General features: G+C 58.3%; 83 protein-coding genes and 1 riboswitch (2 of these 84 running past the window's edge). Of the genes, 32 read left to right on the top strand and 51 right to left on the bottom strand.

The genetic code is table 11. The features are described 5' to 3' along the window. The 3 genes in view from cobN to HQN82_RS11945 are tightly spaced (at most 2 nt apart) and all read right to left on the bottom strand, a layout consistent with a single transcriptional unit that may run on beyond the window. Window positions 1–771, bottom strand: partial view of a cobaltochelatase subunit CobN gene (gene cobN / locus HQN82_RS11935; protein ID WP_173614912.1) — the start only. The gene continues 2,580 nt to the left of window position 1, outside the view; 771 of the gene's 3,351 nt are visible here — the first part of the coding sequence; it begins with the start codon at window positions 769–771; its stop codon lies off the left edge, out of view. A 2-nt stretch (window positions 772–773) separates the two neighbouring features. Then, entirely contained in the window at window positions 774–1,811 is a 1,038-nt protein-coding gene (cobW, locus tag HQN82_RS11940; protein WP_004444173.1) for a cobalamin biosynthesis protein CobW, read from the bottom strand. Further along, on the bottom strand, window positions 1,808–2,233 hold the full coding sequence (locus HQN82_RS11945) for a DUF1636 family protein (protein WP_004444176.1): 426 nt from the start codon (window positions 2,231–2,233) through the stop codon (window positions 1,808–1,810). The genes cobW and HQN82_RS11945 overlap by 4 nt, the downstream gene beginning before the upstream one ends. A 118-nt stretch (window positions 2,234–2,351) precedes the next feature. Beyond that, a riboswitch (cobalamin riboswitch) is annotated at window positions 2,352–2,568 on the bottom strand. A 132-nt stretch (window positions 2,569–2,700) separates the two neighbouring features. On the opposite strand from HQN82_RS11945, the gene cobO reads away from it, so the two are divergent. Together cobO and HQN82_RS11955 are read left to right on the top strand one after the other, a co-directional pair. Beyond that, window positions 2,701–3,318, top strand: a complete 618-nt coding sequence (cobO, locus tag HQN82_RS11950; RefSeq protein ID WP_112765673.1) for a cob(I)yrinic acid a,c-diamide adenosyltransferase — start codon at window positions 2,701–2,703, stop codon at window positions 3,316–3,318. Between the two features lies 1 nt (window position 3,319). After that, the gene (locus HQN82_RS11955) at window positions 3,320–4,777 is read left to right on the top strand and encodes a cobyric acid synthase (RefSeq protein WP_112765674.1); all 1,458 of its coding nucleotides are present in this window, start codon (window positions 3,320–3,322) and stop codon (window positions 4,775–4,777) included. Here HQN82_RS11955 and cbiB read toward each other — a convergent pair. Continuing rightward, entirely contained in the window at window positions 4,764–5,729 is a 966-nt protein-coding gene (cbiB, locus tag HQN82_RS11960; RefSeq protein WP_112765675.1) for an adenosylcobinamide-phosphate synthase CbiB, read from the bottom strand. The genes HQN82_RS11955 and cbiB overlap by 14 nt on opposite strands. Here cbiB and cobD point away from each other — a divergent pair. Further along, window positions 5,728–6,774: a threonine-phosphate decarboxylase CobD gene (gene cobD, locus HQN82_RS11965; RefSeq protein WP_112765676.1), complete on the top strand. Its 1,047-nt coding sequence runs from the start codon at window positions 5,728–5,730 to the stop codon at window positions 6,772–6,774. The genes cbiB and cobD overlap by 2 nt on opposite strands. On the opposite strand, the gene HQN82_RS11970 is transcribed toward cobD, so the two are convergent. The 9 genes from HQN82_RS11970 to HQN82_RS12010 all read right to left on the bottom strand — a co-directional run bounded on the left by HQN82_RS11970 (window position 6,756) and on the right by HQN82_RS12010 (window position 16,074). After that, window positions 6,756–8,033 (bottom strand): L-fuconate dehydratase, encoded by a 1,278-nt coding sequence (locus HQN82_RS11970; protein ID WP_112765677.1) that lies wholly within the window; start codon window positions 8,031–8,033, stop codon window positions 6,756–6,758. The two genes, cobD and HQN82_RS11970, sit on opposite strands and share 19 nt — an antisense overlap. A gap of 36 nt (window positions 8,034–8,069) precedes the next feature. Then, window positions 8,070–8,399, bottom strand: a complete 330-nt coding sequence (locus HQN82_RS11975) for an L-rhamnose mutarotase (RefSeq protein WP_006700267.1) — start codon at window positions 8,397–8,399, stop codon at window positions 8,070–8,072. 11 nt (window positions 8,400–8,410) lie between these two features. Beyond that, the gene (locus HQN82_RS11980; RefSeq protein ID WP_112765678.1) at window positions 8,411–9,544 is read right to left on the bottom strand and encodes a mannitol dehydrogenase family protein; all 1,134 of its coding nucleotides are present in this window, start codon (window positions 9,542–9,544) and stop codon (window positions 8,411–8,413) included. Then, the gene (locus tag HQN82_RS11985) at window positions 9,541–10,551 is read right to left on the bottom strand and encodes a zinc-binding alcohol dehydrogenase family protein (RefSeq protein ID WP_112553057.1); all 1,011 of its coding nucleotides are present in this window, start codon (window positions 10,549–10,551) and stop codon (window positions 9,541–9,543) included. Before HQN82_RS11985 ends, HQN82_RS11980 begins: the two co-directional genes overlap by 4 nt. 3 nt (window positions 10,552–10,554) lie before the next feature. After that, window positions 10,555–11,376, bottom strand: a complete 822-nt coding sequence (locus HQN82_RS11990; protein ID WP_112765679.1) for an amidohydrolase family protein — start codon at window positions 11,374–11,376, stop codon at window positions 10,555–10,557. Between the two features lie 4 nt (window positions 11,377–11,380). Further along, window positions 11,381–12,394: an aldo/keto reductase gene (locus HQN82_RS11995; RefSeq protein WP_173614913.1), complete on the bottom strand. Its 1,014-nt coding sequence runs from the start codon at window positions 12,392–12,394 to the stop codon at window positions 11,381–11,383. 66 nt (window positions 12,395–12,460) lie between these two features. Then, window positions 12,461–13,402: an ABC transporter substrate-binding protein gene (locus tag HQN82_RS12000; protein ID WP_004444202.1), complete on the bottom strand. Its 942-nt coding sequence runs from the start codon at window positions 13,400–13,402 to the stop codon at window positions 12,461–12,463. A gap of 75 nt (window positions 13,403–13,477) precedes the next feature. Beyond that, window positions 13,478–14,500 (bottom strand): ABC transporter permease, encoded by a 1,023-nt coding sequence (locus HQN82_RS12005; protein WP_004444206.1) that lies wholly within the window; start codon window positions 14,498–14,500, stop codon window positions 13,478–13,480. An 8-nt stretch (window positions 14,501–14,508) separates the two neighbouring features. After that, on the bottom strand, window positions 14,509–16,074 hold the full coding sequence (locus HQN82_RS12010; protein WP_006700263.1) for a sugar ABC transporter ATP-binding protein: 1,566 nt from the start codon (window positions 16,072–16,074) through the stop codon (window positions 14,509–14,511). Window positions 16,075–16,328: 254 nt separating this feature from the next. Between HQN82_RS12010 and HQN82_RS12015 the strand changes: the two genes are divergently transcribed. Together HQN82_RS12015 and HQN82_RS12020 are read left to right on the top strand one after the other, a co-directional pair. After that, window positions 16,329–17,021, top strand: a complete 693-nt coding sequence (locus HQN82_RS12015) for a FadR/GntR family transcriptional regulator (RefSeq protein WP_173614914.1) — start codon at window positions 16,329–16,331, stop codon at window positions 17,019–17,021. A gap of 42 nt (window positions 17,022–17,063) precedes the next feature. Continuing rightward, window positions 17,064–18,596: a UxaA family hydrolase gene (locus tag HQN82_RS12020; RefSeq protein WP_173614915.1), complete on the top strand. Its 1,533-nt coding sequence runs from the start codon at window positions 17,064–17,066 to the stop codon at window positions 18,594–18,596. An 84-nt stretch (window positions 18,597–18,680) separates the two neighbouring features. On the opposite strand, the gene purH is transcribed toward HQN82_RS12020, so the two are convergent. The 4 genes from purH to htpX all read right to left on the bottom strand — a co-directional run bounded on the left by purH (window position 18,681) and on the right by htpX (window position 24,586). Next, window positions 18,681–20,297, bottom strand: coding sequence for a bifunctional phosphoribosylaminoimidazolecarboxamide formyltransferase/IMP cyclohydrolase (gene purH, locus HQN82_RS12025; protein WP_112765681.1), 1,617 nt, complete (start codon window positions 20,295–20,297; stop codon window positions 18,681–18,683). A 148-nt stretch (window positions 20,298–20,445) separates the two neighbouring features. Further along, on the bottom strand, window positions 20,446–22,113 hold the full coding sequence (locus HQN82_RS12030; RefSeq protein WP_034500007.1) for a heparinase II/III family protein: 1,668 nt from the start codon (window positions 22,111–22,113) through the stop codon (window positions 20,446–20,448). 125 nt (window positions 22,114–22,238) lie between these two features. Beyond that, on the bottom strand, window positions 22,239–23,624 hold the full coding sequence (locus tag HQN82_RS12035; RefSeq protein WP_112765682.1) for an RsmB/NOP family class I SAM-dependent RNA methyltransferase: 1,386 nt from the start codon (window positions 23,622–23,624) through the stop codon (window positions 22,239–22,241). Further along, window positions 23,621–24,586: a zinc metalloprotease HtpX gene (gene htpX / locus HQN82_RS12040; RefSeq protein WP_004444222.1), complete on the bottom strand. Its 966-nt coding sequence runs from the start codon at window positions 24,584–24,586 to the stop codon at window positions 23,621–23,623. The genes HQN82_RS12035 and htpX overlap by 4 nt, the downstream gene beginning before the upstream one ends. A gap of 131 nt (window positions 24,587–24,717) precedes the next feature. Between htpX and HQN82_RS12045 the strand changes: the two genes are divergently transcribed. Beyond that, window positions 24,718–24,918 (top strand): DUF1674 domain-containing protein, encoded by a 201-nt coding sequence (locus HQN82_RS12045; RefSeq protein ID WP_004444223.1) that lies wholly within the window; start codon window positions 24,718–24,720, stop codon window positions 24,916–24,918. 59 nt (window positions 24,919–24,977) lie between these two features. Here HQN82_RS12045 and HQN82_RS12050 read toward each other — a convergent pair whose 3' ends face one another. The 8 genes from HQN82_RS12050 to hemE form a co-directional block, all read right to left on the bottom strand. Further along, window positions 24,978–25,862 carry a ParB/RepB/Spo0J family partition protein gene (locus tag HQN82_RS12050; protein WP_004444225.1) on the bottom strand — a complete coding sequence of 295 codons (885 nt, stop codon included), beginning with the start codon at window positions 25,860–25,862 and terminating at the stop codon, window positions 24,978–24,980. A gap of 30 nt (window positions 25,863–25,892) precedes the next feature. Next, window positions 25,893–26,687, bottom strand: coding sequence for a ParA family protein (locus HQN82_RS12055; RefSeq protein ID WP_006700257.1), 795 nt, complete (start codon window positions 26,685–26,687; stop codon window positions 25,893–25,895). 19 nt (window positions 26,688–26,706) lie between these two features. After that, complete coding sequence (rsmG, locus tag HQN82_RS12060; RefSeq protein WP_112765683.1) at window positions 26,707–27,324, bottom strand: 16S rRNA (guanine(527)-N(7))-methyltransferase RsmG; 618 nt, start codon at window positions 27,322–27,324, stop codon at window positions 26,707–26,709. Between the two features lie 11 nt (window positions 27,325–27,335). Further along, window positions 27,336–29,219 carry a tRNA uridine-5-carboxymethylaminomethyl(34) synthesis enzyme MnmG gene (gene mnmG, locus HQN82_RS12065; protein ID WP_173614916.1) on the bottom strand — a complete coding sequence of 628 codons (1,884 nt, stop codon included), beginning with the start codon at window positions 29,217–29,219 and terminating at the stop codon, window positions 27,336–27,338. 56 nt (window positions 29,220–29,275) lie between these two features. Further along, entirely contained in the window at window positions 29,276–30,601 is a 1,326-nt protein-coding gene (gene mnmE, locus HQN82_RS12070) for a tRNA uridine-5-carboxymethylaminomethyl(34) synthesis GTPase MnmE (protein ID WP_112765685.1), read from the bottom strand. A gap of 87 nt (window positions 30,602–30,688) precedes the next feature. Next, a complete protein-coding gene (gene rho / locus HQN82_RS12075) occupies window positions 30,689–31,954 on the bottom strand; it encodes a transcription termination factor Rho (protein WP_004444236.1) in 1,266 nt (421 codons plus the stop codon). Between the two features lie 186 nt (window positions 31,955–32,140). Continuing rightward, entirely contained in the window at window positions 32,141–32,686 is a 546-nt protein-coding gene (hemJ, locus tag HQN82_RS12080) for a protoporphyrinogen oxidase HemJ (protein WP_168247146.1), read from the bottom strand. Next, complete coding sequence (hemE, locus tag HQN82_RS12085) at window positions 32,683–33,717, bottom strand: uroporphyrinogen decarboxylase (RefSeq protein WP_044459682.1); 1,035 nt, start codon at window positions 33,715–33,717, stop codon at window positions 32,683–32,685. The genes hemJ and hemE overlap by 4 nt, the downstream gene beginning before the upstream one ends. A 409-nt stretch (window positions 33,718–34,126) precedes the next feature. Here hemE and HQN82_RS12090 point away from each other — a divergent pair, with 409 nt between their 5' ends. From HQN82_RS12090 to dnaQ, 5 genes are read left to right on the top strand one after another with little or no spacing between them, the layout of a single operon-like run. After that, on the top strand, window positions 34,127–34,948 hold the full coding sequence (locus HQN82_RS12090; RefSeq protein WP_006700254.1) for a pyruvate, water dikinase regulatory protein: 822 nt from the start codon (window positions 34,127–34,129) through the stop codon (window positions 34,946–34,948). Window positions 34,949–34,979: 31 nt separating this feature from the next. Next, a complete protein-coding gene (locus HQN82_RS12095) occupies window positions 34,980–35,579 on the top strand; it encodes a Maf-like protein (protein ID WP_044459681.1) in 600 nt (199 codons plus the stop codon). Further along, a complete protein-coding gene (locus HQN82_RS12100; protein WP_037090048.1) occupies window positions 35,572–36,432 on the top strand; it encodes a shikimate dehydrogenase in 861 nt (286 codons plus the stop codon). The genes HQN82_RS12095 and HQN82_RS12100 overlap by 8 nt, the downstream gene beginning before the upstream one ends. Continuing rightward, a complete protein-coding gene (gene coaE, locus HQN82_RS12105; protein WP_037090046.1) occupies window positions 36,432–37,040 on the top strand; it encodes a dephospho-CoA kinase in 609 nt (202 codons plus the stop codon). Before HQN82_RS12100 ends, coaE begins: the two co-directional genes overlap by 1 nt. Next, window positions 37,033–37,731, top strand: coding sequence for a DNA polymerase III subunit epsilon (gene dnaQ, locus HQN82_RS12110; RefSeq protein WP_142186908.1), 699 nt, complete (start codon window positions 37,033–37,035; stop codon window positions 37,729–37,731). Before coaE ends, dnaQ begins: the two co-directional genes overlap by 8 nt. A gap of 95 nt (window positions 37,732–37,826) precedes the next feature. Here dnaQ and secB read toward each other — a convergent pair whose 3' ends face one another. Continuing rightward, window positions 37,827–38,309, bottom strand: a complete 483-nt coding sequence (gene secB / locus HQN82_RS12115) for a protein-export chaperone SecB (RefSeq protein WP_022555303.1) — start codon at window positions 38,307–38,309, stop codon at window positions 37,827–37,829. 102 nt (window positions 38,310–38,411) lie between these two features. Then, on the bottom strand, window positions 38,412–38,948 hold the full coding sequence (locus HQN82_RS12120; RefSeq protein ID WP_142186910.1) for an FxsA family protein: 537 nt from the start codon (window positions 38,946–38,948) through the stop codon (window positions 38,412–38,414). A 140-nt stretch (window positions 38,949–39,088) separates the two neighbouring features. Here HQN82_RS12120 and HQN82_RS12125 point away from each other — a divergent pair, with 140 nt between their 5' ends. The 5 genes from HQN82_RS12125 to gyrB all read left to right on the top strand — a co-directional run bounded on the left by HQN82_RS12125 (window position 39,089) and on the right by gyrB (window position 44,416). After that, window positions 39,089–39,787 (top strand): Tim44/TimA family putative adaptor protein, encoded by a 699-nt coding sequence (locus HQN82_RS12125; protein ID WP_004444258.1) that lies wholly within the window; start codon window positions 39,089–39,091, stop codon window positions 39,785–39,787. After that, entirely contained in the window at window positions 39,784–40,896 is a 1,113-nt protein-coding gene (gene mltA, locus HQN82_RS12130; RefSeq protein ID WP_173614917.1) for a murein transglycosylase A, read from the top strand. The genes HQN82_RS12125 and mltA overlap by 4 nt, the downstream gene beginning before the upstream one ends. After that, window positions 40,893–41,462, top strand: a complete 570-nt coding sequence (locus HQN82_RS12135; protein WP_006700249.1) for a Smr/MutS family protein — start codon at window positions 40,893–40,895, stop codon at window positions 41,460–41,462. The genes mltA and HQN82_RS12135 overlap by 4 nt, the downstream gene beginning before the upstream one ends. Beyond that, window positions 41,459–41,824: a helix-turn-helix domain-containing protein gene (locus HQN82_RS12140; RefSeq protein ID WP_004444265.1), complete on the top strand. Its 366-nt coding sequence runs from the start codon at window positions 41,459–41,461 to the stop codon at window positions 41,822–41,824. The genes HQN82_RS12135 and HQN82_RS12140 overlap by 4 nt, the downstream gene beginning before the upstream one ends. Window positions 41,825–41,980: 156 nt before the next feature. After that, window positions 41,981–44,416 (top strand): DNA topoisomerase (ATP-hydrolyzing) subunit B, encoded by a 2,436-nt coding sequence (gyrB, locus tag HQN82_RS12145; protein WP_004444267.1) that lies wholly within the window; start codon window positions 41,981–41,983, stop codon window positions 44,414–44,416. A gap of 104 nt (window positions 44,417–44,520) precedes the next feature. On the opposite strand, the gene HQN82_RS12150 is transcribed toward gyrB, so the two are convergent. After that, complete coding sequence (locus tag HQN82_RS12150; RefSeq protein ID WP_004444268.1) at window positions 44,521–45,123, bottom strand: nitroreductase family protein; 603 nt, start codon at window positions 45,121–45,123, stop codon at window positions 44,521–44,523. Window positions 45,124–45,251: 128 nt separating this feature from the next. Here HQN82_RS12150 and HQN82_RS12155 point away from each other — a divergent pair, with 128 nt between their 5' ends. The 8 genes from HQN82_RS12155 (at window position 45,252) to HQN82_RS12190 (ending at window position 53,509) form a co-directional block, all read left to right on the top strand. Next, entirely contained in the window at window positions 45,252–46,094 is an 843-nt protein-coding gene (locus tag HQN82_RS12155) for a fumarylacetoacetate hydrolase family protein (protein ID WP_006700109.1), read from the top strand. 123 nt (window positions 46,095–46,217) lie between these two features. Then, window positions 46,218–47,450, top strand: coding sequence for a polyhydroxyalkanoate depolymerase (locus tag HQN82_RS12160; RefSeq protein ID WP_234904859.1), 1,233 nt, complete (start codon window positions 46,218–46,220; stop codon window positions 47,448–47,450). 69 nt (window positions 47,451–47,519) lie between these two features. Further along, window positions 47,520–48,287 carry a M48 family metallopeptidase gene (locus HQN82_RS12165; RefSeq protein WP_173614919.1) on the top strand — a complete coding sequence of 256 codons (768 nt, stop codon included), beginning with the start codon at window positions 47,520–47,522 and terminating at the stop codon, window positions 48,285–48,287. A 102-nt stretch (window positions 48,288–48,389) separates the two neighbouring features. Further along, a complete protein-coding gene (locus HQN82_RS12170) occupies window positions 48,390–49,052 on the top strand; it encodes a phosphoribosylanthranilate isomerase (RefSeq protein ID WP_173614920.1) in 663 nt (220 codons plus the stop codon). 1 nt (window position 49,053) lies between these two features. Then, window positions 49,054–50,274, top strand: coding sequence for a tryptophan synthase subunit beta (gene trpB / locus HQN82_RS12175; RefSeq protein ID WP_173614921.1), 1,221 nt, complete (start codon window positions 49,054–49,056; stop codon window positions 50,272–50,274). 4 nt (window positions 50,275–50,278) lie between these two features. Beyond that, window positions 50,279–51,118, top strand: coding sequence for a tryptophan synthase subunit alpha (gene trpA, locus HQN82_RS12180; RefSeq protein ID WP_004444282.1), 840 nt, complete (start codon window positions 50,279–50,281; stop codon window positions 51,116–51,118). Between the two features lie 27 nt (window positions 51,119–51,145). Next, window positions 51,146–52,042 carry an acetyl-CoA carboxylase, carboxyltransferase subunit beta gene (gene accD, locus HQN82_RS12185; protein ID WP_004444285.1) on the top strand — a complete coding sequence of 299 codons (897 nt, stop codon included), beginning with the start codon at window positions 51,146–51,148 and terminating at the stop codon, window positions 52,040–52,042. An 87-nt stretch (window positions 52,043–52,129) separates the two neighbouring features. Then, complete coding sequence (locus HQN82_RS12190; RefSeq protein WP_173614922.1) at window positions 52,130–53,509, top strand: bifunctional folylpolyglutamate synthase/dihydrofolate synthase; 1,380 nt, start codon at window positions 52,130–52,132, stop codon at window positions 53,507–53,509. Window positions 53,510–53,556: 47 nt separating this feature from the next. Here the strand turns inward: HQN82_RS12190 and trxA are convergent, their stop codons facing one another. The 12 genes from trxA to chvI all read right to left on the bottom strand — a co-directional run bounded on the left by trxA (window position 53,557) and on the right by chvI (window position 71,169). Then, complete coding sequence (gene trxA, locus HQN82_RS12195; protein WP_003516334.1) at window positions 53,557–53,877, bottom strand: thioredoxin; 321 nt, start codon at window positions 53,875–53,877, stop codon at window positions 53,557–53,559. Window positions 53,878–53,954: 77 nt separating this feature from the next. Continuing rightward, window positions 53,955–57,512 (bottom strand): double-strand break repair helicase AddA, encoded by a 3,558-nt coding sequence (gene addA, locus HQN82_RS12200; RefSeq protein WP_173614923.1) that lies wholly within the window; start codon window positions 57,510–57,512, stop codon window positions 53,955–53,957. Further along, complete coding sequence (gene addB, locus HQN82_RS12205) at window positions 57,502–60,687, bottom strand: double-strand break repair protein AddB (RefSeq protein WP_173614924.1); 3,186 nt, start codon at window positions 60,685–60,687, stop codon at window positions 57,502–57,504. The genes addA and addB overlap by 11 nt, the downstream gene beginning before the upstream one ends. Continuing rightward, window positions 60,684–61,421: a nucleotidyltransferase family protein gene (locus tag HQN82_RS12210; protein ID WP_037090303.1), complete on the bottom strand. Its 738-nt coding sequence runs from the start codon at window positions 61,419–61,421 to the stop codon at window positions 60,684–60,686. Before HQN82_RS12210 ends, addB begins: the two co-directional genes overlap by 4 nt. Before the next feature lie 16 nt (window positions 61,422–61,437). Continuing rightward, window positions 61,438–62,949 carry a tRNA (adenosine(37)-N6)-threonylcarbamoyltransferase complex ATPase subunit type 1 TsaE gene (gene tsaE / locus HQN82_RS12215; RefSeq protein WP_173614925.1) on the bottom strand — a complete coding sequence of 504 codons (1,512 nt, stop codon included), beginning with the start codon at window positions 62,947–62,949 and terminating at the stop codon, window positions 61,438–61,440. After that, a complete protein-coding gene (locus HQN82_RS12220) occupies window positions 62,946–65,591 on the bottom strand; it encodes a sensor histidine kinase (RefSeq protein WP_004444300.1) in 2,646 nt (881 codons plus the stop codon). The genes tsaE and HQN82_RS12220 overlap by 4 nt, the downstream gene beginning before the upstream one ends. A gap of 208 nt (window positions 65,592–65,799) precedes the next feature. Next, window positions 65,800–67,200: an adenosylhomocysteinase gene (gene ahcY / locus HQN82_RS12225; RefSeq protein ID WP_004444302.1), complete on the bottom strand. Its 1,401-nt coding sequence runs from the start codon at window positions 67,198–67,200 to the stop codon at window positions 65,800–65,802. 127 nt (window positions 67,201–67,327) lie between these two features. Beyond that, entirely contained in the window at window positions 67,328–67,603 is a 276-nt protein-coding gene (locus tag HQN82_RS12230) for an HPr family phosphocarrier protein (RefSeq protein WP_004444304.1), read from the bottom strand. A gap of 11 nt (window positions 67,604–67,614) precedes the next feature. Beyond that, window positions 67,615–68,016, bottom strand: a complete 402-nt coding sequence (locus HQN82_RS12235) for a PTS sugar transporter subunit IIA (RefSeq protein ID WP_003505374.1) — start codon at window positions 68,014–68,016, stop codon at window positions 67,615–67,617. Window positions 68,017–68,141: 125 nt separating this feature from the next. Next, the gene (locus HQN82_RS12240) at window positions 68,142–68,606 is read right to left on the bottom strand and encodes an HPr kinase/phosphorylase (RefSeq protein ID WP_022555319.1); all 465 of its coding nucleotides are present in this window, start codon (window positions 68,604–68,606) and stop codon (window positions 68,142–68,144) included. After that, window positions 68,596–70,386: a two-component system sensor histidine kinase ChvG gene (chvG, locus tag HQN82_RS12245; protein ID WP_022555320.1), complete on the bottom strand. Its 1,791-nt coding sequence runs from the start codon at window positions 70,384–70,386 to the stop codon at window positions 68,596–68,598. Before chvG ends, HQN82_RS12240 begins: the two co-directional genes overlap by 11 nt. Before the next feature lie 57 nt (window positions 70,387–70,443). Further along, complete coding sequence (gene chvI / locus HQN82_RS12250) at window positions 70,444–71,169, bottom strand: two-component system response regulator ChvI (RefSeq protein ID WP_006700117.1); 726 nt, start codon at window positions 71,167–71,169, stop codon at window positions 70,444–70,446. 337 nt (window positions 71,170–71,506) lie between these two features. Between chvI and HQN82_RS12255 the strand changes: the two genes are divergently transcribed. The 3 genes from HQN82_RS12255 to lysM all read left to right on the top strand — a co-directional run bounded on the left by HQN82_RS12255 (window position 71,507) and on the right by lysM (window position 74,215). Then, on the top strand, window positions 71,507–73,117 hold the full coding sequence (locus HQN82_RS12255; protein ID WP_035208087.1) for a phosphoenolpyruvate carboxykinase: 1,611 nt from the start codon (window positions 71,507–71,509) through the stop codon (window positions 73,115–73,117). 127 nt (window positions 73,118–73,244) lie between these two features. Then, window positions 73,245–73,679, top strand: coding sequence for an alternative ribosome rescue aminoacyl-tRNA hydrolase ArfB (gene arfB / locus HQN82_RS12260; RefSeq protein WP_037090022.1), 435 nt, complete (start codon window positions 73,245–73,247; stop codon window positions 73,677–73,679). Window positions 73,680–73,765: 86 nt separating this feature from the next. Then, entirely contained in the window at window positions 73,766–74,215 is a 450-nt protein-coding gene (lysM, locus tag HQN82_RS12265) for a peptidoglycan-binding protein LysM (protein WP_006700119.1), read from the top strand. Window positions 74,216–74,263: 48 nt separating this feature from the next. Here lysM and coaA read toward each other — a convergent pair whose 3' ends face one another. From coaA to hisB, 7 genes are read right to left on the bottom strand one after another with little or no spacing between them, the layout of a single operon-like run. After that, window positions 74,264–75,265, bottom strand: a complete 1,002-nt coding sequence (coaA, locus tag HQN82_RS12270) for a type I pantothenate kinase (protein WP_004444323.1) — start codon at window positions 75,263–75,265, stop codon at window positions 74,264–74,266. After that, a complete protein-coding gene (locus HQN82_RS12275; protein ID WP_004444325.1) occupies window positions 75,262–75,585 on the bottom strand; it encodes a phosphoribosyl-ATP diphosphatase in 324 nt (107 codons plus the stop codon). Before HQN82_RS12275 ends, coaA begins: the two co-directional genes overlap by 4 nt. Before the next feature lie 15 nt (window positions 75,586–75,600). Continuing rightward, window positions 75,601–76,377: an imidazole glycerol phosphate synthase subunit HisF gene (gene hisF / locus HQN82_RS12280; protein WP_112765696.1), complete on the bottom strand. Its 777-nt coding sequence runs from the start codon at window positions 76,375–76,377 to the stop codon at window positions 75,601–75,603. Beyond that, window positions 76,374–77,117, bottom strand: coding sequence for a 1-(5-phosphoribosyl)-5-[(5-phosphoribosylamino)methylideneamino]imidazole-4-carboxamide isomerase (hisA, locus tag HQN82_RS12285; protein WP_035208065.1), 744 nt, complete (start codon window positions 77,115–77,117; stop codon window positions 76,374–76,376). The genes hisF and hisA overlap by 4 nt, the downstream gene beginning before the upstream one ends. Window position 77,118: 1 nt before the next feature. Further along, window positions 77,119–77,769, bottom strand: a complete 651-nt coding sequence (hisH, locus tag HQN82_RS12290; protein WP_004444331.1) for an imidazole glycerol phosphate synthase subunit HisH — start codon at window positions 77,767–77,769, stop codon at window positions 77,119–77,121. Window position 77,770: 1 nt separating this feature from the next. Further along, the gene (locus HQN82_RS12295; RefSeq protein WP_173614926.1) at window positions 77,771–78,265 is read right to left on the bottom strand and encodes a DUF2628 domain-containing protein; all 495 of its coding nucleotides are present in this window, start codon (window positions 78,263–78,265) and stop codon (window positions 77,771–77,773) included. A gap of 22 nt (window positions 78,266–78,287) precedes the next feature. Next, window positions 78,288–78,884: an imidazoleglycerol-phosphate dehydratase HisB gene (gene hisB, locus HQN82_RS12300; RefSeq protein WP_112553009.1), complete on the bottom strand. Its 597-nt coding sequence runs from the start codon at window positions 78,882–78,884 to the stop codon at window positions 78,288–78,290. 201 nt (window positions 78,885–79,085) lie between these two features. Here hisB and hslV point away from each other — a divergent pair, with 201 nt between their 5' ends. From hslV to HQN82_RS12320, 4 genes are all read left to right on the top strand, one after another. Further along, window positions 79,086–79,610 (top strand): ATP-dependent protease subunit HslV, encoded by a 525-nt coding sequence (hslV, locus tag HQN82_RS12305; RefSeq protein WP_004444336.1) that lies wholly within the window; start codon window positions 79,086–79,088, stop codon window positions 79,608–79,610. 73 nt (window positions 79,611–79,683) lie between these two features. Beyond that, complete coding sequence (gene hslU, locus HQN82_RS12310) at window positions 79,684–80,991, top strand: ATP-dependent protease ATPase subunit HslU (RefSeq protein WP_004444342.1); 1,308 nt, start codon at window positions 79,684–79,686, stop codon at window positions 80,989–80,991. A gap of 198 nt (window positions 80,992–81,189) precedes the next feature. Next, window positions 81,190–82,155, top strand: coding sequence for a DUF1402 family protein (locus HQN82_RS12315; RefSeq protein WP_004444344.1), 966 nt, complete (start codon window positions 81,190–81,192; stop codon window positions 82,153–82,155). Window positions 82,156–82,274: 119 nt separating this feature from the next. Next, window positions 82,275–84,443, top strand: coding sequence for a malate synthase G (locus HQN82_RS12320; protein ID WP_173614927.1), 2,169 nt, complete (start codon window positions 82,275–82,277; stop codon window positions 84,441–84,443). A gap of 76 nt (window positions 84,444–84,519) precedes the next feature. On the opposite strand, the gene HQN82_RS12325 is transcribed toward HQN82_RS12320, so the two are convergent. Further along, complete coding sequence (locus HQN82_RS12325) at window positions 84,520–85,233, bottom strand: L,D-transpeptidase (protein ID WP_006700126.1); 714 nt, start codon at window positions 85,231–85,233, stop codon at window positions 84,520–84,522. 184 nt (window positions 85,234–85,417) lie between these two features. On the opposite strand from HQN82_RS12325, the gene HQN82_RS12330 reads away from it, so the two are divergent. After that, the gene (locus tag HQN82_RS12330) at window positions 85,418–85,903 is read left to right on the top strand and encodes an MmcB family DNA repair protein (RefSeq protein ID WP_004444350.1); all 486 of its coding nucleotides are present in this window, start codon (window positions 85,418–85,420) and stop codon (window positions 85,901–85,903) included. 4 nt (window positions 85,904–85,907) lie between these two features. Here the strand turns inward: HQN82_RS12330 and HQN82_RS12335 are convergent, their stop codons facing one another. The 3 genes from HQN82_RS12335 to hrpB form a co-directional block, all read right to left on the bottom strand. Then, window positions 85,908–86,495 (bottom strand): ActR/PrrA/RegA family redox response regulator transcription factor, encoded by a 588-nt coding sequence (locus HQN82_RS12335; protein ID WP_004444351.1) that lies wholly within the window; start codon window positions 86,493–86,495, stop codon window positions 85,908–85,910. 69 nt (window positions 86,496–86,564) lie between these two features. Then, window positions 86,565–87,872, bottom strand: coding sequence for a two-component system sensor histidine kinase ActS (gene actS, locus HQN82_RS12340; RefSeq protein WP_173615018.1), 1,308 nt, complete (start codon window positions 87,870–87,872; stop codon window positions 86,565–86,567). Between the two features lie 26 nt (window positions 87,873–87,898). Further along, window positions 87,899–89,688 carry the 3' portion of an ATP-dependent helicase HrpB gene (gene hrpB, locus HQN82_RS12345; RefSeq protein WP_173614928.1) on the bottom strand. The gene runs 697 nt beyond the window's last position, so only the last 1,790 of its 2,487 coding nucleotides appear in the window; its start codon lies off the right edge, out of view; it ends in the stop codon at window positions 87,899–87,901.

Raw genomic sequence — 89,688 nt, forward strand, 5'->3', positions numbered from 1 at the left:
TCTCAGCGCCTTTTCGAGAAAGCGAAGGGCGTCGCCATCCTTCAGGCCGCTGACAAAAATCGGCACCGGGGAGAAACCGCGCTCGAAAAGCGCGTGAAAGAGCGCATCCACCGGCGCTGCATCCGCAGCCAGCAACATGGAGCGATAAAAGACAATAGGCAGAACGGGCGCGGCAGCCGGGAAGCCAGAGCAGGCCTCCATTTGCCCCAACACCCCCACCCCCGGCCGATAAAAGCCGGCTTTCGGCAATGGCTCAGCTTCTATCATCGGCCATGCGTCATCTCTTGCCAGAGCGGCGAGGCCACCGGCAAGGCGACCCATATTCTCTCTTCCACCTTCGCGGAAAAAGGAAAGGACGGATGCCAGGATGTATGTGTCCACGGTCGACGCCGCTTCGAGCTTTTCGTCCCTTTCACTGCATTCGCCGGGCAGAAGCAGAAGCTTTATGCCACGTCGGCGCGCCATGCTGGAAAGCTGATCAACTCCATAACGCCAGCGTTCCGCTCCACCGAGGATTCGGACAAGGATGACCGTGGCATGCTCCGCCGTCTTTTCGATCCACAGGTCAACCGACATGGGATGGCGAAGCTCGGCGAGGTTTGCGGCGGACAGGCTGGGGAGCACACTGTCCGCCTGTCGCCACGCCTGCTCAAGCCCGGCAAGATCGCTTGTCGAAAACGACAGCATCACCACATCCGATCGAGGCTGGTTGAGGTCAACCGGCTCGATCAGATCGTCAAGAGACGAGGATGTGGTGGCAAGAATATGCATCGTCAGGCGGCCAGCATCTGTTCGATCTTTTCGCGATTGATGCCCTTTTCGCCGATAATGACCAGTCGGCTGCGGCGCTGCTCGCCCGCTGCCCAGGGGCGGTCGTAATAATGATTGACCCGGCTTCCGACCGCCTGCACCTGCAGACGCATGGGCTTGGCGGAAACTTCGACAAAGCCCTTGATGCGCAGGACGTTTTCAGCCGCAGCCGTTTCGGCAATGCGCGCCGCCAGTGCTTCCGGATCGGCCACGGCCGGCAGGTCGATGACGAAGCTGTCGAAATCGTCGTGTTCATGGTCGAGTTCACCGTCATGGTGGGTGCGGCGGTTTTCGATATCCTCTTCAACGGCAAGACCAAGACCGATCAGCACGGCGGGGTCGATGGCGCCATTAGAGGCCACAACGATCTTCGCCGCCTTCGGCAGATGTTCGAGCACATGCGCCCTCGCCTTGTCGAGGCCGGCTTCATCAAGGAGATCGGCCTTGGTGAGAACGATGAGATCGGCGCAGGCGACCTGGTCCTCGAAAACTTCCTCAACCGGATCATCGTGATCAAGCGCCTCGTCATTGGCCCGCTGAGCAGCGAGCGCCTCCATGTCGTGCGCGACCTTTCCTTCAGCAAGGGCGGCGCCATCCACCACGGCCACGACGGCGTCCACGGTCACGCGGCTCTTGATGGCCGGCCATTGGAAAGCCTGGACCAGCGGCTTAGGCAGGGCAAGACCAGAGGTCTCGATCAGGATATGCTCCACCTTCGGCTGGCGGCTGAGAATTTGTTCGATCGCGGGCTGGAAATCGTCAGCCACCGTGCAGCAGATACAGCCGTTGGCCAGTTCGACGATGTTTTCTTCGGGGCAGCTTTCAATGCCGCAGCCTTTCAGGATTTCGCCGTCGATACCGATATCGCCGAATTCATTGACGATGATTGCGAGCCGCTTGCCGTCCAGCTTTTCCAGAAGACCACGCAACAGCGTCGTTTTTCCCGCCCCCAGAAAACCGGTGACGATGGTGCAGGGAACGCGGTCCAGATGGTTGTTCATGATCTCTCCTCGGTAAAATCGAATGGGGGAATGCGCGCCACCATGCCGCGCTTTAATGGTTCGGGGCGGCCGCGCCAGGGCATCAGGCCATCTGAAGACGCAGAAAGAAGCCGCGCGCCGGTCAGCAGGTCCCCTGCATCGTCGGGTGTCAGCCCGCCAAACACATAGGACCAGCCATTGGCGCTGCGCAGCACGGCACTGAGGCCACGTTTGCAGTTGGCGAGACAATTGACGGAACGGACCGCGATGCCGGACGCTTCCGCCTCTGCGGTGACGGCCTCGGCAAGACGTGAGCCGGCACGTGGCTCGGCACTGGGATCAGCTTCGTCGCGACAGCTTCGGCAAACGAAAACGACCACACCGGACGCCGTTTCATCCTGCGCGTTTCCACCAGCAAATGAAGATGTCGCTGAAATATCCAAACCGTATCGTTCCCGCGCCGAGTCAAATTCTTCGGGGTGCGGATATCGAAAACGGTATGCGCACAGGCACAGACCGGCTGTTCGACGTCATCGACTGACCGGAGCACCCCGCCCGGTAGACGTTTTTCCTGAAGCGGCAGGTCTCCTGGCTTGCGGCTCGATGAGCGCCCGGACACCGCCTTCCCGAACCGTCTCTCTGGTCCAGTGGCTTTACGGTGCGGGCTTGCCGCTTACAGTTGCGGGGGCAGCCACGGAATGACCCGTTTCAGGGTGGAACCGTGTTCCCTCTTAGCTTTTCCCGTTGCCGGGGAAAGACCGTCAGTTCCTTACCCTTAGGCCGAACGGGCTTTGGGGTCAATGCCGCCCCCCGTGGCTCGCGCATTGCCGGGTGCGGCAAATTGGGTATAGTCGCCGCTCCGAAGGGCAGGGATAAGTTCCCGGCTGCTGGAGTGAAGAAGGAATATGCGATGACACGCGACATCAGCGACAACGAAGCCGAGCGCCATCGGCAGAAAATGGTCAACCGCAAGACGGTGCAGGATGCCGAAGTCGCGGCAAAGACCATCGAAAAAGGTCTGCTGATGATCAATACCGGCCCCGGCAAGGGCAAGTCCACGGCCGCCTTCGGCCTTGCGTTGCGTATGCTCGGCATCGGGCGCAGGGTCGGCGTCGTGCAATTCATCAAGGGTGCATGGTCGACCGGCGAACAGCAGGCGCTGGCTCTGTTCGGTGACAAGGTGGTGTGGCGTACCATGGGGGAAGGCTTCACCTGGGATACGCAGGATCTGAAGCGCGATGTTGCCGCTGCCGCGAAGGCGTGGGAAGAAGCCGTGACACTGATGGTTGACCAGACGATCGGCCTGCTGATACTCGACGAACTGAATATCGCATTGCGTTATGATTACCTGCCGCTTGACGAGGTCGTGACGACGCTGGCCAGCCGTCGGCCCGATCTGCACATCATCGTCACCGGCCGCAATGCCAAGCAACCGCTGATCGACGCCGCCGACATGGTGACGGAGATGACGCTGGTAAAACATCATTTCAAGGCGGGCGTGAAAGCACAGCCAGGGATAGAATTCTGACATGGCCGCACGGGTTCTGATGTTTCAGGGAACCGGCTCGGATGTCGGCAAATCGCTGATGGTGGCCGGTCTAGCCCGCGCCTTCGTCAGGCGCGGCCTGTCCGTCATGCCGTTCAAACCACAGAACATGTCGAATAATGCGGCCGTTACCGCCGACGGCGGCGAGATCGGCCGAGCACAGGCGCTGCAGGCGCGGGCCGCTGGCGTACCCCTCTCTGTCCACATGAATCCGGTTCTTCTGAAACCGCAGAGCGAGACCGGGGCACAGGTGGTGGTTCAGGGCAAAATCGCCGGCAATGCCAGAGCAGCCGATTACCAGCACCTGAAAGCCGGGTTGATGCCGCGCGTGCTGGATAGCTTCAACCGCCTGAAACAACAGGCCGATCTGGTGCTGGTGGAGGGGGCGGGCAGCGCATCCGAAATCAATCTGCGTGCCAATGATATCGCCAATATGGGGTTTGCGAGAGCTGCTGACGCGCCTGTGATCCTCATCGGCGATATTGACCGCGGCGGCGTCATCGCCAGCCTTGTCGGTACCAAAGCCGTCCTCGAACCTGACGATGCGGCGATGATCGAAGGTTTCATCGTCAACCGCTTTCGCGGTGATCCCGCGTTGTTTTCGGACGGCATGCGGATAATTCAGAAAAGGACAGGCTGGGCCTCGATAGGCCTTCTGCCACATTTCTCCGATGCCACGAAACTGCCGGCTGAAGACGCGCTCGGTCTTTCCGGCCCGGCTGAGCGAAAACCCGGCGCAAAGATCCGCATCGCCGTGCCGATCCTGCCGCACATTTCCAATTTCGATGATCTCGACCCTCTGGACATGGAGCCGGACGTGGAACTGATCCGCGTGCGGCCGGGCGAGACCATTCCCGCCGATTGCCGGCTGGTTTTGCTGTGCGGTTCGAAATCCACCATTGCCGATCTCGCCGTGCTGAAAGATGCGGGTCTGGACATCGACATAAAGGCGCATGTGCGCCGCGGCGGCTACGTTCTCGGCCTTTGCGGTGGCTACCAGATGCTCGGAAAAACCGTTGCGGATCCTGACGGTATCGAGGGACCACCTGCGACTGTCGACGGGCTCGGTCTGCTTGATGTCGACACGGTTTTGACGGGTGACAAGCGACTCGTTTCCGTTCAAGGCGTGAGCTTTGATGGTGTTGGTTTATCCGGCTACGAAATGCATGTCGGGGAAACCACGGGAGCAGCAGGCAATCTGGTGTTTTCGACGATCGACGGGCATTACGATGGAAGCATCTCACCCGACGGCCGTGTCTTCGGCACCTATATTCACGGCCTTTTTGCTCATGATAGCCAGCGCGGCGCATGGTTGGAGCGTCTCGGCGGGTGCGGCACCGACCTGAACTATGATGCGCAGGTGGATGCGGTTCTCGACCGTCTGGCTGCGCATATGGAACAGCACCTCGATCTCGACGGGCTGCTGGCTATAGCGCGATAAGGATCGCCAGAAGCCCGAATAGGCCGATCAGCAACAGGTCCGCAATCCGTGCCAGCCGCAACGCCGTGCGAATATCGCCGGCGACCAGCGCAGACCTTCCGCCGTCCCCCATGAAACGCGCTTCGATCATCTGTCCGCCGTAAGAACGCGGTCCGGCAAGCGCAAAACCCAGCGCGCCGGCCAGCGCCGCTTCCGGCCAGCCCGCATTGGGAGAGCGGTGGTGGCGCGCATCGCGACGGATCGCGGCAATGGCCGCTTTTGGCGACGCGCCCTCGACAAAAAATGCGGCGATGACAAACAGGCTGCCGCTCAATCTCGAAGCGGGCAGATTGATGAAATCGTCAAGCCGGGCCGAAGCCCAGCCGAACGCTTCATGGCGAGGCGAACGATGACCGATCATGCTGTCGGCCGTATTGACCGCCTTATAAGCCGCACCACCTGGCAGGCCCAGAAGCCCCATCCAGACGGCAGGGGCGACGATGCCATCGGAAAAGTTCTCGGCGAGACTTTCGATCGCCGCCCGGCAGATCGCCGCCTCATCCAGCTTTTGCGGGTCGCGGCCGACGATCATCGAGACAGCCTTGCGGCCACCCTCAACTCCTTCACGCTCCAGCGCAGTCGCAACCGCCTCCACATGCTGCTCCAGACTTTTCTGCGCCGGAAGCGAAGCACCGAGGATGGCGACCACCAGAAGTCCGAAGGGCAGGAAAAGCAGAACAGATTGCGCAAACCATGCAAGGATCGCCGTCAGCCCGACAAAAACAACCAGCGCCACAACACCCGCGGCCTTGCGCCGTGAAAATGACGCGCTGCCCCGGTTCCATTTTTGGTCCAGCAGCGCGATAAGCGAACCGACCCAGGTGACAGGATGGCCGATATGTTTGAACAGCCAGTCCGGATAACCGGTCAGGCGTTCGATCACGAGCGACAGGAAAGCGAGAGCGAGGAACATGGGCGAGACAATATCAGAAATGGCACAGGCTGCGATCCGCCACGGCGGCAATCTCGGCAGAGCGCGCCTGATGTTTCCAGACGCGTCTGAACCGTGGATCGACCTTTCGACCGGAATCAACCCGCATCCCTATCCGTATTCTGCCATTCCCGCCAGCGCATTCGCTCGCCTGCCGGAGCCCGAGACGGCCGACTATCTGAAACGGCTGGCCGCACTCCATTTCGGCGCACCCTCCGCCCGACATGTCACGCTATCGCCCGGCACCCAGATGCTCATGCCGCTGCTGGCTCAAACCGCACTTGCCCGGGGCGCCAAGAGCGGCGCGGTGCTGTCACCTGCCTACGCGGAACATGCCCGCACCGCACGCATGGCCGGGCTGACCATGATGGAAGTGGAGCATATCAGCGACCTGATCGCTCACGACTACGTGGTGGTGGTCAATCCCAACAACCCCGACGGACGTATCATCGATCGCGAAACTCTTTTGCGGCTCGCCGATTCAATGCATCGAAACGGCGGCCTGCTGGTGGTGGATGAAGCCTTCATCGAAACCGGAGGCGCCCAGAGCCTTGCGGATAGCGTTGATCGGCATGCTCTGGTCGTCCTTCGTTCCTTCGGCAAATTTTATGGCCTGGCGGGAATCCGGCTTGGTTTTGCAATTGCGCACCCTGATATCGCTGCGGGGTTGGAGACGAGGCTCGGCCCATGGGCGGTTTCCGGCCCGGCGCTGCACATTGCAACGGAAGCCCTGGCGGATGGAACGTGGCAATCTGCGATGCGGCTGCGTCTCGCGGATGAAGCACGGCGCATGAATTGCCTTTTGGAAAAAGCGGGTCTGAACGGGGTTGGCGGCACGCCTCTGTTCACACTGGTGCGGGACGAGCGTGCCGAGGCCCTGTTCGACCATCTCGGCCGTCTCGGAATACTCGTGCGCATTTTCGATGAAAGGCCGGACGACATCCGTTTCGGCCTTCCGGGTAACGACGCTGAGTGGCAGCGCCTTCAAGCGGCGCTGCTCTCTTTCGATCATCCCTCGAAAGTGTAGGTTTCAATCGACTCCGGCTTCATTTCGATGGAGAAACCCGGCAGTTTCGGCGGCATATAAGCGGCGTTTCTGATATCACAGGGCTCGATGAAATGCTCGTGTAGGTGATCCACATATTCGATGACGCGACCTTCCTTGGTGCCTGAAACCACCAGATAGTCGATCATCGACAGGTGCTGCACATATTCGCAAAGCCCGACGCCGCCGGCATGCGGCCAGACCGGCAGATTGTATTTGGCGGCAATCAGCAGCACCGCCAGCACTTCGTTGAGGCCACCCATACGGCAGCTGTCGATCTGCACCACATCGATCGCGCCTTCAGCGATGAACTGCTTGAACATGATGCGGTTCTGGCACATTTCGCCCGTCGCCACCTTCACTGAACCAATGGCTGCGCGAATCTTGCGATGGCCGGCGACATCATCCGGGCTGGTCGGTTCTTCGATGAAGAAGGGCTTGGAAAAGGCGAGCTTATTCACCCACTCGATTGCCTGGTCCACTTCCCACACCTGATTGGCATCGATCATCAGATAACGGTCGGGGCCGATCACTTCTCGGGCAATGGTGAGACGGCGAATGTCATCCTCCAGATCACGTCCAACCTTCATCTTCACATGGTTGAAGCCGGCATCGATGGCTTCCTGGCAAAGACGGCGCAGCTTGGCGTCGTCATAACCGAGCCAGCCTGCGGAAGTCGTATAGCAGGCGTAACCTTCGCTCTTCAGCGTCTCGATGCGTTTCTTTTTGCCGCTTTCGGCTTTCTTGAGAATTGCGAGCGCCTCGTCCCGGGTCAGCACGTCAGTGAGATAACGGTAATCAACGATATCGGCGATTTCTTCAGCGCTCATATCAGCCACCAGCTGCCACACAGGCTTGCCGGCTTTCTTGGCCAGCAAATCCCACACCGCGTTGACAACGGCGCCGGTGGCGAGATGCATCGCACCCTTGTCGGGGCCGATCCAGCGCAGCTGGCTGTCGCTGGTCAGATGCCGCCAATATTTGCCCGGGTTCTCAGTGACCGTGGCAAGATCGGTGCCGACGACGAGGTGACGCATCGCTTCGATGGCCATGCAGCAAATATCGTTGCCCCGGCCGATGGTGAAGGTCAGCCCGTGGCCTTTAAGACCCGGCTCATCTGTGTCGAGAATGACATAAGCCGCCGAATAATCCGGGTCGGGGTTCATCGCATCGGAGCCGTCCAGGCTCTGGGATGTGGGGAAACGCAGGTCGAAAACACGAAGATCAGTAATTTTTGTCATGGCCGTTTACTCGCGGTCAGTGCCTATGGAAATCGTTCAGTCGTGGTGGAAGGTCTCTTCCATCATAGCCCACCACTCGCCGTCCCTGCGGGTTTCGAGCGGTTTCTGGCAGGGAATGGTAAAAGACCACCACTCCTGGTTCTTGGGGCTGGCCGCCATCTTCGCCATATCGGCGCTGAAATCGGTGCCATGATATTCCCAATAGCCAAACAGCAGGTTTTCCGGCTCCCGCAGGAAAATCGTGTAGTTACGGATATTGCAATCGCTGATCAGCGCCAGAACTTCCGGCCAGACGGCGGCATGCAGCCTTTTATACTCCGCGATCATCTCCGGCTTGACGCCTATGACCATTCCCATACGCTGCATGAAAAACTCCGTTACTTTCTGATGGTGGCAAGCGCCGCGCGCAGCTTTGATTGCGGCAGGCTCAATCCCAGCCGGTCCGCTGCGGCAATGACCGGAGCAAAGCGTCGGCGCTTCTTCTCATCGTGATTACCGGCGATATCGGCCAGTCGATGGGCAAGGAAGGGATTGCGCAAACGCTCCCGCAGCACGCCGATATAGGCCTGCGCATCATTTCCCATGCCTTCAGCAATAAAGACCGGCAGAACCTCGTCGCGCCATAACGTTTCCAGATCCGCGACGAGTGCACTGTCGTCCATTGCCTGGCGCACCGTCTCGTCCTTCGCCCGCGCATCCTGCAGCCAGCGTTCCGCCAGGTAGGAATGGCCGAGATTGAGCAGGAAGAGCTTCAGCTTTTCATAGTGGTCGAGATCGTCCGTCAGCACCACGGCAGGGTGATTGCAGGGCAGGACAAGCCCGTCCTGCTTTTCGATCGCCCAGAGCGCGTAAGGCTCCGCCACTGCACCTACCGGATCGATAGGCTCGGAAACGATGCGATCGACCAGGCTATTGGCGAAACGGCACTTTTCGTTCAGGTAAAAGGCAAAACCCGCCGGCAATTGCCATTCATCGGCAAGCCGGCGAATGACCTCTTTCAGCTTTTCGCCATTACGCGGCACAAGTTCACAAGGAAAGATGGACACGGGCGCTTCCGGATTGCGCTGAAAACGTTCGAGCAGCAAAATGCAGAGTTTCGCCGGAAAGCTCCTCGGGACGGCCGTAAAATCCGCCGCGAGATCTGCGCCATCCGCAGAATCAAGCTCATAACCGCGGTCTCCGGTATTGGACAAGATGACAGCAGCTTCGCAGGCGAGGCGGCGTACTTCCTCCCATTCGGTTGCCGAGGTCAGGGCCCGCGCGACAGCCTTGCCCTCAATTTCCTCATCCACGTTCCGCCCGTCACGGATGCCGCGAATGCGCACGGGGTAGGGCGCGCCACTATTCAGCGCCGCGACACGCTTCAGGCTTTCCGCATTGCCGGTTGTCTGGACAATCGCGATGCGACCGATAGCCTCGTCCTTTTCCAGCGCTTGCGAGACAAAGAGGTCCGCATGCGCGAGAAGAAAGCGGCTGGTACCGAATTGCAGGATGGGCGTCTCGGGCGTCATGCGACCTCCACCATGCCTTTGATGACTCCGGCTTTCGGATCTGTCAGCCCTGCGAACTGCGATGGAACGTCGGCAAGCGCCATACGGTGCGTAATCAGCGCCTCAGGTACTTTCCCTTCCCGCAATGCCTGCAACACGCGTTCGAAATCCTCCGGCGTCGCATTGCGGCTGCCGAGCAGCGTCGTTTCACGTTTGTGGAACTCCGGATCGTTGAAGCTGATATCGCTCGCGACGATGGAAACAAGCACATACGAACCGCCATGGCCGACGAAGGAAAAGCCGCGCTCCATGGCTTTAGGATTACCGGTCGCATCGAAGACCGCATCGAAGAAATCACCGTTGGTAATCTCGGAAAGACGATCTTTGTCGCCGTCCCCAAGCGACACTGTATGGGCGACGCCGAGATGCTCCTTGCAAAAATCCAGCCGGTCGGTGCGGCCATCGATCATCGTGACTTCGCCGCCATCGAGAACCGCGAAAACCGCTACCGCCATGCCGATCGGTCCGGCGCCGACGATCAGAACCTTCTGTCCTTTTTCGACGTTGCCACGGCGCACCGCATGCGCGCCGATAGCCAGAAATTCGGTCATCGCCGCCTGGTCGAGGCTCAGCCCTTCAGCCTTCAACACGAATTGCTGCGGCACGTTCAGATATTCCACCATGCCGCCATCACGATGAACGCCGAGCACGCCGATATTGCGGCAGCAATTGCTTTTGCCCTTCAGGCAGGCGCTGCATTTTCCGCAAGAAATATACGGAATGATGGTAACAACGTCGCCGACGGACAGATGGCTGCCCTGCGGCGCCTCTTCAACCGTACCGGAGAGCTCATGGCCCATGATCCGCGGATAAGAGAGGTAAGGCTGATTGCCGGTGAAGATGTGGAGATCCGTACCGCAAACCCCGATGCGACGGACGCGCACCAGCACCTCACCTTCGCCACGCACAGGTTTAGGCAGATCCTTGGCGCTGAGTTGACCGGGAGTGTCGCAGAAAATCGCCAGCATGCATCACCTGTGGGAAAGGGAGTAAAAACGAATGGCGTTACCGCCGAAGACTGCCGCATGGTCCGCTGCCGGCACGATATCGCGACAGAAGTCCAGCCATTCCTGATAATCGCCCGCCAGTCGCAAAACCGGCCAGTCGCTGCCGAAAATCACCCGGTCTGCGCCGAACAGCTCCAGAATGGTTTCGGCATAGGGCCGCACTGCTTCCGGTCGCTGATCGCCGCGCTCGGTCAGGAGGCCGGAGAGCTTGCAATGGACATTGGGAAGAGCCGCCAAAGCGCCCATATCCTTGCGCCAGGCGCTGTAGCGGCCGGTCGCAATCAGCGGCTTGGCACCATGGTCGATGACAACAGGCAATTGTGGATGACGCCGGGCAAAGGCGAGGAGATGCGGCAGATTGGGCGGCAGGACCAGCGCATCGAACGCCAGGCCGTGGTTCACCAACGCCGCCACGGAGGGATCGAGCAGCGGATCATCGATCCATGCCACGTCTTCCATGCCCTGCAGCATCGGGCGCACGGCTTTGAACGCCCGATGTTTTGCCCGGCGGGCGATTTCAGTTGCAGCATCTGGAGACTTCATGTCCACCCAGCCGACCACACCTTTGATGAAATCTGTCTCTTCCGCCAGCGCCAGCATGAAATCCGTATCGGCAGCCGTCTCCATCGTCTGAACCAGCACGGTGCCGGAAATTCCGGCCGCGGCCAGCAATGGCGACAGATCCGCTGGAAGAAAATCCCGGTAGATGGCGGCGAGCGACGGCGGCGGCCACTGGCCGGCACGGTCCTTCATTAACCAGAAATGCTGGTGGGCGTCGATAAGCATTGCCTCAGGCCTTTCCGCCCGGCACCGGCGCACCTTCGGCGATCAGACCGCGTCTGTGCAGTTCCGCCCAGAACTCATCCGGAATAGATTGTTCGAACCATTCGATATTGGAAGCGAGCTGCTGCGCATTCCGCGCGCCCGAGACGACGGTGACCGAAGCCGGATGGGCCAGCGGAAATTGCAATGCAGCCGCCTGCAGCGACACACCGACTTCTTCGCAGACACCCTGCAGCGCATCAACCCGCGTAAGGATATCGGCAGGCGCATCGGCATAATTGAATTTGCGGTTGCCCGCGAGAATGCCGGAATTGAAAGCACCGGCGACAACGATGCCGACACCGCTTTCGGCGCAGAGGTTCATGAAAGCAAGGCTCTGCTGCTCCAGCAGCGTATAGCGGCCGGCAAGCATGGCGACGTCGATGTCAAAGACATCCATGGCGTCGTTGACAATTTCCCACTCGTTGACGCCAAGGCCGATAGCGCCAGTTGAACCTTCCTCACGCAGCTTGCCAAGCGCCCGGAAGCCGCCGCCAGCGGTCAGCTGCTCCCAGTAATGCTGGTGCTTTTCGCCATGGGTGTAGGAGCCGATATCGTGCACATAAAGAATATCCGGCTTCAGAACGCCGAGCCTCTGCTGGCTGGCCTCGAAAGAGCGTAGAATGCCATCATAGGAATAATCATAGAACGGGCGGAAGGGTAGCGGCGCAATATAGGCATCCTCTTCGGGGCCAACGGTCTCATCGGGAACCATAACGCGACCGACCTTGGTGCTCAGCGAATATTCGCTCCGGTCATGCTCCGTCACCATGGTCCCCAGGCGACGCTCCGACCGCGTATATCCATAAAACGGCGCGGTATCGAAATAACGCATGCCGCTTTCCCATGCCTTGTCAAACGCACCCTTGGACTCTTCATAGGGCGTAACGCGGTAGAGATTGCCCATCTGGGCGCAACCGAGACCCATGACGGTAACGTCGACGGCGCGGCGCGGCAATTTACGTGTATCGGAGACTTTCATTGCGGAGACTTTCCAGCTTGCCTTTGGAAAGACGCGCCGCCGGTGAAGCGGCGCGTCATCGCTTGATCAGTAAAGAACGTTCTTTGCTTCCGGCTTTTCGATATTGTCCTTGGTGACAACAACGACGCCGGTGTCGACGAACTTCTCGACCTTTTCCTTGTTGATGAGCTTGGTGACGGTTTCGACGCCCTTTTCACCCATCTGATAGGAGCCCTGAACCACGATTCCGGCGAGCGTGCCGTCCTTCACGAAGTTCTGCAGATCCTGGTTGCCGTCGAAGCCGATGGCGACGACCTTGCCGGCCTTGCCTGACTGGGCGAGCGCACGGCCAACGCCGATGGCCGTCGGCTCATTGGCGCCGAAAATGCCCTTCAGGTCCGAATTGGCGGCCAGAACGTCGGTCGTCTGGTTCAGCGCGGTCGCCATCTGCGACTGCGAGTAGAACGGGCCGACGATCTTCAGGTTTGAGTTCATCTGGATGTAATCGGTGAAACCGCCGACACGGCCGATTTCAGAACCAGCCCCGGCGACATAGGACATGACGGCGATCTTGCCTTCCTTGCCCACCTTGTCGATCAACGCCTGCGCTGCCAGTTCGCCGGCTTTCTTGTTATCGGTCGCGAGGAACGACTGGTAATATTGCTCAGAGCCCTTGGCGAGCTGCGAGTCGATGAGAACGACGGGGATACGGGCTTCCCAGGCCTTCTTGACAGCAGGCACCAGCGCGTCCGGATCGGAAGGTGCAAGCACGATGCCGGCGACCTTACGGTTGATGGCGTTCTCAACCATGTTAACCTGGTCGGCAATGGCCGATTCCGCAGCCGGACCCTGGAAGGTCATGGTGTTGCCTGAAGAATTCTTCATGGCCGCATCGGCGCCCTTCTGGACGTTCTGCCAGAAGGTCGAATTGACGGTCTTGACGATGACGGCGATTTCACCGGCCTGCACGGTGGAAACGCTCCACAGCGCGATTGCGGATGTCAGAAGGGCAGTCGCAATTTTCTTCATTTCTTCCTCCGTGATGTCGGCATACCGGGCCTCCCCTGCCGATCTTTTTTGCGGAAAGGGTCCGCAGCCCTTTGATCAGCGGCGGTTGCGCAACTGGTCTATCCAGACGGTGACCAGAATGACGAGGCCGATGATGATCTGTTGCGTGAAGGCAGAGACGCCATTCATATTAAGACCGTTGCGCAGGATGCCGATGACGAAGGCGCCGATGGCCGTGCCTGAAATCGTGCCCACGCCGCCGATCAGCGATGTGCCGCCGATAACCGCGCTGGCAATGGCATCCAGCTCATACATCACACCTTCGTTAGGCTGGGCGGTAACGAGGCGCGACATCAAAACGCACCCCGTCAACCCAGCAAGCGTACCGGAGAGGATGTATGTGAAGTTAGTGACGCGGGCGACGTTGACGCCGGAAAGACGTGCGGCGTCTGCATTGGAGCCCACGGCATAGATGTGGCGGCCGAGGATCGAGCGGTTGAGCATGAAGGACACCGCAAGCGCAATCACCACCATCAGGATGACAGGGTAGGGGATGCCTGGAAATACGACATTCGGAAAGCCATCATCACCGATATTGACGATGCGGAAAAGGGCGCCGTTGCCAAGTTCGCCGAAGGATTCGCCGAGGCCGGACACGGCGCGCGCACCGGTGATCTGCAACGCCACACCGCGGGCAATCAGCATCATGCCGAGCGTGGCGATGAAGGGCGGCAGCTTGAAGCGCGTGACCAGCAGCCCGTTGATCAGCCCGCAGAGCGAACCCGTCAGAATGCCGAGCAACATGCCGACCGGCACCGGCATGCCGAGTTCCTTCACCGCAAGAGCGGCAACAACCCCTGCAAGAGCCAGCACCGAACCAACGGAAAGGTCGATGCCGCCGGTGATGATGACACAGGTGGCGCCAATGCCGAGCAGAGCGATGGACGTGACCTGCAACGCGATCGTCATGCCGTTATTGACGGTAAAAAAGGCGCTGCTGGTGGCGGAGAACACCGCGACAAGGGCGAACAGGCTGCCGAGCGCGGCAAATTTCTGGATGATGTCCTTCTGGCGATCGCTGACAGCGAAGCCCTTTTTGGGTTCTGCAATATTGGCCATGTCGTTCCTCACTGCGCGGCCCGGCCGTAACCGGACGCATACCGCATGATTTCTTCCTGATTGGTCTTGGCGGTTTCGAGCACGCCCGTAATCCGGCCCTGGTGGAAAACCGCGATGCGATCCGTCAGCCCCAGAATTTCCGGCAGCTCCGAACTGATGAGAATGACGCCGATGCCCTGAGCGGCCAGCTCATCCATGATCTTGTAGATCGCGAATTTCGCACCGACATCGATGCCACGTGTAGGCTCATCGAAGAACAGGATACGGGATTGGCGGAACAACCATTTGCCGATGATGATCTTTTGCTGATTCCCCCCCGATAGCAGGCGCACGGTCTGCTCGATGGAAGGCGTGCGGATATTCAAGAGGTCGACGTATCGCTTGGTGACCTCGTCGTGTTTCCTGAAGTCGATCAGGCCAAAACGGTTGGAAAGTTCGCCGAGATTGGCGAGCGTCGTATTGGCCGCCACCGACATCTTGATGGCGAGGCCGTCGCTTTTCCGGTCTTCCGAGAGATAGGCGATGCCTTCTTCAATCGCATCCTGCGGTGAGCTGATCGAAAGCTCGCGCCCATTGAAGGTGATCTTGCCGGCATCGAGCGGGTCCGCCCCAAAAATCGCCCGCGCGACTTCCGTTCGACCTGCACCCATAAGGCCGGCAAAACCCAGGATTTCGCCGCGCCGAAGCGAAAAACTGACATCGCTGAACACGCCGTTGCGGGTCAGCCCATCGACGGAGAAGATGATATCGTCCGTCGGGCGCGACGTGCGCTCGGGGAATTTATCCTCCAGCGAACGCCCGACCATACGCGTGACGATGTCATCAACGGTGATGGAGGCGAAGTCGTCGGTCGAAATATAACGTCCGTCGCGCAAGACCGTCACACGATCGACGATCTCGGCCATTTCGTCGAGACGGTGAGAAATATAGACGATGCCAACGCCGGAAGCCTTGAGGTCTCTGATGACCTTGAAGAGAAGGCGGGTTTCCTGCTCCGTCAGAGAAGAAGTCGGCTCATCCATGATGAGCACTTCAGCATCAAGAGAGAGCGCCTTGGCGATTTCCACCATCTGGCATTGGGCGACGGAGAGGCCGCGGACGATCTGATCCGGATCGATATCGACACCCAGCCGGTCAAGACAGCGCTTGGCATCGAGGCGCAGCTTCTTGCGGTCAACCAGGAAACCGCGACGCGGTTCGCGCGCAAGATAGATGTTTTCGGCGACAGAAAGATGCGGAACGAGATTGAGTTCCTGGTGGATGATGGCGATGCCGGCAGCTTCGGACTCGAGGGGGGAGGCGTATTGTACCTTCACGCCCTTGTGTAGGATGGTGCCATCACTTGGCTGGTACACACCGCTGATGATTTTCATCAGCGTCGATTTTCCCGCCCCGTTCTCACCACAGACAGCATGCACCTCGCCGCTGCGCAGATCGAAATGCACATTCGACAAGGCTTTGACGCCCGGGAATTCCTTGCTGATATTTTCGAGACGCAGAAGGGCCGAACGCTCCGCGCGCGCCATCTCCTCAGGCGAGTACTCGCCCCGAATTGTCGATGCGCCCTGCGACATCTGGAAACCTCCCACCCGTATCCCCGCTCCACCGGGGTCATGAACAGGTCAAATGGTTAGGCCGGTTTTTTAAAATGGTCAAGCCAATTAGCCGACAATTTGCGAATCTAGACCCAGAGCGAAAATATTATATCTAAACTATATCGGAAAAAAATATTTAATTACAAGTATTTAAGTAATTCCTTGCGTATTGATACGCTTGGCGCTACGGTAAGGCCAAATATGATCTTCAGACAGGACTTGTCGTAAAACTCATGAGTGGTCAGGCCAAAATAGCGGAGCCGCGCAGGCTTTATCAGCAGATTGCAGACCAGATACGCGAACTCATCGATCTGGGTGAATTCCTGCCCGGTACGCGGCTTCCCGCTGAGCGGGAACTGGCTCAGAAGCTCGGTGTATCGAGGCCTTCGCTGCGCGAGGCCCTGATTGCGCTTGAGATCGACAACACAGTGGAAATTCGTATGGGTTCCGGCGTCTATGTTTCGGCGGAAGCGCTGCAGACGACCCACCATACCAAATCGCTTGGCGACAGCCCCTCCGAACTGATGCAGGCGCGCGCCGCATTGGAGGGTGCCACCATCGTGCTGGCGGCAAGCCGGATGACCGATGAAACGATCGCGACCCTGCGCCAGATACTCAACACCATGCAGAGGGAAATAGAGGCCGGTCGCAAGCCGCTGGATCAGGACCGGCTGTTTCACGTCACAATAGCCGAGCAATCCGGTAACAGCGTTTTAGCCCGAATGGTGGCCAACCTTTTCGATGAGCGCCATAGCCCCATTTCGGCCCAGCTCCGCGTGAAGTTTGAAGACCGCGATACCTGGACCCATGCTCTTCAGGAACACGAGGCCATTCTCGCCGCGCTTGAACTGAAAGACCCGCTGTTGGCGCAGGCCGCCATGCATACCCATCTGGAAGGTTCGAAGAGACGCTGGGTCGAAAACTGACCCAGGAACATAGCAGACAATATACCGGGAGGAGGAACATCCGTGAGTGAGAATTCCGAGGCAACCATTTTGCTGAACGCCAACGACAACGTTGCGGTGGCGCGTCGGTCCATCCCGGCGGGCGGCGCGACGGGCAGGGGCGATCTGGCGGCGCTGGAGTTGATTGGGCGCGGGCACAAGGTGGCCCTTAAATTCATCAGATCCGGGGATGAGGTGCTGAAATACGGACAGGTGATTGGCATCGCCACCCAGGACATCGAACCTGGCCGGCACGTGCACCTGCACAATCTTGCCATGGTGCCTTCCGAACACGCGCATCAGTTCAGCGTCGACATTGAGGAGAAGGGCATGGTGCCGGAGGCCGAGCGCCGTACCTTCATCGGATATGACCGTGGCCTCGGCGGTGTCGGAACGAGAAACTATATCGGCGTCATCGCTTCTGTGAACTGTTCCGCCACCGTGTCGCGCTATATCGCCGATTATTTCAACAAGCAGGGCGGCCTTGATGGTTTCGACAACGTCGATGGCGTCGTGGCGCTGACCCACGGCGGGGGCTGCGCGCTGAATACAAAATCGGAAGGCTACCGTCTGCTGATCCGCACCATCCAGGGCTATGCCCGCCATCCTAATTTTGGTGGCATCCTGTTGATCGGCTTGGGCTGTGAGACCAACCAGATCGCGCCTATCCTCGAACATTACAAGATGGAGGAGGGCGACCGGCTGCGCACCATGACAATCCAGCAGCATGGCGGCACCCGCAAAACGATCGACGCGGCAATTGCCGAGATTAAGGCCATGCTGCCGATGGTCAATGCCGCACGCCGTACTGAACAGCCTCTTTCAAAGCTGAAAGTGGCGCTGGAATGCGGCGGTTCCGACGGATACTCCGGCATTTCCGCCAACCCGGCCCTCGGATATGCCTCCGACCTCATCGTCCGCAATGGCGGCACCACAGTTCTCTCCGAAACGCCGGAGATTTACGGCGCCGAACATCTTTTGACCAAGCGCGCCATCACCCCTGCCGTCGCCGAAAAGCTTTTGCAGCGTATCGACTGGTGGCGGGATTACACGGCTCGTAACGGCGATGAACTCAACAACAACCCCTCTCACGGCAACAAGCTTGGCGGCCTGACAACTATTCTGGAGAAATCGCTGGGCGCGGTCGCCAAGGGCGGATCCATGCCGTTGAAGGCGGTGTACGAATTTGCGGAGACAGTAACGGAGCAGGGTTTCGTCTTCATGGACACACCCGGTTACGACCCTGTCGCCGTGACAGGGCAGGTTGCCGGCGGCTGTAACGTCATCTGTTTCACCACCGGCCGCGGCTCGGTTTCCGGCTTCAAGCCTGCGCCATGCATCAAGATCGCCACAAATTCCGAAATGTATGAACACATGAAGGAAGATATGGATTTGAACTGCGGCGAGATCGTTACCGGGAACGAAACAATCGAAGAATCCGGCGAAAGAATTTTCGAACACATCATAGCGGTGGCCTCCGGCAACAAGACTGTCAGCGAGATCTACGACTATGGCGATAATGAATTCGTGCCCTGGCAGGTCGGCGCAGTGACCTGAGCCCTCACGCCACTGTCCCACGTGAAACAAAAAAGGCCCGAAGAGCGATTCTTCGGGCCTTGTTCATTTCTGATCATATTGCGCTTAATGGCGGAAGTGACGCATGCCAGTAAAGACCATCGCAACATCGTGCTCATTGGCAGCGTCGATCACTTCCTGATCGCGCATGGAACCGCCGGGCTGAATAACGGCAGTCGCGCCAGCGGCAATCGCCGCAAGCAGGCCATCGGCAAAGGGATAAAAGGCTTCCGAAGCGACGGCAGAGCCACGGGTCAGCGGTTCAGCCAGACCGAGAGCCCTGGCGGCATCTTCGGCCTTCTGAGCCGCGATACGGGCTGAGTCGACACGGCTCATCTGGCCGGCGCCGATACCCGCTGTCTGGCCGTCCTTGGCGTAGATGACGGCGTTGGATTTCACGTGCTTGGCGATCTTGAAGGCAAACTTCATGTCTTCAAGTTCCTGCGCCGTCGGCGCGCGCTTGGTGACGACCTTGAGATCCAGATCTTCGACCATGCCATTATCGCGACTTTGGACCAGAAGGCCGCCCGAAACCGTCTTTGCGGTAATGCCGGCCGCGCGCGGGTCAGGCAGGCCGCCGGCTGCCAGAAGTCGCAGGTTAGGTTTGCGGGCAATGATCGATTTTGCTTCTTCTGTAACATCAGGTGCGATGATGACTTCAGTGAAAAGCTTGACGATCTCTTCCGCCGTTTCCGCATCAAGCGTGCGGTTGAGAGCGATGACGCCACCGAAGGCCGAGACGGAATCGCATGCCAGCGCTCGCCGGTAGGCTTCTGCAAGCGTCGGACCGGTCGCGACGCCACAGGGATTGGCGTGCTTGATGATTGCAACGGCCGGCGCATTTTCCGGCAGGAACTCCGCAACCAGTTCGTAGGCGGCGTCGGTGTCGTTGATATTATTGTAGGACAGTTGCTTGCCCTGAAGAAGCGTCGCTGTTGCCACGCCAGGCCGCTTTTCTCCGGTCAGATAAAAACCGGCGCTCTGGTGCGGGTTTTCGCCATAACGCATCTTTTCCTTCAGCACGCCGCCAATGGCGCGGTAGTCAGGGGTTTCGATAGCGAGCGCCTCGGCAAACCAGTTGGAAATCATTGCGTCATAAGCAGCCGTGCGGGCATAGGCCTTGGCGGCGAAGCGCTGGCGCAGCGCATAGCTTGTCTGTCCGTCATCGGCCTGCAGGGCTTCAACCAGATCAGGATAATCGGACGGATCGGTCACCACGGTCACATAGGCATGATTCTTCGCCGATGCCCGGATCATGGCCGGACCACCAATATCAATGTTTTCCACCGTGGTCGGATAATCGCCGCCCTTGGCGCGAACGTCCTCGAACGGATAAAGATTGATGACAGAAAGATCGATGGCCTCAATACCGTGAGCCTTCATCGCATCCACATGTTCGGCATCATCCCGGATTGCCAGAAGCCCACCATGCACGTTGGGATGCAGGGTCTTGACGCGGCCATCCATGATCTCGGGAAAATTGGTGACCTCGGAGACATCCGTCACCGGCAGACCCGCATCGGCAATAGCCTTTGCCGTTCCGCCCGTTGAGAGCAGCTTGACGCCGAGTTTGGACAGAACTGTCGCCAGCTCGATAATGTCGGTCTTGTCGGACACGGAGAGCAGCGCCGTGCGAATTTTGACCATGTCGGGAGCGGGAATTTTTTTGGATACGACGGCCATCGAATATACTCCGTTAAACGGGGAGGACAGGCTGGAACGGGTTTTCCAGCAATTGCCGCCGCGTTAACACAGCTTACTGCAAGAATAAACAGCGGGGACGTCGAAGGATAAAAACTAGGGTATTTTTGCCGAATTCCAGGGGAAACGCTCAGGCTTGACGCTCAATAAGCCAACGAATCTCCCGCGTGTTGGCGAGATTGAACGGTAGCTCGATCTGCTGCGATGGCCGCATGCCGGACGCATCGGCCATGAACACGTCCTCGGTCACGAAAAGCTCCAACCCCGGTGCCGTCAACAGCCAGGTGGTTCCGTCCGCGGCCTCAAGATAAATTGACTCATCATCCCGCTGGTGCAGCTGGATATGGGGGTGGATGTGGAAACGCGAAACCGCCGAGACCGACTGGGTCTGCGCGTTTGCGGCATTATGATCGGCCCTTAGCAGGTCACGACCCTTTATCTTGGTGCCAGCGGCATTCAGCTCCATCTCCCGTTCGTGATAACAGCCGAAGTTGTGAAGATATCCGTCATGCGCCGCCCACAGGACATCATTGCCGTTTGCGCCAGTTTCACGCCGGCTATCGACCTGGCTGACACCGGAAACCATGATCGGTCCGAGCAATCTGGACCGCGACAGTCTGCATGAAGACGTGTCGGCGAGCGTGACGGTGGAATGAGCAGCGGTCGACCGGCTAGCCCGTTGATATTCAGGCGCCGCGTTTCGCGGAAACCCGGAATTGACGATGAAGCGGTTTTTTCCGCATGACATCTCGAAAGAGAGGCAGCCCGAATGCGCGTTACGTGAAAGCTCGGCCGAGCCAGGATAGCCCGTATCCACGATAACCACCGTTTCGCCCGCGGCAAGGCGGTGATAATTCACATCCGGCAAAACCTTTGAAGGCCGGCCCGCTGTCTCATCATAACGGAGCACCGAAACAAGCTCATTGGCGAGCGTGGCTGTTGCGCCGTTGAACAAGGCGAGATCGCCGCCCTGGTGCCGAAAAAACCGTATCGCCGGAAACATGCGGTCTATCGCAGGAACCAGCCCGGAGGGCAGGTCATGGCCGAGATTGATATAGCTTTGTCGAAGGGGCAAAAGGTCGAGCAGCAGATCCAGCATCACGCGCGGATTGCGGGACACATGCCCGCCATCGGGCAGGATTTGCCGCTCCATTTCCTGAGCCAGCTTCATTCCGTGCCGCGCGATCCGCGACATCCGGGTGGGCATGGCGATAGAAGCCATGGCAAGCGCGATCCTGATCCGCAGTCTCACCTCCCCATCCGGCGCGTGCCTAACGATTTTCTCGAGGTAACGCACGTGAAAGACCAGGCTTTTCAGAAACCGGCGATAAAACCCCGCATCTGCTTCGTATAGGACCACGGGCGAGTGGGAAAGCCAGGCGATCAATCTCTGCGCCGCGATTTCCGGAGCCCACGCAACCCCCGCAAGCTTTTTGCCATGGATGGCCATCCATTCGGCGACGATACGGCGGGCCTTCCTGCATGCCTCGCTCGATCTGTCGGAACGGATGTGGCGCAGCCAGCTAAACGCGTGCAGCCGCTCTTCAAAAACAAGCGAAGGATATTCCACCTGAAAAGGCGAGTGGCCACCGGTTTCCATGACACGGCCGGCAAGCGCGATACGGCCGCGCAGCAACTCCTCGGCAAAATAGGGATCGATTGCCCGAAGATCCGTCGGTGCCGCAACCAGCCCCTCCGGCGCACGATTGGCAAAACGTGAAACATGCAGACGTAACGGCGTGAGGCCGACACACAGATGGCGATACGCCATCCGCGAAAGAAGACCGGCGGCATTCATGCTGCCTGCAAAGGACCCTAACAAGCTGTGTTTCCCGTTTCACATGTTTTGTTTTTATCAGTGAACCGTGATGACCGGAACGTTATCGACAATTATCCAATGATTCGCGAAAGCTTGGCTTTTTTCTACTTCTTACGCAAGACACTGCTAAAAAACCCATCGACACCCCCGAACATGTCGGGCGTGGTGCGAAGGTCACCCTGGGCGTTGATCGCCGCTTCCATTCCCGGCCAATCCTCACTGTGGACGGCGACACGTTCTACATCAGGATTTTCCGCCAGGACTTCGGCAATCATCGCCTCACCTTCGGAAGGATCGAGCGAGCAATTGGAAAACACCACGATACCGCCTGGTGCAACCAGCGTCAGCGCGTGCCGCAACATCTGGCCCTGCAAAGCAGCCAGCTTGGCAATATCGGCCTCGTCCTTCGTCCAGCAAACATCGGGATGTTTGCGCAATGTCCCGGTTGAAGAGCAGGGTGCGTCGAGAAGAACAGCGTCAAAAAGCTGCTCCGGCTGATACTTCAACATATTGACCTCAACCGTTTCAGCCTGAAGGCCAAGCCGGTCGAGATTTTCCCTCAGGCGACGAAGACGATTGCCAGACTGATCCAGCGCTGTCACTTTCGCACCCGCAAGTGCAAGCTGGGCCGTCTTGCCGCCCGGAGCGGCGCAGAGATCGGCGACACGCTTGCCTGAGATATCTCCCATTAATCGCACGGGCATGCTGGCTGCAAGATCCTGCACCCACCAGGCACCTTCCGCAAAACCTTCGAGAGAAGGTATCTGGCCTTCAAATTCACCCAGGCGCACGCTGCCATTCGGCATGACGGTTCCGCCCAGCTTCTCAGCCCAGAGGGCAGGATCGGCCTTGACGGTGAGGTCGATGGAAGAAGGTGTGAGCTGCGCGTCAGAGATGCGTTGCGCCACCTCATGCCCATAGGCCGAAACCAGCCTTGCGTAGAACCAGTCCGGCAGGACCGACACACTGGCGACGGCCTTTTCGATTTCGGCCTTCTCACGACCCAGCCGTCGCAGAACCGCGTTGACCAGCTTTACGAAGCGCCTGTTGCGTGGATCACGATGCGCCTGCTCGACAGCGAGATCGACGGCCGAGTGATCTGGGACATCAAGGTAGAGCATTTGCGCCGCGCCAACGACGAGAATGTGGTGCAATGACCGCGCACCCTGCGGCAACGGGCCATCCAGCAGCATTGACAGCGCCGTTTCGATCCGAGGGAGGTGACGAAGCGCGCTATTGACGATGGCTCTCACCAGCGCTCTGTCCGCGGGCGACAGCGCGCGATAAACAGGATTGCCATTTTCGCTGTCCAGCATACCGTCCAGCGAGGTTTTCTTTTCCAGAACGGCGGCCAATATGCGGGCGGCAGCTATGCGCGCAGGAAGACCGGGTTTGTCCTGGAAAGACGAAGGGCCGTCTTCACGGCCCCTGCCTTGCGCCAACCTCGGTTTTTTGGACCGTGACGGCTTATTTTGAATATCTGATGTCAAGACCAAGGTCCCTTGCGCTCATTTTCATTGCCCCGTCCCCAGCCTGTCTTGGGAACCGAACCCGATTTGCGCTGAGGTCTATCACCCGATGGCGGCGGCGTCGATCCTCGCGGGGAAAACTCCTGTGCCATCGCATGCAACGCCGCCACCCGGTTTTCCGTATTCGGGTGCGTGGAGAAGAGATTGTCCATACGTTCACCCGAGAGCGGGTTGATGATGAACATATGCGCTGTTGCAGGATTGCGCTCCGCGTCGTCGTTGTGGATACGCTGCGCCATGCCGGAAATCTTTTGCAACGCCGATGCAAGCCAGAGAGGATTGCCACAGATTTCAGCGCCACGCCGGTCGGCGGAATATTCGCGTGTCCGGCTGATCGCCATCTGGACCAGCATTGCGGCAAGCGGTGCGACGATCATCGCAACCAGGACGCCGATGAATCCGAGAGGGTTATTATTGTTTTCCCGATTGCCGCCAAAGAAGAACGCGAAGTTGCCGAGCATGGAAATCGCACCCGCCAGCGTAGCGGTAATTGTCATTGTCAGCGTATCCCGGTTTTGCACATGCGCCAGTTCATGCGCCATCACACCGGCCACTTCCTCGGGCGTCAAACGCTCCAGCAGACCCGTTGAAGCAGCAACAGCGGCGTTTTGCGGGTTCCTTCCCGTAGCAAAGGCGTTTGGCTGCGGGCTGTCATAAATATAGACTTTCGGCATCGGCAGGCCGGCATTATGTGAGAGATCGCGGATCATGTGGAAGAACTCAGGCGCATTCGCCTCATCGATTTCCCGGGCATGATAGGCCGAGAGAACCATCTTATCTGAATTCCAGTAGGAAAAAAGATTCATGCCGGCAGCCATGACGAGAGCAATCATCATGCCGCCCTTGCCTCCGATCAGAAAACCGACGCCCATGAACAATGCCGTCATGAAGGCTAGAAGCATTGCCGTGCGCATCATGTTCATCCGCTGAAATCTCCCTGTCGTGGCCGGAATTCTCATCGCCGGATTATTCCGGGGTTTAAAAAATCCCTATGGGTATATAATCTGGGAAACGGCAAACATATTTCAATATCCCGTTATAGGGAGGATTTCTCATGCAGGATGCGGATAACGACAACGGCGCGGAGCAGCGGAGGCGGCTATCGCCTGCGGCTGAGCGGGCCCTGAAAGAAGCAGAAGAACGGCGCAAACAACAGGCAGATCTACAGTTACCACCGGAAACCGGTGGCCGCGGCGGCGCCGAACCGGTTCGTTTCGGCGACTACGAAATAAAGGGCCGTGCAATAGATTTTTAGGCGGTCGCCATAACGATAATACCCGCCAAAGGCGGGTATTTTTCAATTAAAACAGGTACTTATTGTTTATTTTCCAACAAGCGACACACTGCCTCAAGTTGCTCGAGCGTGCGGTAAGCGATACGGATTTGCCCCGATCCCCCCTTGTGGTTAATCTTTACGTCAAGACCGAGGGCATCAGAAAGACTGCGCTCCAGTGCGACCGTATCTGAATCTTTTTCCGCGGCAGGGCGCTTTTCCGTAGCTTCGCCCTGCGATTTGATGTCGTTCTGAGCCAACCTCTCGGCATCACGGACCGACAAGCCCTTGGAAACAATCATGCGTGCGAGATTCGCCGGATCGGAAGTGGAAACAAGCGCCCGCGCATGACCTGCGGAAAGCGACCCATCCGCGAGCATGTCGCGTACCGGGTCCGGAAGTTTCAATAGCCGAAGGCTGTTGGCGACGTGGCTTCGGCTCTTGCCGATAATCTCACCGAGATCGTTCTGAGTGTAACCGTGTTCCGCGATCAGCTGCTCATAACCCATCGCCTCTTCCAGCGGATTGAGGTCTGAGCGCTGGACGTTCTCAACGATGGCCAACTCGAGCGCCGTTCGATCATCCACATCACGAACGATAACAGGCACGTCGGTAAAACCAGCCAACTGCGCAGCGCGCCAGCGCCTTTCACCGGCAATAATCTCGTATCGATTCACCCCGACCGTCCGCACCACCACAGGCTGAACAATGCCATGCTGCCGAATGGACGCGGCCAAATCCTGCAACTCATTTTCATCGAAGTGACGACGTGGGTTCCGTTGGCTACGAGCAATGAACTCTATCGGAATGGTGCGATCAGCGCTGACAGTACGCTGGGGTTCACCCACGGGCACAGGCTGGTCCATTTCACCGATCAAGGCCGCGAGACCACGTCCCAGCCGGCGCTTGGAAAGATCATCACTCATAAGATATCACTCCGTAGATTGCGGCAGACGTCAGGCGGCTTTACGCAAACGCTCTCTCTGGATCACTTCCGATGCGAGCTGCAGATAGGCCTGACTACCAGCACATTTCAAATCATAAAGAATTGCCGGCTTACCATAAGATGGGGCCTCGGAAACGCGGACATTGCGCGGAATGAGCGTATGGTAAACCTTTTCTCCGAGATGCGTTCTGACATCTGAGACAACCTGTTGCGCCAGATTATTGCGTGCATCGAACATCGTCAGAACAATCCCTTGGATATCGAGCTGCGGATTGACCGACCCTCTTATCTGGCTGACCGTATCGAGCAACTGGCTAAGGCCTTCCAGCGCAAAAAACTCGCATTGCAATGGCACCAGCACGGAATGCGCGGCCGTCATTGCGTTCATCGTCAGAAGGTTGAAGGAAGGGGGGCAGTCGACAAGAATATAAGAATAGCCTCTAGCCTCTGTCGTCTCCATCGCTTCACGCAGAAGAAAGACGCGATTGGCAACGGTAGCAACCTGCATCTCGAAACCAAGCAGATCCATCGTCGATGGCACGATATCGAGATTTGGAACGGCGGTTGGGACAGCCACTTCCGCAATATTGTGATCACCGACCAGGAGATCATAAGAGGAGAGCTTCCGCTCCCGCCGGTCAATCCCCAGCCCGGTACTGGCGTTACCCTGCGGATCCAGATCAACTATCAATACCCGCTCACCAATAGCTGCCAGCGCTGTGGCCAGATTGATAGCAGTCGTTGTTTTACCGACACCACCCTTCTGGTTTGCTACTGCGATAATCCGGTTTTTTTCCAAAGTCATGCCGCACCTGGCCAGCTTGTCAGCGCCTCAGAGCGAGGTTGCTGATTTCAAGAACAACAGAATCTGCCTCAATGGCACTCCGATGTTTTACCAGATCAAACTGCCAGCGACCATGTGCTTTCTGCACTTCGGATTCATAATCCCGGCCTTTATTGAAATATGCCTTGAGATCCGGATTTTTTGTGGCCCAGGGATGAATATAGTCGAAAAGCAAATCCAGCTCCGCCAGTGCGCGGGCCGACACAGAATCGCACGTATTGAGAATGGCAGGTGCTTTCTCAATTCGCACGGGATGAACCGCTCCACGCGCGCCAGTTTCCTTTAACGCTATCCGGAGAAATGCGGCCTTCTTATTGTTACTTTCCACCAGATCGACCCAGCCGCCGCCAATTTCAGAGAGAAATATGGCAGTGACGACACCGGGAAAACCCCCACCGCTGCCCAGATCCACCCATCTTTGCGGATGAGGAGAGAGATGAAATATCTGGGCGCTGTCGGCAATGTGGCGGCTCCAGAGTTCTGTAAGAGTGGAGGGGGCCACCAGATTGGTGGTCTTATTCCACTTCTTGAAGAGCTCAACAAAATGCTCGAGCTTCTCCTGTGTTTCACGTGAAACACTCTGGCCGTTTATCTTCATAATCCGACTCGCTATTGGTGCAGACGCAATTTTTCATTCTGCGTAGGAGAGCTTTTCCGCAGAAGGGCGAGAAGCAGCGATATCGCAGCCGGCGTCATACCGTCAACACGTGCGGCCTGGGCAATGTTTTCTGGACGGGCCTTTTCCAACTTTTGTTTCAACTCATTGGAAAGGCCCGACAGGCTTTGAAAATCGAAATCGTCAGGAATCTTTCGGTCTTCGTCGCGTTTGATGTCCACGATGTCGGCGCTCTGGCGCTGCATATACACAGCGTAACCAGCCTCGATTTGCAGCACATCCGCAATTTTCTCGGGAAGCCCACCCAACTCGGGCCAGTGCTGTTTGAGGACATCAAGCGACATATCAGGATAGGCAAGCAATTCATAAACGGAGCGGCGTTGTCCGTCCTGATTGAGCTTTAATCCCTGTTTTGCTGCCTGCGAAGGGCTGATCGTGAGGGTCTTCAGCAAGTCACGACCCCGACCGAGTTCTTCTATAAAATTATCGAATCGCTTTTGACGGTGACAACCGATGATTCCCGCCCGCTGACCGACTGGAGTTAGCCGCAGATCGGCATTATCGACCCGTAACGACAGCCTGTATTCCGCTCTTGACGTAAACATTCGGTAGGGTTCGCTGACACCCTTGGATGTCAGATCATCGATCATGACGCCGATGTAGGATTCCGTCCGGCTGAAATAATGCGGATTGCTGTTGCTTGCATAAAGAGAGGCATTGAGGCCGGCGACGAGCCCCTGAGCAGCTGCTTCTTCATATCCGGTTGTGCCGTTGATCTGCCCCGCGAGGAATAGTCCCGTAATCTTGCGACACTCGAGGGAGGGCTTGAGTTCTCGTGGGTCGACATAGTCATATTCGATCGCGTAACCCGGCTGCAAGATCGCAACCCGCTCGAGACCCGGTATGGTGTGGATGAACTGTTCCTGGACAGACGCCGGAAGTGACGTGGAAATTCCGTTAGGGTAGATTGTATGATCATCCAGTCCCTCGGGCTCCAGAAATATCTGATGACCATCACGCTCGCCAAACCGGGTGATCTTGTCTTCAATCGACGGACAATAACGCGGACCGACGCCTTCGATCTGACCCGAATACATTGCTGAAAGATGGATATTCTCTTGAATGACCCTGTGTCCAGCTGATGTGGTTCTGGTAACTCCACATTCGATTTGCGGATTCACGATATTGTCGGTCATGAAGGAGAAAGGCACAGGATCTTCGTCTGCGCCTTGTCGATCAACACCGCTCCAGTCAATTGTTCGCCCGTCCAGACGGGCAGGCGTGCCGGTCTTAAGTCTGCCCATGCGAAGGCCAAGCCGCGACAGAGTATTGGAAAGGCCGATTGACGGTTCTTCACCCACACGGCCTGCCGGTACCTTTTCGGAGCCGATATGAATAAGGCCACGCAAGAAAGTACCACTTGTCAGTACCACGGCACCGCAGGGAATCCGGCTACCATTCGCCATGACGACAGCAGCCACTCGCTCATTCGTCATCTCAATATCAAAAGCGTCGCCCTCAATAATGGTAAGATTCTCGATATTTGCAATTTCACCCTGCATCGCTTCACGGTAAAGACGGCGATCCGCCTGGGTGCGGGGACCGCGCACTGCCGGACCCTTTTTGCGATTGAGCATGCGAAACTGAATACCGGCAGCGTCAGCTACCCTACCCATCAAACCATCCAGGGCGTCGATCTCGCGAACGAGATGACCCTTTCCAAGCCCGCCGATTGCTGGATTGCAGGACATGACACCGATGGTGTCGCGTTTATGGGTCACGAGCGCGGTTTTTGCACCATGGCGAGCCGCAGCCGCGGCCGCTTCACTGCCGGCATGTCCACCACCTATAATAACGACATCAAATGACTGGTGCATCTATCTGCGCCCTGTTCTGATCTAGCCGCGCGTCCGCGGCCCATGTTTCACGTGAATCATTTTCCTATGCAGAATTCTGAAAAGATGACGCCCAGCAAATCTTCAACATCGACGCGTCCTGTAATACGACCAAGCGATGTCGCTGCGAGCCGCAAATATTCCGACCTTATAGCAAGGTCCATGGCTTCAGAATCGAGCGCACAACTAACATAGTTAAGCGTCTCTTCAAGTCGTTTTTTATGGCGCGCCCGGGCGGGCATCAAAGTATGGACCCCTTGCAATCGCGATTCAATCTCCCGCTTTATCAAGAACCGCAATTCATCGAGACCAATCCCTTCTTTCGCCGAGATCGCCAGATCGAACTCAGCTCCAGGCGTCGAAGACGACAACGCCGCCTTGGTCCTGACACGCAGATGCGGCTTTGCAGACAGTGACGCGATGGTCTGTTTCGGAAACGAATCGTTATCCTGGAGCACCAGAATGAGATCCGCAGTCTCCGCTGTCAAAACAGCGCGCCGCACACCCTCCTGTTCCACCACATCATACGTTTCCCTCAGGCCTGCCGTGTCGAATATTCGTACCAGATAGCCCTCAAGGTTAATGTCCACGCTCAATACGTCCCTAGTCGTACCGGCAATGTCGGTGACGATGGCGATATCCCGGCCAGCTAACGAATTCAGCAGGGTGGATTTCCCCGCATTGGGTTCTCCGATGAGCGCCACCTTGAAACCATCCCGGATAATCTCGCCGTTTCCGCCGGCCTCCAGATGGGAGGCAATTTCCGCTTTCAGCTGTCTCATCGCCTCCCATACCTGTCCAGATACGGAATCCGGGACATCCTCCTCGTCGGCGAAGTCGAGCTCCGCCTCGATCAGCGCACGCGCACGCGTCAGGCGCTGAGCCCAGCCATCATAAAGAGCCGAGAGATTGCCTGTACTCTGTTCGACAGCCAAGCGACGCTGCATCTCCGTTTCAGCCTGGAGCAGGTCAGCCAAACCTTCGATTTCAAGCAGGTCCATCTTGCCATTCTCGAAGGCCCTGCGCGAAAACTCCCCGGCCTCCGCAGGACGCACATCCGGGAACCGCTCGAACTCAGCAAAAATCGAGGCAATGACTGCGCGGCTTCCATGGCATTGGATTTCAACGCAGTCCTCACCTGTGAAGGAATGTGGTGCAGGGAAAGACATTACGAGCGCCTGGTCGATGGTCTCATTGTTTCGATTCCGAATCAAACTCAGCCTGGCTTTTCGTGGTGCCGGAAGCTCTCGTCCGGTCAATTCTGTCAGCATGGCGAAAGACATGGGTCCGCTGATCCTCACGACGGCCACCCCCGCCGGGAGGGCGCCGCTCGAAAGTGCATATATCGTATCAGGGGAAGGCATGGCGCACCTCGATCAAAACAGTCAAGCCGCATTCGAATAAACGAATGCGGCTTTAACGACCTCAGATGAATCCGGCTAATTTCCGGTTCAGGTGTTCATCGATTCGAAGAAATCCGAATTGTTTTTAGTCTGCTTCAGCTTATCGATGAGGAACTCGATAGCGTCCATCGTTCCCATCGGCGCGAGAATACGGCGAAGAACAAAAATCTTCTGCAAATCCTGGCGCGGCACCAGAAGGTCTTCCTTACGGGTACCAGATTTCAGAATATCCAGCGCCGGGAAGATACGCTTGTCTGCTACCTTCCGGTCAAGCACGATTTCCGAGTTACCCGTACCCTTGAACTCTTCGAAGATGACTTCATCCATACGGCTGCCAGTGTCGATCAGCGCGGTCGCAATGATCGTCAGCGAGCCGCCTTCTTCGATATTACGGGCGGCGCCAAAGAAGCGCTTCGGCCGCTGCAGCGCGTTGGCGTCCACACCACCGGTCAGAACCTTGCCGGAAGAGGGAACGACGGTGTTATAAGCGCGACCAAGACGGGTTATGGAATCGAGCAGAATGACGACGTCGCGGCCATGTTCAACGAGGCGCTTCGCCTTTTCGATGACCATTTCAGCGACCTGTACGTGGCGTACCGCTGGTTCATCGAAGGTGGAGGATACAACCTCTCCCTTGACCGAACGCTGCATGTCGGTGACTTCTTCCGGACGCTCGTCGATCAAAAGAACGATGAGGTAACATTCCGGGTGATTTGCCGTGATCGAATGGGCAATGTTCTGCAGCAGAACCGTTTTACCGGTACGTGGCGGTGCAACGATCAAGCCACGCTGGCCCTTGCCGAGCGGTGCGACGAGATCGATAACCCGCGACGACAGATCCTTGGATGTCGGAACATCAAGCTCCATCTTGAACCGCTCGTTCGGATAGAGCGGCGTCAGATTATCGAAATGGACCTTGTGGCGGATCTTTTCGGGATCGTCGAAATTGATCGTGTTGACCTTCAGAAGGGCGAAGTAGCGCTCACCTTCCTTGGGACCGCGGATCGGTCCTTCAACCGTATCGCCGGTCTTCAGCGAAAACCGACGGATCTGCGAGGGAGAGATGTAAATATCGTCCGGACCCGGCAGATAGTTTGCGTTTGCGGATCGCAGGAACCCGAAACCGTCCTGCAGGACTTCAACGACGCCTTCGCCGATGATTTCGATGTCCTGGCTCGCGAGAACCTTGAGGATTGCGAACATGAGCTCCTGCTTGCGCATGGTGCTCGCATTTTCAACTTCCAGGGATTCGGCAAAAGTCAGCAAGTCGGTAGGCGATTTGCTCTTAAGTTCCTGAAGCTTCATTTCAGCCATGAAGAGAAGACCGTTTAATAATGTAATGTCGGGGGAGGGCGTGTTCGCGAATCAGATGCTGTGGGAAAGACCGCAGATGACTGAATAATTCACATGCCACGAAGATGAGTGGCACGAAAATAGCGATTGAACATCGCTGCTGCAAGAGGAAAGCACGAATTCCGCGAAATTTATCGTTACACCGCTCTAACCGAAGGGTTTCACAACCACAAGTATGACGATGAGGATCATCAGCAACGTTGGAACCTCATTCATCAACCGCCAGTGACGGGCAGGCCTGGTATTTTCATCTCGGGCGAAACGTTTCGCACTACGCGTGAAATAAACATGGGTCGCAGTCAGAAGCACGACCATAGCGATTTTTGCGTGCAGCCAGCCACCAGAAAAACCGTAGGCCGACCAGGCGAGATAAAGTCCGAGCACCCAGCTTATCATCATCGCCGGGTTCATGATGACCTTGATCAGCCGCTGCTCCATTACCTTGAAAGTTTCGGATTGCTGCGAACCTGCCGGCGCATCGGTATGATAGATGAAGAGCCTTGGCAGATAAAAGATCGCCGCCATCCATGAGATCACAGCAATAATGTGAAACGCCTTGATCCAGAGATAGAGATCGGCAGGATCCACGTAAAAGAACAGGGCGACGACTGCGAGGAACACGCCCAGCCCGACGCCAGCCCGCAGGGCGGCCCTGTTTCCTGATCGCGCAGAAGTCTGTTTTTCGTCATTCATGGCACGGTCCCACCCGCACGCACCCGCTCGACCAGCCGGGTGACATTGTCCGGATCAGCCTGCGGCGTGATGCCGTGACCGAGATTGAAGATCAACGGACCCTGCCCAAGGGCCTGCAGCACGGCGTCGATACCATCCTGCAGAGCCCTCCCGCCCGCCACCATCAGCATTGGGTCGAGATTGCCCTGCACGGGCCCTTCCTTCTGCAAATCCGTGGCGAAGCTGAGCGGCACGGACCAATCCAGCCCGATCGCGTCGGCACCGGTCTTACGACGATAGTCCTTGAGAAGATAACCCGCCCCCTTCGCGAAAGCGATTATTTTGGCGGAGGGACGCCGCGCGCGCACCGAAGCAATAATACGGGCAACCGGTTTTACTGCGTAATTCTCGAACTCCTTTTCGCCGAGCACGCCCGCCCAGGAATCGAAGATCTGCACGGCATCGGCCCCCGCATCGATCTGCGCCACGAGATAATCCGCGGAAACCTCAGCGAGAAAAGCCAAAAGCTTTTCCATCGCGGCGGGCTCCCGATAACCGAATAGCCGCGCCGGCGCCTGGTCGGGCGTTCCGTGACCGGCAATCATATAGGTCGCGACCGTCCACGGTGCGCCACAAAAGCCAAGAAGCGTCGTTTCATCCGGCAATGAACTGCGTAGGCGCGACACCGTTTCGAAGACAGGCGAAAGATGCGCCATGACATCAGACGCATCGAGTTCTTCAATACCGCTGACATCGATCGGGTCCATGGCGGGGCCCCTGCCTTCGGTGAAGGACACATTGCGGTGAAGCGCGTCGGGTATCACCAGAATGTCGGAAAAAAGAATCGCTGCATCCAGCCCGAACCTGCGAATGGGCTGAAGCGTCACCTCGGTTGCCAACTCGGGATTATAACAGAGATCCAGGAAACTTCCGGCGCTCTTCCGCGTTTCCCGGTACTCCGGAAGATAGCGTCCAGCCTGACGCATCAGCCATATGGGCGGCGGCGTGACCGTCTTCCCGTTCAAAACAGTCATAACCTTGCGTTCGCTCATCACACCCAACTTCTAAAAAAATAAAATCAAAGAGATTTAAAAGATTTTCTATTTCTTAGAGTCTGTGGGTAGCAAGGATTAAAATCATTCCAGTCGAAATGCCGCAGCCGCATCTTTTCAGCACGGTGGTAGGACAAATTTCGGCAGCGATCTTGAAAAACCTGGAAAAATCGTAATTTATCTCGAATTTTCAATGGATTATATTCTTATTGGAAAGTTCTCGACCTGTGGACAGGCTGTGAATCGGGTTGGACAAGTGTCAACTCTTCCAGCAATTCACAGGCTGCCCGGAGCATGTTGAAAGCCACTTGCGGATTGTGGAAAAACACCACTTTATTCACGGCGCGGTTCGACCCGCAGGCTCGTTCGGACATTTGTCCCGGGTTATCAACAGCGGGAGAAAAACAGCGTGGAGAACAAAAAAAGCTTCTTCCATCTGCACCTGATTTCGGACTCAACAGGCGAGACTCTCATGTCTGCCGGCCGCGCGGTCTCGGCACAGTTTCACGCATCCATGCCGGTGGAACACGTCTATCCGATGATCCGCAACCAGAAGCAGCTTGCGCAGGTCATTGACCTCATCGACAAGGAACCGGGCATTGTCCTCTACACCATCGTCGATCAGCAACTGGCAGAATTCCTGGATTTGCGCTGTCACGCGATCGGCGTGCCCTGTGTCAACGTGCTTGAACCCATTATCGGCATCTTTCAGACTTATCTGGGCGCGCCATCAAGACGGCGGGTCGGTGCGCAACACGCCCTCAATGCGGATTATTTCGCGCGGATCGAAGCGCTCAATTTTGCAATGGATCACGATGACGGACAGATGCCGGAGACCTATGACGAGGCGGATGTCGTTATCATCGGCATCAGCCGCACGTCGAAAACTCCGACCAGCATCTATCTCGCCAACAGGGGTATAAAGACCGCAAACATTCCGGTTGTACCCAACGTGCCTTTGCCCGAAAGCCTCTATGCCGCCACCCGGCCTCTGATCGTCGGCCTCGTGGCGACGTCGGATCGAATATCGCAGGTTCGCGAGAACCGCGAACTGGGCGCAACCGGCGGATTTGACAGCCGCCGTTACACGGATCGCGCCACGATCATGGAAGAGCTGAAATATGCGCGTGCGCTCTGCGCCCGCAACAATTGGCCTCTGATTGACGTCACACGCCGTTCCATTGAGGAAACGGCTGCTGCCATCCTTGCCCTTCGCCCGAGGACGCGATAATCCGGATCGCACCATCAGGAGCAGACAGTCGATGAAACAAGAGTTGATCCTCGCCTCGTCCAGCGCATCCCGCCAGATGCTGATGCGCAATGCGGGGCTGACATTTTCGGCGATACCAGCGGATATTGATGAGCGCGCGCTCGATGAGCGGCTGGAACGTACGGGCGCCAGCCCGGAGGAAGTTGCACAACAACTCGCGACTGCCAAGGCTCTTGCCGTCGGTTCGCTTCATCCGGACGCACTGGTTCTGGGCTGCGATCAGACCATGGCACTCGGTGCGCGGGTCTATCACAAGCCGAAGACCATGGCCGAGGCCGAAGCACATCTGCTGTCATTGTCCGGTAAGGTTCACCGCTTGAACAGCGCGGCTGTCCTCGTTCGCGGCGGGGAGGTGATATGGAAGGTGGTTTCCAGTGCTGAACTTGCCGTGCGAACATTGAGCCCCGAATTTGTCTCCCGTCACCTCCAGAGAGTGGGTGAAAAAGCTCTAAGCAGCGTGGGCGCCTATCAGCTCGAGGGAGAGGGAATCCAGCTATTCACTTCGATTGAAGGCGATTATTTCACGATCCTCGGCCTGCCGCTTCTGCCGCTTTTATCGAAACTGCGCGACCTGGGTGTCATCGATGGCTGATTCACGTGAAACATTAACCATAAACGCTTTCGTTGTTGGTTACCCGATCAAGCATTCCCGGTCGCCGATCATTCATTCATACTGGCTCAAGAAATTCGGTATCACCGGTAACTATGAGGCAGTCGAGGTCGCATCGGACGATTTTGCGAATTTCATTGCAACCGTGAAGGAAGGTAAGCCCGGTACGGCCGTGGGCGGCAACGTCACCATCCCTCACAAGGAAGCCGCTTACCGGTTGGCGGATCGTCCTGATGCTCTGGCGGAAGAACTGGGTGCCGCCAACACCATCTGGATGGAGGAGGGTAAACTCCATGCCACCAATACCGATGGTTACGGGTTCGTGTCTAATCTGGATGAGCGGCATCCCGGTTGGGACAAAACGGACCGGGCGGTCGTTTTTGGTGCCGGCGGCGCAAGCCGTGCCGTCATTCAGTCGCTGCGCGACCGGGGCATCGCGGAAATCCACGTCCTGAACAGGACCCTCGAACGTGCTCGCGAACTGGCTGATCGTTTTGGCCCACGCGTCTTTTCCCATCCCCAGGCAGCGCTGCAGGAGGTCATGCAGGGCGCCGGGCTGTTCGTGAATACGACATCGCTCGGTATGGATGGCGCTGAGGCGCCGCATCTCGATTTTTCGCAGCTCGCTGCCAAGGCGGTGGTGACCGATATCGTCTACGTGCCATTACGAACACCGATCCTTCAGATGGCGGAAGAGCAGGGTATCACGACCGTCGATGGTCTCGGCATGTTGCTTCATCAGGCAAAACCAGGGTTCAGGCGATGGTTCGGCAAAATGCCGGAGGTGGATGAGACCCTGCGTTCTCTGATCATCGCGGACATGGAGAAACATTGATGATTGTGATCGGTCTCACCGGCTCGATTGGAATGGGAAAAACGACAACCGCGAAATTGTTTGCCGAAGAAGGCGTTCCGGTTCTGGACTCGGACGAGGTCGTTCATGGTCTTTATCGGGCGGAGGCCGTAGCTCAGATCGAGGCAGCTTTTCCGGGCACCACCGTTTCCGGTGTCGTAGACCGGGAAAAACTCGGTGACATCTTGAGAAAGAATCCGGCTAATTTCAGAAGGCTTGAAGAAATCGTCCATCCACTGGTTCGGAAAAAACAGGAAACCTTTCTGTCGAAAGCAAGGAAAAACAGCCGGAAATTTGCGCTTCTGGATATTCCGCTGCTGTTCGAAACGGGTGCGGAAAAACGTGTCGATAAAGTCGTTGTGGTGAGTTGTGCACCAGAGATCCAGCGCGAAAGAGTCCTGTCACGACCAGGAATGACCGAAGAAAAATTCGAAATGATCCTTGCCCGGCAGATGCCCGATGCGGAGAAGCGTAGACGTGCCGATTTTATCATCGATTCCGGAAATGGTGTCGAAGCGGCCCGGGATCAGGTAAGAGACATTTTGCAGAAGCTGACCGCTGAGTCGCGCCGTGGAGAGATGCATGCGTGAGATCATTTTCGATACGGAAACCACAGGTCTGGAGTCGAAGCTGGACCGGATCATCGAAATCGGCGGCGTGGAACTGATCAACCACTTCCCGACTGGCCGCACCCTGCATCTTTATATCAATCCCGAAGATCGCAAGGTTCATCCCGATGCGCTTGCCGTTCACGGCATTACCGACGAGTTCCTGCAGGATAAGCCCAAATTCGCTGAAGTTGTCGACAAGATTCGGGATTTCTTCGAAGGTGCGCGCTGGGTGGCGCACAATGCGACATTCGATATGGGGTTCATCAACGCGGAATTCGCCCGTCTCGGGATCGAACCGGTCGCCGCTGATCTGGTGACGGATACGCTGTCGCTTGCCCGCCGCAAGCACCCCATGGGACCGAATTCGCTGGACGCGCTTTGCCGCCGTTATGGAATAGACAATTCCCATCGCACCAAGCATGGCGCGCTTCTTGACTCCGAGCTTCTGGCCGAAGTCTATATCGAAATGATCGGCGGCCGCCAGACCGCGCTCGGCTTCGGCTCTGCCGCCAGGCAGGAGACCATTGTCATTGAGGAAGACATTCCGCTGGAGCCCCTGCGACGGCCCCGCCCCCTGCCATCGCGGCTGGATGCAGAGACGGTTGCCGCCCACGGCAAACTCGTTCTCGGCATGGGGGACAAGGCGATCTGGAACCGGTACCAGAACTGAAGCCTGCTCAGATACTTAAATCGCAAATCTGCGTAAAGAAAAACCCGGGCCAAGAACCCGGGTTTTGTTTGTCTGTAATGGAAGATGGCCGCTGCTTAGTTCGGGACAGCCTGAACCTGAGCCTTTGCCTGTTCCTCGGCAACGCGCTGCGCAAACATCTGCGCAAAATCGATCGGATCGATCATGAGCGGCGGGAAACCGCCGTTGCGGGTAACGTCGGCAATGATCTGGCGGGCGAAGGGGAAGAGCAGGCGCGGGCACTCGATGAACAGCACCGGCAGCATGTGTTCCTGCGGGAAGCCGGCAATGCGGAAGACACCGCCATAGACCAGCTCGGCCGCAAACAAAACCTTATCGCCATCCTTGGCTTCGGCATTCAGTGTCAGCACGACATCAAAATCCGAACCGGAAATCGGATTTGCATTGACGTTGACATTGATGTTGATCGACGGCGCATTCTCACGGGCCTGCAGCGAACGAGGAGCACCCGGATTTTCAAAGGAAAGGTCCTTGATGTACTGGGCAAGAATGTTGAGAGAAGGGCTAGCTGCGCCCTGTGCGCCATTTTCAGCGGTCATTACGGTTCCTCGCGGCGTGAATTCGTGGAAGGCGGTCTATCATTTCGACTCCGGGCTTACAACCCTTCGTGATCGGGTCGTCGCCATGCGATCGACGCGGTGTCAGGGCTTGGGCAGGTCGCGATTACCGGGCCTGTTCGACCAGGGAGAGTCTTTCGGCCCGTCGCGGTGAAAATCCTCTTCGTCCAGATCCACCACCTTCGAATTGCCATGAGATCCCGGGCCATTGCTGAAACCGGAATAATCGCCCGGCCGGGCGCCGGGCTGTCTGAATGAACCAGCCACGACGACGCGCGGTCCGAAGGCTTTCCAGAAAAACCGGCGAATGGCCGGCGACAGAAGCAGGAGGCCGAGAATGTCGGTGATGAAACCCGGAATGAACAACAGGATGCCCGCCACGACGCGCATCGCGCCATTGACGAGTTCGTCCGCAGGCTGTGCGCCCGTGCGGCCCGCATCCTGAAGATTTCTCACCATACCAAGGCCGCCCAGGCGCAATATGAGCAATCCCAGGAAAGACGTGAACAGGACGAGAGCCAGTGTCAGCCACAGGCCTATTGCCTTGCCGACAATAATGAAACCGGCAATTTCAAGGATGGGCATCATCAGGACGATGATTGGGAGAAAGGAAAAACGCATCTTCTAGCCTTGCGTGTGCATCTCTGGCAGATTGCCGGTTCGCGGGACACCGATGATTGAATCTGCATATTTGAATGATGGTAAGATGCAGACTATATGATGGTGTGGTTTTCGAATTTAAATGGCGGTTTTGGTAAAAGATGGGCTTCAGCGACTTTATCACATTGTTTTTTCTCGTTGCAGCGGTGCTGATCTTCTTTCAGCTGCGCAGCGTCCTTGGTCGTCGCACGGGCAATGAAAAGCCGCCTTTTGATCCTTATAGCCCGCGCGATGTCGCGAAGGGTCCCGTCACGGATGATAACAAGGTCGTGACACTGCCGAAGCGCGCCGAGGCGGAAGATGAAAACCGCTTCGCCGAGGTGGATGCACTGGCGCCTGCAGACAGCGCACTCAATGCCTCCCTGCGTGAGGTGATGACGAAGGATCCGTCCTTCCGCCCGAAGGAATTCCTGAACGGCGCCCGCATGGCCTACGAGATGATCGTGATGGGTTTTGCCGATGGCGACCGCAAGACGCTCAAGAACCTGCTATCCAAAGAGGTGTTTGAAGGTTTCGACGCAGCGATTTCCGAAAGGGAAGGCCGCGGCGAGGTCGTGAAATCGACTTTTGTTGGCATAGAGAAAGCCGATATCACCCAGGCGGGTATTCGCGATTCCGAGGTGCAGATAACGCTCCGGATCGTCAGCCAGCTCATCTCGGCGACCTATGACAAGGATGGCAAGCTGGTCGATGGTGATCCGGATGCGGTTGCGGAGGTGGATGACATCTGGACCTTCTCGCGCGATATCCGCTCACGCGATCCGAACTGGAAGCTGATCGCCACCGAATCCGAGCAATGACCGCGCCCTTTTCGATCGAAGAAGTTTCTTTCAGCGACCTGCCCGGGTGGCGGCAAGACGATCCCGCTAGCCTTTTTCCGGCGATGACCGCAATTCTGTCGCATCTTCGGAGCGCAAAACCCTATCGCACCGGCGCACTCGGCGTCACGGCGGCGGAACTGGTTTCGCTGCTGGAGGTCGCTGAGAAATGCGAGACAGACAGTCCCGAACAGGCACGCCGGTTCTTTGAAACCAACTGTGTTCCTTTCAGGATTTTTCCGTCGCAGGGAAAAAGCGGTTTTGTGACCGCCTTCTACGAGCCTGAACTGGAAGTCTCGTCTGAACCTGACGACATCTGGCGTTATCCCATTTACCGCCGACCACCCGAATTGGTGGATATCGACGATACCAATCGGCCCGTCGGCTTCGATACATCCTATGCTTTCGGCAGGCAGGATGAAGACGGGATTTCCTGTTTCCCCGATCGCCGCGCGATCGATGAAGGCTATCTGGAGGGCAGGGGGCTTGAGATCGCCTGGGCGAAATCGAAGGTCGATCTGTTTTTTGCCCATGTGCAGGGCGCGGCACGTCTGGTTTTTCCCGATGGTGCGATAAAGCGCATTACCTATGCGGCCAAGGCAGGCCATGCTTTTTCACCGATCGGACGTCTGCTTCTCGATCGCGGAGAACTCGATCCGAAAACCGTGTCGATGCAGACGATCCGCAAGTGGCTCGCTGACCATCCCGATCAGGTGGATGGAGTACTATGGCATAACCGCTCCTACATTTTTTTCCGGGAGGCGGATGTTGCCGACGAGGATATGGGACCGGTCGCCGCCGCAAAAGTACCGCTCGTCGCTGGGCGCTCGCTTGCTGTGGACAGGCTCATCCACACGTTCGGGCTTCCCTTCTTCATCCATTCGCCGTCGCTTACCCATCTCGATGATGGAAAGCCTTTTGCGCGACTGATGCTGGCGCTCGATACCGGGTCGGCCATCATTGGCCCCGCCCGCGGCGATATCTTTACCGGTTCGGGTTTCGAAGCCGGAGAACTTGCCGGCACGGTGCGCAATGAGGCAGATTTTTATATACTGATACCGCGGGTTGCTGCGCAGAGGTATCGGCGATGAAGAACAGTCGCAAGCTCGGCAAGGAAGAACGCGTTCTGTGGGGAAAGGTCGCAAAAACCACACGGCCGATCTCCGGCAGGCTCGAAGACTTGCTGGCTTTCGATGACGTGGAGGACCCTGCGGGGGAACCAGATGTTCCGCTGACCGGTAAAGGCACCCTTCCGCGCATGCTTGCGGAGCCGGCTGAGCCGCCCCCTCCAGCTCCGGATAAAAAGCCGAAAATCCACCAGCCGATGGAAAAACCGGTCAAGCGTAAGCTGACCCGCGGCCGCCTGCCATTGGAAGGACGGATCGATCTGCATGGCATGTTTCAGAGCGAGGCCCACGCCGTATTGCTCGATTTTCTGTTGCGCGCGCATGAGCGGGGTCTAAGACATGTGCTGGTCATTACCGGCAAAGGTCGATCGATTGGCAGTGACGGGGCTTTGAAAAGGGCGGTGCCCATGTGGTTTTCCAAACCCGAATATCGCCACCTGATTTCCTCCTATGAGGATGCGTCGGCCAATCACGGCGGCGATGGCGCGCTTTATGTGCGGCTTTCGCGTCGGCGAGGTGAAAAGTCATGACGCCCTTTGCGCTGGCCGTGCGGCAGCTTCGTGAGCGCAAGGGTGTGACGCAGAAGCAAATGGCCGCCGCCATTGGCGTCTCTCCGGCCTACCTTTCAGCGCTTGAGCATGGCAAGCGCGGCAAGCCGAGCTTCGATCTCCTCCAGCGCATTGCCGGATATTTCAACATCATCTGGGACGAGGCCGAGGAACTGTTCTTCCTTGCCGGCTCATCCGACCCGAAGGTGGTGATCGACACAGTCGGCCTGCCGCCGCAATATACGGCTTTCGCCAACCGGCTGGCACGGGATATTCGCAAGCTGCCGCCGAGTGTGGTAGAGGAACTGTCAGCCGTGCTGCAAAAAAGCCGTTCTTGCGATTGAAACCCCTCTATCCCCTGCTTTATGCAGCATCCTGAAGCATGCGGCCTTTGGGATTGGGTATAGAATTTCTATAGTCGCATGTCGGATTTGAGTGATTCGCTGGCTTCAGGCCCTCTCACTGGAAACCTGGCCAGGAAAACTTTGGAAAGAGTACTTATGACCGAAACATCGTCAAGCGAAGTCGGCGCGAACGCGGAATATGGAGCCGATTCGATCAAGGTCCTCAAGGGCCTTGATGCCGTGCGCAAACGGCCCGGCATGTATATCGGCGATACCGATGACGGTTCCGGCCTGCATCACATGGTCTACGAAGTCGTCGACAACGCCATCGATGAGGCGCTTGCGGGCCACGCCGACCTGGTGACGGTGACCCTGAATGCCGACGGCTCCGTGACGGTGACCGATAACGGACGCGGCATTCCGACTGACATCCATTCCTCCGAGGGCGTTTCTGCCGCCGAGGTCATCATGACCCAGCTGCATGCGGGCGGGAAGTTCGACCAGAATTCTTACAAGGTGTCGGGCGGTCTGCACGGTGTCGGCGTTTCGGTGGTCAACGCGCTCTCCGTCTGGCTGAAGCTCCGCATCCGCCGCAATGGCAAGGTGCACGAGATTGGCTTTACCCATGGTGTCGCCGACGCGCCGCTTTCCGTTATCGGCGAATATGAAGGCCGTTCGGGCACGGAAGTCACCTTCCTGGCAAGCCCTGAAACCTTCACCATGACCGACTATGATTATGGAACGCTGGAGCATCGCCTGCGCGAACTCGCATTCCTGAACTCCGGCGTGCGCATCCTGCTCACCGACAAGCGCCATTCCGACGTCAAGCAGGAAGAACTGCTGTATGATGGCGGCCTCGAGGCCTTCGTCCGTTATCTCGACCGCGCCAAGAAGCCGCTGGTTGATAAGCCGGTCGCCATCAAGGGTGAAAAGGATGGCATTACGGTTGAGGTCGCACTCTGGTGGAACGACAGCTACCACGAGAACGTGCTTTGTTTCACCAACAACATTCCGCAGCGCGATGGTGGCACCCATATGGCAGGTTTCCGCGCGGCGCTGACCCGCCAGGTCACCTCCTATGCCGAAACCTCCGGCATCCTGAAAAAGGAAAAGGTAAGCCTTCAGGGTGAAGACTGCCGTGAAGGTCTGACGGCCATCCTTTCCGTCAAGGTGCCAGACCCCAAGTTTTCGTCGCAGACGAAAGACAAGCTTGTGTCGTCTGAAGTGCGTCCGGTTGTCGAAAGCCTCGTCAACGAAGCGCTCTCCACCTGGCTCGAAGAACATCCATCCGACGCGAGAATCCTTGTCGGCAAGGTGGTTGAAGCCGCTGTCGCCCGAGAAGCCGCCCGCAAGGCGCGCGAATTGACACGCCGCAAAGGAGCGCTCGATATTGCCTCTCTGCCCGGCAAGCTCGCCGACTGCTCCGAGCGCGATCCGGCAAAATCAGAACTGTTCCTCGTCGAGGGTGACTCCGCCGGCGGTTCGGCCAAGCAGGGCCGCTCGCGCGAGACGCAGGCAATCCTGCCGCTACGCGGCAAGATCCTCAATGTCGAACGCGCCCGCTTCGACAAGATGTTGTCCAGCCAGGAAATCGGCACGCTGATTACGGCGCTCGGCACCTCCATCGGCAAGGACGAATTCAACGCCGATAAGCTGCGTTACCATAAGATCATCATCATGACGGATGCTGACGTCGATGGCGCCCACATCCGTACACTGCTGTTGACCTTCTTCTTCCGCCAGATGCCGGAACTGATCGAACGCGGCCATCTCTATATCGCCCAGCCGCCGCTTTATAAGGTGACGCGCGGTAAATCCGTTCAGTACCTGAAGGACGAGAAAGCTCTGGAAGAGTACCTGATTTCCATGGGTATCGAGGAAGCATCTTTGACGCTCGGCTCTGGCGAAGTGCGTGTTGGCGCCGATCTTCGCGAAGTCATTCTGGATGCGCTGCGCATGCGCTCGCTGATCGACGGGCTGCATTCCCGTTACAGCCGCTCCATCGTGGAGCAGGCGGCCATTGCCGGCGCACTCAACCCCGAGCTTTCCGCCGACGCAGCGCGTGCGGAGGAAACTGTTGCCGAAGTGGCCCGGCGTCTCGACATGATTGCTGAAGAGACCGAACGCGGCTGGTCCGGCACTGTGCTGCAAGACGGCGGTTTACGCTTCGAACGCATGGTGCGCGGCGTCAAGGAAGTATCGACGCTGGATATGGGCCTCCTCGGTTCGGCCGATGCCCGGCACATCGATCAGCTTGCAGCCCGCACGCGTGACATCTACGCCACGCCGCCGGTTCTGCAACGCAAGGATGGCACGATGGAGCTGGCCGGCCCGCGCGCGCTTCTGGATGCGATTTTCGCTGCCGGACGCAAGGGTCTCTCCATGCAGCGCTACAAGGGTCTTGGCGAAATGAATGCCGAGCAGCTTTGGGAAACCACACTCGATGCCAACGTTCGCTCGCTGCTGCAGGTAAGAGTAAGTGACGCGACTGATGCTGACGGCCTGTTTGCCCGCCTCATGGGTGACGAAGTCGAACCACGCCGCGACTTCATCCAGGAAAATGCACTCAGCGTCGCTAACCTGGATATTTAAATTTGGGGAATGTTTCGCGTAACGATTCACGTGAAACGAAACTTTAACAAAAGGCCCGGCGGTAATCTCCGCCGGGCCTTTTGATTTTATGCGGATAATGGAGATCAGTCAGCCTTGCCGGTGAAGCGACCTTCAAAGGCAACATCGGAAAGGGGCAGGCGTTTGCTTGGCACCTCCCGTTCCGCCAGATCATCAGGAAGAACGGACTTGTCGGTGAGCGTGCCGATGGCGACTCCTGCCTCCACCTTGTAGCCTTCCGGTATATTCAGTTTTTCGACGATCTTGTCCTTGAATATGCCGGCCATGCCGTGAGCATGGTAACCGAGCAGGTGCGCCTGCATGGCAAGTGAAAACCAGGCGGCGCCGGCATCGAAGGAATGGGTTGTTGACGGTTTCTTCTCGCCGTCGTGAGAGATATTGTGGTCTCGGGAAATGACGAAAAGCAGCACGGAGGCGTTTTTTGCCCAGCGCTGGTTTCCTTCCATCAGCAGTTCCACGAAGAGCGGCCAGTCTTTACTGTCCTTGTGTGCATAGACAAACCGCCACGGCTGATGATTGGAGGCGGAGGGCGCCCAGTGCGCCGCATCCAGAATGGTCATCAGATGCTGCGCCGGCATGGCGTGACCATCGAAGGCGCGCGGAGACCAGCGATCGAGGAAGAGGGGATCAACGGGGTATTCTGATTGCCGGTTATTGCTGTTCGTCACGGGCCATGTCCTTTTGATTGACGGGAAGGAAAAGGTATTTTTCGAAACTTGGCACAGTCAAGGGGTGACAAGTATGAATGCATCGTTCATATATGCATCACCTTGTCTGACAACCGGGAGAGAGTTCCATGAAATTGATGCGTGTCGGCCAGCCCGGCCAGGAAAAACCTGCAATCCTCGACGCGGAAGGAAAAGTCCGCGATCTGTCCGCCCATGTCAAAGATATCGGCGGCGAAGCCATTTCTCCCGAGGGCCTCAAGAAGATCGCCGCGATCGATGTCGGCACACTTCCGGTGCTGAACGAAGAGCGCATCGGCGCCTGCGTTGCGGGAACCGGGAAATTCATCTGCATCGGCCTTAACTTCTCCGACCATGCCGCTGAAACGGGTGCCACCGTACCGCCGGAACCGGTCATTTTCATGAAGGCCACCTCGGCCATCGTTGGTCCGAATGACAATGTCGTCATCCCGCGCGGTTCGGAAAAGACCGACTGGGAAGTCGAGCTTGGCGTCGTCATCGGCAAGACCGCCAAATATGTCTCCGAAGCGGATGCTCTCGATTATGTCGCCGGTTATTGCGTTTCGCACGATGTTTCCGAGCGCGCCTTCCAGACGGAGCGCGCGGGCCAGTGGACCAAGGGCAAGTCCTGCGACACTTTCGGCCCCATCGGCCCGTGGCTGGTGACGAAGGACGAAATCACCGATCCGCAGAACCTCGGCATGTGGCTGCAGGTCAACGGCCAGACCATGCAGGACGGTTCCAGCAAGACCATGGTTTACGGCGTGGCCCACGTTGTCTCCTATCTCAGCCAGTTCATGTCGCTGCACCCCGGCGATGTCATTTCCACCGGCACGCCTCCCGGCGTCGGCATGGGCCTGAAGCCGCCGCGTTACCTGAAGGCTGGCGATGTCGTGGAACTCGGTATCGAGGGTCTCGGTTCCCAGAAGCAGACCTTCGTCGCCGACATCTGATTATACGGCGTTCAACGGAAAGTGAGGCGCTGGCGGGAAACCGCCGGCGCCTTCGATTTTGTGCACCTGCGAAAAGCTGCTATGGTTGGAAAAAAGAGCGTGATCGCGAGGGAGGCGTCATCAGTGTTCTACCATCTCTATGAAATGAACCATGCGGCCATGGCGCCGCTGCGTGCCGGTGCCGACATGATGCGCCAGGCCTGCAACAATCCTTTGAACCCGCTTTCCAGCACTGCTTTGGGAAGGAGCCTGGATGCAGGCTTTGAGGTCTTCGAACGCCTGACGCGCCGTTATGCGAAGCCGGAATTCGGTCTCGGCAACACGATTGTCGATGGCCAGAGCATAAATGTTGCTCAAGAGGTCGTCTGGTCTCGTCCGTTTTGCAATCTTCTTCATTTCGAAAGAGAGTTCGATACGCCCCGTCAGTCCGATCCGAAGATACTGCTGGTGGCTCCGATGTCCGGTCACTACGCCACCCTGTTGCGGGGGACAGTGGAGGCCCTGCTGCCATCTGCGGATATCTATATCACCGATTGGGCCGATGCCCGTACGGTGCCGGTGAGCAAAGGAACTTTCGATCTCGACGATTATATCAGCTATATCATCGAGATGCTGCACGAGATCGGGCCGGGCGCACATGTGGTTGCTGTCTGCCAGCCATCCGTGCCTGTTTTGGCTGCCGTTTCCCTGATGGAGGCGGATGGTGACGCGTTTGCACCCGCTTCCATGACGCTGATGGGCGGGCCGATCGATACGCGCATCAACCCCACCGCCGTCAACGGTCTCGCCAAGGCTAAGCCGATCGAATGGTTCCGCGACAATGTCGTCATGCAGGTGCCGTGGCCGCAGCCAGCCTTCGGCCGCAATGTCTATCCGGGCTTCCTTCAGCTGTCGGGTTTCATGTCCATGAACCTCGACAGGCACATGACGGCGCACAAGGATTTTTACCTCAACCTGGTCAAGAATGACGGCGATTCCGCCGAAAAACACCGCGAATTTTACGATGAATATCTGGCCGTCATGGACCTGACGGCGGAATTTTATCTGCAGACGGTGGAAACCGTCTTCATCGACCATGCGCTTCCGAAGGGAAACATGCTGCATCGGGGCAGGGCGGTCGATCCCGCTGCCATCTGCAAGGTCGCATTATTCACTGTCGAAGGGGAGAATGACGATATTTCCGGCGTCGGCCAGACAAAGGCAGCGCACGATCTCTGCCGCAACATCCCTGAAGATAAACGCGCGCACTACATGCAGCCGGATGTAGGGCATTACGGAGTCTTCAACGGTTCGCGCTTCCGCAAGGAAATCGTGCCGCGTATGCTGGATTTCATTGCCAAACACCAGACGACCTAACGGCAAAACGGTAGGTGACGCCGCGCATTTGCGTGGCCAAGGGATGGACGAATCGGTTATGAAGGCTTCATGTTTTCGCTCCTCAGAAAATCCCTGAAGTCCCCGGCGCCAAAGAAGGTCGTGCCGAGCCAGCTCACCGTCTCGGTGGCAGGCCGGCAGGTGCCGATCACGGTCAGGGAGAACCCGCGGGCGACGCGCATTACCTTGCGAATCGAGCCGGGCGGCCGGGCGCTGAAGCTGACGATCCCGATGGGTCTGCATCATCGCCAGGTGGATGATTTTCTCGAGAGACATCAGGGCTGGCTGGAAGGCAAACTTCCGAAGTTCAGTCCTGATGACGGTCTGCGTTCCGGCACGACCATCGATATCAGGGGCATAGCCCACCGTATTGACCATACGGGCAGCCTGCGCGGCCTGACGCACGTCGCGAAAGACGCCGATGGCGCGCCCGTCCTCAAAGTCAGCGGCGCGCCCGAGCATCTGAGACGGCGGATAGCGGCCTTCCTGAAAAAGGAGGCGAAGGCCGACCTGGAGCGGCTTGTGGCCGTTCATGCCAGAGCGGCCGGCCGGCCGGTGCGATCGATCAGCTTGAAGGATACACGCAGCCGCTGGGGTTCCTGTTCCCATGATGGAAACCTGAGCTTTTCCTGGCGCATAGTCATGGCTCCGGAAAAGGTCATCGATTATCTCGCCGCCCACGAGGTCGCGCATTTGAGGGAAATGAACCACGGACCGAAATTCTGGGCTTTGTGCGAAAAACTCTGCCCGCACACCGATGAAGCCAAGGACTGGCTGAAACATAATGGCTCCAAACTCCACGCCATCGATTTCGATTGAAACTTAGGGCGTCAATCGCCATCTGGATTCACGTGAAACATTCCATCAATAACGGATGCGATTTGGCTCGACTCTCGTCGCATTTCGTGTCAGGTCGCGGATATGAAACCGGATATCAAGATTTGCGGATTGAAGACACCGGAAGCGCTGGAGCGCGCCATCAGGCGCGGCGCGTCGCATGTCGGTTTTATTTTCTTTGAAAAAAGTCCACGCAACATCGAGCCCGATTTAGCCGGTAAGCTGGCCGAAGCCGCCCGTGGCGCAGCCAAGGTGGTCGCCGTCACCGTCAATGCCGATAATGATTATCTCGATGAAATCGTCGATCTTGTAAAACCTGACATTCTGCAGCTGCACGGCAGTGAAAGCCCGGAGCGGCTGTTGACCATCAAGGCGCTTTACGGCCTGCCGGTCATGAAGGCGATTTCCATTCGCGATGCCGCTGATCTTGCCAAAATTGGCCCTTATAACGGGATAGCCGATCGTTTTCTGCTGGATGCCAAGGCGCCCGCTGGTTCGGAGCTTCCGGGCGGCAACGGTGTTTCCTTCGACTGGACCATCCTGCGCTCCCTTGACGGAAGCATCGATTACATGCTTTCCGGGGGACTGAACAAGGACAATGTCGCCGAGGCTCTGGCAGAAACCCGGGCGAGCGGAATAGATTTGTCATCTGGCGTCGAAAGCGCGCCGGGCGTCAAGGATCTGTCCATGATCGACGCTTTTTTCAATGTGGTGAATGATTGGTCGAAAGGCCCAAAGGGAGCTTGAAGTGAACGACGCGCCAACACCCAATTCTTTTCGCGCTGGTCCTGATGAGGACGGACGTTTTGGCATTTACGGAGGTCGCTTCGTTGCCGAAACGCTGATGCCGCTCATTCTGGATTTGCAGGCGGAATGGGACAAGGCCAAGACCGATCCCGCGTTCCAGGCGGAACTCAAGCATCTCGGCGCACACTATACCGGCCGTCCGAGCCCGCTTTATTTCGCGGAGCGCCTGACGGCGGAACTTGGCGGCGCGAAGATCTATTTCAAGCGCGAAGAACTGAACCACACGGGTTCACACAAGATCAACAATTGCCTCGGCCAGATTCTGCTTGCAAAACGCATGGGCAAGACCCGCATCATCGCCGAGACCGGTGCCGGCCAGCACGGCGTTGCCTCGGCAACCGTTGCTGCGCGCTTCGGCCTGCCATGCGTCGTTTACATGGGCGCGACGGACGTTGCGCGTCAGGCCCCGAACGTATTCCGCATGAAGCTTCTGGGCGCCGAGGTAAAGCCGGTCACGGCCGGCCACGGCACGCTCAAGGATGCGATGAACGAGGCCCTGCGCGACTGGGTCACCAATGTCGATGACACTTATTACCTGATCGGTACTGCCGCGGGCCCACACCCCTATCCGGAAATGGTCCGCGATTTCCAGGCCGTTATCGGAGAGGAAGCCAAGGCGCAGATGCTGGAAGCGGAAGGTCGTCTGCCGGATATGGTCATTGCGGCAGTTGGCGGCGGCTCGAACGCCATCGGCATCTTCCATCCTTTCCTTGATGACAAGAGCGTTCGCATCGTCGGCGTCGAGGCGGGCGGAAAGGGCCTTTCGGGGGAAGAGCATTGCGCTTCAATCACTGCCGGTTCGCCGGGCGTGCTGCACGGCAACCGCACCTATCTGCTGCAGGATGCGGATGGTCAGATCAAGGAAGGCCATTCGATCTCCGCAGGCCTCGATTATCCCGGTATCGGCCCTGAACATTCCTGGCTGAACGACATCGGCCGCGTCGAATATGTGCCGATCATGGACCATGAGGCGCTGGATGCCTTCCAGATGCTGACCCGCCTTGAAGGCATCATTCCGGCTCTGGAGCCGAGCCACGCTTTGGCCGAGGTCATCAAGCGTGCGCCGAAAATGGGCAGGGACGAGATCATCCTGATGAATCTCTCCGGCCGCGGCGACAAGGATGTCCACACCGTCAGCAAGTTCCTTGGAATGGATGTATAAGATCATGACTGCACGTATGGACAAGCGCTTCGCCGATCTGCGCGCGGAAAATCGCCCGGCCCTGATTACCTATTTCATGGGCGGCGACCCGGATTTCCAGACCTCGCTTGGCATCATGAAGGCGCTGCCGGAAGCCGGTGCCGACGTTATCGAACTCGGTATGCCGTTTTCGGACCCCATGGCGGACGGCCCGGCCATTCAGCTCGCTGGCCAGCGCGCGCTGAAGGGCGGACAGACGCTGAAAACCACGCTCGATCTTGCTCGGGAGTTCCGCAAGGAAGACGATGCAACGCCGATCGTAATGATGGGCTATTACAACCCGATCTATATCTATGGCGTCGAAAAATTTCTGGACGACGCACTGGCGGCGGGCATCGATGGCCTGATTGTGGTCGATCTGCCGCCGGAAATGGACGATGAGCTCTGCATTCCGGCGCTTGCGCGCGGCATCAACTTCATCCGTCTTGCAACGCCGACCACCGATGGCAAACGCCTGCCGACCGTCCTTAAAAATACCTCAGGTTTCGTGTATTACGTCTCGATGAATGGTATCACCGGTTCAGCGCTTCCCGATCCGTCGTTGATCTCGGGCGCTGTCGGTCGTATCAAGGCGCATACGGAACTGCCGGTCTGTGTCGGTTTCGGTGTCAAGACGGCTGATCATGCCAAGGCAATCGGTGCCGTGGCGGACGGTGTGGTGGTGGGTTCCGCCATTGTCAACCAGATTGCCGGCAGCCTGACCAAGGATGGACAGGCAACCGCAGATACCGTGCCGGCGGTTACGACGCTGGTAAAAGGACTTTCAACGGGCGTGCGTGCATCGCGCCTCGCCGCTGCAGAATAAGCGCGCGGCCCAGTCAGGAGTAGACAGTTGAACTGGATCACCAATTACGTTCGGCCGCGGATCAATTCCATGCTCGGCCGCCGCCCGGAGGTTCCGGAAAACCTTTGGATCAAGTGCCCCGAAACGGGCGAAATGGTCTTCCACAAGGATCTGGAAGACAACAAGTGGGTCATTCCGGCGTCCGGCTATCACATGAAGATGCCGGCCAAGGCGCGTCTTGCGGATCTTTTCGATGGCGGCGTTTATGAGGCTCTGCCGCAACCGAAGGTCGCGCAGGACCCGCTGAAATTCCGCGATTCCAAAAAATACACCGATCGCCTGCGTGATAGCCGCGCGAAGACCGAGCAGGAAGATACGATCCTCGCCGGTGTCGGCCTGCTGAAGGGCCTGAAGATCGTCGCCGTCGTGCATGAATTCCAGTTCATGGGCGGTTCGCTCGGCATCGCCGCCGGTGAAGCCATCGTCAAGGCCTTTGAGCGCGCCATTTCCGAGCGCTGCCCGCTCGTCATGTTCCCGGCCTCCGGTGGCGCCCGCATGCAGGAAGGCATTCTTTCTCTGATGCAGCTGCCCCGCACCACGGTTGCGGTAAACATGCTGAAGGAAGCTGGCATGCCTTACATCGTGGTTCTGACCAACCCGACCACAGGCGGTGTCACGGCCTCCTATGCCATGCTCGGCGACGTGCATATTGCCGAACCGGGCGCTGAAATCTGCTTCGCCGGCAAGCGCGTGATCGAGCAGACCATTCGCGAAAAGCTGCCGGAAGGCTTCCAGACCTCGGAATACCTGCTGGAGCACGGCATGGTGGATATGGTCATTGATCGTCGCGAAATCCCGGACACGCTGGCTAATCTGCTCAAGATCATGACCAAAGCGCCCGCTGACAATGCAAACGCTGTCGTCCCGCTGGCCGCTTCGGCCTGAGGAAAAAAAATATGTCGCCCGGAGGCATAAATTGCCTCCGGGATGATGTTATACGTTGCCTGATTTCATTTTTAGGGCGGCGGACAAATGACAAGCAAAACGCCTGAAAGGCGAACGGAAGACATGACGAAGCCCGCGATCGGTGAGGCAGAAAAGATCATTGAAGAGCTGATGCAGCTCCACCCCAAGGGGTTTGATCTTTCACTCGACAGAATTTCCCGTCTTCTCGAAAAAGTCGGCAATCCACAAAACAGAATGCCACCGGTGATCCATGTAGCCGGCACCAATGGCAAGGGTTCGGTTACTGCCTTTTGCCGTGCCCTCCTCGAGGCTGCAGGACTCTCCGTCCACGTTCATACCTCACCGCATCTGGTAAATTGGCACGAACGATACCGTATAGGCGTGGCGGGCGATAAAGGCCGTTACGTCAAAGACGAGATATTTGCGGACGCGCTGCGCCGCATTGAAACTGCCAATGCAGGTCAGACAATCACGGTTTTCGAAATCCTGACTGCGGCTATGTTCGTGCTTTTTGCGGAACAGCCCGCCGATGCCGCGATCGTTGAGGTTGGCTTGGGCGGCCGTTTCGATGCAACCAATGTCATCAATAACCCGGCGGTTTCCGTCATCATGCCAATCTCGCTTGATCACCAGGCTTATCTCGGCGATCGCGTGGAACTGATTGCCGCCGAAAAGGCGGGAATCATGAAAAAGGGCTCACCCGTCGTCATTGGCCATCAGGAATATGATGCGGCGCTCGAAACACTTGTCGCCACGGCGGAGCGTCTCGGTTGCCCGGTGTCCGTCTATGGCCAGGATTTTTCCGCCCATGAAGAATTCGGCCGCATGGTCTATCAGGATGAGTTCGGACTGACGGATGCGCCGCTGCCACGGCTCCCGGGCCGTCACCAGCTTGCCAATGCCGCCGCCGCGATCCGCGCCGTCAAGGCTGCCGGTTTTGAGGTGACGGAGCGGATGATCGAAAAGGCCATGACCACGGTGGAATGGCCCGGTCGTCTTCAGCGCATCCTGACTGGAAAAATCGCTGAAATGGCGCCGAAAGATGCGGAAATCTGGATCGACGGTGGCCATAACCCCGGTGCGGGTGAAGTGATTGCAGAGGCAATGGCGGGTTTTGAGGAAAAGACGCCGCGGCCGCTCTTCATCATTGCTGGCCTCATCAACACCAAGGATCCGGTGGGCTATTTCAAGGCCTTCGCCGATATCGCCGAATATGTCTTTACCGTGCCGATCGGCGGCACGGATGCAGCGATCGACCCTGTGGTACTCGCCCATGCCGCCTTCGATGCTGGCCTCGTTGCAGCGCCAACATCGTCTCTGACACATGCTCTGGAAGAGTTGTCGCGCCGCTTCGACCCTGAAGGACCGGCGCCGCGCATCCTGATCGGCGGTTCGCTTTACCTTGCTGGCAATGCACTTGCCCTGAACGGCACGGTGCCGCAATAAAAAAGCCCGGCATCGCTGCCGGGCTTCTTTCATTCCATTGATAATGCTTATGCGGCGCCGGAAATCCAGGCCGAAAGCGCTGTCTTGGGAGCAGCGCCAACCTTGATGTCAGCCACTTCACCGCTTTTGAAAATGGCGAGCGTCGGGATGGAGCGAACGCCGAACTGAGCGGCCAGTTCCGGGTTTTCGTCGATATTCAGCTTTGCGACCTTGACCTTGCCGGCCAGCTCGGAGGAAATTTCCTCAAGGCTCGGCGCGATCATCTTGCACGGGCCGCACCATTCGGCCCAGAAATCCACCACGACGGGTTCGGAGGATTCAAGGACTTCGGACTGGAAGTTGGCGGCATCGACTTTTACGGTAGCCATATCTGGCTCTCCTTTCAGTAAATCTTTTCCACTATCGATGTGATGCGGGCGCGTCGAAATTTCAATGCCCCGGTATCTCACTTTGTCTTTATTGCGGCAAGGGCCTCTCTCATCGCATCGTCGCCAACCGTTATAAAGGCAGCATTTTCCGTATAAATCAGCGCACAGACAAATTCCTTGCCGGGATAAAGCGGTGCCAGAATTTCCCGATAAATGGCAAGCTGCGCCGTATGGGAGAAGGGTATTTCACGCGCTTCGCGGGGCGGCACTCGGTTGGTCTTGTAATCGATCAGGATGACGCGATCTCCCTCGACCGCCAGCCGGTCGATGCGGCCGGAGACGGCATATTGCTGCCGGCCGAGGGCCATCGTGCCCATGATCGACACTTCCGCACGACTGTTGGCAGAGAAGGCCGGCTGAACCGCGGGTTCGGACATGACACGTAAAACGGCCCGTACCAATTGCTCGCGCTCGGTAACAGGCCAGAACCGCGCCGCGCGTTCAGCATAACGGCGCGCCGCCTCTTCCCGTTCGACCGCCGGAAAATCGGGCAGCGCCTGAAGCATGCGATGCACCAACCGTCCGCGCTGCAGCGCCAATGAAGAGACCTCGGCTTTCTCCCCGAACAGTGGTGAGCGCACGGCGAGATCATCCGCACCGTCATCGATGATGGTGCCCGCGCCGGAAGGGCTGAGCGGTCTCGGTAGAGAGGGCAGGGCAGGCAAAGGGGTAAGAAGTCCCGCCGGAAGGGCATAGTCTTCCTGCTGCGGCGTTTCCGGTGGCCTTAGTGGGGCAGGTGTCGAGCGTGGTTCGGATTTGCGCCAGACAAGCCCCTGCCATTCCTCACCATCCGCCGTGAAAAGCTGGGGCTTGCAATGGTCTTCGTTGTTGGCAAGCGCCTTTTTGACGATGGCATGCCAGCATTCGGGATTTTCCTTCTGGCCGCGATAACCGCAGACGACGAGGTGATCGGCGGCGCGCGTCATGGCCACATAAAGCAGCCGCCGATATTCATCTTCGGCGGCGGTCTTCAGCCGCTCTTCGTCCGATCGGATAAGGTGGTTTGAAAATCCACTGCCGGGCAACCAGACCGGGAAGGCGTCTTCACCTGCTTCGACAAAACGCAGTTTAGGCACATGGCTGTGATTGAAGGCCTTCGAACCGCCATCGACGACAAAAACGACGGGTGCTTCCAACCCCTTGGAGGCGTGCACGGTCATGATGCGAACTTCGCCGCGATCCTTGTCCTGCTCCCGCTTCACCTCCGGTGAGTCAGTTTCCAGGACGGAGAGAAAGGCCTGCAGGCCGGGCAGGCCGGTCCTTTCGTGATCCAGCGCGAAGGACAGGAATTCATCCAGAACGTCGCTTGCCTCGTTGCCAAGCCTGCCGAGAAATTTTTTGCGTCCGTCGTGCAGTGTAAGCACCGCTGCGAAGAAATCATGCACGGTGGCCGTTTTAGAAAGCGCGATAAAACCTTCCAGCTTGGCGGTAACGCTGGAAAGATGGCTATTCTCTTCCTGCGCAAGGATTTGCAGCCGTTTCCAGACGCTCTCCGTTTCCGATCGCATGGCGGCAATGTCGAAAACGTCGTCTTCCGTCAGGTTGAAGAGTGGACTTTTCAAAAGTGCGGCAAGGGAAAGGTCGTCTTCGGGCAGGACAACGAAATGACCGAGCGCCAGAAGGTCCTGCACGGCAATGTGGTCAGTCAAACGAAGGCGGTCAGCGCCGGCAACGGGTATGTTCTTGCGCCGTTTCAGCTCCCGGGTCAGTGCATTGACGAAGGCATGACGTTTTCTGACGAGCACCAGAATGTCGCCCGGTTCGATGGCGCGCTCCACGCCTTTTTCGATGATGGTCTCGCGTCCGATCATATCGGCGATGCGCGCGGCGATCCGGCGGGCAACTATGGTGGCCGGCGCGCTTTCCCGCAGCGCATCGAAGGGGGCTGTCCAATCCTCTTCGTCCTCGGTGGTTTCCGGTGCCACCATATCCCATACTTCCACGGTGCCGGGATGGCCAGCGCGGTTGGACCGGTGCTCCACCGGCTCGTTATCGGCACTGAGGCCGCTTGCGTTATTCGGGTCCGAAAACACCTGGTCGACAGCCGCCAGCACATCCTCCGTGGATCGGAAGGATAGCGGCAGGCGAATGCGGTGAAAGGCCTGTTCGACCGAATCGACCCGTCTCTTGGTCTCTTCGCGCTCCTGCGAAAACCGTTCCGGCCGCGCGCCCTGGAATGAATAGATCGACTGTTTTTCATCGCCCACGGCAAACAGCGTCCGCCGCCCCATGCGGGCGCTCTCGCCGGTGAAGAAATCCGCCGCAAGCGACTGGATGATCGACCATTGCACCGGGCTCGTGTCCTGCGCCTCATCAACCAGAATATGGTCGATGCCCTGATCCAGCTTGTAATGCACCCACGCACCCGCCGTATCGCGGTTGAGGAGGTTGGCCGCGCGCTCGATCAGGTCTTCGAAATCGAGCTGGCTTCGCTGTTTCTTCAGGTCTTCGAAATCACCGATCAGCCTTTCCGCCAGAACAAGGGCGCATTTGGTCGCCGCCAGCATCCGCACCAGACGATAACGGTTGCGGCAGGAAACGACATGGTCCCGCGCCAGCGTCAGCGCATCGAGAAGTTCGGGGGCGGATTTCTGCATGCCCTTGTTGATGACATAGGCATCCGATTTCTTTTCACCCTTGGCCGTCAGCAGGGCGGCTTCGATGAATTCCATCCGTCGCACGGCGTCTGGTTGTCGTTTTGCTTCCCTGAGTGCATAGGCGACATCGATGACGCGTGATCCACCCACCTCGTCGGCAAGGGTGAGGTACGTATCGAGCGCGAGGCCGGCGAGGCCGGGCAGAGGCCAGAAGGCGGCCGCGGCAGTTTCTTCGGTCTCTCCATCTGCAATCTGCATCGCCTGCCGCAACCGGGCATCGATGCCGCCTGACTGTTTGGCGCCCAGAAGGAAGGCCCGCAAGGCACTGCGATTAGTGATGATGGCGGAGAGCAGCGCTTCCAACCCGCTTTCATCGGCGAGATCGAGAACATAGGCCAGCGCCTGCGCCAGGTCCGCATCGCTTTCCGTCGAAACCGCGGTCAGGAGCGAACGGCGCGCCTCAGCCAGCAGCGTGGTTGCGGCGCGGTCGTCGAGAACGGAGAAATGGCCGGCGACATTGGCTTCCAGCGGAAATTGGTGCAGCAACGCCTCGCAGAAGGCGTGGATTGTCTGGATCTTCAAACCGCCCGGTGTTTCCAGCGCCTTGGCGAAGAGCCTGCGCGCCTCGGCAAGCTTGATGCGATCCGGCGCCTTGCCTTCGATGGCGGCGATGCGGTCCTTGAGATCGGAATCCGGCAAAGTAGCCCATTCCGCCAGACGGTCGAAGACGCGGCTCGACATTTCCGATGCTGCGGCCTTGGTATAGGTGAGGCAGAGGATCGCCGAAGGCCGGCAGCCGGCCAGAAGCAGGCGGATGACGCGCTGGGTCAGTACGTGGGTCTTGCCGGAACCGGCATTGGCCGACACCCAAGCGGAACTGGCGGGATCGGAAGCAAGCCGCTGCCGGGCGCTGGTCCAGTCGATCCAGCTTTCAGGTGTGTCGGCAGCAGGACCGGCGTCGAAGGGATCAATCGTCATCGCCGTCTCCCGGTTCTGCCGTCGACCATTCCGAAACGCGGGCGAGGTGATCATATTCCCCGCCGTAGGATTGCTGTTCTTCCGGCACCAGCCGCGAGGCGAAGCCGTTTTCCCCGTTGCGCAGCGAATGAACGAATTTTGTGAGCTGTTCTATCGATTCCGTCGCGAGTTCAATCGCCGATTTCGGCGGTCTTTTCCCGCTTCGGCTGGAATGTTCGTTATTGACCTGATCGGCGAAAAAACGCTCGCCCGGCCGCAGGCGAACATAGATGAGGTTTTCAGGCGTGGGTGAACCGGCTTCGCGGAAGGCGCCGCGCATCAATGCTGCCGCCTCCAGCGCAAGCTGTGGATCAAGCAGCGCCCGCGCCTGGTTGACGGAAGGCGCGAGCCCCGTCTTGTAGTCGATAATATCCGCCTGACCGTTTGTCTTGATGTCGATGCGGTCGGCGACGCCGGTGAGCCTTATGCCTGCTTCGACGATTTCCTGGCCCGCGCGCGCCTCGTAGAAGCTGTGGCGAATGGATGGATGACGTTCTTTTTCCCAGTCGATGAAGGCGCGCGCCACCGCTGCAAAACGTGGCCGCCAGATCACATCCACATGGGGAGGCAGGTTTTCAGCATCGAAACATTCGTCGAGAATGCGCTGCATGGCCGAAAGCGAGGCCGGTGTGCCGGGAACATGTCCCTCACGGGAATAGCGCTCGATGATCGCGTGATAGAGCGTGCCGCGATCGGCGGCGTTCGGATCGCGATTGAAGGGGTCGAGCGGGTCCAGCTTCAGGATGCGCCGCGCATAGATCGAATAGGGGTCGCGGCGCAGGCGGCCCACTTCGCTGAAGGAGTAACGCGTCGGCTGCAATTCAGCTGGCGGTTTCGGGGAAGGGCGCTTTGCCGCCTCCTGCTCGATGCTCTCGTCCATCAGACCCGCCCAATGACGATATGTCTCACCACGTTTTTTAAGGACTTTGGCAAAATCCTCGCCGCCCAGGGCCAGCAGCCTTTGCAGCCAGCGTGAGGCGACGGCAGGCGTGGAGCCCTGCCTGAGCGCCCGGGTGTAGAAAATGTGTCGCGTGCCGTTGGCCATCTCAAAGTCATGCGCGAGCTGGCCGATACGCCGTTCCGGCGGCTCCAGCCCGATCGCAGTCTTCATGGTGCGGGAAAGAAACGGATTATTCGCCGTTTGGCCCGGCCAGAGGCCTTCATTGAGACCGCCGATGATGACCGTATCGACACTTTGCAGCCGCGCTTCCAGCGCGCCGAAGATGAAGATGCGCGGATGGCGCATCGATCTTGGCTTGATTGATTCCCCTGCCACAAGCGCCGCGAATATATCGATCCATTGCGGACCGTCCGCGTCGAGAATATCTCCGCTTTCCATCAGTTCGGCAAAGAGGCTGGAAAGCTTGTCTCCGGCCTCGCCGGACCAGAGAGCGGCAAGATCTGTATTTTCATCCCCACAGATGGCTTCCATCACGCGGCCGGTCCGTTCTGCCCAGTCGGAAAGAGGCAACCTGTCGGTAAAGGCCCGGCCAGATCGGTCGCGGCGGACGAAGGCGGAGCGCAGCGGCTCTGTGGCCATTGCAATCCGTCGCGCCAGATCGCGCGCGGCGTCAACGCTTCCGTCAGGCAGGGCCAGCCGCCAGGCGGGCGGATGTCTGTCCTCGCGTTGCGCAAGGAGTTGGGTGTCAAGAACCGTTTCCAGATTGCCCACTTCAGTTTCGACGCGGCCGCCTCGCAGCGCAATCAGCTCAAGCGCCTTCGAAGCTCTGGTGAAAGCTTCGCTCGAGAGCCCGAAACGGGCGAGCGGGTGTTTCAGAAGGGAAATGATCGGCACCGGGTCTCCGGGTCTCAGGATCGCCTCCAGCGCGAGTTGCGTGAGGCCGGCCTGGGCCGTTGCCGAAAGCGGCGTGCCGGCGGAATCGTCGGCTTCGATGCCGAAGCGTTGCAACTCCGTTGCCACGCGCCGCGCCAGCCCGCGGTCGGGTGTTATCAGGGCCGCCTGCGAAGGCCGTTCCGAGGCTGGTGCTTCGAGCGCAAGCCTGAGCGCCACTGCGATGGCGGTGGCCTCTTCGCGCTCGTTGGCAGCTTCAATCAGCGTGGCCGCTGCAAAGGCATCGTCAAAAATTGCGGAATCCCGGTCTTCACGCCATCGGTTCCAGTCACTGGTGGATTTGGCCGGCGCGAGCGCTGCCGAAAACACCGCGGCGCGCTTTTCCAGATCGTTGTCGAGGGCACCGATCGGAACCACATCGTCACGCGGGATGCCCAGTTTCTGCAGCAGGACATAAAGCCCGTATTGCGAGTGAGTGCGGCTCGAAGGATCGGTGGGGTCCTCGGCGATCGCCTGCCATTGCTCTTCCGGCATGGCAAGATCAAGCCCCGGAAGCACCACCACGCCTTGCGGTAAAGCTGCAACCGCGGCGATGAGATCGGCGGCGGCCGGAATGGAGCCTGTCGAGCCAGCGACGATGATCGGACCGGTGTCCGGCAATGTGGCAATTCGGTTCGCTTCTGCCCGGAGGATGGCGTTTCGGTGCCGTCCGGCCGAAGATCTGTTGAGTTCGGCAAGCCGGGCGGGCCAGAAGATGCTGGCGATCTTTAGAAAATCGGCCGTGAGCTGCCACCATTGAGCGTGATCACCGGTATCGAGATGCTGAAGCGCTTCCCAATCTTTTTCTTCCGTATCCATCGCGTCGATCACCTCTGCCATCGCACGCGCGAGCCATATCGCGTCGGCCGGGCTGGCGGGGGCGACCAGCGGCGAATCGGAATGGATCGCCCGGATGGCGTCTGGGAGGCTGTTGCGCCATGCAAGGATGAGACGCGCGAGTTCGATCAGTCGGCCGGTGCCGGAAATCGGCGGCGCGAGATCCATGATCTCAGGGTTTTCGACATCGAAGAAACCGCTGTCGTCATCCGTTTCGCCAAGGGGCCGGATGAGCGGCAGAATGGCGGAACGGCCGCCAAGAAGATCGACGAATTCCGAGCGCAGCACGCGGGCCGAACGCCGCGTCGGCACATATATCGTCACCTTGGCAAGCGACAGGGGATCGGCCGAGTCATATCGATAGCCTGCCGCCAGTCTTCCGTCGCACAGCGTTTCCGCAAGCGTTTTGAGGAACGGTGTTCCCGCAGCGATCGTCAGAACGCGCTTTGCGTGGTGGGAGCCCGTCATGCAGAGCGTTTTTCCCTGAATTGCCGGATGATGTTCTCAGCATCGTCTATGGCGTCCGGCGTGCCGACGGTAATCCAGTGACCATCCAGCGGCAGCCCGTAAAGCCGGGCCTTTTCAATCGCGCGATCGAAGTAAATATTCAGGTTGAAAGCGTCCGTGGGTGCGTCGTCAAGCAGCCGCGAGTCCATGGCGATGGCGCCGGCATAGACCACGGGGTTCGTGTCGCCCTCGCGATGGCGGGTCAGTCTTCCGTCCGCGGCGAGGTTGAAATCCCTCTTGCCATTGTGGCCGGTGGTCCGATCCATGTCGACACAGAGCAGTGCCATGTCCATCCGACCGGAATCGAAGAACTGTGCGAGCTTGCGCAGATTGCTGGCCACGTGCAGCTGCTCACCGATCCAGAAGAGATCGGCATTCATGACGAAGACCGGGCCGGGTTCCAGAAGCTTCAGACCCTTGGCGAGACCGCCGCCGGAATTCATCAGCTGGGAGCGTTCGTCGGAAATCAGGATTTCGGCATCGGCGCGGCGCTGAAGATGGGCGACCATCTGCTCGGCGTGGTGGTGCACATTGACGACAATTCTTTCGGCACCGGCTTCCACAAGAGCGTCGAGCACATAATCGATCATTGGCTTGCCGGCGATCTGTACGAGTGGCTTCGGGATCGTATCGGTGATCGGGCGCATCCGAGTACCGAGCCCGGCGGCCAGCACCATCGCGTTTTTGATCGTCATCGTGGTCAACCGTCTTTCAGTCGTTAAAGTCCATGCCCATGCGCAGGCACCAGTCTCTGAGCGGCGCAAGTTCCGGATGCGAAAGCGCTGCGGCGAGATAGCGGAACGTCCGCGGCATATGCTTCATATAACCGGGTTTGCCATCCCGTTCCATCAGCCTGACCCAGATACCGGCAAGCTTGCAGTTGCGCTGCGCCGACATGATGGAGAAAGCCTTGAGAAAAGCAGCCTCATGGAAAGAAGGCGTGTGCCGCCTGCTCTCGAGATAATGCGAAAGCAGGCGTGCCTGCAATCCGGGCTCGATTGTAACCCGGGCATCCTGAACAATGGAAGCGAGATCATAGGCGGTCGGGCCAATCATCGCGTCCTGAAAATCGATCAGGCCGACCTGTCGTATGCCGGCGTTCTGCTGTTGCCAGAGGATATTTGGCGAATGGAAGTCGCGCAGCAGCAGCCCGTTTTCGCAATCTGCAAGCGAGTCGATCAGAGCGTCCCAGATGGCGTAATATTCCTGCTTCCCGCCATCGGACAGTGGCCTGCCGCGCTTATAGGGCAGATACCATTCCACCAGCAGCGAGACCTCGATCTTCATCGCCTGCCGGTCAAAGGGTGGAACCTCATAGGTGCTGCCATCACCCACGGGCAGGGGACCGGGTTGTGACGCTTGATGAAGTGCCGCCAGAAAGGCAACGCTTTCCAGATAGCGCTCCTCGATTGGGGCGCCATCGGCGGCTAACACTCCATCTCGCCCCAGATCCTGCAACAGGAGAATGCCTTGGTCGATGTCCGCCGCGATGATCTCCGGCGCGCAAAAGCCGCGATGCCGCAGATAATTACCGATCGCCACGAAGGAACGGGCATCCTGGGCGAGATGGGCAATCTCCGCATAGGTCTTGCCGTCGGCGACGATGGCGCCTTTCAAGGGGCGGCGCCAATCCATCAGGATAAGGTCCGGGCCATCGGTGGAGATGGTCTCATAGGCACGGGTGGAAGCATCGCCGCTCAGAAAGCGGCGGACCGCGTCACCTCTGCCATTTCTGGCGAGGAATTCCCGGATGGCAAAAACCCGCTCAAGCCGCGCTTTCGGTTTTGCCTGAGCCTCGATGGAGGCGATCCGCCCTTCGCCGGAATGTGTCAGCGTCAGGGTTACGGTCTGGCCGGGTGGCAGAATCTCTCCTGCTATATCCGGCCATTCGATCAGGCAGATGCCATCCTCCAGCATCTCATCGATGCCGAGCTCATCCAGTTCGGAAACATCCGAAAGCCGGTAGAGGTCGAGATGGGCGACCGGAATGCGGGTGGCATAGGTCTGGATGATGGTGAAGGTGGGGCTCGGAACCTCAAGATCCGGCTCGTCCGCCATCGCCCGGATGAAGGCGCGGGCAAGCGTCGATTTACCGGCGCCAAGGTCGCCGACCAACGCCAGACAATCGCCGGGCTTCAGCGCCAGCGCGAGGTCTTCACCGAGCCTGATGGTGTCCTTTTCCCCCGCAAGAGGAATGGTGATCGGCAAGACATTTTCGCTCATTCTGCGGCAATGGAATGCGGACGCGTGGCGGAAGGAATGCGGCAGGTGACAGTGGTGCCGTTGCCGGGTCGGCTGTCTATGCTAACCGTTCCGTGGTGGAGACTGACGAAACTTTCGACAATGGAAAGGCCAAGCCCGGCGCCGGTTCGCCGGCCGCCATTGCCGCGGGTCGAAAAACGATCGAAGACCGTTTTCAGCATGTCTTCCGGGATGCCCGGTCCCTTGTCCGCCACAGAGAATATGAAGTCACCTTCGCTGCGCTGGCAGGAAAGCGTAACTGAAGACCCTTCCGGCGCGAAATTGATCGCATTGGTTAGGAGCTTGATGAGGATCTGCTTCAGGCGCTGGTGGTCTGCCACCAGGCTGCCGAGATGCGCCGGGGCGACGATCTGAAGTGAAATGCCGCTTTCCTGCAGCCGGTCCGCGATCTGCACCGAAACATCTTCGAGCAATTCGTTCAGGTCATTATCCGAATAATTGAGTTGCATGATGCCGGCATCGACGGTCGCAAGATCGAGAATATCATTGACGATCGTCAGAAGGACCGAGGAGGACGTGGAAATATGGTCGAGATATTCCGCCTGCCGCTCCGTCAATTCCCCAAGGCCCGGGGTCTTCAGGAGATCGGTGAAGCCGATAATGTTTGTCAGTGGCGAACGCAGCTCATAGGAAACATGCTGCACAAAATCATTCTTCAGCTCATCTGCCTTGAGAAGAGCGTCGTTCTTTTCCATAAGGGCGCGCTCAGCCCGTACGCTGTCCGTCATGTTGACAAAGGTCAGCATGGTCTGCGCATCCGGCAACGGAATGATCGCATAATCGAGGACGAGGCCGGAAAGCAGTTCCAGTGTGCCTTGCCGGGATGGTCGCTCATCATCGAAACTGGTTATGAACTGGCTGAAGGCGCGCCAGCCGTCGGGCCCGTCGTAGGATGGTGCGCAGGCGGTTTCGATGGCGCGGATGTGCGTTCCGGTTTCGGCCTGTTCGGCAGTCACGCCCCACAGCGCCCGGAATGCCGGGTTCGACAGGCGAATACGACCGTCCGCACCGAATACGGCGACCCCCTCGGCCAGATGGTCGATGGTTTCGCCCTGCACTTTCACCAATGTGTTGTAGCGCATTTGCAGATCGACCTGCTCGGTCAGGTTTTCGAAAACCCAGGTTGCGCCACCCTGCGGATGGGCCGTCGCAATCACCCGCAGTGTCTGGCCGTTGGGCAGGTGCCAGAGATCGGTCTTGGTATCGAGCGAACGGTATACGGAGAGCGCCGTCTCCTTCCAGTTCTTCCAGTTGAGCTGCTCGGGCAATTTGCCGGCGGTCCGCAGCCTGTCGAGAAGCTCTGAATTGTCAGGCCCGGATTCGAGGAACACCAGGTCGAGGCCCCACAGGGTCGCAAAAGCCTGATTATAGAATTGCAGCCGCTGCCGGCCGTCGAAAATGGCGACGGGCGTTGCCAGATGATCCAGCGTTTCGGCGTGGCTCTTCAGAACCCGCTTCAGTTCCTCGCTGATGGTTTCGGCCTCGGTGGCATCGATGGCGATACCGGCAGACCCGCCCGCCGTTTTGATGTCGACGACATCGAAGAAACTGCGATTACCCGCAACCACCGTGGAAATACGGTCGTGATAGGGCGATTCCGGGGTCGCGGCCGCGCGTATCTTCTGCCGGGTAACCGTGTTCAGAAGTTCTCGTTTCTCCTGAATGGCCTGTTCAGCGTTCCGCGCATCCACTGCCTGTGCATAGGCATGGTTCACCCAGATAAGTTCGCCTTCGCCATTGCGACGCCAGACGGGCTGCTCGATGGAATCGAGAAGTTCCTGAAAAGTCGAGACGGAAGCGATCAGCCGTTCACGCTCCACCTGCAGTTCGGCGAGCTCCGCACGCAGATTGTTGAGGGCGATGAAGCGTGCAAAGGCATTGCCGCCGGAAACCCGGCCCTGAACCTCGATAACTTCGCCGCGATGCGTTTCGATGGTGAGATCGAAACTCTGTGCGTGGCTACGAAGTTTCTCAATGGATTTCTCAAGCTGACTGGCGGATGCCGGTTTCAGCCAGCGGCCAAAGGCCAGAAAATCCTGGTCCGCCTGCGGCACGCCTGTCTCGGCCGGCAGCTGCCCCAGAAATTCCGGACGGTTTTCTGCGCCATCCCAGATGACGATGCGGCGGCTCTTGTCGGAAATCAGCGCTTCGTATTTGGCGATCTTGTGGTGAGACTGGGCAAGCGCCTGGCGAAATTCGCTGCTCTCCGCCTCTATATTGCCGCGCTGGCGCACCAGCCAGACGACTGAAAACAGCGTCGCGGAAAGCATACCCACGAAAAGCGAATAGGTTATGGTTTCACCTGATGAAAACAGCCGAGCGCCGGCTTTGGCCGCAAGTCCATCCTGCGCCAGCGCTACGGTGGCTGAACCGGCCAGAAACGTGCCGGAAAGCAGGAAGGGAAGCCGTGAAAAGCCGGTCCGGATCGCACGGATTGCCAGCCGGCAACGTGCCAGAGCATTTCCAGGAAAAGTGAACACCGGTTTTCCGTCCGCAGATGCGCCAAAACGCACCAGAGTCTGTGCGCTCAATGCCACGCCCGCTTGCGTGTTTTCAACGCGTTGAACTGTCTGCTTGCGCAGATCCGAATTTTGAACCGACATCCCCGGTCTGTCTCCGTCCTATGTGCCGCATCTTCGACAAGACATCCCATTTCGTCCGCACCGCCCTGTGGTGCGTCCGAATCAAGTCTGATGACAATACCGCCTTCATAAATCTGCGAAAAGGGAGCGCGCAAAAAAGATGCCGCGCGCTTTGTCAAGCGCGCGGCATCTAGATATTGTGTAATTTCAGTGGATATTAACTATGAAATTAATATCTGTAGTGGTCCGCCTTGAACGGGCCCTGCTTCGAGACGCCGATATAATCTGCCTGAACGTCGGAAAGTTCAGTCAGGCGCACACCAAGCTTCTCGAGATGGAGGCGTGCGACCTTCTCGTCGAGGTGCTTCGGCAGCACGTAAACGTCGTTCTTGTATTCGCCCTGCTTGGTGAAGAGTTCGATCTGGCCCAACACCTGGTTGGTGAAGGAGGCCGACATGACGAAGGAGGGGTGACCGGTGGCGTTGCCAAGGTTCAGAAGACGGCCTTCGGACAGCAGGATGATGCGGTTGCCCTTCGGGAACTCGATCATGTCGACCTGCGGCTTGATGTTCGTCCACTTGAGGTTACGCAGCGATGCGACCTGAATCTCGTTGTCGAAGTGGCCGATATTGCCGACGATCGCCATGTCCTTCATCTCGCGCATGTGCTCGATGCGGATGACGTCCTTGTTGCCTGTCGTGGTGATGAAGATATCGGCGGAGGAAACAACGTCCTCCAGGCGAACGACTTCGAAACCGTCCATGGCGGCCTGCAGTGCGCAGATCGGGTCGATTTCGGTCACCTTCACGCGGGCGCCGGCGCCCTGCAGCGAAGCGGCCGAACCCTTGCCAACATCGCCGTATCCGCACACCACGGCAACCTTGCCGGCCATCATTACGTCGGTTGCACGGCGAATGCCGTCAACCAGCGATTCTTTGCAACCGTATTTGTTGTCGAACTTGGACTTGGTGACGCTGTCATTGACGTTGATCGCCGGGAAAGGCAGCAGGCCCTTCTTGCTGAGGTCGTAGAGACGGTGCACGCCGGTCGTCGTTTCTTCGGTGACACCCTTCAGGGCGTCGCGCTGCTTGGTGAACCAGCCGGGCGAAGCCTTGAGGCGCTTGTTGATCTGCGCGAAGAGAATTTCTTCTTCTTCGGAGCCGGGATTGGAGAGCACGTCTTCGCCCGCTTCCGCGCGTGCGCCCAGCAGGATGTACATGGTGGCATCGCCGCCATCGTCGAGGATCATGTTGGAGAGACCGCCGTCGGTCCACTGGAAGATCTTGTCGGTATATTCCCAATATTCCGTCAGGCTCTCACCCTTGACGGCAAAGACCGGAATGCCGGCTGCCGCAATGGCCGCTGCAGCATGGTCCTGGGTCGAGAAGATGTTGCAGGAGGCCCAGCGAATGTCTGCACCGAGTTCCTTCAGCGTCTCGATGAGAACGCCGGTCTGGATCGTCATGTGAAGCGAACCGGAAATGCGGGCGCCCTTCAGCGGCTTGCTTTCACCGAACTCCTTGCGGCAGGACATCAGGCCCGGCATTTCGGTTTCGGCGATGTCGAGTTCCTTGCGGCCGAATGCGGCAAGGTTGATATCGGCGACGATGTAGTCCTTCTCAAGGCTCATGAGATTCTCCAGATCAGAAGCGCCGCACATCGCGGCCCGGCTTTTTACGTAGCAGCGGTTTAGCAGGCCACGAGCGATCTGGCAATAATGATATAAAGAAGTCTTTATGTCTTTATATGGCGCCGGCTCAGGCTTCTTCGCCGAACCGGTCGGCGACCAGGGCCTCAAGTGCGGCGAGCGCCTCTTCGGCCTGATTGCCGCTCGCCTCGACATAGACACTGCATCCGGGGCTGGCCGCCAGCATCATGAGACCCATGATCGAGGTGCCGCCGACGGTCATGCCGTCTTTCGAAACCGTGATGGTCGCGTCGAAGCCTTCAACCATCTGCACGAATTTCGCTGATGCCCGGGCATGGAGACCGCGTTTGTTGATGATCGGTAGTTCCCGGGAGAGTGGCGACATGGGCTGACTTCTTATTTGCCGCTTAAAACGCGGCTGGCGACGTTGATATATTTGCGGCCGGCATCGGATGCGTCCTGAAGGGCCTTGTCCATATTGTCTTCGCTGCGAACGCCGGCAAGTTTGATCAGCATCGGCAGGTTAACCCCGGCGATGACTTCGACATTGCCGTTATTCATGACCGAAATCGCAAGATTGGAAGGCGTGCCGCCAAACATGTCCGTCAGGATGATGACGCCATTGCCGTCATTGGCGCGCGCGACAGCGTCGATGATATCCTGCCGGCGCTGATCCATGTCGTCTTCGGGACCGATACAGACCGTCTCGATCAATTTCTGGGGACCGACGACATGCTCCAACGCATGACGAAACTCCTCAGCCAGCTTGCCATGGGTGACAAGCACTAGTCCGATCATGAAATGCTCCCTTGCACACGCACTCTCATTGCCGACTATCGCAACGCGGCAATCCTGTCCATCGGTGGGATTTCATCTTGATGAGGAAAATGCGAATCGCAAGCCTAAAATCGCCCGAATCATCGTCACTTCACATTCGTTTTGAAAAGATTCTGAGCAAGTGCAGCAAATTTTCCATAGGGCATGAGACTTGAAAGCGGAATACGCAGAAGCGGAAGATGCCCGCCGCACGGCAGCGATAACATCTCGTCATCTTCGGGAAGTCTTGGATTTTCGGGTGAAACAACTGTCGTGACGGCGAAATGTAGTGGCGCGCGCGCAATGCTTTTAAGTGAAACAATGCCGCTGCCGCGTAATTCCAACAGGCCGGCGATGGCTTCTGGCCGTTCGGCGATGATGGTCTCGCCATCGCGATACACGAAAATCTGATCGTCCGCAATCAATGCGGCCGGCAATCCGCACCGTTCCGCCTCCGTCAGGAAGCTGAAGGCGAGTTCGCTTTTGCCGCTGCCCGACGGCCCCGTGAAAAGGATGCCGGTGTTTTGAACAACGACGGCGGTTGCATGCAGGTTGAAGCGTTCAGCGTTCATGGGTTTCGGCCGCCGGCAGCGACAGGGTGAAGCGCGCGCCTGATATCACGCCATATTTGTCGACGACGTTCTCTGCCCGCAGGCTGCCGCCATGGGCTTCCGCGATCTGGCGGCTGATGGAAAGGCCAAGGCCGGAGTTCTGTCCGAAACCTTCGCTCGCCGGCCGGTCGGTGTAGAAACGCTCAAAAATCCGGTCGATATCTTCGGCCTGAATGCCGGGCCCGTTGTCCTCCACCTGCACGATGCAACGATCCTTGTGACGGGAGAGGCGCACGGTGATGCGGCCACTTTCTTCGGCAACGAAGGAGCGCGCATTCTCGATGAGGTTGGTGACGATCTGGCCGATACGCAGATCGTGGCCGTTCACCACGAAGGAGGTCTTTGTGCCCGCTTTCCGGTCGACAACATAGTCGATCGTCACGCTTTTCTTCTTGGTGCTTATCTGGCGGGATATATCCACCAGACCCTTCATCAGCACATCAAGATCGAGCGGCGCGGCGTCGGCGCGCGCCAGTTCGGCGTCAAGCCGTGAGGCGTCCGAAATATCGCTGATCAGGCGGTCGAGACGGCGCACATCGTGGAAGATGATCTCGGTCAGGCGCTGTTTGGACTCTTCGGTCTTGGCGCGCGGCAGGGTTTCCACGGCGCTGCGCAGCGAGGTCAGCGGGTTCTTGAGCTCGTGGCTGACATCGGCGGCGAAACTTTCAATCGCATCGATACGGTCGTAAAGCGCCGTCGTCATTTCACGCAGCGCAATAGAGAGGTTGCCGATCTCATCCTGGCGCGCCGAGAAATCCGGTATTTCCTCACGGGTTCTCGCCCCGCGGCGTACGCGGATTGCGGCCGCCGACAGCCGCCGCAGCGGCGTGGCGATGGTGGAGGAGAGGAGCAGCGACAGCACGATGTTGACCAGCGTGGCGATGCCAAAGACGCGCATGATGGCGAGGCGCTCGGCATGCACGATCTTGTCGATATCGCCCGCTTGTGTCGAAAGCAGCAGAACGCCGAGCACTGCCCGGAAGCGCTGTACCGGTACGGCCACGGAAACAATCAGCTCACCCTTTTCCGTGACACGCACGACCGCGCCGCGCACGCCGGTCAGCGCGTTCATCACTTCCGGATAGATAGAGCCATCGCCGCCGGGCGCTTCCTTGTATTGCGGCAGGCTGCTCGGCTGCAGCATGCGGTTGAACATGCTGGTGAACCAGTCGCCCCAGGTCTGCGTCTCGGGCGTTACTGGCGGCAGGTCGAAGCGCAGCACCTGACCGCGCGAATAAAGATGTCGGGAATCGAGCAGCAGATTGGCATCGGCATCGAACAGCCGCGCGCGAGTGCGCGTCGGCGAAATCAGCCGCCGCAGCACTGGTGCCACCCGTTCGGGATTGATCGGGAAACTCAAATCCTCATCGTTCGGTGCGGGCGTGATGCTCTGGCCCGCCTGCAACTCGAGCAGCTTTTCCGGATTGATGGTGATCGAGTTGGTATCGACAGAGGCGGAAGCGGAAACCGCGCCGGCGATGATTTCGCCCTGCGTCAGCAGGCTTTCCACGCGCGCATCGATCAGCCCCTCGCGGAACTGGTTGAGATAGAGAATGCCGCCGACCAGAACCACCGTCGCGGCGACGTTGAAGAACAGGATGCGGCGCGTGAGGCTGGAAAACACCGCATTGCCGAAAATGCGCCGGATGATCGTCAGCGGATGGATACGATGGCGGCGTTCGCTGCCGCGTTCTTCGGCATCGTCACTGTCCGAGACGGTTTCCGGCGTTTTTTTCAACACGTATTCAAGTCCTTACCACCCCATACCGGGCGGTCCCTTCTGCGTGAGTCGGCTCGTTCAAGCCGCTTCGCGGAAGCGATATCCTACGCCATAAAGCGTTTCAATCATATCGAAGTCGCCATCGACCAGTTTGAACTTCTTGCGAAGACGCTTGATGTGGCTGTCGATGGTGCGGTCGTCCACATAGACCTGCTCGTCATAGGCGGCATCCATCAGCGCGTCGCGGCTTTTCACGACACCTGGACGTTGTGCCAGCGAATGCAGGATGAGGAATTCGGTTACCGTCAGTGTTACCGGTTCGCCCTTCCAGGTGCAGGTATGCCGTTCCTGATCCATGGCGAGCTGCCCGCGCTCCAGTGTGCGCGCCTGTTGGTCTGCAGTCGGCTTCAGAACGTTGCCGGTTGCGGCGGATGCTTCGCGGCTGCTGGCGCGGCGCAGGATGGCTTTGACGCGTTCCACCAGAAGGCGTTGCGAGAACGGCTTGGTGATGAAGTCGTCCGCGCCCATCTTCAGGCCGAACAATTCGTCGATCTCTTCATCCTTCGAGGTGAGGAAGATGACCGGCAGATCCGACTTCTGGCGAAGGCGCCGCAAAAGCTCCATGCCATCCATGCGGGGCATCTTAATATCGAAAATGGCGAGCTGCGGCGGACGGGCGATCAACCCGTCAAGCGCGGAAGCGCCGTCCGTATACGTTTCGACCCGGTAGCCTTCGGCTTCGAGCGCGATCGATACCGAAGTGAGAATATTCCGGTCATCGTCGACAAGCGCGATCGTCTGCATGTAGTTGGTCTCCATCGTCATTTTCTCGTAACTCCCGACATTCACCCAGCCAGGTTGTGCGCCGCGAGCCACTCTCTTGAGTATAAAGGTGGAACAAATTGTGGCAAAGGAAAACTCACCTAAAATCGCAAGGGTAGGACGAGGAGATTTCGTAGAGACGCCGCAGCTGAATTTTAATGCGTCTTCAACCGATTTAAAAAGAAATAAAATCTTTTAAATCGATTAATATATTGAAATTACTAAGTTTTTTAAACTTCGGCTCTTGCGTTTCCAAGAGGTGCCACGTATTTTCCGTGAAAATTTCAACGGCCTTATCGTCATTAACAAGGAACGCGTCATGACCGAGATTGGGGTTCATAATCCTGCCAACGGAGTTGCAGAACTCGGATTGGGCAAGGCTTCCCGCGTCTTTTATAACCTCAATGAGAGCGAACTATACGAAGAGGCAATCCGCAACGGCGAGGCCGAGCTGACCATCGATGGTGCGCTGCGCGCCGTCACCGGCCAGCACACGGGCCGTTCTCCGAAGGACAAATTCGTCGTGCGCGACGCGTCCACCGAGAACACCATCTGGTGGGACAACAACAAGCCGCTGTCGCCGGAAAACTTCGAGTTGTTGCGCCAGGACATGTTGGCCCATGCCGCCGGAAAGACGCTCTATGTTCAGGACCTGATCGGCGGCGCCGATGAGGAAAACGCTCTGCCGACACGCGTCGTCACCGAGCTTGCCTGGCATTCGCTGTTCATCCGCAATCTGCTGATCCGTCCGAAGCAGGAAAAACTGGCGGGCTTCAAGCAGAAGCTCACCATCATCAACCTGCCGAGCTTCAAGGCAGATCCGGCCCGTCATGGTGTCCGTTCGGAGACAGTCATCGCCTGCGATCTGACCAACGGCCTCGTTCTCATCGGCGGCACGTCCTATGCCGGTGAAAACAAGAAATCGGTCTTCACGGTGCTGAACTACCTGCTGCCGGCCAAGGGTGTCATGCCCATGCATTGCTCGGCCAATGTCGGTCCGCAAGGTGATTCCGCCGTTTTCTTCGGCCTCTCCGGCACCGGCAAGACCACGCTGTCGGCTGATCCGTCGCGCACGCTGATCGGCGATGACGAACATGGCTGGGGCGAACACGGCATCTTCAATTTCGAAGGCGGCTGCTATGCCAAGGCGATCAAGCTTTCGGCGGAAGCCGAGCCGGAAATTTACGCCGCTACCCGCCGTTTCGGCACGGTTCTCGAGAACGTCGTGCTGGACGAAAACCGCGTTCCTGATTTCAACGACAATTCGCTGACGGAAAACACCCGCAGCGCCTATCCGCTGCACTTCATTCCGAATGCATCGGAGACGGGCATTGCCGGCCACCCGAAGACGATCATCATGCTGACGGCTGACGCCTTCGGCGTGCTGCCGCCGATTGCCCGGCTGACACCGGAGCAGGCCATGTACCACTTCCTCTCCGGTTACACCGCCAAGGTCGCCGGTACGGAAAAGGGCGTGACCGAGCCGGAAGCGACATTCTCCACCTGCTTTGGCGCCCCCTTCATGCCGCGCCATCCAGCCGAATATGGCAACCTGCTGCGTGAGCTGATCGGCAAGCACGGTGTGGATTGCTGGCTGGTCAATACCGGCTGGACCGGCGGCGCTTACGGCATCGGCAAGCGTATGCCCATCAAGGCCACCCGCGCGCTTCTGACCGCCGCTCTCACTGGGGATCTGAAGAACGCACAGTTCCGCACCGATGCGAATTTCGGCTTCGCCGTCCCTCAGTCGCTTGAAGGTGTTGACAGCGCGATCCTCGATCCGCGTTCCACCTGGGCCGATGGCGCAGCTTATGACGCGCAAGCCAAGAAGCTGGTGTCGATGTTCGTCACGAACTTCACCAAGTTCGAAGACCACGTCGACAGCAAGGTTCGTGACGCAGCGCCGGGCCTTTTGCTCGCGGCAGAATGAATAAGCCTCGTTTATGAGGAGGAAGGGAACCCGGCCCAAGTGCCGGGTTTCTTTTTGCCGGGTTCTTTCGTTTTGTCCTTGTTTTCATTTTTCACGATCTGTGGCATCACCGGCGCGGAGAGAAAACATGGCCAGCGACCCGCTTCACATCAATAACCGCATCACTATTGCCGGCTGGGAGCTGACGGAGCAATTCGTGCTGGCCGGCGGGCCGGGCGGCCAGAACGTCAACAAGGTTTCGACAGCGGTTCAGCTATTTTTCGACATTGCGAATTCACCCTCCCTTCCGGAAAGGGTGAAGGTCAATGCGTTGCGGCTCGGTGGCAGGCGCGTATCAAAAGAAGGCGTGCTGATGATCGAAGCGAGCCGGTTTCGCAGCCAGGAGCGCAATCGTGAGGATGCGCGCGAGCGCCTGAAGGAACTGATCCTCGAAGCCGCCGCCCCCCCGCCGCCGGTGCGCAAGGCTACCAAACCCACCAAGGGCTCCGTCGAGCGCCGCCTCAAGGCGAAGTCCGGTCGCTCCGATATCAAGAAGATGCGCGGCAAACCTTCGGGCGAATAGGCGACGATCAGACGACGAATCTTTCGCCCTTGTCATAGAGCTTCAAATATCGTCTGGTAAGCCTCCCTACAACCAAGGAGGGTGCTATGGGTCTGTTCAATTTCATCAAGGAAGCGGGAAAGAAGCTTGGTATCGGCGGCGACGACGCGCCGGATGTCGAAGCGGTCAAGAAGGAACTCGCTTCCCACGATCTCGGCACCGACAAGGTTCAGGTCGAGGTGGTGGATGACAAGGTTGTCCTGAAGGGCGAAGTGGCCGATCAATCGATTTTCGAAAAGGCGGTCATCGCGGTCGGCAACACGCTCGGCATTTCCAAGGTCGAGGCCGGCGAGTTAAAAGTGGCCGAAGCGCCGGCGAAAGAACCGGTCTTCTATACGGTCAAAAAGGGTGACAATCTCTGGAAGATTGCGGAAGCGCAATATGGCAAGGCCAATGGCGCGAAGAATAACATCATCTTCGAAGCCAACAAGCCGATGCTGACGCACCCCGACAAGATTTATCCCGGCCAGGTTCTGCGCATTCCAGACCTTGCCTGATAACGCCTTGTAATCGCTGCGACGGAGATGCCGCCTTCGCGGCATCTTTCACAATTTGCGAAGCGCGACCGTGTCGATCAGGTGGTTTTTGCCCTTGCGCAAAATAAGGTCGGCGCGCGGGCGGGTCGGCACGATGTTCTGCCGCAGGTTCTTCAGGTTGATGTTCTGCCAGAGGCCTTCAGCAATGCTGAGCGCCGCTTCTTCGCTGATCGAGGCATAACGGTTGAAGAATGAATTAGGATCGCGGAAGGCGGTTTTTCTCAGATTCATGAACCGGTTCACATACCAGTTGTGAATAAGGCCTTCATCAGCGTCGATATAGATCGAGAAATCGAAGAAGTCGGAAACGATCGGCACGATCCTCCCGCCTGCCGGCAGGTCGCGCGATTGCAGCACGTTGATGCCTTCGAAGATGAGAATATCCGGCTGGTCGATGACAGTGAACTCGTTCGGCAGAACGTCATAGGTCAGGTGCGAATAACGCGGCGCCTTGACATTGGGCTGGCCTGCCTTGATGGCCGACAGGAAACGCAGGAGCGCGCCGATATCGTAGCTCTCCGGGAAGCCTTTGCGCTCCATCAGATTCTCGCGCCGCAATACCTCGTTCGGATAGAGAAATCCGTCAGTAGTGATGAGGTCAACCTTGGGACTGGAAGGCCAGCGCGCCAGAAGCTCTTTCAGAATACGTGCCGTCGTGGATTTGCCAACGGCAACGGAGCCGGCGATGCCGATGACGAAGGGCGTCTTGTTGACGTCAGCCATGTTGAGGAAGCGGTTGCGCTGCTCAAACAGCAGCTGCGATGCTTCCACATGGGAAGACAGCAGGCGCGACAGAGACAGGTAGATGCGCCGCACCTCATCCAGATCGATCGGATCATCCAGCGAACGCAGCCGCTTGACCTCGTCGGCAGAAAGCGTCAATGGCGTGTCGGCACGAAACTTCGACCATTCTTCCGAACTGAAGAAGTGGTAGGGCGAATATTCATCCGGTCGGAAATGATCGAGTGTGCTCGGCATGCCTCTCTCCCCGCTGCCTGCCTCGATCTTCATGATGTCGGCCTCGCTGCCTTTTCCGCAAGACCGGTTTGCCCGGTCCTGCGCTCCAGCTCGGCGAAAACCTCATTCAGCGGGATGTCGGCGATCTTCAAAACCACCAGCAGATGGTAAAGCAGGTCCGCCGCTTCGTTCTTCAGCCCGTCGCGGTCTTTTGCGATGGCCGCAATGACGGCTTCCACGGCTTCTTCGCCGAGTTTCTTCGCCGCACGCTCCTGGCCAGCCGCAACCAGCTTGGCCGTCCAGGATTCGTCAGGAGAGGCAGCGGCGCGGGTTGCGACGATGCGCTCCAGATCGGAAAGGGAAAATGCGCTCATGGGGGAATCCTGCAATCAGTCGAGACGCATGGCGATGCCATGCTCGGCCATGTAGTTCTTGGCTTCACCGATCGAATAAGTGCCGAAGTGGAAGATCGAAGCGGCAAGCACCGCAGTCGCATGGCCATCCCGAACCCCTGCCACCAGATCGTCCAGCGTGCCGACGCCCCCCGAAGCGATGACAGGGACTCGAACCTGATCGGCAATGCTGCGCGTCAGGCCGATATCGTAACCGCTCTTTGTGCCGTCGCGGTCCATCGAGGTGACAAGCAATTCGCCGGCGCCGCGTTCGACCATCTTGATGGCGAATTCCACGGCGTCAATCCCGGTCGGCTGGCGTCCGCCATGGGTGAATATTTCCCAGCGGCCTTCTTCCCCATCCTCCGAAACCCGCTTGGCGTCGATGGAGACGACGATGCACTGGTTGCCGAACTTGTCGGCCGCCTGCGCCACGAAGTCGGGATCCTTGACCGCTGCGGAATTGATCGAGACCTTGTCGGCCCCGCACAGAAGCAGCTTGCGGATGTCGGCGACGGCGCGAACGCCGCCACCGACGGTCAGTGGCATGAAGCAATGATCGGCGGTGCGTGAAACGACATCGAAGATCGTGTCGCGATTATCCGAAGAGGCGGTAATGTCCAGGAAGCAGAGTTCGTCCGCGCCTGCCGCATCATAGGCTTTCGCCGCCTCGACCGGGTCGCCGGCGTCGATCAGGTCTACGAAGTTCACGCCCTTGACGACACGGCCGTCTTTCACATCCAGGCAGGGAATAACGCGGGCTTTTAGGGTCATACGCGTACCTCCTTTGCGGCCTTGATGAGGGCGAGCGCCTCCGCCGGATCGATACGGCCGTCATAAAGCGCGCGGCCGGAAATCGCGCCCTCAAGCTTTGCCGCATCCGGCTGCAACATGCGCTTGATGTCGTCGATGGAGGCGAGACCACCGGACGCGATGACCGGGATGGAGACGGCGTCGGCCAGTTCCAGCGTTGAGGCCCAATTTATACCGGCCAGAATGCCGTCACGATCGATATCGGTATAGATGATCGCGGCAACACCAGCGCCTTCGAAACGTTTGGCAAGCTCGATCACGCCGAGTTCGGAGGCTTCCGCCCAGCCTTCCACCGCAACCTTGCCGCCCTTGGCATCAATGCCGACGGCGACCTGGCCGGGAAAACGCTTGCAGGCTTCAATGACCAGAACCGGATCGCGCACCGCCACGGTGCCGAGAATGACGCGAGCAAGCCCACGGCTCAGCCAGGCCTCGATATGATCGAGCGTGCGGATGCCGCCGCCCAGCTGCACCGGGTTTTTCGTCGCCTTCAGAATGGCATCAACCGCCGCGCCATTGACCGTCTGGCCGGCGAACGCACCGTTGAGATCAACGACATGCAGCCATTCAAAGCCTTGATCCTCGAAAGCTTTCGCCTGTGCGCCGGGGTCGGTATTATAGACGGTGGCCTGGTCCATATCGCCGAGTTTCAGGCGAACGCACTCACCGTCTTTAAGGTCGATTGCGGGAAAAAGAATCATGTCAGGGCTTCCAGCGCAGGAAATTGGAGATCAGGGCAAGGCCGAGCGTCTGGCTTTTTTCCGGGTGGAACTGCGCGCCGGCCATATTGTCGCGACCGACAAAAGCCGTCATCGCGCCACCGTAATTTGTGGTGGCGATGACATCCGTCGAGTGCTTGGCCGCCAGATGATAGGAATGCACGAAATAGGCGTGCAAGCCATCCGCGCCCGTCTTGATGCCGTCGAACAGCGGGTGGGCGTGGCGGATTTCCAGCGTGTTCCAGCCGATCTGCGGAATCTTCAGGTTCTTATCGGCAGGCGTCATTTCCACCACGTCACCCTCGATCCAGCCGAGCCCGGTGCTAACAGTCTTTTCCAGCCCGCGCGAGGACATGAGCTGCATGCCGACGCAGATGCCGAGGAAGGGATGCGCCTTTTTCTCGACGGCTTCAAGGAGCGCCTCATGCATTCCGGGAACGGCATCCAGACCGGCGCGGCAGTCGGCATAAGCGCCGACACCAGGCAGCACGATGCGGTCTGCCGAGGCGACGTGATCCGGCTTGTCGGTCAAATCGATGGTTGCGTTGATGCCGGCTTCACGCGCGGCACGCTCGAAAGCTTTGGTGGCCGAACGCAGATTGCCCGAACCGTAGTCGATGATCGCGACACGCATGTCAGCGCCTTCCATTCAAGTCGAAAATAAACGGTCCGGCGGGATCGTTGACGAAGTTTTTGCCGCCGCTCTTTCGCGGCGAAGGGGTCCAGACCGGGTGCGACAGCTGTTCTTCCGCGTCAGCGTTTTCGGAGAGACGGGAGAAATATATGTCTTCGGCGCTCGAAAGATCAGGGGCGGAAACGACTGACTTCAGCGTCCAACCCTTGCGGATCAGGTGCCGGACGAGAAAATTGCGTCCCTCCAGCGCTGTTATGAGCCCAATCGTGAAACCAACAAGAATTCCGGCAGGTTCGAATCCGGCTAACATCGAGACTTGTCCGGCTGCAACGAGTGCGATGACAACGATAGCCGTCGCCAGCCACAGCCGGTTGATCGCAAGCCATAACCATGGCGCAAAGAGAGCCAGCCAGACGAAACGATCGGCAATGAATCGGGTCGTCTTGTGGTCCCTGTCCGGCCCGTTGGGGGCTTCCAGAACGAGATAGCTTGTCATGGGCTTCCTGACAGCTTTGGCGTCAGGCCAGCATGCCCTTTGTTGAGGGAACGCGGCCTGCCTGCCGGGGGTCGATCTCGGTTGCCGTGCGAAGAACGCGGGCAACGGCCTTGAAGCATGTTTCGGCGATATGATGGTTGTTGGCGCCGTAATGGTTCAGGATATGCAGCGTGATGCCGGCATTCTGGGCGAGCGCCTGAAAGAATTCGCGCACCAGTTCCGTGTCGAAGGTGCCGATCTTTGGCGCGGAAAAATTGACGTTCCAGACGAGGAACGGCCGGCCGGAAATATCGATGGCGGCCTTGGTCATCGTCTCGTCCATGGCAAGGTCGAGCGAGGCGTAGCGGGTAATACCGCGCCGGTCGCCAAGCGCCTTCGCGATCGCCTGGCCAATGGCGATACCGGTATCTTCCACGGTGTGATGATCATCGATGTGCAGGTCGCCCTGAACCTCGATCTCCATGTCGATCAGCGAATGGCGGCTCAGCTGGTCCAGCATATGGTCGAAAAATCCCACGCCGGTGGAAATTTTCGATTTGCCGGTGCCGTCGATATCCACACGCACCGAAACCGAGGTTTCGTTGGTCTTGCGGATAATCTCGCCTTTACGTTCTGCCATTTTGGCCGCTCCGTGAAAATGTCGCCGTTCCTTATCAGCACGGGACACAAATATCCAGTTGTTCCATCGTCTTGGCTGACCTGCGGAAAACCCGGTGTGATCCCGGTGATTGCAATCGCAAAAACCAGACTTACATAGAACCCGAAAAGGGCCGCAACCCGGCCCGTTAACTCCAGGCCCGGCAGGGCAGACAGGTGTTTGATGACAACAATCATTACAGTCAGAAAGGGCGGCAAGGTCGTCATGGCTGGCGACGGGCAGGTGAGCCTCGGCCAGACCGTCATGAAGGGCAACGCCCGCAAGGTTCGCCGCATCGGCAAGGGTGAAGTGATTGCCGGTTTCGCAGGCGCGACGGCCGATGCTTTTACTTTGCTTGACCGCCTCGAGAAGAAACTCGAGCAATATCCCGGCCAGCTCATGCGCGCCGCCGTGGAACTCGCAAAAGACTGGCGCACGGATAAATATCTGCGCAATCTCGAAGCGATGATGCTGGTCGCCGATAAATCCACCACGCTTGCCATTACCGGCAATGGCGATGTGCTGGAGCCCGAGCACGGCGCAATCGCCATCGGTTCCGGCGGCAATTATGCTTTCGCTGCCGCCCGCGCCATGATGGATACCGACAAGTCGGCCGAAGACGTGGCCCGGCAGGCGCTCGATATCGCCGCCGATATCTGCGTTTATACCAATCACAATCTCGTCGTGGAAACGCTCGACGCCGAGTAAGCGTATTTCTCACCAATGGGTCCTGTGGGCCGGGCCGAATGGCCGGCCGGAACAGGAAAGCCGAGAGGACAGAATGACCACTTTTTCTCCCCGGGAAATCGTCTCGGAACTGGACCGCCACATCATCGGTCAGCACGATGCAAAACGGGCGGTCGCGATTGCGCTGCGCAATCGCTGGCGTCGCCAGCAGCTCGATGAGAGCCTGCGCGACGAAGTGATGCCGAAAAATATTCTCATGATCGGGCCGACCGGTGTCGGCAAGACGGAAATCTCGCGCCGCCTCGCTAAGCTAGCCGGCGCGCCTTTCATCAAGGTTGAAGCCACCAAGTTCACCGAAGTCGGTTATGTCGGCCGCGATGTCGAGCAGATCATTCGTGACCTTGTCGAGATTGGTATCGGCCTCGTGCGCGAAAAGAAGCGCGCCGAAGTGCAGGCCAAGGCGCATCAGAGCGCCGAAGAGCGCGTGCTCGACGCGTTGGTCGGCTCAACCGCGTCACCGGGCACGCGCGAGAGCTTCCGCAAGAAGCTGCGCGATGGTGAATTGGACGACAAGGAAATTGACATCGAGGTGGCCGATAGCGGATCGGGCATGCCCGGTTTCGAAATCCCGGGCATGCCGGGCGCCAATATTGGCGTGCTCAACTTGTCGGAAATGTTCGGCAAGGCCATGGGCGGACGCACCAAGAAGGTGCGCACGACGGTGTCGAAATCCTATGCCGACCTTATCCGCGACGAATCCGACAAGCTGCTGGACAATGAGATGATCCAGCGCGAAGCGGTCAAGTCGGTGGAAAATGACGGCATCGTCTTCCTTGACGAGATCGACAAGATTGCGGCCCGCGATGGCGGCATGGGCGCCGGCGTCTCGCGCGAAGGCGTGCAGCGCGACCTGCTGCCGCTCGTCGAAGGCACGACGGTTTCGACCAAATATGGGCCGGTCAAGACCGACCATATCCTGTTCATCGCATCGGGCGCCTTCCATGTGGCGAAGCCGTCGGATCTCCTGCCTGAGCTTCAGGGCCGCCTGCCGATCCGCGTTGAGCTGAAGCCACTGACGAGGGAAGATTTCCGCCGTATCCTGACGGAGACGGAAGCAAGCCTCATCCGCCAGTACAAGGCGCTGATGGCGACGGAAGAACTGGATCTCGACTTCACCGACGACGCCATCGATGCTCTGGCTGATGTGGCCGTTCATCTCAACTCGTCGGTCGAAAATATCGGTGCCCGCCGTCTGCAGACGGTAATGGAGCGTGTTTTGGACGAAATTTCCTTCAACGCGCCGGATCGTGGCGGTTCCGCCGTCAAGATCGACCAGGAATATGTCCGTAAACATGTCGGCGACCTCGCCGCCGATACGGACCTCTCGCGCTATATTCTCTGAAGACTTCAGGGATCGAGGAAAGAAGAGTGCGGCCATATTTGCCGCACTCTTTTATTTTATCTGCCTCATCTCGCATTCAGCCCGCATTTTGTTTATGGGAAGGGCTGCATTCCGATTGGAACCGTTTTAGTGGAATGATCAGGTTTTCCAGCACCTTTCGCTGGCAGAAGCCGCAGGCTTGAGAAAAGGCATTCGCTCGTGCGCAAAACTCTTCTGGCATTTGCCGCTGCTTTGACGTTTACCGTCACCGCGTCTTCTTATGTGCAGGCCGCAACGGTCGTGCCGCCGGGCAATCGCAATGCCGAGCAACCGGGTGTTCCCGGTGCTTCCGCAAAAAGAACCAAGGCGTCCAACACGTCTTTTGAGCGCAAGTACCAGAAGGTCATCGATCTTTTGTCTTCTGACAAGGCGCTGATCGCCAAGATCAAGTCGACGGCCGGGCGTTACGGGATTGATCCGATCCATATGATCGGCGCGATCGTTGGCGAACACACTTATAATGTCGATGCCTATGACCGGCTGCAGTCTTATTACGTCAAGGCAGCTTCTTACGCGGGTAGCAGCTTCCGTTTCGGCTATAAGGATGAAACGATTGCGCAGTTTCTGACGCATTCGCAATTTTCCAAATGCCAGTCGAAGAAGGATTCCTACAGTCTCTGGAACTGCCGGGAAGATGTATGGGATGACAGTTTCCGCGGCAAGACCGTCGATGGCGTGACCTATCCGAACAACCGTTTCAGTGCTGTGTTCTTCCAGCCCTTTTATGCCGGCCAGACCTTCGGCCTCGGCCAGATAAATCCGCTGACGGCGCTGATGCTGTCCGACATGGTGGCGAGAACGTCGGGTTATGAGAAGTTGGATGAGAACGACGCCACCGCGGTCTACACCGCCATCATGGACCCCGACCGCTCGCTGGCTTTCATGGCGGCCTCTATCCGCAAATCGATCGATGATTACCGGTCGATTGCCGATATGGACATTTCGAAGAATCCGGGCGTGACCTCCACGCTTTATAATGTCGGTGGGTCGCAACAGCGCGCTGCCATTCTGGCCCAAAAGAACCGCCAGCGCGCCGCAGGCGGGGAACAGCCACTGTTGCCGGAGGAAAATTATTACGGCTGGCTGGTGAATGACCGCATCAAGGATCTCCAGGCGCTTTTGTAGAAAACGGCGACTATCGGCTGCATTGTTTCCAAAAAGGAAATAATATTTGGCTGGCTGCCGCAATTGACGAGCGCCCGCCTCCGCGTCCAATCTGTGTTTCCAGAATAGAGGAGGCGCATGTGAGCCGCACGAATAAATTCGGCCTTTCCATCGATGACAGGCTTTATGCCTTTTTGACTGAAGATGTCCTGCCGGGCACGGGTCTAAACAGCGAGGCGTTCTTCGAAGGCTTTTCGGCCATTGTTCACGAGCTTTCTCCGAAGAACCGTGAACTGCTCGCCAAGCGCGATGCGTTGCAGGAAAAAATCGACGGCTGGTACCGAGAGAACGGTGCCCCCTCGGATTTCGATGTATACGAGGCATTCCTGAGGGAAATCGGATACCTTTTGCCGGAAGGTCCTGATTTCAAGGTGGAAACCAGCAACGTCGATCCGGAAATTGCTGCCGTCGCCGGTCCGCAGCTCGTTGTTCCCGTCATGAATGCCCGTTATGCGCTGAACGCCGCCAATGCCCGTTGGGGTTCGCTTTACGATGCACTTTACGGCACGGATGCCATTTCCGATGCCGATGGTGCCGAGAAGGGCAGGGCCTATAACCCGAAGCGCGGTGAAAAGGTCATCGCCTGGGCGCGTAACTTCCTCGATGAAACCGCTCCGCTTTTGAGCGGCAGCTGGTCTGATGTCACCGGTTTCGAGATCGTCGATGGGCTGCTGCAGCTTGTTGCCAGCAATGGCGGGACCGGTCTCAAGGACGAAACGCAATTCAAGGGTTTCACCGGGGAAGCGGCAAAGCCCGCGACGATCCTGCTCGGCAAGAACGGTCTGCATACCGAAATCGTGATCGATCCCTCGACCGAAATCGGCAAGGGCGACAGGGCGGGCATCTCTGATGTCATTCTTGAATCTGCCCTGACGACCATCATGGATTGCGAAGATTCGGTTGCCGCCGTCGATGCCGAGGACAAGGTTCTGGTTTACGGTAACTGGCTCGGCCTGATGCGTGGAGACCTGGCGGAAGAGGTCTCCAAGGGCGGCCACACTTTCACGCGCCGCCTCAACCCGGATCGCTATTATACAGCGCCCAATGGCTCCGCGCTGACGCTGCCGGGCCGGTCGCTGATGCTGGTGCGCAATGTCGGTCATCTCATGACCAATCCGGCAATCCTTGACCGGGATGGGCATGAAGTACCCGAGGGCATCATGGATGCCGTCGTCACGGCGCTCATTGCACTCTATGACGTCGGCCCTTCCGGGCGACGCCAGAACTCTCGGGCCGGCTCCATGTATGTGGTGAAGCCGAAGATGCATGGGCCGGAAGAAGTGGCCTTCGCCAACGAGATTTTCACGCGGGTCGAAGAGCTTGTCGGCATGCAGCCAAACACCATGAAGATGGGCATCATGGATGAGGAGCGCCGCACCACTGTTAACCTCAAGGAAAGCATTCGCGCAGCGAAGGATCGTGTGGTCTTCATCAATACAGGCTTCCTCGACCGTACCGGCGACGAAATCCATACCTCCATGGAAGCGGGTCCGATGATCCGCAAGGGCGACATGAAGCAGGCCGCCTGGATCGCCGCTTATGAAAACTGGAACGTCGATATCGGGCTCGAATGCGGTCTTTCCGGCCATGCGCAGATCGGCAAAGGCATGTGGGCCATGCCGGACCTGATGGCAGCGATGCTGGAGCAGAAGATTGCGCATCCGAAGGCTGGCGCCAACACGGCATGGGTGCCGTCGCCGACGGCGGCGACGCTGCATGCCACGCATTATCACAAGGTCGATGTCGCCGCTGTTCAGCAAGAGCTGAAAAGCCGCGGCCGTGCGAAGCTTTCCGACATTCTGTCAGTGCCGGTTGCGCCGCGTCCCAACTGGACGCCGGAAGAAATCCAGCGTGAACTCGACAACAATGCGCAGGGTATTCTAGGCTATGTCGTGCGCTGGGTCGATCAGGGTGTCGGCTGCTCCAAGGTACCAGACATCAACAATATCGGTCTGATGGAGGATCGCGCGACGCTTCGCATTTCAGCGCAGCACATGGCGAACTGGCTGCGCCACGGCGTCGTGACAGAGGCGCAGATCGTCGAGACCATGAAGCGCATGGCCGCTGTGGTCGACGCGCAGAATGCAGGCGATCCGGCCTATCTGCCGATGGCGTCTGACTTTGAAGGATCGGTAGCCTTTCAGGCTGCTGTCGAACTGGTGTTGAAGGGCCGGGAGCAACCGAACGGCTACACTGAACCGGTCCTGCACCGCCGCCGCCTCGAGCTGAAGGCAAAGCAGGCGGCGTAATCTCCGCCCTTTTCACCAATAAAAAAGCCGCCGGGACGTTTCCCGGCGGCTTTTTCTTGATCTGCTGTTGCGGCCCTTACTGGATCACGACGACCTTGGTGCTGCGGCCTGGGCGGACGCGGCTGTAAAGGTCGATCACATCCTGGTTGATCATGCGGATGCAGCCGGAAGAAGCAGCGGTGCCGATCGAGGCCCATTCGGGCGAACCGTGGATACGGAACAGCGTATCCTGTCCCTTTTCGTTAAAGAGATACATGGCGCGCGCGCCGAGCGGGTTGGAAAGGCCGGGGCCCATGCCGGCCTCGACATATTTCGCCACTTCCGGCTTGCGGTCTGCCATTTCCTTTGGCGGATGCCACATCGGCCATTCCTGCTTCCAGGCCACATAGGCTTCACCGGCCCAGGCGAAACCGGCCTTGCCGACGCCGATGCCGTAACGCACGGCGCGGTTGCCGGAGAGGATATAATAAAGGAAACGATCGCGCGTATTGACGATGATCGTGCCGGGACGCTCGTTGGTCTGGAACTCGACGATCTGGCGACGGTACTTCTCATTCACACGGTTGATCGGAATGGCCGGCAGCGCATAGCCCGCATCGGTCACCGGACCATAAACATCATTGAAGATCTGCACCGTCTCGACTTTCGCCGGAACGGGATCAGCAACCGGTACGGAGGCTGCGATCTTGCCTGATGTTGGAGTGGCGGATTGGGATGTAGTTTCGGCGCAGCCGGCCAGTGCCAGTGCTGCCGTGAGACCGAGTATGGTCAATGGGGTACGGATGCGCATGTCGTTCTCGCGGAAAATTCGCCAAATTGTGCGAAGGAGTAGGCTTAATAGGATAAATCGGTTATTTTCCATTCAGCCGCTCTTGGCAAGCCGTTGTGCAGCCGCGAAACGGCACCGCATTTAAAATTGCCGGTTGATTGCCTTTTTTGCAACAATAGGCCAAACGCTTCAGCAGCCTTTATCCATGACTATTCTTTCCGTTACCAACAATAATCCGTTAATCGACGGCCGCCAGTCGGACAAGGCGATGCTGGTGCGCCGCGGCGTGCAGGTGCTGTTGCACGAAATGCGCCACTCGGTCTTGCCGGAACTGCCGCTTGCAAGCGGGCGACGGGCAGATCTCATCAGCCTGTCGGTCAAGGGTGAAATCTGGATCATCGAGATCAAATCCTCGATCGAGGATTTCCGCGTCGATCGCAAATGGCCGGAATACCGCCTGCATTGCGATCGATTGTTTTTTGCCACCCATCCGGAAGTTCCGACCGATATATTCCCGGAGGAATGCGGATTGATACTGTCGGATGGGTATGGCGCTCACATGCTTCGCGACGCGCCGGAACATAAATTGCCGCCGGCGACCCGCAAATCTGTCATGCTGGATTTTTCCAGAACCGCTGCGACCCGGCTTATGCTGGCGGAATGGACCACCGGGCGCAGCTTTGGCGAATAGGCGCTTATTTGGGCGCGCGCTTCGCGAGAATACGCTGCAGCGTCCTTCGGTGCATGTTCAGTCGCCGCGCCGTTTCCGAGACGTTGCGCTCGCACATTTCATAAACGCGCTGAATGTGCTCCCACCGAACCCGGTCGGCTGACATCGGGTTTTCGGGCACTTCCGTCTTTTCACCCTTGCGCTGCGTCAGGGCGTTGAACACGTCGTCGGCATCGGCAGGCTTGGCCAGATAGTCCAGCGCCCCCAGTTTTACGGCGGTAACAGCGGTGGCGATATTGCCGTAGCCGGTCAGAACGACGATCTGCGTGTCGTCGCGGTTCTGCCTGATGGCTTCGATCACTTCCAGCCCGTTGCCATCCGCAAGCCGCAGATCGACAACCGCATATTTCGGCGGCGCAGCCTTGGAACGCGCGATGCCTTCGCTCACGGTCTCGGCAGTGTCGACAATAAAGCCACGTGTCTCCATGGCCCGGGCAAGCCGCCGCAGGAAAGGGCCATCGTCATCAACGATCAGCAGAGATTTGTCAGGTCCGATAGGATCGATATCGTCCGCCGGCGCGCTTGTGGATGAGGTCTGGTCTTCTGTCTTCATGTCTCCGGCCTTCCGGCAACTTCATCGGCTTTTCTTGTTCTTATTGCCGCTTCAGCGTGAATGGTAAAGTCAACGGCTTCTTTTATCCTCCATGAGCGCCCGAGGCCAGACGATTGTGACCCGCGCGCCGGTTCCGGTTGTGCCGCGATTTTCGAACGCGACGGTGGCGCCGGAGCGCTCCAGCAAGGTCTTGGCGATAAAGAGCCCGAGCCCGAGCCCACCTGCACGTGTGTCATTGTGACGTTCGGTCACATAGGGCTCGCCGATACGGGCAAGCACGTCATGGGCATAACCTGGCCCATCGTCTTCAATGATGACTGAAACGTTCTGATGATCGTAATCCACCGTTACGGTGACTTTTTCGCGCGCATAATCCACGCCATTTTCAATGACGTTGCCAAGGCCGTAGATGATGCCGGCATTGCGGATTCCGACCGGCTCGTCGGCGCGATTGTTCTTTTCAACCAGTTCCAGACGAATGCCGAATTCGCGATGCGGCGCCATTACCTCCTCGATCAGCGATGAAAGCGGCAGGCGGCGCATGTGCTCCTCATTGTCGGCGGACAGGGAGGTGAGACGACGCAGAATGTCGCGGCATCTTTCGCTCTGGCTGCGCAGCAGCGCTATGTCCTCGCCATATTTCTCATCATCCCCAAGTTCCCGCTCCATCTCCTTGGCGACGACGCTGATCGTCGCAAGGGGCGTACCCAGCTCGTGCGCTGCGGCGGCCGCCAGGCCGTCGAGCTGTGAAAGATGTTTTTCCCGTTCCAGCACCAGTTCGGTCGCAGCCAGCGCATCCGCGAGCTGATTTGCTTCGTGGGAAACGCGATAGGCATAAAAAGCTGCGAAAGACGTGGTGGCAATGATCGCCACCCAGGTGCCGACATGCAGCAGAAGCTGGATCGGCAAGACCTCACCGGGATACCAGGGAACCGGAAAGGGCGAAAAGGCGATCGCCGTCGAGCAGATGACGGCAAAGCCGAGGAGAATGAGGGAATGCCGCAACGGTTGGGAGGCAAAGGCAATGATGACCTGCACGCAGATCAGCGGCGCGAAAGGATTGGAAAGTCCGCCTGTGATATAGATCAGCGCCGTCAATTGCAAAAGGTCAAAGGCCAGCAGCAATGTCGCTTCCCACGGCTCCAGCCGGTAGGTGGAGGGAAAACGGGCGGTGAGAAAAAGGTTGGCGAGCGCCAGCGCCGCGATCAAAAGGCCGCAGGCCAAAAGTGGCAGCGGAAAATTCAGCCCGAAGGCGACAAGCAGGATCGTCGCCGTCTGTCCCGCAACCGCCAGCCAGCGAAGCCACACAATGGTCTGCAACCTTATCCTGCGGCTGGCGCGGCCAAGCCTGGTGGTTTCGATCGGATGGCCAGCCACCTTCGTCTCCTTTACCCTTGTCATCATCACGTTCCGCGCGGTTTCGCACGGCTGGTCGGCAGGGCATCGGCGGGATCCTCCGGCCACGGATGACGCGGATAGCGACCACGCATATCTGCCCGCACGTCCTTCCACGATCCCGCCCAGAAGCCGGGAAGATCACGCGTCGTCTGTATCGGCCTGTGCGCCGGCGACGTCAATTCCAGGAGCAGTGGCAACCGCCCCTGCGCAATGGCCGGGTGCGCCTTCAGCCCGAAAAGCTCCTGCACGCGAATGGAAAGCGTCGGCTCGCTGGCGTCATAGCGGATGGGATGCCGCTGGCCCGTTGGCGCTTCGAAATGGGTCGGCGCCAGCCTGCCGAGATCTCGCGCGACCTCATGTGGCACCAGGGACAGAATCCCTTCGGAAAGACTGCCGGGCCGGATGTCCTGAAGGCTCCGGACGCCATGCTGAAAAGGGATGAACCATTCGTCCAGCCGCGAAAGCAACGCCTCGTCGCTGACATCCGGCCAGGGCTCTCCGATGCTGGCATTCAGAAATCCGATCCGATCGCGCAATTGCGCGGTCTCTTTCGAAAAAGGAAGTATGCCGATGCCGAAATCCCGAACGCCGTTGGCGAGCGCTTGCGCTGCCTGCTCACCGTCGGGACGGGGCAGGGGCGTTTCGTCCAGAATGATAGCGCCCAGACGCACTACCCGGCGCGCCCGCGCCTGTCCGCTCGCCTTGTCGAACAGCAGCTGATCCTGCTGAACGATAAGATGTGGCATACGCTCTTCTATATCGGCCCTGTCGATGCCGGCCGCCGCAAGGATGCGCGGCTGCGCGGCTCGTCCCGTAATGTCAGCGACAACAAGCATTCGGCTCGCCGCCAGCCGCTCCGTTTCAGCCAGTTCAGCCCCGCGGCCATTCGCCATGACATACCGGCCGCGCGCGCCGCGCTGAAGCGCGATCCTGTCCGGATATGCGTGCAGCAGAAGCGGTCCTGCCTCGCTCGGCATGTCGTTTGCCGCCGGCATATCACCGACTGTGTAGAGAAGGCGGAAAGCCAGCTTGCGCGCCGCCTGCGCCCTTTCACCTCTATCGGCAAGAAAGCGCCGTAGCCTGTCATCGAGATCGATATTATTTCCGCCCAGGCCCTGTTCCGTCAGCATGACCGCAAGCATCGCCGCCTTTTTTCCCGAGCCTTCGCCTGCGGCTGCAATCACCATCGCTGCGAGCCTCGGCGGCAGGGAGAGGCCTCGCATCAGGCGGCCCTGCGGCATCAGTGCGCCGCTTTCATCAAGGGCGCCAAGATTTTTCAGGAGTGCGACCGATTCTTTGAGTGCAGCCTCAGGTGGCGCGTCCAGAAAGGCGAGAGACGAGGGGTCATGAACACCCCAATGGGCAAGATCGAGCGCAAGGCCGGCAAGATCGCTCGCCAAAATTTGCGGCGGCGTAAATGCACTGAGTGCTGCCGTCTGCCCCTGATGCCAGAGGCGAATGGCAACACCGGGCTCGGTTCGGCCGGCGCGGCCGGCGCGCTGATCGGCCGAGGCGCGTGATGCTCGCACGGTCTCAAGCCTGGTGATGCCGGTCGCCGGTTCGAAAACCGGCAACCGCTGCAGACCGCTGTCGACCACGACCCTCACACCATCGATGGTTATCGAGGTCTCCGCTATCGATGTTGCAAGGACAATCTTCCGTCGCCCGGAGGCTGCCGGCTTGATCGCGGCGTCCTGCTCCTTCTGAGAAAGATTGCCGTAAAGCGGGATGATATCCGTATCGTCGGGGAAATGTCCTTCCAGCCTTGCAGCCGTCCGGGTAATTTCCGACTGTC

Origin of the sequence: Agrobacterium pusense (assembly GCF_013285525.1) — a bacterium.
In the GTDB taxonomy this organism is placed as follows: domain Bacteria; phylum Pseudomonadota; class Alphaproteobacteria; order Rhizobiales; family Rhizobiaceae; genus Agrobacterium; species Agrobacterium pusense.

Excerpts from the sequence above, each read along its gene's own strand:
- cobW (WP_004444173.1), bottom strand. The coding sequence starts at position 1,811 with ATGAACAACCATCTGGACCGCGTTCCCTGCACCATCGTCACCGGTTTT.
- cobO (WP_112765673.1), top strand. The coding sequence starts at position 2,701 with ATGACACGCGACATCAGCGACAACGAAGCCGAGCGCCATCGGCAGAAA.
- HQN82_RS11955 (WP_112765674.1), top strand. The coding sequence starts at position 3,320 with ATGGCCGCACGGGTTCTGATGTTTCAGGGAACCGGCTCGGATGTCGGC.
- cobD (WP_112765676.1), top strand. The coding sequence starts at position 5,728 with ATGGGCGAGACAATATCAGAAATGGCACAGGCTGCGATCCGCCACGGC.
- cbiB (WP_112765675.1), bottom strand. The coding sequence starts at position 5,729 with ATGTTCCTCGCTCTCGCTTTCCTGTCGCTCGTGATCGAACGCCTGACC.
- HQN82_RS11970 (WP_112765677.1), bottom strand. The coding sequence starts at position 8,033 with ATGACAAAAATTACTGATCTTCGTGTTTTCGACCTGCGTTTCCCCACA.
- HQN82_RS11975 (WP_006700267.1), bottom strand. The coding sequence starts at position 8,399 with ATGCAGCGTATGGGAATGGTCATAGGCGTCAAGCCGGAGATGATCGCG.
- HQN82_RS11980 (WP_112765678.1), bottom strand. The coding sequence starts at position 9,544 with ATGACGCCCGAGACGCCCATCCTGCAATTCGGTACCAGCCGCTTTCTT.
- HQN82_RS11985 (WP_112553057.1), bottom strand. The coding sequence starts at position 10,551 with ATGCTGGCGATTTTCTGCGACACTCCCGGTCAACTCAGCGCCAAGGAT.
- HQN82_RS11990 (WP_112765679.1), bottom strand. The coding sequence starts at position 11,376 with ATGCTTATCGACGCCCACCAGCATTTCTGGTTAATGAAGGACCGTGCC.
- HQN82_RS11995 (WP_173614913.1), bottom strand. The coding sequence starts at position 12,394 with ATGAAAGTCTCCGATACACGTAAATTGCCGCGCCGCGCCGTCGACGTT.
- HQN82_RS12000 (WP_004444202.1), bottom strand. The coding sequence starts at position 13,402 with ATGAAGAAAATTGCGACTGCCCTTCTGACATCCGCAATCGCGCTGTGG.
- HQN82_RS12005 (WP_004444206.1), bottom strand. The coding sequence starts at position 14,500 with ATGGCCAATATTGCAGAACCCAAAAAGGGCTTCGCTGTCAGCGATCGC.
- HQN82_RS12010 (WP_006700263.1), bottom strand. The coding sequence starts at position 16,074 with ATGTCGCAGGGCGCATCGACAATTCGGGGCGAGTACTCGCCTGAGGAG.
- HQN82_RS12015 (WP_173614914.1), top strand. The coding sequence starts at position 16,329 with ATGAGTGGTCAGGCCAAAATAGCGGAGCCGCGCAGGCTTTATCAGCAG.
- purH (WP_112765681.1), bottom strand. The coding sequence starts at position 20,297 with ATGGCCGTCGTATCCAAAAAAATTCCCGCTCCCGACATGGTCAAAATT.
- HQN82_RS12030 (WP_034500007.1), bottom strand. The coding sequence starts at position 22,113 with ATGAATGCCGCCGGTCTTCTTTCGCGGATGGCGTATCGCCATCTGTGT.
- htpX (WP_004444222.1), bottom strand. The coding sequence starts at position 24,586 with ATGAACATGATGCGCACGGCAATGCTTCTAGCCTTCATGACGGCATTG.
- HQN82_RS12045 (WP_004444223.1), top strand. The coding sequence starts at position 24,718 with ATGCAGGATGCGGATAACGACAACGGCGCGGAGCAGCGGAGGCGGCTA.
- HQN82_RS12050 (WP_004444225.1), bottom strand. The coding sequence starts at position 25,862 with ATGAGTGATGATCTTTCCAAGCGCCGGCTGGGACGTGGTCTCGCGGCC.
- HQN82_RS12055 (WP_006700257.1), bottom strand. The coding sequence starts at position 26,687 with ATGACTTTGGAAAAAAACCGGATTATCGCAGTAGCAAACCAGAAGGGT.
- rsmG (WP_112765683.1), bottom strand. The coding sequence starts at position 27,324 with ATGAAGATAAACGGCCAGAGTGTTTCACGTGAAACACAGGAGAAGCTC.
- mnmG (WP_173614916.1), bottom strand. The coding sequence starts at position 29,219 with ATGCACCAGTCATTTGATGTCGTTATTATAGGTGGTGGACATGCCGGC.
- mnmE (WP_112765685.1), bottom strand. The coding sequence starts at position 30,601 with ATGCCTTCCCCTGATACGATATATGCACTTTCGAGCGGCGCCCTCCCG.
- rho (WP_004444236.1), bottom strand. The coding sequence starts at position 31,954 with ATGGCTGAAATGAAGCTTCAGGAACTTAAGAGCAAATCGCCTACCGAC.
- hemJ (WP_168247146.1), bottom strand. The coding sequence starts at position 32,686 with ATGAATGACGAAAAACAGACTTCTGCGCGATCAGGAAACAGGGCCGCC.
- hemE (WP_044459682.1), bottom strand. The coding sequence starts at position 33,717 with ATGAGCGAACGCAAGGTTATGACTGTTTTGAACGGGAAGACGGTCACG.
- HQN82_RS12095 (WP_044459681.1), top strand. The coding sequence starts at position 34,980 with ATGAAACAAGAGTTGATCCTCGCCTCGTCCAGCGCATCCCGCCAGATG.
- HQN82_RS12100 (WP_037090048.1), top strand. The coding sequence starts at position 35,572 with ATGGCTGATTCACGTGAAACATTAACCATAAACGCTTTCGTTGTTGGT.
- coaE (WP_037090046.1), top strand. The coding sequence starts at position 36,432 with ATGATTGTGATCGGTCTCACCGGCTCGATTGGAATGGGAAAAACGACA.
- dnaQ (WP_142186908.1), top strand. The coding sequence starts at position 37,033 with ATGCGTGAGATCATTTTCGATACGGAAACCACAGGTCTGGAGTCGAAG.
- secB (WP_022555303.1), bottom strand. The coding sequence starts at position 38,309 with ATGACCGCTGAAAATGGCGCACAGGGCGCAGCTAGCCCTTCTCTCAAC.
- HQN82_RS12120 (WP_142186910.1), bottom strand. The coding sequence starts at position 38,948 with ATGCGTTTTTCCTTTCTCCCAATCATCGTCCTGATGATGCCCATCCTT.
- HQN82_RS12125 (WP_004444258.1), top strand. The coding sequence starts at position 39,089 with ATGGGCTTCAGCGACTTTATCACATTGTTTTTTCTCGTTGCAGCGGTG.
- mltA (WP_173614917.1), top strand. The coding sequence starts at position 39,784 with ATGACCGCGCCCTTTTCGATCGAAGAAGTTTCTTTCAGCGACCTGCCC.
- HQN82_RS12135 (WP_006700249.1), top strand. The coding sequence starts at position 40,893 with ATGAAGAACAGTCGCAAGCTCGGCAAGGAAGAACGCGTTCTGTGGGGA.
- HQN82_RS12140 (WP_004444265.1), top strand. The coding sequence starts at position 41,459 with ATGACGCCCTTTGCGCTGGCCGTGCGGCAGCTTCGTGAGCGCAAGGGT.
- gyrB (WP_004444267.1), top strand. The coding sequence starts at position 41,981 with ATGACCGAAACATCGTCAAGCGAAGTCGGCGCGAACGCGGAATATGGA.
- HQN82_RS12155 (WP_006700109.1), top strand. The coding sequence starts at position 45,252 with ATGAAATTGATGCGTGTCGGCCAGCCCGGCCAGGAAAAACCTGCAATC.
- HQN82_RS12165 (WP_173614919.1), top strand. The coding sequence starts at position 47,520 with ATGTTTTCGCTCCTCAGAAAATCCCTGAAGTCCCCGGCGCCAAAGAAG.
- HQN82_RS12170 (WP_173614920.1), top strand. The coding sequence starts at position 48,390 with ATGAAACCGGATATCAAGATTTGCGGATTGAAGACACCGGAAGCGCTG.
- trpA (WP_004444282.1), top strand. The coding sequence starts at position 50,279 with ATGACTGCACGTATGGACAAGCGCTTCGCCGATCTGCGCGCGGAAAAT.
- HQN82_RS12190 (WP_173614922.1), top strand. The coding sequence starts at position 52,130 with ATGACAAGCAAAACGCCTGAAAGGCGAACGGAAGACATGACGAAGCCC.
- trxA (WP_003516334.1), bottom strand. The coding sequence starts at position 53,877 with ATGGCTACCGTAAAAGTCGATGCCGCCAACTTCCAGTCCGAAGTCCTT.
- addA (WP_173614923.1), bottom strand. The coding sequence starts at position 57,512 with ATGACGATTGATCCCTTCGACGCCGGTCCTGCTGCCGACACACCTGAA.
- addB (WP_173614924.1), bottom strand. The coding sequence starts at position 60,687 with ATGACGGGCTCCCACCACGCAAAGCGCGTTCTGACGATCGCTGCGGGA.
- HQN82_RS12210 (WP_037090303.1), bottom strand. The coding sequence starts at position 61,421 with ATGACGATCAAAAACGCGATGGTGCTGGCCGCCGGGCTCGGTACTCGG.
- tsaE (WP_173614925.1), bottom strand. The coding sequence starts at position 62,949 with ATGAGCGAAAATGTCTTGCCGATCACCATTCCTCTTGCGGGGGAAAAG.
- HQN82_RS12220 (WP_004444300.1), bottom strand. The coding sequence starts at position 65,591 with ATGTCGGTTCAAAATTCGGATCTGCGCAAGCAGACAGTTCAACGCGTT.
- ahcY (WP_004444302.1), bottom strand. The coding sequence starts at position 67,200 with ATGAGCCTTGAGAAGGACTACATCGTCGCCGATATCAACCTTGCCGCA.
- HQN82_RS12230 (WP_004444304.1), bottom strand. The coding sequence starts at position 67,603 with ATGTCGCCACTCTCCCGGGAACTACCGATCATCAACAAACGCGGTCTC.
- HQN82_RS12235 (WP_003505374.1), bottom strand. The coding sequence starts at position 68,016 with ATGATCGGACTAGTGCTTGTCACCCATGGCAAGCTGGCTGAGGAGTTT.
- HQN82_RS12240 (WP_022555319.1), bottom strand. The coding sequence starts at position 68,606 with ATGAACGCTGAACGCTTCAACCTGCATGCAACCGCCGTCGTTGTTCAA.
- chvI (WP_006700117.1), bottom strand. The coding sequence starts at position 71,169 with ATGCAGACGATCGCGCTTGTCGACGATGACCGGAATATTCTCACTTCG.
- HQN82_RS12255 (WP_035208087.1), top strand. The coding sequence starts at position 71,507 with ATGACCGAGATTGGGGTTCATAATCCTGCCAACGGAGTTGCAGAACTC.
- arfB (WP_037090022.1), top strand. The coding sequence starts at position 73,245 with ATGGCCAGCGACCCGCTTCACATCAATAACCGCATCACTATTGCCGGC.
- lysM (WP_006700119.1), top strand. The coding sequence starts at position 73,766 with ATGGGTCTGTTCAATTTCATCAAGGAAGCGGGAAAGAAGCTTGGTATC.
- coaA (WP_004444323.1), bottom strand. The coding sequence starts at position 75,265 with ATGAAGATCGAGGCAGGCAGCGGGGAGAGAGGCATGCCGAGCACACTC.
- HQN82_RS12275 (WP_004444325.1), bottom strand. The coding sequence starts at position 75,585 with ATGAGCGCATTTTCCCTTTCCGATCTGGAGCGCATCGTCGCAACCCGC.
- hisF (WP_112765696.1), bottom strand. The coding sequence starts at position 76,377 with ATGACCCTAAAAGCCCGCGTTATTCCCTGCCTGGATGTGAAAGACGGC.
- hisA (WP_035208065.1), bottom strand. The coding sequence starts at position 77,117 with ATGATTCTTTTTCCCGCAATCGACCTTAAAGACGGTGAGTGCGTTCGC.
- hisH (WP_004444331.1), bottom strand. The coding sequence starts at position 77,769 with ATGCGTGTCGCGATCATCGACTACGGTTCGGGCAATCTGCGTTCGGCC.
- HQN82_RS12295 (WP_173614926.1), bottom strand. The coding sequence starts at position 78,265 with ATGACAAGCTATCTCGTTCTGGAAGCCCCCAACGGGCCGGACAGGGAC.
- hisB (WP_112553009.1), bottom strand. The coding sequence starts at position 78,884 with ATGGCAGAACGTAAAGGCGAGATTATCCGCAAGACCAACGAAACCTCG.
- hslV (WP_004444336.1), top strand. The coding sequence starts at position 79,086 with ATGACAACAATCATTACAGTCAGAAAGGGCGGCAAGGTCGTCATGGCT.
- hslU (WP_004444342.1), top strand. The coding sequence starts at position 79,684 with ATGACCACTTTTTCTCCCCGGGAAATCGTCTCGGAACTGGACCGCCAC.
- HQN82_RS12325 (WP_006700126.1), bottom strand. The coding sequence starts at position 85,233 with ATGCGCATCCGTACCCCATTGACCATACTCGGTCTCACGGCAGCACTG.
- HQN82_RS12330 (WP_004444350.1), top strand. The coding sequence starts at position 85,418 with ATGACTATTCTTTCCGTTACCAACAATAATCCGTTAATCGACGGCCGC.
- HQN82_RS12335 (WP_004444351.1), bottom strand. The coding sequence starts at position 86,495 with ATGAAGACAGAAGACCAGACCTCATCCACAAGCGCGCCGGCGGACGAT.